Below are 110780 nucleotides of genomic sequence, written 5' to 3'. Positions count from 1 at the left end.
ACGGCTCGGCCAGTTTCTGCGTTCCGATGGCGTCGGTGATCCACGGGTTCATCTATAACAAGGACGCGTTTGCCGAACTGGGTATCGAAGTTCCCACAACCGAGGACGAGTTCTTTGCCGCCCTCGACAAGATCAAGGAAGACGGCACTTATATCCCGATGGCGATGGGCACCAACGACCAGTGGGAAGCCGCCACTATGGGTTATAACAACATCGGCCCGAACTATTGGAAAGGCGAAGAGGGCCGCCAGGCGCTGATCGCGGGCGAGCAAAAGCTGACCGATGAAGCCTGGACCGCCCCCTATGCCACCCTGGCCCGTTGGGGCGCTTATCTGGGTGATGGATATGAGGCGCAGACCTATCCCGACAGCCAGAACATCTTTACCTTGGGTCGCGCAGCCGTCTACCCTGCGGGATCCTGGGAAATTTCGGGCTTCAATGCGCAGGCCGATTTCGAAATGGGCGCCTTTAAGCCGCCAGTCCAGAATGCGGGCGATACCTGCTATATCTCGGACCACACCGACATTGGCATTGGTATGAATGCGGCCACCGCGAATCCCGAAGCTGCCGAGACGTTCCTGGCATGGGTCGCAAGCCCGGAATTCGCCGAAATCTTCGGCAACGCCCTGCCTGGCTTCTTCCCGCTCTCGAACACTCCGGTCGAGCTGCAGGACCCGCTGGCCAAGGAAATCGTAGGCTGGCGCGAAGAGTGTGAATCGACCATCCGCTCGACCTATCAAATCCTGTCGCGTGGCACACCGAACCTTGAAAACGATACCTGGGGCGCTTCGGTTGCCGCCATCAAAGGCGCAAAATCCCCCGAGGAACTGGGTGCCGAACTGCAGGAAGGCCTGGCCTCCTGGTACGCTCCGCATCAGTAAGCTGATCCATACCCGGGCGGTGCCGACCGCCCGGGTAACTCCGACACCCCTTTGAAAGCAATCCCATGACCCGCCCCCGCATCCGCTGGCATATCGTTGTATTTCTGGCACCTGCCGTACTCGTCTATACCGCTGTGATGATTTTCCCGCTGTTCAACACACTGCGCCTTGCACTGTATACAGAGGTTGATCAGGCTCGCGTGTTTGTCGGATTGCAGAATTTCCAGACGCTGTTTTTCGATCCCAACTGGTCGGATCAGTTCTGGAATGCTCTGGGTAATAATTTTTGGTTCTTCCTGATCCATATGTTGGTTCAGAACCCGATCGGCATCGCGCTGGCCGCCCTTCTCAGCCACCCCCGCCTACGGTTTGCGGCCCTCTATCGCTCGGCCATCTTCATTCCAACGATCCTCAGCTTTGTGATCGTGGGCTTTGCCTGGAAACTGATCCTGTCACCGATCTGGGGCATAGCGCCCTCGATGCTGGACGCGGTTGGGCTAAAGTCGCTCTTTGCGCCATGGTTGGGCAAAGAGGAATACGCGCTGACCACGCTGGCGCTGATCTCGGTCTGGCAGTTCGTAGGCATCCCGATGATGCTGATCTATGCCGCCCTGCTGACCATCCCCGAAGAAATCCTTGAGGCCGGAGAGATCGACGGCATCACCGGGGCCTCGGCCTTCTGGAAGATCAAACTACCGCTGATCCTGCCCTCGATCGGGATCATCTCGATCCTGACCTTTGTAGGAAATTTCAACGCATTCGACCTGATCTATGCCTCACAAGGCGCGCTGGCGGGGCCGGATTTCTCAACCGATATTCTAGGTACTTTCATGTATCGCACATTCTTCGGCTTCCAGTTGCAACTAGGCGACCCGCATATGGGGTCCGCCATCGCCGGGGCCATGTTCGCAATCATCCTGGTGGGCGTCTGTATCTATCTGTTCGGCATCCAGACCCGGATGCGCCGGTATCAACTGTGAGGGCCAAGTGATGAACAAAGCACGCCAAAACCCCCTCAACACCGCAGCAATGCATGCCGGGTTGATCCTGTACACGCTGATCGCGCTGTTCCCGGTCTTTGTGATCCTGATCAACAGCTTCAAAACCCGCCGGTCGATCTTTCGCGAACCGCTGGCCCTGCCCAACGCAGACAGTTTTTCGCTGATCGGCTATGAGACGGTGATGAAGCAGGGGGATTTCTTCCTCTACTTTCAGAACTCGATGATCGTCACCGTGGCGTCGTTGTTCTTTATCCTGCTGTTCGGTGCCATGGCGGCCTATGCGCTGTCCGAATACCAGTTCAAAGGCAACCTGCTGATGGGCCTGTATCTGGCACTGGGGATCATGATTCCGATCCGCATCGGCACTGTCGCAATCCTTGAGATGATGGTGGCGACCGGGTTGGTGAACTCACTTTGGGCGCTGATCCTGGTCTATACGGCACAGGGTTTGCCGCTGGCTGTGTTCATCCTGTCCGAATTCATGCGGCAGGTCAGCGACGATCTGAAAAACGCCGGGCGCATCGACGGGCTGTCGGAATATACGATCTTCTTCCGCCTGGTGCTGCCACTGGTGCGGCCCGCCATGGCGACGGTGGCCGTATTCAACATGATCCCGATCTGGAACGACCTTTGGTTCCCGCTGATCCTGGCCCCCGCCGAAGAGACCAAGACCCTGACGCTGGGCAGCCAGGTCTTTATCGGTCAATTTGTCACCGACTGGAACGCCGTCCTTTCAGCCTTGTCGATGGCAATCCTGCCGGTCCTGGTTCTCTATGTCATATTCTCGCGCCAGCTGATCCGCGGCATCACGTCAGGGGCTGTCAAATGACACGTGTTCTGATCGCAGGTCTTGGCAATATGGGGTTCAGCCACGCGCTGGCCCATCACCATCACCCGGACGTGCAAATTGCTGGGCTGGTGAACCGATCCGGGCGCGTGGATGACCCCGATCTGGCGGATTATCCTGCCTATTCGGATTTCGAAACCGCGCTGGCCGAAACAAACTCGGATCTGGTCGTGATCGCCACCTATTCCGACAGCCATGCGGATTATGCCTGTGCGGCGATGGAAGCCGGGGCGCATGTCTTTGTAGAGAAACCGCTGGCCACCAATGTCGCTGATGCGCGGCGCGTGGTCGAAACCGCCATCCGACTGAACCGCAAGCTGGTTGTTGGCTACATCCTGCGCCACCACCCCTCGTGGGTGCGGCTGATTGCCGAGGCCCGCAACCTGGGTGGGCCTTATGTATTCCGCCTGAACCTGAACCAGCAATCCAGCGGCGCGGAATGGGAGACGCATAAAGCGTTGATGCAGACCACCTCGCCCATCGTGGATTGCGGCGTTCACTATGTCGATGTGATGTGTCAGATCACCGACGCGCAACCGGTGCGCGTCCACGGCATGGGTCTGCGCCTGTCCGATGAGATCGCGCCCGAAATGTATAATTATGGCCAGTTCCAGGTGGTCTTCGATGACGGCTCGGTCGGCTGGTACGAGGCCGGCTGGGGCCCGATGATGTCGGAAACCGCGTTCTTCGTGAAAGATATCGTGTCGCCCAACGGCTCGGTCTCGATCACCGACGGGAACAAGGGCGCCTCGGCGGATATCGACGGGCATACCAAAGTCGGCGGTCTGCTGGTGCACACGCCCGACGGCGACCACACAATCGAGATGCCGGATGAACCCGGCCACCAAAACCTCTGCGATGCCGAACAGGCCTATATGCTGCGCGCCATCACTGACGATATCGACCTGACGCGTCATATGAATGACGCCGTCCAATCCCTTGCCATTTGCCTGGCTGCGGATGAAAGCATCCGCACAGGCCAGCCCGTTTCCTTTGAGGAGCAAGCGACATGACCGCCCTGACGCTGAACAAAATCAATAAATCCTTCGGCAATGTGCATGTCCTGAAGGACATCACGCTCGAGGTCGAAGACGGCGAGTTCGTCGTCTTTGTCGGCCCCTCGGGCTGCGGCAAGTCCACCTTATTGCGAGTGATTGCCGGGCTCGAGGATGCGTCCTCAGGCGATATCCATATTGGTGGTCAACAGGTCAATCTGCTGCCGCCCTCCAAGCGCGGTATCGCGATGGTGTTCCAAAGCTATGCGCTTTACCCGCACCTCAATGTCCGGGGAAACATGACGCTGGCGCTGAAACAGGAAAAGCAGCCCAAATCGGTGATCGAAGAGCGCGTCGCCAATGCCAGCCGGATGCTGAACCTCGAGCCTTATCTGGATCGCTTCCCGTCGGAATTGTCAGGCGGTCAGCGTCAGCGGGTTGCCATTGGCCGTGCCATCGTGCGCGAACCCAAACTGTTCCTGTTTGACGAGCCTCTGTCCAATCTGGATGCCGCGCTGCGCATGAATACGCGGATCGAGATCGCCAATCTGCACCGCGCGCTGGACGCCTCGATGATCTATGTCACCCATGACCAGACCGAGGCGATGACGCTGGCAGACAAGATCGTCGTTCTGCGCGACGGAAGGGTGGAACAGATTGGCAGCCCGATGGAGCTGTATAACAACCCTGCCAACCAATTTGTGGCCGGGTTCCTCGGCTCTCCGTCGATGAATTTCCTGCCGCAGGGGCTGCTTAATGAAAGCGGTCAGAACACGATCGGCATCCGGCCCGAGGACCTGTTTGTTTCAGATGACGGACCGCTCACCGCGCGTGTAAGCCATGTCGAAAAGCTGGGCGGAGACACAAATGTCATCGCACAGGTCAACGAACATGCCGTAACCGCCCGCCTGTTTGGCCAGCATGCGATATCCGAAGGGCAGGAATTGCGACTCGCCTATTCTCCGGACAAGGCCTATCGGTTTAACGCCGAAGGTCAGCGCCTTACCTGACCGCTTTTCCCCTGGCGAAACCCCAATAAAACACGCCGTGATCAACCCGTTTTGACGGGCTGGTCCAATCGGCGTATCCTTACGCATCCCGAGTAAATCTGTTTCCTGAGTATCCCGGCGCCATCGTTAATGGTGCTGTTATCACCCTGTCACAAATGCCCCCTAAATGCGTTTCATCGACTTTTCACCGACAGCCAGGAGCAATCCATGAAAGACGTTGACCCTACCACACTTTCCGCCGACGACTGGGACGAGCTGCATTTCCCCCGCCCCGAAGAAAACGACTTTGACCGTGTCGTCGAAAGCGCCATTTCCCGCCGTGGATTTCTGTCCGGCGTTGTGGCTTTCGGCTCTGGCGCGGCTGCGATGGGTACTGGCCTACTTGGTTCGACCTCGGCGCAGGCACAGGCTGCATCCCGCTTTGCCTTCACGCCAATCGCCGCACAGACCGACGGCACCGTCCATGTGCCCGAAGGGTACGACTGGCAGATCCTGATGCGCTGGGGCGACCCGCTGTTTTCGGATGCCGATGGCTATGACCTAGCCGAGGGCGGCCCAGTCGAGAACTCGGACCGCATCTTTGGCGAGAATACCGACGGAATGGAGACCTTTATCTTCCAGGGTCATGAGCTGATTGCGATCAATCACGAATATCCGAACGGTAAGATCAACCTGCCCGCCGCGCAGGAAGGCGTTCCAGCCAGTGCTGACGACGTGCGCAAACTGCAGAACCTGCAGGGTGTGACCGTGATGGAAATCACCGAAGGCCCCGAAGGCTGGTCCGTGGTTAAAGACAGCCCGTTCAACCGGCGCATTCACCACAACACGCTGATGGCTATCGTCGGCCCCGCCGCTGGCCACGATCTGCTGAAGACCGAGGCCGACCCGACCGGCACAACCTCGCTGGGCACCATGAACAACTGCGGTGCAGGCAAGACGCCTTGGGGCACGTATCTGACCTGCGAAGAGAACTTTAACGGCTATTTCGGCTCCAGCGACGAAAACGCCAGCTATGATCAAAAGGTCGCGGACGGTTTCAAACGCTATGGTGTCAAAGCCGAAAGCTGGAACGGCTACGAACTGTTCGATCCGCGGTTCGACACCTCCAAAAACCCCAATGAGCCGCACCGGGTGGGCTGGATCGTCGAAATCGACCCGACCAAACCGGATAGCACCCCGGTCAAACATACCGGTCTGGGCCGTTTCAAGCATGAAAATGCCGAGGTGACTCTGGCCGCTGATGGCCGCGTGGTTGTCTATATGGGTGATGATGAGCGGGGCGAGTATCTGTACAAATTCGTCTCGAACCGAACCTATCAGCCCGGCGGCGAAACCCAGAGCCTGTTGAACGACGGCACGCTTTATGTGGCGAAATTCGATGACGACATGACAGGCACCTGGCTGCCGCTGACGCCGGATGCAACCGGCATGGATGCGGCGGATATTGCGATCTTTACCCGAATGGCGGCATCCAAAGCAGGCGGCACCACAATGGACCGCCCTGAATGGGTGGCGTCCAGCCCAGTAGCGGTCGAAGCCTATTGCTGCCTGACCAACAACAAGAACCGCGGCGTGAAACCAAATGCCGGAGGCGACGATACGTCGACCAATGGACCCAACCCGCGTGAGGCCAATAAATATGGCCAGATCGTTCGCTGGAAACCGGATAATGACGACCACGCAGCCGACGCGTTCGTTTGGGGTCTCTATGTCATGGCCGGCAATCCGACGGTGCATTCTGACGCCCGCGCCGGGTCGGCCAATGTGAACGAGGGCAACCTGTTCAACTCACCCGACGGGATGACCATTGACTCGACCGGTCTGGTCTGGATCCAGACCGACGGCAATGACGACAATGAAGAAGACTTCGCAGGTCACGGCAACAACCAGATGCTGGTCGGCGATCCGGTCACAGGCGAAATCGCCCGTTTCATGACCGGTCCAAACGGGTGTGAGGTCACGGGTCTGGCCTGGTCCAGCGATCTGCGCACCATGTTTGTCGGCATTCAGCATCCCGGCAGCGAATGGCCGGATGGTGGCACACCGCGCTCGTCGGTGATCACGATCAAGCGCACCGATAACGGGCTGGTCGGTTAAGCTGTTCCAGATTGTCCCCGGTCCTATGGGTCGGGGACGTCTATTCCTCAGATATCCTCACCGGGCGGCTCCAACGGTCCGCCTGGAGCCATCAAGTGGCGCTCGGACAGCCAGGGATTAAGCTTCAAAGCATGTAACAGTGCCGCACGGGCTTCATCTATCCGATGCAAGCCAAGCAGCGTCAGGGCGCGCCCGCTGATCGCCGCGACATGGTTCGGAGACAGCTCGATCGCCTTGTCCAGATCCGGCAACGCAGATGCGAAATCCTGGCTAAGATAATATGCAAAGGCGCGCTGATTGTACCCCTCGGCATAATGCGGGCAGTATTCGATGAGCTTGTCAAACTCCTCGATGGCGCCCCGAAGGTCCCAGCCACTGCGGCGGGTCATGCCCCGGTCCAGCACGGCCTGCGCAACAGCGTCGGGCGCATCGGTCCAGAACTCCCATAACTGATTGGAAAATGTCTGGGCTTCGGCCTCGTTTCCAACATCCTGAATTTGCGCGATTACGGCCGAGATGCTTTCGGTATGATCCGGCGAGGACGGGCATTCTTCAGACCAGGCGACACCTGGAAGGGCCGCCAACACTAGCAGAGGGAACACAAAACGCTTCATACGCGTATGGTGACGCGCTTGCGCAATTCGTCAACCCACCCTGTCCAAAGCGCCTGAAACAACGGTTTCCTTAACTGCCTCCATCGCCACAAAGGTCGAGGTATTCGCCACATGCGGAAGCGAGGATATCTTCTCAGCCAAAACGGCGCGGTATTCCGACATTGAACCAGTGCGGATTTTCAGCAGATAGTCGAAATTCGACGCGATCATATGGGCTTGCTCGATTTCGGGCACCTTGCGGACTGCGGCGTTAAACTCGGCCAGTGCCTTCTCTCTTGTGTCTGTCAGGCGCACCTCGACAAAAGCCACATGGTCCAGCCCCAGTCGGATCGGGTCCAGTAGAGCGCGATACCCGGTGATCACCCCGCTAACCTCAAGTCGCTTTAGACGCGCCTGGGTTGGGGATTTCGACAGCCCGATCCGCCGCGCAAGGTCGGCAACTGATATGCGCCCATCCTCTGAGAGAATCGCCAAGATCGCTCGATCAAACCGATCCAAATCCGGAAAGTTCATTTGCACGGCATTATCCCCTAAATACAGTCCATCCGACCAGATGAATTAAAAAATACGGCAATCGTCCTGAGAAATCGACATTATATTCAACAAAAGCCTGGAGGATTCATGTCACACAGCCTGAGCACCCATATCGACAGCCAAACCTACGCTGATCAAACCGCCGTTCTCGACAATCTTATCGATCATGCCGCGCTGTCTGAAACTGATCGAGCCCAAATCTGTGCGGCAGCCGCCCAGCTTGTGCGTGATATTCGATCCAGTACATCGCCGGGCATGATGGAGGTGTTTCTGGCCGAATATGGCCTGTCCACCGATGAGGGCGTGGCGCTGATGTGTCTGGCCGAAGCGCTGCTGCGCGTGCCGGATGCCGACACGATCGATGCTCTCATCGAAGACAAGATCGCGCCGTCCGACTGGGGCAAGCATCTTGGGCAATCCTCCTCGCCGCTGGTGAATGCCTCGACCTGGGCGCTGATGCTGACCGGTAAAGTTCTCGACGACGGCAAGCCCTCGCCTGTCAGTGCCCTGCGAGGTGCGATCAAAAGACTGGGTGAACCGGTTATCCGCACGGCCGTCGGGCGCGCAATGAAGGAAATGGGCCGTCAGTTCGTGCTGGGCGAGACCATCCAGTCGGCCATGGAACGTGCCAGCGGGATGGAGGCCAAGGGCTATACCTATTCCTACGATATGCTGGGTGAAGCCGCACGGACCGAGGCCGACGCGGCCCGATATCATTTGTCTTATTCCCGTGCCATCACCGCCATTGCAGAGGCCTGCACCCATGATGACATTCGGGCTAATCCGGGCATCTCGGTCAAGCTGTCGGCGCTGCACCCCCGGTATGAGCTGGCCCAAGAACAGCGTGTGATGGCCGAGCTTGTCCCCCGCCTGCGCGCCCTGTGCCTTTTGGCCAAAGCCGCTGGCATGGGCCTGAATATCGACGCCGAAGAGGCCGACCGCCTGTCGCTGTCCCTGCAGGTCATCGAAGCGGTGATGGCCGAGCCTGCACTCGCAGGATGGGACGGGTTCGGAATTGTGGTTCAGGCCTATGGTCCGCGTGCTGGAATCGCACTGGACGCGCTCTATGGAATGGCCGAGCGTTATGACCGCAAACTGATGGTGCGGCTGGTCAAAGGCGCCTATTGGGATACCGAGATCAAGCGCGCTCAGGTAGAAGGCGTCGAGGGTTTTCCGGTGTTTACCAGCAAGGCCGTGACCGATGTCTCCTATATCGCCAATGCGCGAAAATTGCTGGGTATGACCGACCGGATTTACCCGCAGTTCGCCACCCATAACGCCCATACGGTCAGCGCCATTCTTCAGATGGCCACTGATCAGCCTTTCGAATTCCAGCGCCTGCACGGCATGGGGGAAACCCTGCACCATCTGGTTAAGGACGCAAACAACACACGCTGCCGCATATACGCGCCTGTCGGGGCCCATCGTGACTTGCTGGCCTACCTGGTGCGGCGACTGCTTGAGAATGGTGCGAACTCTTCATTCGTGAACCAAATCGTGGATGATACTGTTCCCCCGGAGGAGGTTGCAGCCGATCCGTTTCTCACTCTCTTCGAACCGGCACGCGCCATTCCAACCGGACCCGAACTGTTTCAACCCGAGCGGCCCAATTCGCAGGGGTTTGACTTGCGGCACATTCCCACTTTGGACCGGGTCAATGCCGCGCGGGAGGCGTTTCGGACGCATCACTGGTATGCGCGCCCGTTGTTGTCCGGCGATGCGCGGCCCGATGACGATCAGCCCATCGTCAACCCCGCACAGTCGCGGGATCGCCCCGGTGCCGTTGCCCCGGCCAGCGCACAGGATGTCGAGCTTGCTTTGACTGCAGCCACCCCCTGGCAGGTAGTGGCAGATCAACGCTCGCAGGTTCTGAATGCCGCCGCCGACCTTTACGAGACCCATTTCGGTGAGCTTTTCGCCCTGCTGGCCCGTGAGGCTGGTAAGTCCCTTCCCGATGCAGTCGCCGAACTGCGCGAGGCGGTAGATTTCCTGCGCTATTATGCGGCGAATATACCCGACGCAGAACCAGCGGGTGTGTTCACCTGCATCAGCCCGTGGAACTTTCCGCTGGCCATTTTCACCGGTCAAATATCCGCCGCTTTGGCCACTGGGAATGCGGTATTGGCAAAGCCCGCACCGCAGACACCATTGATCGCGCATCGCGCCGTTGAATTGCTGCACGAGGCCGGAGTGCCACGCAGCGCGCTACAGTTGCTGCCGGGCGGTCCATCGGTGGGCGCAGCCCTGACCTCGGACCCGAGGGTGTCGGGAGTGGCCTTTACCGGCTCGACCGGGACCGCCCTGAAAATCCGTGCGGCCATGGCCGGAAACTTGCGACCGGGAACGCCTCTGATCGCGGAAACCGGTGGCTTGAATGCGATGATCGTGGACAGCACCGCCCTGCCCGAACAGGCGGTTCAGTCGATCATCGAAAGCGCATTCCAATCAGCGGGACAAAGGTGCTCGGCGTTGCGCTGTCTTTATGTCCAAGAAGACATTGCCGATGATCTTCTGACCATGCTGACAGGGGCCATGGACGCGCTGCTGGTTGGCGATCCCTGGTTGATTTCAACCGATTGCGGCCCCGTGATCGACGAAGATGCCCGCCTTGGAATCGCTGATCACATCGCATTGGCACGGTCCGAAGGGCGTGTCCTGAAAGAGATGTCCGTCCCTGGTGACGGCACGTTCATCGCCCCAACCCTTATCGAAATCCCCGGCATTGCCGAGTTGGAGCGCGAGGTGTTTGGCCCGGTCCTGCATGTAGTGCGGTTCAATTCCTCAGAGTTGGATCAGATCATCGCCGATATCAACGCCACAGGATACGGGCTGACCTTTGGCCTGCACACACGGATCGACGACCGCGTTCAGCACATCACCGAAGCTGTTCATGCCGGAAACATCTACGTCAATCGCAACCAGATCGGCGCCATAGTTGGATCGCAACCCTTTGGCGGCGAGGGCCTGTCGGGGACCGGCCCAAAGGCGGGTGGGCCGAACTACCTGACCCGTTTCTGCGCCCCGGACCGGAAGGTCAGTCCCGAGCAATGGTCCACCGATATGACCGATCTACCATTACCAGAAGGAAAATCTGCTGAGATCAAGGCGCGGTTGCTGCCCGGTCCGACGGGTGAATCGAACCGCCTGAGTGAATTCTCACGCGCACCGCTATTGTGTATGGGCCCCGGAGTTGAAGCCGCACAAGCGCAGGCCAACGCGGTCAAAGCACTGGGCGGGCGGGCTATAACTGCTATCGGCGCGTTAGACCTGCACCGGCTTGAAATCCTGACTGGCTTCTCGGGCGTATTGTGGTGGGGCGACGACGCAACCGGTCAGGAAATCGAGCGTCATCTGTCCCGGCGTGCAGGCCCAATCATCCCTCTGATCCCCGGCCAGCCAGATCGCACCCGCGTTCTGGGAGAACGACATGTCTGTGTCGACACCACTGCTGCGGGTGGGAATGCCGCATTGCTGGGGGGTGCGGCCTAAACAGGCCTTGACGCTGGGCAGCCAACCGCCCAGCGTCGCACCATGTTTCCAATTCGTGACCATAACCCTTCGGGGCGCACCCCATATGTCATCTATCTGTTGATGGCAGCGAATATCCTGATTTTCCTCAGCTATGCGGGAAGCATGGAGAACCAGCGACTGATCACCCAGCTGTATACCGATTATGCGGTGGTGCCCGCCCGGATTACGGACGGTTACACGCTTGAGACCCTCGTGACCTCGATGTTCCTGCATGGCGGCTGGATGCATCTGGCAGGAAACATGCTGTTCCTGTGGATCTTCGGCGACAACCTCGAAGACGAAATGGGCCACCTGCCCTTTCTACTGTTCTATCTTGCCGCGGGTATCGGGGCCGGTCTGATCCACGTCGTCACAGCGCCACAATCTCTGGTTCCTACGATTGGTGCGTCTGGCGCAATAGCTGGCGTCATGGGTGGCTATTTGTTGATGTTCCCCAAAGCGCGCGTGGACATCCTGCTTGTTCTGGTGATCTATTTCCGTGTCTTCTCGATCCCGGCGTTTGTCATGCTAGGCGTGTGGCTGGGTATGCAGTTCATTGGGAGCCTGTCCAGCAACCCCGACGAGGGCGGCGTCGCCTATTGGGCCCATACCGGGGGCTTCCTTGTTGGTTTGCTCTTGTGCATACCCCTTTGGTTGCGGCGCGGCGCGAGTGACTATTGGAACCGCACCCATGGGCATCCGCCCCATCCAGAGCACGAATACAAGCTGTCACATTCCCGCATCCCCCGCATCCCGCGCCGGTAAGCGCCCACCGCTGAGCAAGGTAACCTCTTGCGCGGCGGCTTGTACCAATCGGCCCAATTCCGGCGCGCGTTCAGTGCTGAAACGGGCGGTAGGGCCAGATACGGAAATGCCCGCACAGGGTTCCCCCCGGTCGTTGAAGATGGCAGCACCGATGCATGACATCCCCTCGTATCGTTCCTCCCGATCATGCGACCACCCGCGGGCCCGGGTCTGATCCAGATCGCTTTGCAGTGCATCGCCGGGCACCAGTGTTTGAGGCGTGAAGACCTTTGTGTCCAACGTGCCCAGCGCTTTGAACAATGCTGCCTCGTTCAACGCGGCCAAGATCGCCTTACCGGTGCCCGAGGCATACATCGGTGTCCGCGCGCCCGGTGGAAAAAAGGCCCGGATCGGATTGGCCGTTTCGACCTGCCCCACAAACACCACTTCGGCCCCGTCCGGAACGGCTAGATTCGCCGTCTCGCCGCTATCTTGCATCAGCCGGCGTAAAATGGGCCTTCCGATTTCGATAACACCATTACGGCGTAGAAAGGACGCTCCGGTGCGATAGGTCTCGATCCCGATCATCCATTCTTGACGCTCTTCATCAAAGGCGACGAAACCGTGCTTCTGCAGCGTCACCAGAATTCGGTGTGTTGTGGCCGTGGGCACATCAACTTCGCGCGCCAAATCGCTGAGTGCTGCGCGTTCCAGACGGGCCACTGTGGTCAAAACGCTCAGCGCCCGATCCAGCGATTGCATGGTCCCGGCCGAGCTTTCCTTGAACAGCGATTTTGGTCTGCCGCGTGGCCTTTTCTGCGTTTCCATCCCAGGCATTTCCTTTCAGCTGTCCAGAGTTTCTCGCGTCCGGATTTCTTGCACGTAAAAATGAAAAACGGAAAAGTTTAAAATATCAGTAGCTTAATATTTATCTTCAATAAATGAAAATATTTTTCAAGAAAATTGCGTAATGCAGCTTTTTCCCGGACACTTATCTCCAAAGCAGAGGAACAAGCCATGTCGAACCAAAACCCGGTTTTCATTCCCGGCCCGACCAACATACCTGATAGATTGCGCCTGGCCATGCAGGTCCAGACGCAGGATCATCGCGCGCCGGACTTTGTCCAGACATTTGCACCCGTACTGGAAGACACCAAGAAGGTCTTTGATACCGCTGCGGCACAGATCGTTACCTTTCCCGCCAGCGGCACAGGTGGATGGGAGGCTGCAATCACCAACACGCTCAGCCCAGGTGATAAGGTCCTGATTGCGCGCTATGGCGTTTTCAGCCACCGCTGGATTGATCTGTGCACACGTCACGGGCTTGACGTTCAGGTCATCGACTGCCCTTGGGGCAGCGGCGCTCCCGCTGACCAATTTCAGACTGTTCTGACTGGGGACAAAGCGCATGAAATTCGCGCCGTTCTGGTCACTCATAATGAGACGGCGACAGGGGTGCTTTCGGATATCGGGGCTGTAAGGCGGGCGATGGATGCCGCCAATCATCCGGCGCTTTTGATGGTGGACTGCGTCAGCTCTTTGGCCTCTGTACCGTTCGAGTTCGACCGCTGGGGCGTCGACATCGCGGTTTCGGGATCGCAGAAGGGATTCATGCTGGCCACTGGCATGGCCATCCTTTGCGTCAGCCAGAAAGCGCTGGACGCGATGGAAACCGCAGAGCTGCACCGGACCTTTTTCGATTTCCGGGATATGATGGCGGCCAATGCGACCGGAGGGTTTCCCTATACACCACCTCTGCAACTGATCTACGGGCTGCGTGAAAGCCTGAAGATGCTGTTTGAAGAAGGCTTACCGAATGTTTACGCCCGTCATCATCGGCTTGCCGAGGGCGTCCGGCGCGCCGTCGATGCTTGGGGGCTGGAACTGGTTGCTCAATCGCCAGACCTTTACTCGGACACGGTCAGCGCAATCTACGTGCCCGAAGGGTTCGACAGCAACATTCTGACCGACCATGCCTTTAACACCTACGGGATGTCCTTTGGTGTTGGCTTGGGCCAGTTGCACGGCAAGGCGTTCCGTATCGGGCATCTGGGCAGTCTGACAGATGCGATGGTCCTGTCCGGACTCTGTACGATCGAGATGGCAATGGCCGATCTAAGCTATCCGATCACGTTGGGCTCTGGCGTCGCCGCAGCCCAGGAACACTTTCGCGCCACACCCGGCAACCGAACCGAGGCCGCGGCGTAAGGAGAATGACAATGTTGGATCACCCCTCTGCCGCGGATCTGACGATCGAGGACATGCGTGTCGCGCATGATCGGATCAAACCGCATATCCGCCGAACTCCGGTCATGGTTTCGGACCACCTGAATGACCTGACCGGCGCGCAGCTGTTCTTCAAGTGCGAAAATTTCCAAGAAGCCGGGGCCTTTAAGGTGCGTGGGGCCTGCAACGCTGTATTCGGCCTTGCAGACCATTTGATGCCCAAGGGTGTCTGCACGCATTCCAGCGGCAACCACGCCTTGTCTTTGTCTTATGCGGCCGGCCGCCGCGGTATTCCGTGCAACGTGGTCATGCCGCGCACAGCCCCGCAGGCCAAGAAGGATGCAGTTCGCCGATATGGCGGTACAATCACCGAATGTGACCCTTCGACAAGCTCGCGCGAAGCAACATTTGCCGAGGTTCAGGCCCGAACCGGTGGCGAATTTGTTCACCCCTATAACGACCCGCGTGTGATTACCGGTCAGGCCACCTGCTCCGCCGAACTGCTGGAACAGACTGGTGGTATGGACGCCGTTATCGCGCCCATCGGCGGTGGCGGCATGATTTCAGGCACCTGTCTGACGGTTTCGAACCTTGCGCCCGAGACCGCAATTTATGCAGCGGAACCGGAACAGGCGGATGACGCTTACCGGTCCTTCAAGGCCGGTCATATCATCGCAGATGACGCCCCCAAGACAGTCGCGGATGGGCTGCTGGTGCCCCTGAAAGAAAACACCTGGCATTTCGTATCCAACCACGTGACCGATATTTTTACCGCCTCGGAAGAGGAAATCATCGAAGCGATGAAACTGACCTGGAAGCACCTGCGCGTGGTGATGGAGCCGTCTTCGGCGGTTCCTTTGGCAACCATTTTGAAGAACCCAGAGGTTTTCCGAGGCAAGCGCATTGGCGTCATCGTGACCGGTGGCAATGTAGACTTGGACAAACTGCCCTGGCTGAAAGGGTAAGGAGAAACAACATGAACAAGACCGTAAATTTTGAAGACCTCGAGGTCGGCTTCGACATCCCTGCCGCGATCGGCATGGACGAAAGCGAGATACAGACGCCTTGCCTGATCCTTGATCTGGACGCGCTAGAGAGCAACATCCGAAAGATGGGCGATTTCGCAAAGACCCATGGGATGCGCCATCGTGTTCATGGCAAGATGCACAAATCGGTCGATGTGGCCAAGCTGCAGGAACGGTTGGGCGGTTCGGTCGGCGTCTGCTGTCAGAAAGTGTCGGAAGCCGAGGTATTTGCCCGTGGCGGCATTACGGACATCCTTGTATCCAACCAGGTGCGCGACCCGGCCAAGATTGACCGACTGGCACGGCTGCCCAATTTCGGCGCGCGTATCATTGTCTGCGTGGACGATATCGACAATATCTCCGACCTGTCGGCTGCCGCTTCGCGTCACGGCACAGAACTGGAAGTGTTCATCGAGATCGACTGCGGCGCAGGGCGCTGTGGTGTAACCACGACACCGGCGGTCATCGAGATTGCCAAAGCTGTGCAAGCAGCGCCAAATCTGAAATTCACCGGCATTCAGGCCTATCAGGGTGCGATGCAACATCTCGACACCTATGAGGCCCGTAAAGAGAAGCTGGATGTTGCCATTGCCATGGTCAAAGACGCTGTCGCCGGGTTGAAAGCAGAAGGGATCGAGTGCGAACTGGTTTCGGGCGGCGGCACCGGTTCCTATTATTTCGAAAGTAACTCGGGCGTTTACAACGAATTGCAATGCGGCTCTTACGCCTTCATGGACGCGGATTATGGGCGGATTCTGGATCAGAACGGCCAGCGGATTGATCAGGGAGAATGGGAAAATGCGCTGTTCATCCTGACCAGCATCATGAGCCACGCCAAAGCAGACAAGGCCATCTGCGACGCCGGCCTCAAGGCGCAGTCGGTCGATAGCGGCCTGCCCTTTGTGTTCGGGCGTGATGATGTCGAATACCTCAAGTGCTCGGACGAGCATGGGGTTATCGGGGATCCAGACGGCGTACTGAAAGTCAATGACAAGCTGCGGTTGGTGCCGGGCCACTGTGACCCCACATGCAATGTCCATGATTGGTATGTGGGCGTACGGGGCGGCAAAGTCGAAGCCCTGTGGCCGGTCTCGGCCCGCGGGAAAGCCTTTTGAGATGAGGGATGTTATGAAAAGCGACGGCCTGCTGATTGTAGGCGAAGATCTGTGCGAGAAACTGGTAGGACGCCAGCAGGCCTTTGACGCTGTACAGGCTGTGTTCGGTGCGATGGCTAAAGGTGGCGCGTGGAACTTTCCCGTTATCCGCGAGGCTTTGGGCCATGCCGACGCTCTCTATGGGTTCAAATCGGGATTTGACCGCGACGGTCAGGTGCTGGGCCTCAAATCCGGTGGATACTGGCCGGGCAATGCGGCGAAGGGCCTGACCAACCACCAATCCACAGTGTTTCTGTTCGACCCCGATACCGGGCGATTGTCCGCGCTTGTCGGGGGCAATTACCTGACAGCGGTGCGCACAGCGGCCTCTTCGGCGGTTTCGATCGCGCATCTGGCGCGGCAAGACGCAAGAGTACTTGGTATGGTCGGGGCCGGACATCAGTCAACTTTCCAGCTGCGGGCGGCGGCGGAACAGCGCGACTTCGAAAAGGTCATTGCCTGGAACCCGCATCCCGACATGCTGCCCCGCCTTGCAGCTGTGGCCACTGAGGTTGGGTTGGAATTCGAGGCCGTCAGCCAACAGGAGCTGGGCGCACAGGCGGATGTGATCATCACCATCACCTCGGCTTTTGAGCCGCTCTTGATGAAAGACTGGATCAAGCCCGGCACGCATCTAGCTTGCATGGGCACCGACACCAAAGGCAAACAGGAGGTTGACGCGGATCTCGTCGCTGCGGCGACTGTTTTTACCGACGAGGTCGCCCAGTCCGTGACAATCGGCGAGGCCCAACATGCCATCAGCCTTGGCGCCTTGACCGAGGATGCAATCGCGCCCATCGGCGCCGTCATCAATGGCGACCACCCCGGTCGGACAAGCGACGATCAGATCACTCTGTTTGATGGAACCGGGGTCGGGTTGCAGGATCTTGCAGTCGCCTCAGTCGCTGCACGATTGGCTGAAGAGGCCGATCTAGCCCAGCGCGCGACCCTCTGAAACGAAAAAGCGCGCCTCAATCGGGCGCGCTTGCTTGACCTGTCTGTTGCTGGCTCAGCCCCGGATGACCTTGGAAAACTGATCAAAGATGGGCTCGTTGGAACAGATGACCTCGCCGTCCTCCAGCACGTTACCTTCCGGGTTCAAAGCCTGCACAAAGCCACCAGCCTCTTTCACGATGATGATCCCGGCGGCAACATCCCAGGCATTCAGACGGCGTTCCCAAAAGCCTTCATACCGGCCAGCAGCAACATAAGCCATGTCCAGCGCTGCTGCGCCCCACCGACGTACACCGGCGCAGACTGGCATCAGACGTGCCAGATCCTGCAGGGTCGCAGGCAAGTCAGACCGTCCGCCAAAAGGCAGCCCGGTCGAAAAGATCGACTCGATCATGCGGTGACGACCCGAAACGCGGATACGGGTGTCGTTCATCCATGCGCCTTCGCCATTTTCTGCAAAGAACATCTCGTCCTTGGCGGCGTCATAGATCACACCGGCAACAATTTTGCCTTTATGTTCCAACGCGATCGAGATCGCCCAGTGCGGCAGGCCGTGCAGAAAATTCGTGGTGCCATCCAGCGGATCCACAATCCAGCGGCGGGTGGGATCTTCGCCGGCAATCTCGCCGCCCTCTTCGGCCAGCCAGCCATAGGTCGGGCGCGCGCCAAGCAGTTCCTCTTTCAGGATCGCCTCGGCTGCAATGTCTGCCTTGGACACAAAATCCCCGGCGCCTTTCATCGACACCTGAAGGTTCTCGACTTCACGAAAATCCTTGACCAGTGAACGCCCCGCTTTGCGCGCGGCTTTGATCATGATGTTGAGGTTTGCACTGCCAACCATTGTCCAAAGGCTCCTGTCCGGTCAAACCGCGCGTATACTGGGGCAATGCGCCCTTGCCAAGAGGAATGATACGCATAGCAGACCCGCGTTTTGTGCCTATTGCTCCTGCAGCTTGCGCGCCTCGGTTTTGGCCAGCTTGATCAGCTCTTGCACAAAGGGTTTCTCAAGGTCCTCGGTGCGCACTGCAGCATAAAGGCGACGTGTTACGCCCGCCTTGGTCAGCGGGCGGGTAACATAGTCGGAATTATACTTCACCTCACGCACGACCCAGTCCGGCAGCACCGAAATCCCCCGGTTCGACGCGACCAGCAACAGGATCACTGCGGTCAGCTCAACCTGCCGGATCGCGGCCGGTTCGACCCGCGCAGGGATCAGCAACTGGCTGAACACATCCAGCCGTGTGCGTTCGACCGGATAGGTAATCAGGGTCTGGCCGCGAAAATCCTCGGCCTCAATGAACTCTTTCTGGGCAAGCGGGTGTGTTGAAGCCGCGACAAACACCGCGTCATAGTCAAAGAGTTCGATGAATTCGACACCGGGCAGATCTTCTGGGTCCGAGGAAACGACCAGATCGACCTCTTCTTTTTGCAAAGCCGGCAAGGCATCAAAGGCCAGGCCGGGGCGGATATCGACATCCACATCGCCCCAGGATTTACGAAAGGATTCCAGCACCGGGAACAGCCACTCAAAACAGGCGTGGCATTCAATGGCTATATGCATACGGCCCGTGCGCCCGTCGCGCAAAGAAGAGAACTCCTGCTGTGTTGCCTCGACCTGCGGCAGGATCTGCTCGGCCAGGCGTAACAGCCGCAAACCGGCCGCCGAAAGTTTCATCGGTTTGGACCGGCGCAAGAACAATTCGACCCCGGCTTGATCCTCTAGGCCTTTGATTTGATGGCTCAACGCGGATTGAGTGATGTTCAGTTGATCTGCGGCACGGGCAAGCCCGCCACATTCATGGATCGCCTTGATCGTACGCAGGTGGCGGAATTCGATATGCATTGCGCGGAACTCATGTTGTTCTTGAATAATATGAGTTTGTCTCACAATGCGTAAGCTGGCACAAGGGTCAGAGATTTCACCCGTGAGGCCGAGATGACAAGACCAGAAGTTTCATTTGAATTTTTCCCGCCACAGACACTTGAGGCTTCATTCCGCCTTTGGGATACGGTGCAAACACTGGCACCGCTTGAACCGCGCTTTGTTTCTGTCACCTATGGCGCGGGGGGCACCACGCGCGAGCTGACGCGCGATGCGGTGGCCACACTGCACAAGTCCTCCGGCCTGCCTGTTGCTGCACATCTGACTTGTGTGGATGCGTCACGTCAGGAAACACTGGAAATCGCAGATACCTTTGCTCGGGCGGGCGTGGAGAACATCGTCGCCTTGCGCGGCGATCCGCCCAAGGGTCAGGATCGGTTCGCGCCGCACCCGGAAGGGTTCGCGGACTCGGTCGAATTAATCGAAGCACTGGCAGAAACCGAGATGTTCAGCATCCGTGTTGGCGCCTATCCAGACAAACACCCCGAAGCACGGGATTTTTCCGCCGATATCGACTGGCTAAAGGCCAAGCTGGACGCTGGGGCCGACGAAGCCCTGACACAGTTCTTTTTTGAGGCCGAGACCTTTTTCCGTTTCCGCGATGCCTGTGAAAAGGCAAGGATCGACAAGCCCATCGTTCCGGGCATCCTGCCGATCGAAAACTGGAAAGGGGCGCGCAACTTTGCCCGCAGATGCGGGACACATATTCCGGATTGGATCGAGAATGCCTTTGAGAAGGCCATTCGTGACGACCGCGAAGACCTGCTGGCCACCGCGTTGTGCACAGAACTTTGTTCAGACCTGATCGAGGGCGGAGTAGACAAGCTCCACTTTTACACCCTGAACCGGCCGGAACTGACCCGGGATGTGTGCTTTGCCCTTGGGGTCACACCAAAGGCCGAGCTTCAGAACGTCGCTTGATATCCGCTTGTTTCAGACTGTGCACCCGGGCTAAAACCCCGGGTGTTTTTGTGGAACAAGTTGGGATTGCCCTGCCTAACAGGGGCCACTTGAACAATCCAACTGAAGCCTTAATCATTGTCGCGGTAAACCGTTCAATTCTGTTACAAATTTGACTTTAGCAACCGCCCATTCATTGTGGGGTCGTATAGTTTGTTTATGAGTGAATTTAGTATGGAACCTTTTGACAAGGTTAGTGCCCGCGCCAATGCATTCGGCACACTTGGTCTGGCTCAAAGCGCCAGTTCAGATGACATTCGAGAGGCCTGGCGCGACATCGCATTCGAAGCCCACCCCGATAAGAATGGCGGAGACGGTGCGGCCTTGGCCAACGCCAAGGCGGCCTATGATTTGCTGCGCAGCGAGGGGCTGGCCGGGAAAGGTCTGGCGGGCTCGGCGGCGGGGAAACCACGCCGCCCCCGGTTGCGCAAACGCGTTATTCAGCTGGAAACCCAAGATATTGATGCCTGTCGTGCAATGTTGAATACGGCGCTGCCCCACTTGCAGGACTCCCCGGACACCCCAGTGGACAGTCAAGATGCGGATCGCCTGCAAGATGCTGACCACATTCCGGACGCTGTCGGCTTGCATGGCCGCAACCTGACTTATTTCATTTCCGCACCTGTCTGCGAAGGTGCTAACCGCGTCGCATTGCCGACGAGTGTTCTTGCTGGCACCAAGCGCGTCAAGACAGAGATTCTGAGCTTTCAGTCCAAAGATGCGGGCACGGGCGAAGTTGTCGTACCCGTTGCGCTTGCGACCAAGAAATTTCCGGGCGCCCGCAGCGTCCGGATCAGATTCAACGCCGACCAGCAAACGCAGGATGAGTACTGGTTGACCGGATGACAAACAAAAGCCCGGCAAATCAATGCCGGGCTTTGCATCCGTTGCAGAAATCTCAGTTTGCGACCGGGCCTTCGGAGGTAAACTTCGGGATCACGCTGCTGGAGGCCCCGTCGGCCTCGATGCCCGGCCAGTTTCCTTCAGCCAGATTGATATTGCCGGGAATATCTTCTTCAAAAAACCCGACAACCACATCGGTAATGTTTAGATACAGCTTGTCATCAACAATCCGCCACAGGTTCGGGTTCGCAGGCACCTTGCCGCCGCGTGACACGCCATAGGCGCAGTGACCGTCATATTGCGGCGCATAATAAGCAGGGTTTTCCAAGAACTTGTCCCGGTTCTCTTCGGTCGAGAATGCCCAGGTAACGCCGTTGTATTCGGCCGCAATATCTGACCTTCCGCGGACGGCTTCGGGCTGTGATTGACCGACAGCAACCTGATCCAGACTGCGATAGGCAACCACGTCATATCCTGACACCGCATAGCCGGTGCCGTCCACATACTGATCACCTGCAAGGGCAGGCATGGCAAATGCCAAGGTCGCAGCTAAGGTCCAGACAAGTCGTTTCATAAGGGCGGTCCTTTTTTATTGGATGGGTGATCGGCCCGGAATACGGGGCTGTGCAGAGAATAGGTGATTCCTCGATCAAACGCAGTCCCGCTCGCGTCGCTGTGACATCGAATGAGAAAACGTGAAGTCTTTTGCACTGAATGTTACAAAATCTTCCCAACGGGCAGGGTTGGACTTTGCCCTTTGCAATATTAGCTGTTGCAGCGAACGGATAATTCACCCGAACTTTGCTGAGAAAGGCAAGAAATGAGCGAGCAATCGACCTATACGCCCCCGATGGTCTGGACATGGGACAGCCAAAACGGCGGACAATTCGCTAATATCAACCGCCCGATTGCGGGGGCAACTCATGACAAGGATTTGCCTGCTGGGCGCCATCCTCTGCAGCTCTATTCGCTTGCCACTCCGAACGGGGTAAAAGTAACCGTCATGCTGGAAGAGCTTCTGGCGCTAGGCCATGAAGAGGCCGAGTACAACGCCTGGCTGATCAACATCGGCGAGGGAGATCAGTTTAGTTCGGGCTTTGTCGAGGCCAACCCGAACTCGAAGATCCCTGCCCTTTGGGATCGGTCCGGTGAAAAACCAGTGCGCGTGTTCGAAAGTGCCTCGATTCTGTTTCACCTGGCTGAAAGGTTCAACGCATTTCTACCCGAATCCGGGCCAGAACGGACAGAGGTGATGAACTGGGTTTTCTGGCAAATGGGCAGTGCACCATATCTGGGTGGCGGGTTTGGCCATTTCTACGCCTATGCGCCCGAGAAATGGGAATATCCCATCAACCGCTTTGCCATGGAAACCAAGCGGCAGCTGGATGTTCTGGATCGGGAGTTGTCCGAGAAAACCTATATCGCAGGCGAGGATTACTCTATCGCCGATATCGCGATCTGGCCCTGGTACGGACAACTGGTTCTTGGGCGCCTGTACAGCGCAGCCGAGTTCCTGGACGTCGAATCCTACAAGAACGTCATGCGCTGGGCCAAGGAGATTGACGCCCGTCCCGCCGTGAAACGTGGTCGCATGGTCAATCGTGCCTTTGGCGAAAAGCATACACAGCTTCACGAACGCCACGAGGCCGGCGACTTTGAAACGCGTACACAGGACAAGCTGGAGCCAGCAGCCGAGTAAACAAACCGGGCTTCGCGCATCAATCTGCGAAGCCCCATTCTACCATTACTTGAGCAAAGGCGGTTTGTCCGGATCGCGCCCAGGAGCGATATGCGCATTCACACGCGCCTCAGGCTGCGGCAGATCGTACCGCAAACCCACCCGCGCCAAAGACGCTGCGGCCGTGTCACTTGATTTGAAAAAACCTACGTCCATTGCCCCAGCTTCGACCCCGGAAAAGGTAAGCGCTTCGGATGCGGCCTTGGCCAGAGCTGCCTCTGCCCCTTCGACGGCATCGACAAAACCCAGCAAATGCCCGAACCCACCTTCAGCCGTTTTGGTGCTGACCAGATAGGCGGCTTGCGCCAACCCAATGGCCGTAGCCAGCTTGGCGTCCAAAGCTGTCAGCAGTTCGTCGGGCAACCCCGATGGAGCCAGGAACTCGGACAGGTGCTGTTGCACCTCTTCGGGACCATGCTGCAAAGTTTCCACCAACCAGCCCAATGCCTCGGGCGGGATCAACATCGAGGACGGGGCAACCTCAAGGTTCAACCCCAGCCCGATCCCCTGCCCCGACAACATAGACGATAAAACCCGCCCCGACAGCGCAACATAGGGCACCGGGCGGTCTGCGAAGCGGGCCAGCCGGTCTTCGCGATCGAAAGCCAGCACAAAACGCCCATCTGCCACATCGAACAATTCGGGCGAAATATTCTCGTTCTTTGCCTCTTCCGTCAGCATCAGGAACAGCTCACTGTCAGCCAGCCGTTCAAAGAAACGCAGACGGGCCGCATCATCCTGCGGAGCAGCCTCAGCCGCGGCATGGGCGGCGTCCAGAGCCGAAATCTCAGTCATTCAGAACCTCTTGCACCCGTGCGCGCAAAACCGGCAACAGATCGGCTTCGAACCACGGGTTTTTCTTCATCCATGCCGTATTCCGCCAGGACGGATGAGGCAAGGCAAAGACCCGCGGCGCATAGTCCCGCCAGTTGCGGACGGTTTCGGTGACTGACCCACGTGACTTCAGGTGATATCTATGGGCGTGCCCCCCGACAAGAATGGTCAACGGCACAGGCCCAAGATCCGCCATGACCCGATCGTGCCAAGTCTGACCGCATACTGACGGAGGAGGCAAATCTGCCTTGCGCGCATCATAGCCAGGAAAGCAAAACGCCATTGGAACGATCGAGACACGCGAACGGTCATAAAACAGCTCCTCATCAACACCCAACCACGCCCGAAGCCGATCACCGGAAGGGTCGGTAAAAGGGCGACCCGACGCATGCACTCGTGCCCCCGGAGCCTGACCACAGACCAAAATGGGCGTGTCTTTGCGGAACCAGACAATGGGTCTTGGTTCATGCGCGGTTTCGGTTGCCGCAAATCGGTCGGCACAAATACGGCAGGCCTCTATTTCTTTTTCGAGTGGGTTCATGAGATCGCAATCAGTGCCGCATCAGATGGTTAGTGTTCTGAAAGCAAGATAGGTAACACACATCCAGACGCCAACAGATGCAAAAGTCACATTACCAAAAACGACCCCCGGAACGCATTGATCATTTGTTTCATAATTCGACATAATGTGGCCTATATGGCGCCGTAGAGGTACCGTTCTTTCGCCGGTCCGAACGGCGCAACAACAAGATAAACCCGCAGGCTTTGGATGCTTGAGTTTGAAAATGTCAGCAAGTCCTTTTGGACCGGGACGCGCCGAAAGGTGATTCTGGACAGAGTGTCTTTTCGCGTCGAACTTGGCACATCCATCGGTATTCTGGCCCCGAACGGTACCGGAAAAACCACCCTGATCAACATGATGGCCGGACTAGAGAAACCCGACGAAGGGGTCATTCGCAAATCCTGCCGCGTCTCTTTTCCGATGGGATTTACCGGCGGAGTTTCAAACAAGCTGTCGGCTCTGGAGAACTCGCGCTATATCGCCAAAATCTATGGTATGGACCCGGACTATGTCGAGGCATATTGCAGTTGGCTGTGTGGCCTGGGTGAATATTTCAATCAACCGCTGGCGACCTATTCATCCGGTATGCGGTCGCGGTTCACATTTGCGTTGATGCTGGCTCTGGATTTCGACATGTACCTCATCGACGAAGGGATGCCGGCCACAACAGATGTTGAATTCAACAAAAAGGCAGGCGACATTCTGCAGGAACGGCTGCGCACAACAACACTGGTCATCGTCTCTCACAACCCGGCCCTGCTTGAAAAATTCGCGCGTCAGGCGGCGGTATTAGTGGATGGTCAGCTTCACTTGTTCGAAACCTTGGAAGAGGCAAAGCAGTTATATGACTACCAAACCCAGGGCTGATAAATACAACTGGCGTCGCAAACGGCGGTCTGCGGGAAATGCCGAAACGCGCGAAGACGCGATCTCGCGCATTCGCCAGGCCACACAGGCGCCCGGCGCAGCAAATGAACCGCCAGTAGGGACCGAGATCGACGCTATCAAACGCGAAGGACTGACCGGCCGCCAACTGAGGGTGGCACGTCGTCTCGCCCAGAAAAACGGTCTTGCGGCGACTTCGGACTATGATGCAGTTCGGTTGTTGCGCAAAAAGGGAATTGATCCGTTTGAACGCTCCAGTCTGCTGAACCTTGCCTCGGAAAAGAAAACTTCGGACGAGCAGACGAATGATCGCATCACGATCCACCTGCCCCAGACCGTGAAAGATGCGCCAGAGAATCTGCCCGGACCCGAGATGAGCCCGGCCGAGCGGCGTGAACGTGAAATCGGACAGATTCAGAGGGACATCGCCCGCCGCCGCCGTCGCAAACTGTTCGCTCTGTTTGCGCGGCTTGCGGCCTTTGTCCTGCTACCTACCTTTGTCGTGGGTCTCTATTTCTATCGGATCGCGACCCCAATGTACGCCAGCAACTCTGCCTTTCTGATCCTTCAGGCGGACGGGGGCGCGGGCTCTATTGGAGGGCTTCTGGCAGGGACCCAATTTGCGACCACGCAGGATTCGGTTGCCACCCAGGAGTTTCTGGAATCGAAAGATGCGCTTGAACTTTTGGACACAGAGGCCGGTTTCGCTGATGTGTTCAAACAGGACTGGATCGACCCCATTCAGCGATTGTCCCCAGACGCCAGTCTCGAAGAGGCTTACAAGCTGTACAAACGCATGATCACGGTCGGATATGACCCGACCGATGGCCTGATCCGGATGGAGGTGGCGACACCTGACCCCCAGACTTCGGCCGCGTTTTCACGAGAACTGATTTCCTATGCCGAGCAACGGGTAAACGCGCTGACCGAAAAGAAACGCGAAGACCAGATGAAAGATGCCCGGGAAGGGTTTGTAAGCGCTCAGGAAGAACGCAAGAAAGCTCAGGAAGACCTGATCGAGCTTCAGCTGCAAGGCGCAATCCTTGACCCTGAAAGCGTCATTGCCGGGTTGCGGGGCCGCATAAACGAAATCGAGACGCTTATTCAGGACAAAGAACTGCAGCTTGCAGCCTTGTTGGACAATCGCCGCCCAAACAAAGCCAAGGTGGATGGCGCACAGGCCGATATCGCACGGCTTACGGTTGTGCTGGAGGAATTGAACGCCGAAATGCTGGATGTCTCTGCCGGCGAGAATTCGCTGGCCAGGCTGAGTGTTCGGATTCAGATGGCACAGGCCGATCTGGCCGCTCGGGATATGATCCTGCAATCAGCTATGCAGCATATGGAGACAACCAGGACCGAAGCCAATCGTCAGGTTCGGTATCTGACGGTTTCCGTGAATCCTGTTCCCAGTCAGGAACCCAGCTATCCGCGCAAGTTCGAAAATACGATTTTGGCTTTCCTGTTGTTTGCTGGTATCTACCTGATGATCTCGCTTACCGCGTCGGTCCTTCGTGAACAGGTATCCTCGTAAGACACATGAAACATGTAAAAATCTCCGATCTCACGGTCGGCAATGATCTTCCGCTGACGATCATCGCCGGTCCCTGCCAACTGGAATCTGCGGATCATGCCCAAATGATCGCAGGAAAAATGAAAGAGGCCTGCGACGCCGCCGGGGCGCAGTACGTCTTTAAAGCCTCGTACGACAAGGCGAACCGAACTTCGCTGTCGGGTGCGCGAGGTATGGGAATAGACACAGGGCTCAAGGTTCTGGATGACATCCGCAAAACCTTGGGCATTCCAGTGCTGACTGACGTACATACCGAAGCCCAGTGCGCGATTGCGGCCGAGGCTGTGGACGTGCTGCAAATCCCTGCCTTTCTATGCCGACAAACAGATATGCTGCTCGCAGCTGGCGAAACCGGCAAGGCGGTTAATGTCAAAAAAGGACAGTTTTTGGCCCCATGGGAGATGGGCAACATCGTGAGCAAGGTAGAAAGCACTGGGAACACAAACATCCTGCTGACAGAACGCGGAACTTCGTTTGGATATAATACGTTGGTCGCTGACATGCGCGGCCTGCCGCAGATGGCCAAAACGGGATACCCGGTCGTAATGGATGCCACACACTCGGTACAGCAGCCTGGCGGCAAAGGTGGTTCTACTGGTGGGCAGCGAGAATTCGCGCCCGTGATGGCCCGCGCTGCGGTTTCGCTTGGCATCGGTGCGGTTTTTATCGAAACCCATCAGGACCCTGATACTGCACCTTCCGACGGTCCTAATATGATCCCATTGGACCAGATGCCGCAGCTCATCGATACATTGATGCGTTTTGATGCGTTGGCCAAGGCCAACCCTATCCAGATCTGAACAAGAGTATTCCCATGACCAAACCCAACCCCGAGGTGACTCCGAACACCTGGAGCTTTCTGCGCGACGCAATGATCAAGCCAACCGGCTTTCGCGAATATGATGCCCGCTGGAAATATCCAGAAGAGATCAACCTGCCGGGCATGACCGCACTGGGGTTGGGTCTGGGCACACAGATGCGCAAGCGTGGGATTGAACCCGTGATTGCTGTAGCCAATGATTATCGTGATTATTCTCTGGCCATTAAAAATGCCCTGATCCTGGGCCTGATGCAGGCGGGAATTCAGGTAAAGGATATCGGCCCGGCGCTTAGCCCGATGGCCTATTTCGCTCAGTTCCATCTGGACGTTCCAGCGGTGGCCATGGTCACGGCCAGCCACAATCCAAATGGCTGGACCGGGGTCAAGATGGGGTTTGAACGTCCCCTGACCCATGGCCCGGACGAGATGTCGGAACTGCGAGACATTGTTCTGAATGGCGAAGGGCAGACCCACCCTGGCGGGTCCTACGAATTCGTTGATGGCGTGAAAGAGGCCTATATCGACGATCTGGTCGGCGATTTCAGAATATCCCGACCTCTCAAAGTGGTCTGTGCCACAGGGAACGGCACCGCATCCGCCTTTGCCCCGGAAATCTTTGAACGCATGGGGGTCGAAGTCGTGCCCAGCCATAACCAGCTGGACTATACCTTCCCGCATTACAACCCGAACCCAGAAGCGATGGAAATGCTGCACGACATGTCCGATACCGTGAAAGCCAGCGGTGCCGACATGGCGCTGGGGTTCGATGGTGACGGTGACCGCTGTGGCGTTGTGGATGACGAGGGGGAGGAGATTTTTGCTGATAAGGTCGGCGTGATCATGGCCCGCGGTCTGGCCAAGATTTACCCCAATGCCACCTTTGTCGCCGACGTGAAATCAACCGGCCTTTTTGCCAGCGACCCCGAGTTGAAGGCCCGCGGGGTCAAGGCAGATTATTGGAAAACCGGCCACAGCCACATGAAGCGGCGAGTCAAAGAGATCAACGCGCTGGCTGGGTTCGAAAAGTCGGGGCATTACTTTTTGGCCGAACCGATTGGCCGTGGCTATGATTGCGGCATGCGCGTCGCGGTTGAGATCTGTAAACTGATGGACCGCAACCCGGACCAAAGCATGTCCGACCTGCGAAAGGCACTACCGAAAACATGGTCGACACCGACCATGTCCCCCTATGCAGCGGATACCGAGAAATACGACATACTCGACCGTTTGGTCGCAAAGCTGGTCGCCAAATCCGAAGCCGGAGAGACGCTTGCAGGTCGCCCGATCAAGGAAGTGGTCACTGTCAACGGTGCCCGAGTCATTCTGGACAATGGCAGCTGGGGGTTGGTGCGCGCCTCGTCGAATACGCCCAATCTGGTGGTCGTCTGCGAAAGCAGCGAAAGCGAAGAAGAGATGCGTGCCATTTTTGCGGATATCGACGCGGTCATCCGAACCGAACCTGGTGTCGGGGATTACGACCAGACCATCTGAGCGTTGGTGTCGGGGCTCTGGCCCCGACACTTCAATTTCCGCCAAACAGCTTAAGCAGCCCTTTCTTGGCCTCGTCCTCAAGCTTGTTCTTCAGCGCGTCCTCGACGCTGTCACCGTCAGTCCCGGCCGTACCGGTATCGCCGCCTATCTTGTCGATGACTTTCTTTTTGACATCATCCTCAAGCTCTTTGACTTTTCCTCCGGCGGCCGCTTCGATCACCTTGGTCAGGTCCGGCTTGATCGACGGATTGCTCCATGGTCCAACTATACGCACCGGAACCGACAGGCCTTCTCCCGAATTCGCACGCAGAGCGACTGGCGTGAACAGATAGTCGATATTGCGCGCTCCGATCCCGACTTTTCCTTTGCCATCCGCGCGGAAATTGTCCAGCGACATCAACAGATCGTTGTTCTGCAAAACGCCCTTATCAATGGTGAAGCTAGCCGTCAGGCTGTTGAACACGGTGGTGCCACCCGAACCTTTGCCTCGTCCCATCAGACGATCAAGGTCAAAACCCGATATCAGCCCCTTTCCTACATCCAAGCGGCCCTTACCGCTGAGAGAACGCATGATCTGATTCTCGTTCTGGCCGACGCCCAGAAACTCGAATGATCCCGACCCAGTCCCGGACAGCCGCTCGACCCCGACCAAGGCTGTCAGAGCTTGTTTGAGGTCAATGCCCTTGGCCTTTATCTTGCCGCCAACGGACAACCCATTCCGATTATTGGCCACCACCTGCCCGTTCAGCGTTCCGGAAAACAAGGTTGCCGGGTTCATCTCCAATGCAGCCCGAGACCGGTCCAGCCGCATTGTCAGGTCGCTGGGGCCAAGCGTCAGCTCGGGCAACGCGATAGATTTGGCTGTCAGTCGAATTTCACCATTGGCCAAAGCCAGCGCGGAGGCGTCGATCGGTTCCCTTGACCACCCCTCCGAGGCAGCACCCGAGCCGGAACCGCCGGAACTGGACGAGTCCGTCTGACCACTTTGATTATAGCGAGAAAGATCAAGATCACTGGCATCCAGCCGAGCGGTGATCTGTGGCGGGTTGGAAATTACAATATCAACTTCGCCTGTAAAACGGTTACTGTCGAGTGAAGCCACCAGATCGCGCACAGATATGCGGCCATCTCTGGTATAAGTCATCTGCCCCGACACATTCGCAGCGCGGCCCAACCCGTGCGGCACTCCAACGCCCTCCTGACCAAACGCAGCCAGCATTTTTTCCGTGTCTTTGGTTTCCAACTGCAGCTTGCCGTCCATCTCTCCGGCAAGGTTGACGCGCCCGTCAAACCCGATGTCACCACCGGGGGCGGCAAGCGCCAGCTCAATCTCGGATGCCGCGCCCGAGGCATAGGCCGGCAGGTCGGGTATCTTGATATCCACGCGGGCCTCACCGCCCGGAACCGGCATTTGTGCATCCAGAACCATGGGGGCCGAGACTGCTGGCCAACTAGCAGACAAATCCACATCTGCGACATCAAATCGGGCCGATCCATTTTCAACAAAGATCAGACGCGCCTGAGTCAGTTTCAGATGCTCCAGTGTCACCGCACGCGATGCATCGGCCGGTTTTGATCCACCCGAGCCGCTGGCTGTCGGGGCGACGGCCGTGTCAAACTCCCAGTTTCCGCGCCCGTCTGACAGTTCAAGTCTGAGGGTCGGATTCTCGGCAATAATCCGTTTGATCAGCACATCGCCGGACAAAATGGCCAAGGTATCGACCCCAACCGCCAGGCTTTCGGCGCTCAGCATCGGCTCAGACCCCGCCCACGAGGCATTTCCGAAGGAAACCGCCCCGGTTTCCATGCCCAGCACAGGCCAGAAGGACAGCTTAACGCCCCCCGACAGTTTCAGATCACGCCCGGTTTGTGCCTTGACCTGCTCGGCCAGAATGGTCGCCAACTTGTCGCCCGGCATCAGCAGCAACGCGCCGATGACAAGACCGACCACAGCCACCAAAAGGAACAGGATGCGCATTAGCCATTTCATTTTCTGCTCTCCGACTTATTTGGCACGCTATAAAAAGATCATTCAAAGACGGCAGCGCATTTGCAAGGGGAAGCTTTCCCCACTATATGCCGCGCCATGACCACAAACCCGCCAAACCTCCGCCCCGACCTGGCACCTGCTGCCCGGATCACTGATACACCACGTCCGAACCAGCCGACCATCGGCATGGTATCGCTGGGTTGCCCCAAGGCTTTGGTCGACAGCGAGCGGATTCTGACGCGCCTGAGGGCCGAAGGATACGGCATCTCGCCGGACTATTCAGGCGCGGATGCCGTGATTGTGAATACCTGCGGATTTCTGGACAGCGCCAAGGCGGAGTCTCTGGATGCCATCGGCGAGGCTTTGGTAGAAAACGGCAAGGTTATCGTAACCGGATGCCTGGGGGCCGAACCCGATTACATCCGCGAGCATCACCCGCGTATCATGGCCGTCACCGGACCACATCAATACGAACAGGTGCTGGACGCGGTACACAAGGCCGTGCCGCCTGATCCCGACCCCTTCGTGGATCTGCTGCCTGCGGCCAACGTTCAACTGACGCCGCGCCACTACAGCTATCTCAAGATATCCGAGGGCTGTAACCACAAATGCAAGTTTTGCATCATCCCGGACATGCGCGGCAAACTGGCCAGCCGTCCGGCGCATGCTGTTCTGCGCGAGGCGGAAAAGCTGGTCGATAACGGTGTGCGCGAATTGCTCGTGATCTCTCAGGACACGTCGGCCTATGGGTTGGACCGGAAATATGACGTGAATCCCTGGAAAGACCGTGAGGTCCGCAGCCATATCACCGATCTGGCGCGTGAATTGGGTCAGTTGGATGCCTGGATTCGTCTGCACTATGTCTATCCCTACCCGCATGTACGTGAACTGATCCCGCTGATGGCGGATGCTGGCAGCAACGTGCTGCCTTATCTGGATATCCCTTTTCAACACGCACATCCGGATGTTTTGAAACGAATGGCCCGCCCAGCTGCAGCTGCCAGAACATTGGACGAGATCGCCGCCTGGCGCGCGACCTGTCCTGACATCACTCTGCGATCCACCTTTATCGTGGGCTATCCCGGCGAGACCGAGGCTGAGTTCCAGACCCTGCTGGACTGGATGGATGAGGCGCAGTTGGATCGCGTCGGTTGTTTTCAGTACGAAAACGTCGACGGAGCCCGCTCTAACGATCTTCCTGACCATGTGCCCGCCGAGGTCAAACAGGACCGCTGGGAGAGGTTCATGGAAAAGGCTCAGGCGATTTCCGAGGCCAAACTGGCCGCAAAGGTCGGCCAGACCCTGCAGGTCATCGTGGATGAGATCGATGATGAGGCCGCGACCTGCCGCACCACCGCAGATGCGCCCGAGATCGACGGCAACCTGTTCATCGACGAAGGGTATGAGGCCCTGAAACCGGGCGACATCGTCTCGGTCGAGGTAGACGAGGCCGGGGAATACGATCTATGGGGCAAGCTTCGCTAGCCTCACCAGACTGAATTGACCGACCAAAAGGCAGTCAAAAAAGGCTCAACAGCCCGATAACCCAGGCCAATCCGCCAGCCAAAGCAGTCAGTGCCACCGCAGCGCTGGCGGCGTCTTTGGCTTGCCCGGCCAATAAATTGTGTTCGGTCGAAGTATGATCCACCGCCCGTTCGATCGCCGTGTTGAACAGTTCGGCCACCAGAACCAACAGACCGATCACCAGTATCAGAGCCCGAACGCCATCGCTCAGGGGCAGCCACAGGGCCAGACCCGCAGAAACAAGATTGGTGCAGACCCAAGCGCGGAACGAGTATTCACTGTGCCAAGTGGCAGCCAATCCCTGCCAGCTCCAGCGGATGCGGTCCTTTAGATGGGTGACAAGTTTTCTCATGCGACCTCGGTAATTCAATAGGTCAAACAGAAACCCTAACACCGTATGACAGGCAATAAAAAAGCCACCCATAGGGCGGCTTTTTTGTTCGATTGTGCGGGCGGCTATGTCGGAATCCGCCCGCGAAAATCTTATTGAGCAGTCGGATTACATACGGTCTGACCTGCTTCGGTCGTCGCCAGATCTGTCCCTGCCGGGCAGCTCGGCGTGCCGTATTTGTCATAATCTGGGGTAATGTATACCGGTGTCGGCTCTTCCTGTTGTGAGCAAGCAGCCAGAACCAGGGCAAACGCACTAACGGCAGCAAATTTGAGTTTCATGTCCGTCATTCCTCTAATTAATTTCTGTTATTGCCCTGAACATGGGGCCGACTTCACAATACGGTGTGGTTGGTAATTTTGCAATAAAATCAACAGCGCGTTTGCGAAAGCAGGCAAAACCATGCCGGGGGGATTGCCCATGGAATGGGTGCCGCGTGGCAGCTACTGCTTTCGGCACATCTGTTCAGGCGATAGACTGGGGACAGTCAGCGAACGGAGAAATCAGATGCCAGAAGGTCCAGTCATTGCGCAAAAAGCGCCCTATCCAATCGAAGTAACCGAAGGAAAAAGCTATTTCTGGTGCTCGTGCGGCCGGTCCAATCGGCAGCCATTTTGTGATGGATCTCACAAAGGAACCAGCTTTGAACCGGTCAAGTTCACCGCTGATACCAGCAAGAAACTGTTCTTCTGCGGCTGTAAAAACTGCGCTAACCCACCGTTTTGCGACGGGACACATTCCAAGATCTGATCACTTCAGCCGGTTGAAAACATGGCTATTTACGCAGAACCCGGGCGCTGAACGGGGATCAGATTGCTGTACGGCCAGCCATATCGTGCATTTCTCGTGACAGTCCGAGGCCCGGCAACGCGTTACCATCTCGGCGTATTCATCCGGGCTCAACCGCCCGTCGGACATGGCTTCAGTCAACGAGATCTTAAGGCATCGGGCAACAGATCGAGTCAGCCAAAAGTGCTTTTCCACGTCGCCCAGTACAGCGTGTTTCATCCCAATTCCTGCATTTGTATTACTTTCAACGCGGCGAATTGATGTTTGTTCGGGCAGGTTTGTGGTGCTCCTGCAACATCTGGATGTCTTTCCATCCAATCCGGACAGGCAGCCGCCCAGCCACATCCCTGACACAGGCGGATCATTTCAGCCCAGTCTTCCTGACTTAGCCGACCTTTATTGTGGGCCCGCACAATATCCGTACCCGTAGTTTGCCCCATCCTCAACACAAGGCGCAAATGAGTCATGAGGTGTCCAAGGCGCGGCATTGCGGCCCCCCTAAGGGATCAACTTGCTTAACAAATCCTGGTTCCGGCAATATTCGGGGGTCTGCGCTGCCAGAACCGGTTGATTCAAAAAAGATTGGCAATGGCCCGGGTTCGGGCAATCGGTGCATCGCAGAACCGCATCGGTAATCTGATCCACCGATATATGTCCAGCGATTGCAGATTCCTGCAGATCCACCCCCAGCTTGCCAGCCATACGGTCAACAAGACCAGCATGATGCCTAAGCGTTTCGCGATCGGGCATTGGCATTCCTTTCCGTTTCGCTTTGTCCGATCAGACTAGCAATACGAAACAGCCCAAGCCTTGACGCAGGTCAAAGTCCCAATTCCAGTTCGTCCAGATAAGCCCGTGTTGCATCCTGCACCCGTCGGAATCGATCACCGCCCAGCTTTTTTCCGCCATACCATCGAGTGACAATGACGATATGACCGCTCAGTTCGGCCCTTTCCAGCATGCGCAGAATCACCATTCCGGCACCGCTTTCCCCGTCATCCGCCTTGAGCGCACCAGTGGGCAGGATTGCGGCCCAGGTATTGTGCGTGGCCTTGGCATAGCTTTTGTCAGATTTCAGATCCTGCAGGACAGCAGCCACCTCGTCACGGGAACTGACCAAAGCGCCGGACACGGCATATTTCGATCCGCGGTCCGTCAAGACAACCCCCAACCGTTTCAGTCCCGTCATTGTGTCAGCCCAAGCTGCCGCGAGGTTTCCAAAACAATTTCGACGCGCTGAGCATTCGGTGGATGGGTGCCTAGAAAACGATCGCCCGGGTCAGGAATTCGGGCAAAATAGCGGGCTCCTAACAAGGGATTATAACCTGCCCGGTGCGTGATGATCGTTCCCAACCGGTCCGCTTCCAGTTCAAAGTCCTTGACATATATCTGGGCACCCACCTGCGCGCCCAGCTTCTGCGCCTGTTCAAGATCTGCGTCATTTGCCCCCGCTATGCGTGCAAGCTCGCCAAAAATCGCGGCACTTTCTCGTGAGTTTTCGGACTGGCGGGGAATATGGCGCAGGATGTGATGAGCAGATTCATGCCCCATCACAAAGGCCAGTTCATCGGCGTTTTCCACCGATTGAATCATCGCGCGGGTGAAGATTATGACTGGTTGATTGTCGTCATCCAAGGTTTGAAAAGCATTTGCTGGTGCGCGAGGGTTCAGATCAACCACGATCGAAAAATCGCAGTTGCTGACATTACTGCGCCGCTTGCACTCTGCGCGCGCCACATCCCCGACCCTTTGACTGATTTCGCGAAAGGTCAGCACATCGACCTGAAAATCAGTTGAAGGTTGTTGCCATTCCTCTACCGGCTGAACGCGTAACGAACCGGTGTCACAGGCCGACAGAACCAGACCAAATATCATCAAGATCAGGCGACGCATACTATTTCCTTTGGTCCGGTCATGCCTTTTCGTCGAACATAGCCCGACACAAGGCGGTTCGCCACCGGACGATTTCCCAAGAACGGGTTGCATTGCAATGTTCCGCCCGGCAAGCTGGACACATGTTTTCGATTGAGCATGAATTCGACTCGACGGTCATAACCCTGGTGGACGAAGGCGAAAAGCCTTTGAACGAGGATGTGGTTATTAACAATTTTGCAGAATGCGTAACGCTGGAACAACTGGATCCGCGCACTGACCAGGTTCAGAAGATTACGCTTTCGCCCGAACAGGTTCGTGATCTGGCTGCGGCACTGGATCTGCCCGAAGGTGTTTACCAAATTCGCGAAACCCCCGATCAGGCCTGACACACAAAGACTTTCTCGCGCGATGTCTGGCCGCGCTTCAGGATCAGTGCGGACGGAGCAACCCCCAGCGCCACCGCCAGAAGCTCACGTGTGGCTTCATTTGCCCTGCCGTTTTCGGGCGGTGCAGTGATATATATTCTGATCGTTCCGTCCCGAACCAAAATCCTGTCTGCTGCGGCTTTCGGGGTAACCCTGACCGCAATCTCAGCATTCGGTGCAACACGGTCGCTCAGGTCTGGAAGATTTCTTAGTTTCGGTTTTCCCATTGGCACCTTCTGTTAACAAAGACCCTTGCACGGTTGGGCGGGGAATGAAATTGATCCAACTGGTCCAGCCGATTGCACTTGAAACTCGCCAGACGTTCAACCAGATACAGACAGCCTATGTAAAGGAAGTTAACATATGTCCTTGAAGAATCCGGCCGCTTTTGAGTTTCTGCAGACCCGTCGGTCGCGCCCAGCCAAAACGTTGATTGAACCAGCCCCCGACCGTGAGCAGCTGATGCCCCTGCTGACCGCAGCAGCCCGCAGCCCGGATCACGGAAAACTGGAACCCTGGCGGTTCATCGTGCTTGAAAAAGGCGCAATGGGGCGCCTGTCGGGGCTAACGCAGGAATGCGGTGAGGCGCTTGGCAAATCCCCTCAAGACATTGAAAAAGCGCGCGGACAGTTTGATTTAGGCCATCTCGCCGTCGCTGTGATCGAGGTTCAGAAGCCTTCGGAAAAGATTCCAGCCATCGAGCAGACCTATTCAGCTGGGGCTGTTTGCCTTGCTTTGCTGAACGCTGCTTTGACCGCAGGATGGGGCGCGAATTGGTTGTCTGGCTGGCAAACCCACGATCCGGAATTCTGTCGCAAGGCGTTTGAATTGCAGGATAACGAACGGGTTGCCGGTCTGATCCATATCGCGACCGAGGGCTCGACCCCGCCCGAACGCCCCCGCCCGGATGTTGATGCCCTGACCGAATGGGTCACAGAATGATCATCCTCAACGCCTTTTTTTCAGCGCTTGGTCAGATCGGAGACCCGAAATTCCGCGGGGTTCTGCTGCGAGGTATCGGCCTGACCATCCTGATGCTGATCGCAGCCTGCGCCGGTGCAATTTGGCTGATCAACCGGCTGTCAGGGGACGAGATATCGCTGCCATTCATTGGTGCAGTTCCCTGGCTGAATGACGTCCTCAGCTATTCCGGCATTTTCCTGGTGCTGATCCTGCCAATGTTTCTGATGATTCCCGTCGCCTCAGCCATCACGTCTGTGTTTTTGGACGATGTCGCGCAAGCTGTAGAGGACAGGCATTATCCGAGCCTGCCCGCGGTTCCACGCATCCCGATAGGCGATGCGATCACTGACGCGCTTGGTTTTATGGGTGTGCTGATTGTGGCCAACCTTCTGGCGCTGATCCTTTATGCGATCTTCACGCCACTGGCCCCGTTTATCTTTTGGGCGATGAACGGATTTCTGCTGGGGCGTGAGTATTTTACGCTGGCAGCCATGCGCCGTATCGGGCGTGAGGGCGCGCGAAAACTGCGGGCACAACATTCGTCAACAATTTGGCTTGCGGGCACGTTGATGGCCATCCCACTGTCTATTCCGCTGGTGAATCTTGTGATCCCGATTATCGGAGCTGCTACATTCACGCATATCTTTCATAAGCTGTCAGGGCCAACGCCCTGACGCCTAGTTTCGCGGTTCCATTTGATTTAGCCAATCGAAATCCCGTACCGAAATCACGCCCGAAATAATAATCCCTGCAATGATAGCCCAGAGCACGACCGACACCCCGGTGGTGATCCATAGCTTTTTCTTCATGTGATGCACTTCCGGGGCCCCTGAATGGGTGCCGGGAACGACCTCGCCCAAATCACCCTGGGTCTTGATGCGGATCGGCAGAATCACCAAAAGCGTCATGAACCAGATGACGGCAAACAGAACCAGTCCTGCAGTGATCGTCATGTGTACACCTCCGGTGTTTATACTTGTTCCAACTCGACCAGACAGCCGTTGAAATCTTTGGGATGCAGGAAAAGAACCGGTTTCCCGTGCGCCCCGATCTTGGGTTCACCGCTACCCAGCACCCGGGCGCCGGTTTCTTTCAGATGATCCCGCGCGGCAATGATGTCCTCGACCTCATAGCAAACGTGATGGATTCCACCGGCGGGGTTCTTCTCTAGAAAACCGTTGATTGGGCTGTCATCGCCCATCGGATACAGTAATTCGATCTTGGTGTTGGGCAATTCGATGAACACAACGGTCACGCCATGATCGGGCTCATCCTGCGGCGCGCCAACCTTGGCACCTAAAGCGCTGCGGTACTGTTCAGACGCCGCCACAAGATCAGGGACGGCAATGGCAACGTGGTTTAAGCGGCCAATCATGGAACTCTCCTACCTTCTGCGTTGCAGCGGTTATGGGGACAGATCAGGCAAAGGACAAGTGCGCCAAATTGCCGTTAACCCCGTGTTAGCCAGAAGTTCCTAGCGTGAAGCATCTGCTGAATAGGAGTTCTGCCATGGACGATTCGAGCCCCTTCACCGCACCCGCACAGCCAACGGCCACGCGGCCGCTGCTGGGACAAACCATTTTGGTTGTTGAGGACAGCCGCTATGCCTGCGACGCTATCCGGTTAATGTGTTTGCATTCGGGTGCGCGGATCAGGCGGGCCGATTGCCTGAAGTCCGCCCGGCGCCATCTTCAGATCTATCGACCTTCGGTGATCTTGGTGGATATGGGGCTGCCAGATGGCTCTGGCGCTGATCTGATTGCCGAACTGGCCATGACTACGCCCCGGATCGGAGCGATTCTGGGCATGTCAGGCGACGACAATTCAAAAACCCTTGCGACAGAGGTTGGTGCGGACGGGTTTCTTGCCAAACCGCTTAACTCACTGTCCTATTTCCAGTCGTCTATTCTGAATTGCCTACCTGAAGACCGCCGCCCCTGCACGCTCCACGCCGTTCGGGATGAGGTGATATGCCCCGATCCTATGGCCTATCAGGACGACATGGCACATATTGCCGATGTTCTGGCCGGACCGAATGACCATCGGTCACTGGACTATGCGGCCCAATTCCTGCGCGGAGTTGCCCGTGATGCGGAAGATACGGTTCTGGCCGAAGCCGCCCAGCAGTTGGCAGCCTCACGCGCCGCTGGTATGCCCATCACCGCTCTGACAGCCCAAGTTGCGGGAATAGTGCAGGCCCGTCTGGAACAGCGCGAGGCTATCTGAAGTGACAACCGCATATCTAATTACCGCATCGCTCCTTTGTCTGTGGGCATACAGACAGACACGCGTCAGCGCGCGTGACATTCGGAACAGCCGCGAGAGGAAAAAGGACCATTTCCTGTAAACCCGCTAACAGCGAATTGGGAATGGGTTGAAAACAGAAAAACCCGCCACAGGCGACTGTGGCGGGTTTTCTATCAGTCCTGAGGGATAATCCGCAGGCCCAACTCCATCAGCTGGTCCGAGGCCGGGTCGGACGGTGCCTGCATCATCAGATCCTCGGCACGCTGGTTCATCGGGAACATCATGACTTCGCGGATATTGGCTTCATCGGCCAAAAGCATCACGATCCGGTCGATACCAGCTGCACAGCCACCGTGCGGCGGGGCACCATAGTGGAAGGCGTTGAACAGCGCGCCAAAGCGGGATTTCACCTCATCCGCGCCATAGCCAGCCAGCTCAAAGGCCTTCAGCATGATCTCGGGCTTGTGGTTCCGGATCGCGCCCGAGACCAGCTCGTATCCGTTGCAGGCGAGGTCATATTGATAGCCGCGCACATCCAGAGGATTGCCGTTCAGCGCCTCCATCCCGCCCTGCGGCATCGAGAAGGGGTTGTGTTCAAAGTCGATCGCACCGGTTTCTTCGTCTTGCTCATAGATCGGGAAATCGACGATCCAGGCAAAGGCAAAGCGGTCTTTCTCAGTCAGGTTCAGTTCATCACCGATCACATCGCGCGCCCTGCCGGCCACCTTTTCAAAGGCTTTCGGTTTGCCGCCCAGGAAGAACGCCGCGTCTCCGACGCCCAGACCCAGTTGCTGGCGGATCGCCTCGGTCCGTTCAGGGCCAATGTTTTTGGCCAGTGGACCGGCGGCCTCCATCCCTTCGCCCTGATCGCGCCAGAAGATATAGCCCATACCGGGCAGACCCTCTTTCTGGGCAAAGGCGTTCATACGGTCGCAGAACTTGCGGCTGCCACCCGTCGGCGCAGGGATAGCGCGGATTTCGGTGCCATCCTGCTCCAACAGCTTCGCGAAAATCGCGAACCCAGACCCGCGGAAGTGGTCGGAGACCACTTGCATTTTAATAGGATTCCGCAGGTCGGGCTTGTCGCTGCCATACCACAGGGCCGCGTCCTTGTAGGAAATCTGCGGCCAGTCCTGATCGACTTTACGGCCGCCGCCGAACTCTTCGAACACGCCGGTCAGAACGGGCTGAATCGTGTCGAATACGTCCTGCTGCTCGACAAACGACATCTCAAGGTCAAGCTGGTAGAAATCGGTGGGTGAGCGGTCGGCACGCGGATCTTCGTCGCGGAAACAGGGCGCAATCTGGAAATACTTGTCAAAGCCCGACACCATGATCAGCTGTTTGAACTGTTGAGGAGCCTGCGGTAAGGCATAAAACTTACCCGGGTGAAGACGTGACGGAACGAGGAAATCGCGCGCGCCTTCAGGCGAGGACGCCGTGATGATTGGCGTCTGATACTCGCGGAAGCCCTGATCCCACATCCGGCGGCGCATCGAGGCAACAACGTCCGAGCGCAAGGTCATATTCTGCTGCATCACTTCGCGGCGCAGGTCTAGATAGCGATAGCGCAGGCGCGTTTCCTCAGGGTATTCCTGATCGCCGAACACCATCAGCGGCAGCTCGTCAGCGGCGCCCAGTACTTCCAACTCGCGCACGTAAACTTCGATCTCGCCCGTGGGCAATTTCGCGTTCACCAGATCAGCGGCGCGCGCTTTGACTGTGCCATCGATACGGATACACCATTCCGAGCGGACTTTTTCCAGTTCGGCGAATGCCGCGCTGTCGCCGTCGCACAAAACCTGTGTGACGCCGAAATGATCGCGAAGGTCGATGAATAGAACGCCGCCGTGATCTCGGACCCGATGCACCCAGCCAGACAGGCGAACGGTTTCACCGACATTGGCGGCGGTCAGAGCGGCGCAGGTGTGGCTGCGATAGGCGTGCATGGATCATATCCCTTCGGGCGCAGAATTGGTCGGGCCGATACACCGCGTCAGACTGGGAAAGTCAAGGCAAGTCGCACCGTCAAAACGGCCTTTGCACGTTGCCTGAGTAGAAATAGATGCCCAGACCCACCGCAAAGATGATGTTCCCCGCGATGGCATGCAGCAGAACCGCATAGAAAAACGATCCGCGTTTGCGATAGGCCCAGGTAAACAGCAACCCTCCGGCAAATGTCATCAGAGCTACGATCCAGCTCCAATACATCAAATGCGCAAGCGAGAAGAGCGATGCATTCAGCAGATAAGCTGTGCGTCCATTGGGCAGGATTGCGTGGTAGCGACGAAAGAACAGCGACCGGAACAGCAGCTCTTGCGGCAGGGCGGAAACGAATGGGTAAAACACCCAAATCATCGCCAGCAGCTCGGGTTGGTTGTGCAACAGGAAAAAGGCAGCTTCGGGACGGGTCAGTCGTACTAGCGCAACACAAAACAGGGTCATTCCCACAGCAAAGCCGGCGACTTCCGGCCAGGACCAGTTGCGCCAGTTATATCTCAATTCCGCCCAGGCAAATCCGTGCGTGAAATGCAACAACACGATCCCGATGGCCGTAAAAGTAAACAGCGATGGAAACATCCAGTTTGGCGGGAAAAGTACGGCGATCAGCACAGGTATGGCGACGAAGAACAAACCGAATTCCAGTCGCAACCAACGGGAAGGTGCTGCGGCTTCAGCCCAATCGGTTTGCCTGTTCACAGTACCGCCAATTCTGCCCAGATCAGGCCTCGCAAGGAATTGCCCATCCAGAACCTTTCCGCGCTTTGCAGGTCGGTCATGGTCAGCACCGCCTCGCTGACTTTATTATTTTCCAGCAAGTCTTCGCGCAAGATCCCGGGAAGCAAGCCGGAGGACAAGGGCGGCGTCAGGCAACGACCATCGGGCATGTCCAGAAAGATGTTAGTGATGGTGCCCTCGCACACTTCGTCACGCTCATTCAGAAACAGCCACTCATCTACGCCCTCTGGCAGTGCCACCCGGGCCCGGTCATAAACATCGCGCTGCGTCGTCTTGTGCTGCAACCAGATATCAGAGGCAGCAAGCCTCGTATTGGAAACTGCGACCCGCCAGACGGACGGGTTATCCGCCAGTGCACCGGTTGTCACGCCAAACCCGCCACTGATGTCCATCGTCAATCGACAGCGCAATGAGGTTGAACCCGCAACTTGGTCGAGCGTTGCAATCGCGCGCCCTGCATCGAAAGGAAGCCCCAATGCCCGTGCCGAACGCTCCATCCGGGCTAGGTGTTTTCCAACACGCACAAACCCGCTCTCTGGCCGGAATGCCAGCGTTTCGATCAGACGGAAGTCAGGGTCAGCTGGTGGGCGAAACGTGCCTTCCATAGCGCTTCCTCATATTCGGATGGGGCTGTGCTGTCCCAGACAACGCCCCCACCCACATTCAGCGTGGCCTTGTTGCCCTCGACCATCAGCGTGCGAATAGCCACGTTGAACTCGGATCGCCCGTCTGGCGCGGCCCAACCGATAGCACCACAATAGATATCGCGTGGCCAGGGTTCGAGATCGGTCAAAATCTCCATCGCGCGAATTTTGGGCGCGCCTGTGATCGAGCCGCAGGGAAACAACGCGTTTAGGATATCGGAAAGTTCTGCCCCAAGATGCAGCTGTGCCTGCACCAGCGAGATCATCTGATGCACGGTTGCATATGTTTCGACCTTGAATAGCTCGGGTACCTTTACGGACCCCGGCAGCGCAACCCGGCTGATGTCATTGCGCAGAAGGTCAACGATCATGAGGTTTTCAGCGCGGTTCTTCTCGTCTCTCGACAAGAAATCGCGGCGGCGCGCGTCCTCGGCCATGTCTTCGCTGCGGGGTTGTGTGCCCTTCATCGGGCGGGTTTCGATCGTCCGATCTGCACCGGTGCGAAAGAACAACTCTGGCGAGCGGCTGAGCAAATCGGGCAAATCATCCTGCTGAACCAGCGCTCCGTGACCGACCGGCTGGCCCACAGCCAACGCCGCATAAAGCGCGGCGCTATCCCCTTGCAATGTCAGGTCAATGGGGAACGTCAGGTTGGCCTGATAGATATCCCCTGCCCCGATCGCATCGTGGACCAGCTGAAAGGCGCTTGCATATCTTGCCTCGTCCCAGCGCGGTGTGAATTCGGCAACACCGCCTAGGGGTGCGGGCAGATCGCATTGGCCTGGCGCATCATAGGCACCGAAACACAGCAGTGGCAGGCGGCGGTCAGTAGGCATCCGGTCCAACAGGCGGGGTTCCAACGCATATCCAAGCTCATAGCTTGCATAACCGGCCAGCCAGGCCCCATCCGCGCGTGCCTCATCCAGCGCCGCCAAAGCCTGTGGCACGTCTTCCGCTTTGTCTGCGCGGATCACCCGGTCTGGCCGTTCGAAATAAGTTCCCGATCCGGCCGGCCCCTGATCAAAACGAATACGCACGTGCATCCTCATTTGTCGTGCTGCGCGGTATAGACAATACGGCGGTAAGGGAAAGAGGGGAAAGCGGCAATTTCGCCCCTGTTTCCGATACCTCTTGAACCTTTTGGCGCGGTCCCTATAACGCAGAACAATTTGGGCACGCGGGCGGTGCCCTGACTCGCAGTTAACCGAAGGAAACAGGCTATGCCGAGAAGAACCGACATCCAGTCGATCATGATCATCGGGGCGGGCCCCATTGTCATCGGTCAGGCCTGCGAATTCGACTATTCAGGCGCACAGGCCTGTAAAGCCCTGCGCGAAGAAGGATACCGGGTCATTCTGGTAAACTCAAACCCAGCTACAATCATGACCGATCCCGGTCTGGCCGATGCCACTTATATCGAGCCGATCACGCCCGAAGTTGTCGCCAAGATCATCGAGAAAGAACGCCCCGACGCCTTGTTGCCCACAATGGGTGGGCAGACCGGACTGAACACCTCACTTGCACTGGAAGAGATGGGCGTACTGGACGAGTTCGGTGTCGAGATGATCGGTGCGACCCGCGACGCCATCGAAATGGCCGAAGACCGCAAACTATTCCGCGAAGCGATGGATCGGCTGGGCATCGAAAACCCCAAGGCCACCATAATTACCGCCCCCAAGCGCGACGACGGCTCCACCGATCTTGATGCTGGCGTCCAGATTGCCTTGGGCGATCTGGAAGACATCGGCCTGCCTGCCATCATTCGCCCCGCCTTTACCATGGGCGGCACCGGCGGCGGTGTGGCTTATAACCGCGAGGATTATATTCACTTCTGCCGCTCGGGCATGGATGCCTCGCCGGTAAACCAAATCCTCGTCGATGAGAGCCTGCTAGGTTGGAAAGAGTATGAGATGGAGGTTGTACGCGACACGGCCGACAACGCCATCATCGTCTGTTCCATTGAGAATATCGATCCGATGGGTGTGCATACCGGCGACTCGATCACCGTGGCCCCTGCCCTGACACTGACCGACAAAGAATACCAGATCATGCGCAACGGCTCCATCGCCGTTCTGCGCGAGATTGGGGTCGAGACTGGCGGTTCGAACGTACAATGGGCGATCAACCCCGAAGACGGCCGAATGGTCGTGATCGAGATGAACCCCCGCGTGTCGCGTTCGTCCGCGCTGGCGTCCAAGGCGACCGGGTTCCCAATTGCCAAGATCGCGGCCAAGCTGGCTGTTGGCTATACGCTGGACGAGCTGGACAATGACATCACCAAGGTCACGCCCGCCTCCTTCGAGCCAACCATCGACTATGTCGTGACAAAAATTCCGAAATTTGCGTTCGAAAAGTTCCCCGGCTCTGAACCTTACCTGACCACGGCGATGAAATCGGTGGGTGAGGCCATGTCCATTGGCCGCACGATCCACGAATCGATGCAAAAGGCGCTGGCTTCGATGGAATCCGGCCTGACTGGCTTTGATGAAGTGGAAATCCCCGGCCTGAACGTTGGTGTCTGGGACGAGGTCAGTGACAAAGTCGCGGTGATCAAAGCGATCAGCAAGCAAACCCCCGACCGTCTGCGCACCATCGCGCAGGCCATGCGTCACGGTTTGACCGACGATGAGATTTTTGGGGTCACCAAATTTGACCCTTGGTTCCTGGCCCGAATACGCGAGATCATCGAGGCCGAGCGTCAGTTGCGCAAAGACGGCCTGCCGGTGACCGAAGAAGGTATCCGCAGGCTGAAAATGCTTGGTTTTACCGATGCGCGCTTGGGCAACCTGACAGGCCGTGACGAAGGCAATGTACGCCGCGCCCGCCGCAATCTGGGTGTTAACGCAGTGTTCAAACGCATCGACACTTGCGCTGCCGAGTTTGAGGCGCAGACGCCCTATATGTACTCGACCTACGAAGCCCCTATGATGGGTGATGTTGAGTGCGAGGCGCGCCCGAGTGACCGCAAGAAGGTTGTTATCCTGGGCGGCGGACCCAACCGGATCGGTCAGGGGATCGAATTCGACTATTGCTGTTGTCACGCCTGCTTCGCACTGACCGATGCGGGCTATGAGACCATCATGATCAACTGTAACCCCGAAACGGTTTCGACCGACTATGACACTTCAGACCGGTTGTATTTCGAACCGCTAACTTTTGAACACGTGATGGAAATCCTGACGAAAGAACAGGAAAACGGCACGCTGCACGGTGTTATCGTTCAGTTCGGTGGTCAGACCCCGCTGAAACTGGCCAACGCGCTGGAAGAAGAAGGCATTCCGATCCTCGGCACCACGCCCGACGCCATCGACCTGGCCGAAGACCGCGAGCGGTTCCAGGCGCTTGTCAATGATCTGGGCCTGAAACAGCCCAATAACGGCATCGCATCGACCGACGAGCAAGCGCTGAAAATCGCCGAGGATATCGGCTTTCCGCTGGTGATCCGTCCCTCCTATGTTCTGGGTGGCCGCGCGATGGAAATCGTGCGCGATATGGACCAGCTGCGGCGCTATATCAACGAGGCCGTGGTGGTCTCGGGCGACAGCCCTGTGCTGCTAGACAGCTATCTGGCGGGCGCGGTTGAACTGGATGTCGACGCGCTGTGCGACGGCACGGATGTTCATGTCGCAGGCATCATGCAGCATATCGAAGAGGCCGGCGTGCACTCGGGCGATAGCGCCTGTTCGCTGCCACCTTACTCGCTGTCGAAAGAAGTGATTGGCCGGGTCAAAGAGCAGACCTTCAAGCTGGCCAAGGCGCTGAACGTTGTCGGCTTGATGAACATTCAATTCGCGATCAAGGATGATGATATCTACCTGATCGAGGTCAACCCGCGCGCCTCGCGTACCGTGCCCTTCGTGGCCAAAGCGACGGACAGCGCCATCGCCTCAATCGCCGCGCGTGTGATGGCGGGCGAGAAGCTGGCGGATTTCCCACTGCGCCCTGCATACAAAACCGTGGACGATACCAAGATCGCCGACCAGATGACGCTGGCCGATCCGGATATGCCGTGGTTCTCGGTGAAAGAGGCGGTTCTGCCCTTCGCCCGGTTCCCCGGCGTCGACACTATTCTGGGGCCTGAGATGCGCTCGACCGGAGAAGTCATGGGCTGGGACCGAGACTTTCCCCGCGCCTTCCTCAAAGCACAGATGGGTGCGGGAATGGTGCTGCCATCCTCGGGACGTGCGTTTATTTCGATCAAGGATGCCGACAAGACGCCTGCCATGCTTGAGGCTGCACAGGTTCTGGCCGCGCAGGGCTTTGCCCTTGTCGCCACCCGCGGAACGCAAAGCTGGCTGGCCGAGCACGGTATTGCCTGTGATCTGGTCAACAAGGTCTATGAGGGCCGTCCTGACGTGGCTGACATGCTTAAAGATGGTCAGGTACAGTTGGTGATGAATACCACCGAAGGTGCACAGGCGGTCGAGGACAGCAAGGCCATCCGGTCCATCGCGCTCTATGACAAGATCCCATATTTCACCACCGCCGCCGCCAGCCACGCTGCCGCGTTGGCGATAAAGGCGCAGGCCGAAGGTGATGTCGAGGTCAGGTCCCTGCAAGGCTGACCTTCTCCCACTACACCAGAATAAAGCAAAACCCCCGGTCCATGACCGGGGGTTTTTCATTTAGACAACCGGCTGCGGTGGTTTCTTGCGCCGTTCCTCCGGCAGGAAGAACACCATGTAAAACACGGGGGCAGCCACCATGGTAAGGACCGTGGCAAAGGCCAGACCTCCCATGATGGTCACCGCCATCGACCTGAAGAACGCATCCGTCAACAACGGAGCCATACCCAAAATCGTCGTGATTGCGGCCAGCATCACCGGGCGCAAACGCGAGACCGAAGCCTCGATGATCGATTCACGCAGCCCCTGCCCGGTTGCACGTACCAAATCGATCTCTTCGACCAAAACGATACCATTCTTGATCAGCATCCCCGATAGGCTAAGCAGTCCCAGTAGCGCCGTAAATGTGAACGGCAGACCCGTGCCCAGCAGACCGATCACCACTCCGTTTACCGACATCGGTACCAACAGCCAGATAATGATCGGCTGACGAATGGCGTTGAATATCAGCACCGAAATCAGAACCATGATCAACAGGCTCAACGGCAACTGACGACCCAGGCTTTTATTTGCATCGCCAGCATTCTCGAACTCTCCACCCCATTCCAGTCGATAGCCCGCTGGCAGCTCCATGCTTTCGATGGCTGTGCGGACTTCGGAATGAACCTGCGCAGCTGTCAAATCCGGCGGGATGTCGGCCCCTACCGTAATGGTCAGCACACGATCCCGGCGGTGAACCAGCGTATTGAGTGCCTTATATTCGAACCTGTCGACCATCTGCTCAATCGGTACGAATTTCTGCGACTGGTCCGAGAATACAACCTGATCCACGATCGAATAATCCCCGTCCACCGGGCGGCGCAAGATGATCGGAATCAGGCGGTCGCGCTCGCGGAACACGCCACCGGTGATCCCATCGGTCGAGAATTGCAGAGTCGCCGCGATATCTTCGCGCGACACCCCTGCGGTCTGCGCCCGTTCGGTCGCATAAATTGGCTGGACAGCCAGCCCTTGTTCGCGCCAGTCGTGATAGACGTTCAGCGCATTTGGCGAGGCCGCGCGCATCGTCTGCACAGCCTCATTCGCAAGTTGCCGAAGCACCGCCGGATCGCTTCCCGAGAAACGGGCCTGAATTGGATCACCGCCGCCAGGACCAAAGACCAGCCGCTTGGTGCGGAACTTGCCTTCGGGGAACTGCGCCGAGCCAAACGCCTCGAGATCCGCCCGCAAAGCCGGAATGTCATCCAATGTTTCCGTCCGGATGATCATGTGACCGTAGCTGGGGTTCGGTTTTTCCGAAGAGTAGGTCAACAAAAAACGAGTTGCTCCTTGCCCAACAAATGTCGTGACAGATACCACATCGTCCCGATCCGCCAGCCAGTTTTCGAAAACAGCCATATCCTCGGCGGTGCGCGCAATGGGTGTGCCCTGCGGCAGGTTGTAATGCACGAAAAACAGCGGCGTATTCGAGTCTGGAAAGAACTGTTGTTTGACCAAACCAAATCCTGCGAAACAGACCACGGTAATGCCCACCAGCATTGCAATCACCATCCAACGGAACCGCAGCGCCCAGTTTAGGATCGCGCCATAAACACGGAACATGATCCCGCCATAGGCATCAATTTCACCTTCTTTGCCCTGCTTGAAGAAATAGTGCCCAAGCATCGGAGTCACCGTCAGCGCCAGGGTCCAGCTCAGCAGCAGCGATATCCCGATAACAGCAAATAGCGAAAACAAGAACTCGCCCGTCGCATCAGGGCTAAGACCAATCCCGGCAAAAGCCATGATGCCAATCACCGTTGCTCCCAACAGCGGGATTTGCGTTTTGGCCGCAGCCTCATCCGCCGCATCACGCGAATTCTTGCCGCGCAGCATTGCAATCTGCATTCCTTCGGCCACCACAATGGCGTTGTCCACCAACATACCCATCGCGATGATCAATGCGCCCAGCGAAATTCGTTCCATCTCGATCGAGAACAATGCCATGAACAACAACGTGCCAACCACGGTCAGCAACAGAGTTGTTCCCACAACCACAGCCGCGCGCCAACCCATGAACAGGGCCAAAACCGCAACAACAATAGAGACCGACAGCGCGAGGTTCACCAGAAAGTCGTTCGAGGCCTGCTCAACAACGACGTGCTGCTGGTAAATCGGCAGGATTTCGACACCATAGGGGATCTGAGGATCCAACTCGGCAAATTTCGCGTCAGCACGCTTGCCGACCTCAACGATATTATCAGTCGAAAGCCCAGCGATACCCAGAGTGAAAGCTTCGGTCCCGTTGAACCGGATGATGACATTAGGATCGGTTAGGCGACCACGATGTACATTCGACATATCGAACAGGTTGATAACCTGGCCCTGCGATCCAACAGAAAGGCCAGCAATGGCGGAAACCGTATCGGACCCTTCGGCGGTTAATATCGCGGTCCGGCCATCTTCTGATCGCAATGACCCCGACGAGTTTACCGAATCCGCATTTGTAATCGCGTCGGTAAGCGCCTGCAGAGGCACGTTCTGGTTCACCGAAATAGACAGGTCGGGTTCGATAAAGATCGCCTCTTGCGGCAGGCCCATCACCTCGACATCCGCGACACCGTCAACCGTCAGTAGTTCGCGCCGAAGAAATGTGGAAAGCTCATGTTTTTCAGCGTCCGAGAAGCCCTCGGCCGTGACCGCATAAAACAAGCCAAACACATCGCCAAACCCGTCATTGACCAGCGGTTCACCCACCCCCGATGGCAGCTCCCGTGAGGCGTCACGGACCTTGGCGCGCAATTTGGTCCAGATCTCCGGCAGCTCGGTCCCATCATAGGCTGAGTTAATCTCGACCTCGATCAGCGAAAAACCGGGCTGGTTCACTGATGTGATTGTCTTGACCTCGCCCATCTGCTGGATAGCGGATTCCAGTGGCTCTGAAACCTCCAGCGCCACTTGTTCAGCCGTTGCCCCCGGATACTGGGTTGCGATGACGGCGTTTTTGATTGTGAAGGCTGGATCTTCCAGACGGCCAAGCGACAGAAATCCCCAGATACCGCCGAACAAGGCGATCAGGATGACCAGCCATGTATAGATAGGGCGATCAATGGATGCGCGTGCGATGTTCATCAATCCGCCCCTTAGTTGGCAAGACCGGTAAAGCGGCGCACCACCTGACCGTCAATCAAAACGTCACCGCCGGCGACAACGATTTCTTCCCCGTCACTTAGGCCGTCCAGTACGTTGACATCACCGGTTTCCGTGGGCTCGATGGTAACGGGGACGCGGCGCAGTGTCCCTTGGTCAGCCCCAGTCGGAGAAAACACCATTACGCCCAGCGCCCCTTCGACATCGGCCACAATGGCTGTAGGCGGAACAAAGATTCCCCGTTTCTGGTCCTTGACCCGAACGGTCACAGTAGCCGACGAACCAGGCAGAATTTGCAGCCCTTCAGGCGGTGTCAGTCCAAATTGGATGCGGAAGGTTTGACCGACACTTGAAGATTCGGCGTCGAATTCGCGGATCTGAAGCGGGAAGACTTCGTCGCTCACCGGAAATTTCGCGGTGATGGTGATGTCATCCTGCTGGCCCGACCGTTGAAACAAAATTTCGGGTACGTCGACCTCAATCCGAAGTTCGGACATATCATGGATGCGCACGATCGGGGTACCTGCGGAAACAGTGGTAAAGGCCTCGACCGCCCGGCTGGACACCAGCGCGTTAAACGGTGCCGTCAATGTCGCCTGTTCCAGGTCGTAAAGCGCGTCACGCACAGCGATATCAGCCAGTTGCGCCGCAGTCTCAGAGTCGTCCACAGCCACTTGGCTGGCCGCAGTTCCCCGCAGCCGAGACAGGCGGGCCAGTGTCCGATCCGCCTGATCTTTTTGCAGAACGGCACGATCATAGCGGCGCTGGAACGGCTCACGATCCAGCTCGGCGATCAGCTCACCCTTGGGGATGACAAATCCTTCAGCCACTGGCATTTCAACAATCTGTCCAGCCACCTGAAAGGCCAGATCAACCGTTTGCCGCGCAGCGACGCGACCAAAGAACTGACGTGTGAACCCAGGCGTGGTTTCCTTTACCACCATCAGCTTTACCGGCTTGGCAGCTTCTTCAGCCATGATTGAGCTGGAGAGAAAGATCAGGGCCACGCCCAAAGCAGAGATCAGTTTCATTTCTTCAGTCCCTCGGGAATTCCAGTTTTCAGTATGTTTTCCCGGATCTTCCGGGCCAGTCTTGCGAATTCTGCGGTTTCATCTTTGTTCAGTCCGGACGCGCGCTGAAACAGGGCGCCCGCTTGGGCTACAAGCATCTGGCGTGTTTCTGTGCCTTTTTCGGTCAAAACCAAAAGCCATGCACGGCGATCCTCTGGATCGCGTTCACGTCTCAGATAGCCCGCTTTTTCCAAGGCATCGGCGGTCGACGTGATTGTCGAAGGAACTGACAGCATGTCAGCCGCCAAAACGCCCATGCGCCTGGGCTGATCCAATTTGATCACCATATGGCATTCCTGATGGCTCAGCTCTATTTCGATGGCATCGAAGCTCTCCTCGAGCTTCCAATAGAGCGCATACACACCCATCATCGCCTGCATCTCGGGGCTTAAGCGATGCAACAGAGTGTTATGATCATGGGCCATGGGATGATTCCTTGCAGAATTTGACGCGTATATACTTCGAAAAACGAACTATTCAAGAACTGAAGCTCAATTTCCAACCAAGCTTAACATTCCCTCGGGTCAATCTCTCTTGAACAATACCAATCATAACGGCATTTTAGGTGAATCCAGAAATCCAGGACCCAACATGTATACGCCAGCAATCACCGGCTCGGGTGTTTTCACGCCAGATAATGTCATTACGAATGCCGAGCTCGTTTCGGCCTTCAATGCATATGCCGACAGGATGAACACCCAGAACGCAGAGGCGATTGCCGCTGGTGACGTTGAGCCGATGCAGCATTCGTCTGAAGAGTTCATTCTGAAGGCCTCCGGAATCGAGAACCGCTATGTGATGGATAAAGCGGGCGTTCTGGATCCCGACGTGATGCACCCGCTGTTTCGTCAGCGCTCTGACGATGAACCTGGCATCATGACCGAAATGGCCGTTGACGCCTGCAAGAAAGCACTGGCACAGGCTGGGCGCAACGGGGACGATGTTGATCTGGTAATCTGCGCGGCTTCGAATCATGAACGGGCTTATCCTGCAATCGCGATCGAGATCCAGCAGGCGCTGGGATGCAAAGGGTTCGGATTCGATATGAACGTTGCCTGTTCTTCGGCCACGTTCGGCATTCAGGCGGCGGCGGATATGGTCAGGTCCGGTTCGGTCAAATGTGCGCTTGTGGTAAACCCTGAGATTTGCACGGGCCACCTGGAATGGCGTGACCGTGATTGCCACTTTATTTTTGGTGACGTGGCAACGGCCACCTTGATTGAACGGATCGAGGATGCGACCGGACCGCATTTCGAGATTTTGTCGACCAGCTGCGCCACGGATTTTTCTAACAACATCCGAAACAATAATGGCTTCCTGCGTCGCACTCGGCCAGAGGGATTGATCGACCGCCGCGATATGCAGTTCATGCAAAACGGCCGTAAAGTGTTCAAAGAGGTTCTTCCAATGGTCAGCAAACACATTGCCGATCACATGGACGCCGAAGGGATCAGCAACGCCGATCTCAAACGTCTTTGGCTGCATCAGGCGAACAAAACGATGAATGATTTCATCGGTAAAAAAGTCATGGGCCGCGAGCCCGCCCCCGGAGAGCAGCCAAACATCCTGCAAGACTATGCGAACACGTCCTCGGCAGGGTCGATCATCGCATTTTCGCAATACTCGGACGATTTCACCGATGGCGAGATCGGCCTTATCTGTTCCTTCGGAGCGGGGTATTCCGTGGGTTCGGTAATCGTGAAACGGCACGGTTAAGACAACACTCCGCGCAACTACAAATTCGTACAAGAAAACCGGGCTCATTCTACCCGGCTTGGTTGTTTGATCCTTGTTTCAGCACTGGCATCACCCCGTCAGGCGGCAAGCGGCAAAAGCCCCAGCATGCGAGCGTTCAGATCGGGTCAAGCTTGACCTAGCATGTCATGAGTATCGGTACGCACACCAAACTGGATCAAGACACGCAGCTTCCCTTGCCTCAGCTCACGCTTTCTTCTTCCAGGTGCAGCTTCATCTCGATCAGAACATGCTGCAGCAGGCTGGTTTCCTTCAACAGGCGTTTGGCCTCGTTCACCGTGATGATACCGTCTTCGATAGCAGACTGGTATTCGGTCATAAGCATGGCAAAGCGTTGGCTCAACGCGATGACATCCGAATTCACACCTCCGGTGCGAGGAGCGTCCGTGTTGCGGCCATCATATGACAGCGTAATGTTCTTGAGGTCGGCCAAAGCCGACGTCACATGCGGAAAGTTGGCCACCGCTTCAAGGCGAGCAACTGCATCAACCGGCATGAACCGATCAGCATGTTCTGCATTATCTGAATAATATCGGCCAAGCGTGGCTTTGGATTTACCCGTGATCTCGCACGCGGACTCAATTCCAACGTCCTTGACCAACGCTTCGGTGTGCTTTTTGAGATAGGCCCCGATATCTGCCATGTTTTTACCTTTGCTACCTGCCTTCCCCACTACATCTGCCATTGCGGGGGAAAGGGAAATGAAATTTCCCATACCTGAGTCATAATTGAAATGCGATATGTTGGCTATCCCTCAGATATGCGAGGGTTTTGTGAGTGAGTGGCGGCAATAATGCCGGTAGCGAGTGATAGCGGGGCACATATTAGCCCCGCTTCGTTTAGGCCGCTTATAGGCCGAAGGCGTCGCTGTTGTGAGTGCAGGGGCTCCATCCCCAAAGAGCGTGAGCTCATCCCCTAACTGGACAACGGCGGCGTCGCTCATTTCGCCACATGAGATGGCTTGCCCAGGCGGGGCTGGCGAATTAGACCCGAGCCATGGCAAAACTTTACTTCAACTACTCGACTATGAACGCGGGCAAATCGACCGTGTTGCTGCAAGCCTCGCATAATTATCGCGAGCGCGGCATGGATACTTACCTGATGACGGCCGCATTGGATGGGCGCGCCGGTGCTGGGAAAATTGCCTCGCGGATTGGGATATCATCCGAGGCTGATACTTTTGACACCGATGATGATGTTTTCGCCATGATCGAAGCCCGTATGGCGCAAGGCAAAATTGCATGTGTCTTTATCGACGAAGCCCAGTTCCTGACCGAAGATCAGGTCTGGCAACTGGCCCGCGCCGTAGATGACCTGAACGTGCCGGTGCTGGCCTATGGGTTGCGGGTCGATTTTCAGGGTCGGCTGTTTCCCGGATCGGCCGCCTTGCTGGCGCTGGCGGATGAGATGCGCGAGGTTCGCACGATCTGCGAATGCGGCCGCAAGGCAACAATGGTGATTCGTCAGGACGAGAATGGAAATCCCATCACCCAGGGTGCTCAGGTCCAAATTGGTGGCAACGAAACCTATGTCTCGCTGTGCCGCAGGCATTGGCGCGAGGCCGTGGGCACCTAAACCGGATTTGGCAGCGGACGCCCCTGAACAAAGGCCGCAACATTATCTAGCGCCATGTGCCCCATATCGCTGCGGACCTCCTCAGTCGCGGTACCCAGGTGGGGCAGCATGGTCACGTTCTGCAAATCTATCAGAGCTTGCGGCACTGCGGGTTCGAATTCGTAGACATCCAGACCCGCACCCGCGATTTGCTTTTCTTGCAACGCCGAAATCAGGGCCGATTCATCCACTACCTCTCCCCGAGAAATATTGATCAGGATGGCAGCAGCGTTCATCGCCTGCAGCACCTGCGCATTGATCAGATGCCGGGTTTCGGCACCGCCCGGCACAGCCAGGATCAGGAAATCGACACCGGCAGCCAAAGCTTTGAGGTCTGAGACATAATCCGCCGGAAACTCTAGCTCCTTTGGGCTGCGCGATTGATAGGCGACGTGCATACCAAACCCATAGTGGCAACGTCGCGCGATGGCTTGCCCAATGCGCCCCATGCCCACAATGCCGACCCGTTTGCCGGTCACGTGATGGCCCAACATCTGTGTCGGGTGCCAGCCCTGCCAAAGGTTTGAACGTACCAGCCGTTCGCCTTCTCCGGCGCGGCGGGCCGTGGACAGCAGCAATGTCATGGCAATATCGGCCGTAGCGTCAGTGACAGCGCCCGGCGTGTTGGTCACGGCAATTCCGGCCTGACGGGCCGCCTCCACATCTATGTGATTATACCCAACCCCAAAGTTTGCCAGCAGTTTGCACCGCGGTTCCGGCACCTCAGCAAAGATCTGGGCAGAAAACAGGTCGCCCAAGGTCGGCACCACCACATCGAATTCGGACAGCGCATGCCCCATTTCCTTGGGTGACATCGGCAAGGTTTCACTGCGCATCTCTGCGTCGAACTCTGCGCGTGCACGTGCTTCGACAGAGGCGGTCATCGGTCGGGCAATGAACACACGCATCAGTGCATCCGCCCTCCGGTTGGAACCTTGCCATCCGGCCCGATCAGGACGATCTCACCAGTCTCATCGGGCAATCCCAAAACAAGCACTTCGGACATGAACTTGCCGATCTGGCGCGGAGGGAAATTTACCACCGCCATCACCTGCTTGCCCACCAATGAGGCGGGATCATAATGCGCAGTGATCTGGGCCGAGGTTTTCCGCTCGCCGATGTCTCGTCCAAAATCGATCCACATCTTGATCGCTGGCTTGCGCGCTTCGGGGAAGGGCTCGGCGCGGATAACCTCGCCGACGCGAATGTCGACCTTAAGAAAATCGTCGAATGTAATTTCACCCACGAGACAGCTCCTTGGACCGATCGGTTGCGGCTTTAACAGCGCGGTGCAGCAGGTCGGGAAAACCGAATTCGTCGTGCATCAGGACCTCAAGCGCGGCCTGCGTGGTTCCATTAGGCGAAGTGACATTGACGCGCAGTTGCGAAGGGTCCTCGTCAGACGCCATGGCCAAGGCCCCTGCCCCGGCGACCGTGGACTTGGCCAGCCTCATCGCCAAATCATGTGGCAGGCCCTGAGCCTGACCCGCAGCAGCGAGCGTTTCAATAAGGTGGAATACATAGGCAGGGCCGGACCCGCTCAGCCCGGTAACGGCATCAATCTGCGCCTCATCCTGCAATCTGACCGTCTCACCGACCGCAGATAGCAGGTTTTCGGCTAGGGCCAGATCCGCATCCGAAACAGCAGAATTTCCAATCAACGCCGTGATTCCCTGTCGGATCGCCGCCGGGGTGTTCGGCATGGCACGCACGATTGGTGTTTTCTGGCCCAACACCTCTTCGAATGTGGAGATTGAGGTGCCCGCCGCGACCGACACGAACAGGCTGCGCCCGCCGCCCAAGGCTGTAATTGCGGGCAGCGCATCGCCCATCATCTGCGGCTTTACCGCGACCAGCACAACTGCAGGCCCCTCGGGTAGCGGGGTATTGATGTTGACGCCCGACGATTTCAGCCAATCCGACGGGAAAGGGTCAATCACCCAGACTGACGAGGCAGGAAGGCCATGCTCTAACCACCCGGCAAGCATGGCCGATCCCATCTTGCCGCATCCCAAAAGCACCAGCCCCTGTTCGGCGACGCGTGACATGTCCATGATTGCCCCTCCGCTTATTTGGCTCGGGGCAAAGCTTTACGCGCGGCCGTAGGCCTCTGCAATGGCGACTTGCATCGCGTCTTCCGGGGTACGGTTGCCCCATGTGACCAGTTGGATCGCGGGATAATAACGCTCGGCGCTCAGGACCGCTGCAGTGATCATCGTATCAATCTGTTCCGGGCTGGCCATCTGACCACCCGCAAGAACCAGACCGTACCGGTAAACCATCAGCTTCTGATTGGCCCAGTATGTGAAGGCCCCGGCCCAGCACTGATCGTTCATCTTGTTCAGAAGTTCATAAAGCTCGGTCTCGCGCGCCTCAGGTGGCTCCATCTCGAACGAGCACACCATACGCAGCGTTTCGTCATAATTCGACCACGCCAGCGTAATCGAGTAGGTGCGCCACTGTCCTTCGACAGCCATTGCGATCTGATCATCCCCGATCCGATCAAAGTCCCAATCGTGATGTTCGGCAAGATGTTCAACAATGTCGATCGGATGAAGGTCTTCGTCAAGAAACTGCTCGGAAAGGGCCATAATGCCACCTCACTAATTTCTAGCATTTCGGGGCTGGCAGCGCCCCAGCGCTAGTTGCCTGCTCTACAAGCCGGGCTTCCCCCATAGGCCTGTACTAAATATGGTGCGCTGTGGGTGGTGGCCTGACAACCCCCATTTTTGGGGATAACAGCAATAAGTTGTGGATAGCTGGCAACGGGGATCAAAATATTGGCATCAGATGCAGCTTTGTCTTGATTAATTCCCGCAAGACGGCATGATGCACAACACCGCACAACCCAGAACCGGATTGCGCGGCGTTTGTTTTTTTTCGAAAATTTCGCGGGGGATTATTCGCCCAGCTTGGCTTCCAACGCTGCAATGCGCGCCTCGAGCGCTGTGTTTTCCTCGCGCGCTTTCTGAGCCATGGCACGGACAGCGTCGAATTCTTCGCGTGTGACGAAATCGCGATCAGCCAGCCAACGGTCGATCATCGACTTCATGGCGTTCTCCGCCTCGTCCTTTGCGCCTTGGGCAACACCCATGGCGTTGGTCATGAGTTGGGAAACATCATCCAGAATCTTGTTGCGGGTTTGCATGGTTATCCTCCGATTTGGCGGTTGGTCTCTATATGGGGAATGATTGGCGCAGGCTCAAGGTTGACTTAACCCTCAAAGCCCGGGCAATGAGACGCACATGCAGGCTGTTCTGAATTTCCCCGATCTGTCGCCCGAACTTTTCTCGATCTCGCTGTTCGGGATGGAGTTCGCACTTAGATGGTACGCCCTCGCCTATATCGCCGGGATTGTGATTGCATGGCGCCTGGGGGTGATCGCCCTAAAGCGCCCCGCCCTGTGGCCCGACAAGGCGCCACCGATGCAACCCGCCCAGCTTGAGGATTTGATCACCTGGATCATCCTGGGCGTGATTCTGGGCGGGCGACTTGGGTTCGTGCTGTTTTATCAACCAGCCTATTACCTTTCGAACCCGATCGAAATTCTGATGGTCTGGCAGGGCGGCATGGCCTTCCACGGTGGATTGCTAGGCGTCGTCGTGGCCTCATATATCTATGCAAGACGTCACCAAATTTCGATTTTGCCGCTTGCTGATCTGATCGCGCATACCGTGCCGCCTGGGCTGTTATTGGGTCGTGTCGCGAATTTCATCAACGCCGAACTGCGGGGAAGGCCCAGCGACCTGCCCTGGGCCTTTGTATTCCCTGGTCCTGCCGCCCAAAACTGCCCGACGGTTATTGGTCTTTGCGCCCGCCACCCCTCTCAACTTTACGAAGCCGCGCTTGAGGGGTTGCTGCTGGGCGTCCTGCTGTTGTGGCTGGTCTATCGGCGCCGCGCTTTCCTACGGCCCGGTCTGGTCACAGGCGTGTTTATGGCGGGCTATGGCGCATCGCGTTTCATTGTCGAGTTTTTCCGGCAACCCGATGCACAGTTTGTTTCGGCCGGAAATCCGCTTGGACTTGCCTGGCAAATGGGCGGCTACGGCCTGACCATGGGCCAGTTACTGTCTTTGCCAATGATTGCCTTTGGCCTTTGGCTGGCATCACGCGCTAAGGCCAAGTGATGACCCTCGCCAACCTCTTACAGGCTCGTATCGCACAAGACGGCCCGATGAGTGTAGCCGACTATATGACCGAATGCCTTCTGCACCCGACGCTGGGATATTACACCACCCGCGACCCCCTTGGCCCGCAGGGCGATTTCATCACCGCCCCGGAAATCAGCCAGATGTTTGGCGAACTAATCGGGCTCGGCCTTGCGCATTGCTGGATTGACCAGGGGCGTCCGGGCCGTTTCACGCTAGCGGAGCTGGGTCCCGGGCGCGGAACGCTGATGGCTGACATGCTGCGTGCGACACAGGGCGTGGATGGCTTTCACGCGGCGGCAGATATTGTTCTGCTTGAGGCCTCACCAACCCTGCGCACCATTCAGGCAAAGACGCTGGATGCCTATGCTCCACGCTGGATTACATCAGTCACCGATCTACCCGATTCCCCGCTTTTGCTGGTGGCAAACGAGTTCTTTGACGCTCTGCCCATTCGCCAATTCATCCGTGATGGCAACGATTGGCGGGAACGTTTGATCGGGATGAAGGACGAATCACTGGCTTTTGGCCTAGGGCCGCGGTCACCACAGATCGCTTTGAAGAACCGGCTTGAGGACACGCAGGATGGGGATCTGGTCGAGCTTTGCCCTTCGGCCATACCGATCATCACTGTGATCGCCGGACGGATCGCGACCCATGGCGGGGCCGGACTGATCCTGGATTATGGCGACTGGCATTCGCTTGGGGATACGTTTCAAGCGCTGCATGCCCACAAGCCGATAGACCCGATTTCCAGCCCCGGACAAGCTGATCTGACAGCCCATGTGGACTTCGAACCTCTGGCGAGCGCAGCGCGAGCTGCGGGCTGCGCCCATTCGCGCCTGACACCCCAAGGCGTTTTTCTGGAACGGCTGGGCATCACTGCGCGGGCGCAAGCATTGGCGAAACCACTCAGCGGGTCCAAGCTTGAGGCGTTGATAGCCGCACATCGCCGGTTGACGCACCCAGAGGAAATGGGAAACCTGTTCAAAGTACTGGGCCTGTACCCATCTTATGCCGCATTGCCACCGGGACTGGAATCATGACGCTGGAAATTCTGACTTCGGATCTCTTGTCATCCGTACGCCATGGTTTTTTCTGCCGCCGTGGCGGGGCCTCATCCGGGATCTTTGCAGGGCTCAACTGCGGTCATGGATCATCTGACCAGACCGAGGCTGTCGCGATAAACCGTAACCGCGTAGCGGATGCGATGGAGGTCGATCCCGGATCCCTTATCGGGGTCCATCAGGTGCATTCACCGACGGTCATAACTGTTGATGGTCCAATCGACGGGGAAAAGCCTAAAGCAGACGCGTTGGTTACGGCCTGTCCCGGACTGGCGCTGACCATCCTCACGGCGGATTGCCAACCTGTTCTTTTTGCCGACACCCACGCAAAAGTGATAGGGGCTGCACATGCAGGATGGCGCGGCGCGCTGGACGGTGTGCTTGAGGCCACGTTGGACTCCATGGAGGCGCTGGGAGCACGGCGCGAGAATACAGTGGCCGTCATAGGGCCCACAATCTCGCAAATTGCGTATGAGGTCGGGCCCGAGTTCCTAGAAGACTTTGCCGCTGAATCATCAGAAAACCTGCGGTTCTTCGCAAATGGGACGGGTGATCGGATGCAATTTGACCTCCCGTCCTATGGGCTGCACCGGTTACGTCAGGCTGGTGTCGGGCATGCAGAGTGGATTCGTCATTGCACCTATTCGGACCCGAACAGATTCTATTCGTACCGCCGATCGGTTCATGCAAAAGAAGCCGACTACGGCCGCCTGATTTCCGCCATCAAACTGTGACGCGTGTCCTGATTGTGGCGAAATCGCCGCTTTTTCGCCACATTTGTTGTGTCTATATGAGTCGCCAAAATTAGGTTTTATTGCCCTCTCTCAGATGGTTATCTGCATATTTCTGAATGTGAGCGCGGCTAGATTAAGAAAAGGAAACAACCAACTTTCTTTTGTCCCAGATTCAACCCGCGTCAGCCTTATGGCTGCCTCAATATCGCGACACGTTAGTCTCAGATTGGGTCGTTAGGCACTAAGCCCTGAACGAGTAGGACAACAGAATGAAACAAAGATCCCGCTTTCTCAGCGCTGTTCTGAAAGCGTCCAGAGAGCAAAAACTGGAGATGCCGTGGAAGCGGGTTTCCAGCCGTTCTGCCAGTGTGGCGCGCCGTTTGGCTTCGCGACGCTGACTAGACAGGCCTACCAAAGCCATTCTGCCGGCTTTGAGGGTCAAGACACACAGCGGGGGTGCTCCGATCCGGTGTGTGGCGCTTCACAGACGCTTTCTGTGAATGTGTTTAGGAGTTTGTGTGCGTAGACAATTTTCGTCTGCGAGTTGTGAGTTTGTCTGGGGGGTCAATGTGTTGACCAAGAGTTTGCGAAATTCCATCGCACTGCGCGGCCGTTACAGCCGACGTCTCGAAGTCGCCATAGCATTCAAGACAAAGAAAACCGATCAGGCGGGCCTGTACGGGGGTTCAGCCTTCCTGAGCGGATGTTTGAGGGGACGGAATTAGTATGACTATTCCACATTCTTTGGCCCGCGCCGCCAGAAACGCCGTCGATACGTCGACAATGCTGCGCGAGATTCCAAGAAATACAACAAAACAAAAAGCGCAGCTGCGGCGCTATGAGGTCAGTTCATTGTTGAGCAATGGCGAGGTATCCCAAACCCGCCACATCGCGCCAGCACTGCCCATGTTCGAGGATGCGTTTTGTGCCTTTACGCGGGGTTCGCTTGTCGAAACCGAAAACGGGCCGATAGCGATCGAAGATCTTTTGCCTGGCGATACGGTTTTGACCCAGAATGGAACTTCGGAAACCGTGGTCTGGAAGGGCTCGGTGACTTTGATCCCCGGGCGCGAAGACTCGCGTGGTCGCACGCGCCCGCTGACACGCATCATGGCGGATACCTTCGGAATGCAAAAACCGATGTCAGGCGTGACTGTCGGTCCGGCTGCGCGCCTGTTGGGCACCCCAGCACATCTGCGGCACTTGTATGGCGGATCTCCTGTTTTGACGCCCGCGCACGAGTTCCAAGACGGGATGGGTGTCATCGAGATGCTACCGCCTACCCCAATCGAATTGTTTCACATCTGTCTGAAACGCCATTCGGTTATCAAGGTAGACGGATTACAGTTTGAATCATATCATCCAGGCGTAAATGCGGTTCGGATGATCAGCCATTCGCTTCGCTCAATCTATTTGAACTTGTTCGAGCATGTCGAATCGCTGAATGACTTTGGCCCGCTGCAGTTACCGCGTGCCGGAGATGGAGAAGTGGACGCAATCACTGCCTGAGTTTTAACCAGTACTGCAAAGTGGGGGCTTTATGCAGATTTTAATTAGTTGGGTGTTGTTTCTGGTTGTCACGGCGATTCTGCCGCCGTGCACCAGCCGTCACAAAAGGATGCGCTTTACGCCGTCCGGTTCATTCGTTCTTCCAGGACGTCAAACGGTACACCGGGCTCGTCCTTAGCGCCGCGTATCACAAGTGAGGTTTTAACGCTGGCCACGTTTGGCGTGGTCAGCAACTCGCCTGTTAAAAACTGCTGAAAGCTGCTGAGATCAGGAGCGACGCATTTCAGAATAAAATCCACTTCGCCGTTCAGCATGTGGCATTCACGGACAAGTGGCCACTCGCGGCAGCGTTCCTCGAATGCGCTGAGTTCGGCTTCGGCTTGGCTTTCCAATCCGACGCTTGCAAAGACCTGAACCTCAAAACCCAGCTCACGCGCATTCACTTCCGCGTGGTATCCGCGGATAAGGCCCGAGTCCTCCAATGTGCGCACGCGCCGCAGGCACGGAGGCGCGGAAATTCCCACACGTTTCGCGAGCTCTACATTGGTCATGCGACCGTCTGCCTGCAATTCTGCCAGAATCTTGCGGTCAATCTCGTCCAGCCGTGTCGCGACCATAAAAAGCTCCTGAATTTTCGGTTGTTATATCAGCACCCAAGGGATGCGCAATAATGTTTCGCGTTTGCGCAATATTCTTTGGTTTTCCAGGTATTTTTCTAGCGCGAGTTGTGAAACGGATTCTCGGATACGGCACGAAGGGGCTTTAAGCGCCTCAAGGGGGTCGCTATATCCATTCGCCAAGGGGCCGCAGGCCCGTATCAGGCAGATCGAGTCGGGGGTATCATGGCCGAAACAAAACACACCAGGGTTCTGATAATCGGATCAGGACCTGCCGGTTATACTGCGGGCGTATATGCCAGCCGTGCGATGCTGGAACCGATACTGGTTCAGGGCATCGAACCGGGCGGGCAGCTGACGACCACCACCGAGGTCGAGAACTATCCCGGCTTTACCGAGGTTCAGGGTCCTGATCTGATGATCAAGATGCAGGAGCACGCCGCCGCGATGGGGTGCGAAATCATCGGCGACATCATCAGCGATCTGGATGTCTCGAAACGCCCGTTCACCGCCAAGGGCGACAGCGGCACCATCTACACTGCCGATGCGGTCATTCTGGCCACTGGCGCGCGGGCGAAATGGCTGGGATTGCCCTCGGAAGAGAAGTTCAAAGGCTTTGGCGTTTCCGCCTGCGCCACATGCGACGGGTTCTTCTATCGCGGGCAGGAGATCGTTGTAATCGGCGGCGGCAATACCGCCGTGGAAGAGGCGCTGTTTCTGACCAACTTTGCCAGCAAGGTCACCTTGATCCATCGCCGCGATGAATTGCGCGCCGAAAAGATCCTGCAGGATCGGCTGATGAAGAACGACAAGATCGAGCCCCTGTGGTTCCACGAACTGGACGAGGTCATCGGAACCGATGCGCCTTTGGGTGTCGAAGGCGTGCGCGTCAAGAATGTGAAAACCGGTGAGATTCGCGAAATCCCCTGTAAAGGTGTTTTCATCGCCATCGGCCACGCACCCGCGAATGAGCTGGTCAAGGACTCGCTGGAAACCCATATGGGCGGCTATGTGATCACCAAACCGGGCTCCACAGAAACCTCCATTCCAGGTGTCTTTGCTGCCGGAGACCTGACAGATCACATCTACCGTCAAGCCGTTACCAGCGCCGGGATGGGCTGTATGGCCGCGCTGGATGCTGAACGGTTCCTGGCCGAACAGGATTAATCAGGTGATCGAATTCTCCGGCCCGATCTGGAGAATTCTGTTCCTCTCACAGATAGACGCCCCTTTGGCCCCAGCATGGGCGCCAGAGGGGCGTTTTCACTATGCGGGCCAATTCGCGCTTTATTCTTCGCTGAGCGCTGAGGGTGCCGAAGTAGCCATCAAACGCTATGTCTGCCCATCCGATCCACCACGCATTCTTCAAAAATGCCGGATCACCGGCGCTCGGCTGGTAGATCTGCGGGGGCGCAGCGAAGCCTCGGTCGTGTGGCAGGATGCCCACGAAAAAGTAGGCGCCTCACCCACCTGGCTATTTTCGGATGACGCCCGCGCCAAAGGCGCCGACGGCTTGCTATACAGCTCGCGATCCCGGCCAGAACTCAGTCATGCGGTTTTGTTTAGCACCTCGCCGGAGGTAGTGTGCCTGGATGGGGATCCGCATCCCTGGTTGCCGGGGCATAGAGGCTTCGCTTGACCCCCGCTCTGCGCCGTTACAGACTCTGAGATGCGAGCAAAACGAACACAGGTGAACCGAGTGAAAAGCGTACTATGGCAAGGCGGGTGGGCTACCCGGCTGAGGATCATGAGCGGCCTGATCCTGTTCATCTTTGCCTTCTTTCACTTCATCAATATCGGTCTGGGACTGTTTCATACTGATTATCTCCACGGAATGCAGAAAGGCCGCCATGTCATTACGCGCAACAACATCGGCAGCGCGATTCTATATCTGGCCTTGCTCGTGCATTTTGGGCTGGCGCTGTATTCGTTAGCTCAGCGCAGAACCATGCGAATGCCTTTCAGTCTGGGGCTGCAAGTGGTGCTTGGATTTGTGATTCCACTGCAACTGATCTCGCACCTTGTTCACACCCGATACGCACATGCAGTTTTCGGGGTTAATGATGAGATGGGTTATATCATCGCGCTAATGTGGCCCAGCTATGCAATCTGGACACAAAGCCTGCTTTTGCTGGTGGTCTGGGTCCACAGTTGCATCGGTCTTCACATGTGGCTGCGCCTGACATCCTGGTGGCAAAGGGCGCTGCCTTATCTGATCGGGCTCGCCGTGTTCATTCCGTCTTTCGCTCTAGCAGGTCTTTTGACAGAGGGCCGACGCATTTGGGCTGATTTCGCCGACCCGTTTCTGCGCGATCAGTATATCGAACATTACAACTGGCCATCGCCCGAGGCTTTTCAGGCTCTGATGGGTGTGAGGCAAGATACACTGCTTGCATTCGGGCTGGCGGTTGGCGCTACATTGCTTGTGTTTCTGGTGCGCAAAATTTTGCGACGCCGGCATTCGGTGCGCATCAAATATGTGGAAGGCCCCGAAATTGTGGCCGAAAAAGGCATGACCCTGCTTGAGATTTCTCAGGCCAACGGCATTCCCCACACTGCGCTATGTGGTGGCAAGGGGCGCTGCACCACCTGTCGCGTTATTGTCGAAAATGGTGCAGATCAGCTCCCCGTCCCCAGTGAGATCGAGGCCCGCAGCTTGGCTGCCGTAAAAGCACCCGAAGGCGCACGCCTGGCCTGTCAGATCCGCCCGACCGAGCCAATCACGGCCTTTCGGATGTACAATCCCGGTAGCGGTCGCAATCGCGCCCATGCCAGTCAGGGGCAGGAACGTAAACTGGCGGTGCTGTTTCTGGACATGCGCGGGTTCACGGCACTGACCACCGGGCAGTTGCCCTATGACATTGTTTTCCTGCTCAACCGGTTCTTTGACGCCATCGTGCCAGCCATCACCTCGGATGGGGGTGTGGTCGACAAGTATATGGGTGACGGGCTGCTTGCAGTGTTTGAAACCGCCGATGCTGCAAGTTCAGCACGGGCCGGGATGAAAGCTGCAGCCAATGTCAGCCGCGCATTGCAACGGTTCAACGAGCAACTCGAAACCGAGGGCAGCCCGCTTATCCGCATTGGAATGGGATTACATCTGGGCGATCTGGTTCTGGGCGAAATCGGCGCCGTGGGGACTGCAAGCCGCACGATTATCGGCGACGCCGTGAATGTCGCCAGCCGATTGGAGGCCGAGACCAAGGGGTTGGGTGTCGAGCTTTTGGTTTCGGGCGATCTGCTGAAGGCAGCGGGGCATGAGAGTTGGCAGAACGATCTGCGCCCCTTCCAGTTGCGTGGGGTAACAAGGCCAATTTCTGCCCTGCCGGTCGAACGTGCGTCCGACCTCACCCCCAAGATTGCCGCCTGAGAACACACTCATTCAAACCGGTCTATTTGGCCTTGATCCAAGGGATTGTCGTCGGGTTTCGCGTCAAAATGTGGAAAATCCTTCCAATCCGGAGAAAAACCGCGCATATCGTCCTTTGTTTCATAAATCCATCTGGACTTCACCCGACCGCCGGGGCACATGCCCGGCAAACGCCCCTGAATCACTGGCCAATCCATCCTTCGACAAGAGAATTCCCATGACGATGTTAAGCAATCTGGCGCCGATCTCTGAACTTTATGTTTCGTACGAGTCCGCACAGAAACTGAAAGTAGAAGCTGCCGACCTGACAAGCTGGGACCTGAGCCCTCGTCAGATCTGTGATCTGGAACTGCTGATGAATGGCGGGTTCAACCCGCTGAAAGGGTTCCTAAGCGAGGCCGATTACGACAATGTCGTCGAAAACATGCGCCTGGCCGACGGCACCCTTTGGCCGATGCCAATCACGTTGGATGTCAGCGAAGACTTCGCTGAGGGCATCAAACTGGGTCAGGACATTGCGCTGCGCGACCAGGAAGGTGTCATTTTGGGCACCATGACTGTGACCGACCGCTGGACGCCGAACAAGGCGCGCGAGGCGGAAAAGGTCTTTGGCGCAGATGACGATGCCCACCCGGCGGTCAACTACCTGCACAACACTGCGGGCAAGGTTTACTTGGGCGGCCCTGTTGTTGGTATCCAACAGCCCGTTCACTATGACTTCCGTGCCCGCCGCGATACGCCGAACGAGCTGCGCGCCTATTTCCGCAAACTGGGTTGGCGCCGTATTGTTGCGTTCCAAACCCGCAACCCGCTGCACCGCGCGCATCAGGAACTAACCTTCCGTGCCGCCAAAGAGGCGCAGGCCAACCTGCTGATCCATCCGGTTGTTGGTATGACCAAGCCGGGCGACGTGGACCACTTTACCCGCGTGCGTTGCTATGAGGCTGTTCTGGACAAGTACCCGGCCTCGACAACTTCGATGTCACTGCTGAACCTGGCGATGCGTATGGCAGGCCCGCGCGAGGCGGTGTGGCACGGGTTGATCCGCGCCAACCACGGCTGCACGCATTTCATTGTCGGCCGTGACCACGCAGGCCCCGGCAAGAACTCAGCCGGCGAAGATTTCTATGGCCCCTACGACGCACAGGATTTGTTCCGCCAGTTCCAGGATGAAATCGGCGTCGAAATGGTCGATTTCAAACACATGGTCTTTGTGCAGGAACGCGCTCAATACGAACCGAATGACGAGATCGCCGACAAAGACAACGTCACAATCCTGAACATCTCGGGCACAGAACTGCGCCGCCGTCTGGCCGAAGGCCTGGAAATCCCCGAATGGTTCAGCTTCCCTGAGGTTGTGACCGAGCTGCGCAAGACCAAACCGCCGCGCAGTCAGCAGGGTTTTACCGTATTCTTCACCGGTTTCTCCGGCTCGGGCAAATCGACCATCGCCAACGCGCTTATGGTAAAGCTGATGGAGATGGGCGGTCGTCCGGTGACCCTGCTGGATGGAGACATTGTTCGTAAGAACCTGTCATCGGAACTGGGCTTTTCGAAAGAGCATCGCGACCTGAACATCCGCCGCATCGGCTATGTGGCCAGCGAGATCACCAAGAACGGCGGCATCGCTATCTGTGCCCCAATCGCACCCTACGCCACGACCCGCCGCGCCGTCCGCGAAGATGTCGAAGCGTTTGGCGCTTTCTGCGAGGTTCACGTGGCCACCAGCATCGAAGAATGCGAACGCCGCGACCGCAAGGGCCTGTACAAGCTGGCGCGTGAAGGCAAGATCAAAGAATTCACCGGAATTTCCGATCCCTACGACGTACCTGCCAATCCCGAGCTGAGCGTCGAGACCGAGAATGTGGACGTAGACAACTGTGCCCACCAGGTTCTGCTCAAGCTGGAAAGCATGGGTTTGATCGCCGGATCGTAACCTGCGCAAAGAATCAAGCAAAAGGCCCTCGGTTTCCGGGGGCCTTTTTCTATTGGATTATAGTTCTGCCCGAATGGCGGCGACAGCGCGCCCTTCGAAATCACCAAACTCGGCCGCTTTGGACTGGCTGGCCCGCAGGGCGCCTAGACGCGCGGCATAGTCATCGACCGAAGCGGCTTGAATCGCACTCCGAATGTCGTCCTCGGAATCGCACAGGATCATCCCGGATGTGTCGAAGAAATCACCAATATTGGGACAGCCCCAATAGATCGGCACAGTCGAGCACAAAATCGCGTCTGTCAGCTTTTCCGAAAAGTAATTCCGCTCCCGCACATTCTCGATCACCACCGAATAGCGATATGGGGCCAGCCCGTCAGACTTCAGGTCAAACGGAGTATAGCCACGCCCCATAATATCGACATCTGCCCCGGATTCACGAACCCAATCGATCACGGAATGGCGCAGCTGATGTCCTTCGAGATCACGTTTGGCCGAGGCGATCAAAGAACAGGATTTAGATTTCCCGACCAAAAGTTCTCGCCAATCAGGCACCATCGTCACGCCATAGGGCAGAAACACGGCGTTTGGGATACCTTGCAACAAAACATCATGAAAGGTCAGCACCCGGAAGAACCGCCGCCACGTATAGCGCAACATGCGATCATGTTTGGCATGGATGGCCGAAGGCTCTCCCATCATCAAAGATATCCGCGCACGTGTTCCCCGACGAAGACGCAGATGTACCGTGGAATTGGGGTACATAATCAGATGGTCCGTGTGCGCAAGATCGCCCACTGTTTTTCCGATCAGACGATCCGGGCAACCTTCGGGCCAAGTCAGGTCCGACAAAGGAACCGTGGCCAGTTTCGGCCCCAACCGATGCCCATAGGGCAGTATAGCGATTGCAGGTTCTGTCATCATCCGGCATCTGGTAAATTAACCTGACCCCGCATAAGGATATGCCCGCGACCGGCGACCTTGATGCCTGTCATCGCATCCGATGGACCAGCTCGGGTAACAGTCGCCTGACCAGGGCGCCCCATATCATGGCCTTGCTCGGCAATAAAAACGTCCTTTGGCATCAGCCCATGTTTCCAGAGATACGCCGCCATCGCACCTGTGGCAGATCCGGTAAACGGATCCTCGGGCGGGCTGGGCGGGGCCAACAGCAATCTCGAGAATGTATCGCCTGCTTTGGTCGCACCTTTGAGCGTTACAAGAAAAGGTTCGGCCATATCGGAGCCGGAAAAGCCCGCCTTTTCAGCAATCTGGCGCAAAGGCCTTTCGACCAGTTTTGCCGCGCGCAGTGCGTCGTGATCACGAAGAACAGTGACACAGAAGGGCAGCCCGGTAGAAACAAATTGCGGCGGCGAGATGATCGCCTCTTTGGGCAGGCTGATAGCAGAGGCGACCAGCTCGGCGGGAACATAGGCGCCGAATTGTGGTGCAATCTGCGTCATCTCGATTTCATCACCGCTGATGCAGATCGAAACAATCCCCGCGCCGGTTTCAAGCGTCAGGGTATTGCCTTGCAGCATTCCTCTGGACTGCATTGCAGCTACGGTGGCGATCGTAGGATGCCCGGCAAAGGGGATTTCGCGACTGGCCAGAAAATAACGAACCCGGAAATCGGCCACATCGGACGGGCCAGTAAAGGTGCATTCAACCAAGGACGTCTCGCGCACATAGGCCATGCAGACGTCTTCGGACAGAGCTGCCCCACCATGAACAACAGCGCACCCATTGCCACCAAAGGCGCGATCGCTGAAGGCGTCTACCCAGTCAAAGTCGAACCAATTCATGTGTCGTGCACTCCGATATTCGAACCATCATAGGTCCGACTGTCTCGCCCGACAGGCCTTGGATGTCACGAGGAAAACGTACGGAGGTCGCTTTAGTGCACGGCCACCGGCGAAAAATCATGCTCGCGCGCCAGGTTAAACGCCAGCTTGCGATCAGCAACCAGTGCCAGTTGCTGGCCATCGGCATCGTGTACCGCATATAGCAGGCTCAGATCTCCGGCCTGTTCGCGAACTTCCCGAGGTAGATCGGCGACTTCAACTGTTTTGACATAGACGATCCGATCGCCTTCGGCGTTGATTTCAAACGGTGTATTCATTGCTCTTACCCCTTTCTTATGTTGATCGTTTGCACCACGGTTTCGGGCACGGCGCGGGTCAGATCCACATGCAGCAGACCATTTTCAATGATCGCTTCGCCAACCTCGACCCCATCGGCCAACACGAACATGCGCTGAAACTGACGTGCCGCGATCCCACGGTGTAGAAAGATACGTCCTTCGCTGTCGTCGCGCTGACGTCCCCGGATCACCAACTGTCGATCTTCGATGGTAATCGACAGGTCCTCTTCTGCAAACCCGGCCACGGCCAAGGTAATGCGGTAGGAAAAATTCGAGGTCTGTTCAATATTATAGGGCGGATACCCCTCATTTCCGGCCTTTGCAGACCGCTCCAGAAGGCGTTCCAACTGCTCGAACCCCAAAAGATGCGGGTATGAGCCCAGAGTAAGTTTAGACACGTATTTTCGTCCTTTATTGCCAAAGCGACGTGTTGTGCGGCCCCATTCTGGCAACCGCGTATAATAGAATATGGGAATATACAGCGATGTCCACAAGGTCTGGCCGGATCAAGCCTGACACACTATCTTGTGTGACAAGCACCACAACAACTCTGAGTCGCCAATGAACGCGCCCACCGATCTTTCGATGAAAACTGATGAGGTTCTGCGGGTAGAGCTGGAAGTTTTCCGCCGTCAACACCGTGATCTTGACGAAGCAATCGAGGCGCTTCAGGCCACTGGCACCTCGGACCAACTGACGATCAAACGATTGAAAAAGCAGAAACTGCGCCTGAAAGACATCATTCGCCTGATCGAAGACCGCCTGACCCCGGATATCATCGCCTGAGACATCTGAACCGCATTGCCACAAAGGCGGATTTGGCTATAGTTCGCGCTCTTTCGGAAGGCAGGGACGCAAGCGGATGAGCGACGTTAAAGTGGGGATCATCATGGGAAGCCAGTCAGACTGGTCCACGATGAAAGAAGCTGCAGATATTCTGGATGAGCTGGGCGTGGCCTATGAAAAACGCATCGTTTCAGCGCACCGCACCCCAGATCGCTTGTGGGACTATGGCAAGACTGCTGTCTCGCGCGGATTGCAGGTGATCATTGCAGGGGCCGGCGGGGCCGCGCATTTACCGGGTATGATGGCCTCGAAAACACGCGTTCCTGTGATCGGCGTTCCGGTGCAGACGCGGGCACTGTCTGGCGTCGATTCGCTCTATTCCATTGTTCAGATGCCCAAAGGGTTTCCGGTTGCGACTATGGCGATCGGGTCGGCAGGCGGTGCCAATGCGGGATTGATGGCCGCTGGCATTCTGGCGCTGCAGGATAACGCTCTGGCCGACCGGCTGGATGCCTGGCGCGACGCGCTATCGGCCTCAATCCCCGAAGAACCCGAGGGATGAGCCGGATCGGATTCATCGGCACGGGCCATATTGCGGCCCCGATGGTGCGTTTTTTGGCCCGTAAAGGGCACGAGATCTCCGTGACAGAACGCAATGACCAGGTTTCAACCGCGCTAAAGGCTGAACTGGGTGTGTCTGTCACGACGCCACAGGCCGTGATTGATGCATCCGAGATCGTGTTCCTGTGCCTGCGCCCACATATCGCTGCGGACGTTCTGGCCGCCTTAACGTTTCGATCCGACCATCAGATCGTCTCGGTCATGGCAGCAGTCTCGAAAGATGAACTAACCGAGCTCTGCTCTCCGGCGCCGGCAATCGTGCAAACCATTCCGCTGGGATTTTTGGAAGCCGGTGGTTGCCCGCTTGTCGCTTTCGGCAACGATCAACTGCTGGTCGATTTGTTCGCACCGGAAAACCCGGTGATCAAGGTCGCAGATGAGGCGGCACTGAACGCACATTTCGCCATTTGCGCCATGGTCCCTGGCCTTCTGGACCTGATGGCGACCGGAGCAACTTGGCTGGGAGACACAACCGGAGACGCAGCCGGGGCCGAATTCTACACCACCCAGTTGGTATCGGGCTTTCTGCACGCGATGGATAAGAAGGCCGCAGGCCGCCTAGAGGCCGAACGCGATGCGCTGGCCACTGACGGCACGCTGAGCCTGCAAATGACACAGACCCTGCAAGATCAGGGCGCGCACAAGGTATTGCACGCAGCACTTGGCGCTATTGGCAAACGTTTGGAGAGTTGAGAATGGTGGAAATGCTCGCCCCCGGCGCGACAATCGGGATTTTGGGCGGCGGTCAACTGGGCCGTATGCTGTCCGTTGCTGCAGCCCGGCTGGGTTTTGTGTCGCATATTTATGAACCCGGTGCGACCCCGCCTGCGGGTCATGTGGCGGATCGTGTGACCACCGCCTCTTATGATGATGCCGAGGCCCTCAAGGCCTTTGCCGAAGCAGTCGATGTCATCACCTATGAGTTCGAGAACATCCCCACCGAAGCACTGGACATTCTGGAAGTCCACCGCCCCATCCGCCCGGGGCGCGAGGCGCTGCGGGTCAGTCAGGATCGACTGAACGAAAAGGTTTTCTTGCAAGGGCTGGGCCTAAATACCGCGCCCTTCGCCGATATCACGGATCTGGACAGCCTGAAGGCTGCGATTGACCAGATCGGCACCCCTGCCATCCTGAAGACCCGCCGATTTGGCTATGACGGCAAGGGACAGGCCCGGCTACGCAGCCCCGATGACGCTGAAACTGCTCTGGCTGATATGGCGGGCGCGCCTGCGATCCTTGAAGGGTTTGTCGATTTCAGCCACGAGGTATCAATCATCGCCGCGCGCGGATTGGATGGTCAGGTCGCCTGTTTCGACCCCGGTGAGAACGTGCATCGCGATGGCATTTTGCATACCACCTCCGTCCCTGCCCGCCTGCCCGCAGCAAAGCGCACAGATGCGATCCTGCTGGCGGCAAATATCCTGAACGCCTTGGACTATGTCGGCGTCATGGGGGTCGAGTTGTTCGTGACCCCGCAGGGTCTGATCGTGAACGAGATCGCACCGCGCGTGCATAACTCGGGCCATTGGACACAGAATGGCTGCGCGGTGGATCAATTCGAGCAACATATCCGTGCCGTGGCAGGCTGGCCTCTGGGCGACGGGCAGCGTCATTCAGACGTGGTGATGGAGAACCTGATCGGCGACGATATGAACCGCGTACCTGAACTCGCGACCGAACGTGATATTGCGCTGCATCTTTATGGAAAGGCCGAGGTGAAGGCAGGCCGCAAGATGGGTCATTTTAACCGCATCACGCGGTAAATCAGCCGACAAACCGCGCGGCGATATCCCCGGCCATATAGCTGACGCGCCCGGCAGCCAGCGTTGCCGCGACACGGTTTGTATCTGCCTCCAGAATGACCAGATCGGCACGCTGCCCGGGGGTGAGCGTGCCGCGATCGTGCAACCCAAGTACGCGGGCTGGCCCTGACGACACCAGCGCCCATGCGCCCGCCATGTCCAGAAGGCCGGATTTGGCCAGCATCAAGGCTGCCCGGCGCGGGCTGGGATAGTGATAATCCGAGGCCAGCGCATCGCACAGCCCCATCGCAATCAGGTCCAGCGCGCTAACATTCCCTTTATGCGACCCGCCGCGTACTACATTGGGCGACCCCAGGATGATGTGATCCCCGGCGGTGCGGGTTGCCTCGGCGGCTTCCAGCGTTTCGGGGAACTCTGAAATCCGCGCGCCCCGCGCGCGCCAATCGGCGCGAGTTTGGGCAGTGGCGTCATCGTGGCTGCCCATCCGGACGCCCTGCTTTGTCAAAGCAGTACAGAGTACATCCAGTGCGGTATACACCTCATCCCGGCGAGCATGCATCGACAGCAGCATTTCGAAATGCACCTCGGGATTGCGACCGGCCTTGAGCGCCTGTCCGGTCAGACGCGGGGGCTTACGCCCCTCAGCCAGACGGTCATGCGGCAGGTGGTCGTTGAACACGACATAGGGCACCCGCCAAGCCGCAATCTTTTCTGCCAGTCCGGCGTAATCGTCCAGCATATGCGTTTCAAACCGAAGCTGGGGCATCAGATCGGTGACGGTGTGGTCCTTGACTGCCGCAATGGCATCAAACACCTGCCCTGCGAACTCAGGCCCGCGCACCCCACCTTCCCAACTGTAAAACTGGGCCAGAACGGCTGTGGTGATGCCATTGGCCGCCAGTTCAGCCTCGACCGAGAGGATCCCTTCGTTCATCTGCTTCATGGCACCGCGACGGGGCGCGATGTGCCGTTCAAACCCATCACCATGCAGGTCGATAATACCGGGCAGAACCAGATATCCTGACAGGTCGATCTGCTGCCAGGCAGGGCCTGTCTGAACCACGCCATCGGCAATGGTCAGATCGACATCCGTCAGCCCCTCGCCGGGCAGAAGAACCTCTGCACCGGTCAGAGTCAGGCTTAATGCGGTCATTGCGTGGACTCCGAGTCAGGTTCCGAGCAATCCTGTCCGATGCAGATCTCGTCAATAGCTTCCATCACCCCGTCAAGCCAGGTGATCTGCGGGTCGAACTGGCCGAATTCGATGAAGTGCAGGGCCTGAGCCATGACCCGCGGATTGTTCATCATAAACGTGTGGGTCACCGGCAGAACCAGGTGATCAGTCATTCCTTCGACCTTGGTGCTTTCAACCGAAACCTTACCGTCATCAGGCCCATCAATCAGTGAAGAAAATACCGGGTTTAATGAGTTCTCACCTGCGATAACACCCAGTTCAAAATCCACCGGCGGTAGACGACCCGGGATCCCTTCGGCGCCTGTGCCCAGTTGAAGGCCCGCAGGTCCGTTGAGATAGCCGAACACCTCCCACGCGCTAAGTTCATCGACCAGTTGGCTGCCCTGATTGGGCGGCCCCAGCATGACGACACGACCCATGTTTTCCGGGCTATGATCCTTGAGCCAATAGCGCAACAAAATGCCGCCCATCGAATGTGCCACCACATTGACAGTGTCATCGCCACAAGACGCAAAGGCATCAGGAATGGTTTGTTCGGCCAGTTCGGGAATACCGATCTCGGTCGAGGGATAGCCCGGGCGCACAACCGAATAGTCATGTGACTTGAACAGCTGCTCCATCACGGTGAAAGAGGCCTCGGTCCGCGCAAGACCATGCAACAAGACCACGCATTTCGCGCTGGCCGCGGCAGGAAGCAGAAAGATAAGCAGGGCGATCAGAATTTTCATAAGCGCCAGATAATGCCTTAGCGCCGCTGATGAAAGCCCTACCCCCGCTGACGTTGCAGCACCGCCAGCGCAATGCCGCCCAACACAAGCGCTGCGCCAATCAAAAGCCGGGCCTCTGCTGTTTCGCTCAGCAAGAGGACACCGCCCAGAATAGCAATCACGGGCACGCTCAACTGCACTACAGCTGCAACGGTCGGTGCCAGTTGTGGCAAAACACGGTACCACAACGCATATCCCAGCCCCGAAGTGACCGCCCCGGATATTGCCGACAGCAACAAACCGGTGCCCGTCATCTGCCAACCTCCGCCGAGCAACAGCAAAGCTCCGGCCGTCACCGGAAGGGCAATAACGAAATTCGCCGCCGTCCCGGCAAGCGCATTTGGCTCGGACCGTCCCGCCAGAGAATATGCTGCCCAGCCAATCCCGGCAGCGCACATCAGGGCGGCTCCGACCGGGTCCACGCGAACCGTGCCCGACGGCCAAAGCACATAGGTGAGGCCACCCAATGCAATCGCCGCCCCCAGAAGTTGCTGTCGTGTCGTTGAATTTCCAGTCACGGCAGTGGCCACGAACATCGTGATTTGCACCACCCCGAAAAGGATCAAGGCGCCCAGCCCAGCATCCAGTGTAAGATAGGCGATCGAGAACCCGATCATGTAAAGCGACAAGGCGCCAGCGCCAATGAACCGGCGAGAGCTGCGCAACGGCAGGCTGCCGCCACGTATCAAAACCAGCACCGCCAGCATGAGCGCCCCTGCCAGAACGCGCATAACCGCAAACCCGGCCGGGTCGCTATCGCCGCCTTCAACGGCCATCCGGTTCAGAATAGAGTTCGCTGCAAAGGCGCACATGGTGAGGGCGGTCAGAAGGAACAGTCGCATATCAACCCGATATCGGTTTCACACCGGTTTGGGTACTCACTTTCCTAAGGGGACCGGTTAGACTGTCGACCTCGGAACAGTTTGAGCCACAGTTTCAGTCAAAAGCGGCGTGTCAAAACGAAACGGGGTCGCCCGAAGGCGACCCCGTTCCTTAGCTCTGCAGCTCCCCTCTGGGCGGTTTGGCTATGCTGCCAAGCGCCTGTGGGGCCGTCAGAATTCGCCTAAGCGAATTCGACGTTTTACATCATGCCGCCCATGCCGCCCATGTCGGGCATGCCGCCGCCAGCAGGTGCATCTTTCTGCGGCTTGTCAGCAACCATTGCTTCGGTAGTGATCAGCAAGCCAGCAACCGACGCTGCATCTTCCAATGCGGTACGGACAACTTTGGCCGGGTCAATCACGCCGAATGCGAACATGTCACCATATTCTTCAGTCTGCGCGTTGAAGCCAAATGCCACATCGTCGCTTTCGCGAACTTTGCCAGCAACAACCGCACCGTCGACACCTGCGTTTTCAGCGATCTGGCGCAGAGGCGCTTCGATTGCCTTACGAACGATGTTGATGCCTGCGTCCTGATCAGCGTTTGCGCCTTGCAGAGTGTCCAGTGCTTTACCGGCCTGAACCAGAGCAACACCACCGCCCACAACAACGCCTTCTTGAACAGCAGCGCGGGTCGCGTTCAGAGCATCGTCCACACGGTCCTTACGCTCTTTCACTTCAACTTCGGTCATGCCGCCGACGCGGATAACAGCAACACCGCCTGCCAGTTTGGCAACGCGCTCTTGCAGCTTCTCACGGTCGTAGTCCGACGAGGTTTCTTCGATCTGGGTGCGGATCTGAGCAACACGTGCTTCGATCTCGGCTTTTTCGCCAGCACCGTCGACGATGGTGGTTTCGTCTTTGGTGATCTCGATTTTCTTGGCTGTGCCCAGCATGTCCATAGTCACGGACTCAAGCTTCATGCCCAGATCTTCGCTGATGACCTGACCACCGGTCAGGATTGCGATGTCCTGCAGCATAGCCTTACGGCGATCGCCGAAGCCCGGTGCTTTGACAGCAGCAATTTTCAGGCCGCCGCGCAGTTTGTTAACAACCAGAGTTGCCAGCGCTTCGCCTTCAACGTCTTCTGCAATGATCAGCAGCGGCTTTTGCGACTGGATCACCTGCTCGAGCAGCGGAACCATCGGCTGAAGCGAGGACAGTTTCTTTTCGTGCAACAGGATCATGCAGTCTTCGAGGTCTGCAACCATCTTGTCAGCGTTGGTGACAAAATAAGGCGACAGGTAGCCGCGGTCGAACTGCATGCCTTCGACAACATCGGTCTGGGTTTCCAGGCCTTTGTTTTCTTCGACGGTGATAACACCTTCGTTGCCGACCTTCTGCATCGCGTCTGCGATTTGCTGGCCGATCTCGGTTTCACCGTTGGAAGAAATGGTGCCAACCTGAGCAACTTCAGCCGAGTCCTTGACTTCACGCGAGGCGTTCTTGATGCCTTCAACAACCTTGGCAGTTGCAAGGTCGATGCCGCGCTTCAGGTCCATCGGGTTCAGGCCCGCTGCAACCTGCTTCAGACCTTCTTTGACGATGGATTGAGCCAGAACGGTTGCGGTGGTGGTGCCGTCGCCGGCTTCGTCATTGGTGCGGCTGGCGACTTCTTTCACCATCTGCGCGCCCATGTTTTCGAACTTGTCTTCCAGTTCGATTTCCTTGGCAACCGAAACACCGTCTTTGGTGATGCGCGGTGCGCCGAAAGATTTGTCCAGAACCACGTTGCGGCCTTTGGGGCCCAGGGTCACTTTGACAGCGTCGGCCAGGATGTTCACACCTGCCAGCATGCGGTTACGGGCATCGGTGTCGAACTTGACGTCCTTAGCAGCCATGTCGTTTCTCCTTGAGAAAATGTATTGGGATGAAGATCAGAGGAAGCGCGTGGGCTTACTCGATGATCCCCATGATGTCGCTTTCTTTCATCATCAGCAGCTCTTCGCCGTTGACTTGGACCTCGGTGCCCGACCATTTGCCGAACAGGATCTTGTCGCCAGCTTTTACAGCCATTGCGATCAGCTCGCCGCTGTCCTTGCGTGCGCCTTCGCCGGTCGCAACAACTTCGCCTTCGCTGGGCTTTTCTTTCGCGCTGTCGGGAATGATCAGACCACCAGCGGTTTTCTCATCGCTTTCGGTACGGCGAACCAACACGCGGTCATGAAGCGGTTTCAATGCCATCTTTGCAGCTCCTTGGGCTCAAAGTTTATTTATCCTCCCCTCACCTTGCGGCGAGGCGTTAGCACTCGACCCTTGCGAGTGATAACGGCGTATAGCTAGGGGGTCGAAATCCCTGAGTCAACAAGCGTGAAGAATTTTTTATCCTTGGGACTCAGTCAGGCTGATCCCAGCTATAGGCCCAGTGCTTCAGACCCTCTTGTCCGGATTCCGACAAGGCGTAGACGCCTTTTTCAATTTTGTCGAACCAGCCATAATGGTTTTCGCGCATCAGCCGGGTCGCAATCGAAACACCGGTTGCCTTAGCAACATCTGCCCCTTTTGTGGCACCACATTCTGCAAGATGCGCCGCACAGCGCAAAGCATCCTGACGATAGGCGGTGACGAGGCCGTGGCGTGTGGCGCCGCCTGCGTTCGGATCACCTTCAAGCCTGTCAAACTCGCGCAGCAGCCGCGCTGTTTTGGCCTTGTCTTTTCGCGGGGCGTAGGGCCCAGGATCACAATGCACCTCGACAACGCCATCCGCCCGAACAGTTATCAGGCCAAGGCCCAACCTTCGACATAGCGCCGTGTTGTCCTTCAACGCCCGCCTGGCCGTGCGTCCGCGGGGCTTGAGAACACAGATATAGACATTTTCAGTAACCTTCTGTCGGGTGATTGCCTGGTGAAACAGCGCCAATGAGAAACGCAACTTCAACTCTACAATCAAAGGCTCTTCACCCTCACGAACAGCCATGACATCGACCGCACCGACCTCGCCTTTGACGGTATAGCCCTGACGCTCTAACAGCGCCTTGATTGAGGGGTAGAGATCCTGCTCGCGGTCCATGTGGCTCATGCTATTCGAATTACTGTGGAATGCCAGACACAGATCAGGTCAGTGTCCATCCGGGCAGGTTGAACACCGGCCTTGGCCCCGGCAAGGTCGCACCCCATATAGGGATTGATCCAACCAGGATGGTACGATGCGTTTTTTGATCTTTTTGGCTTGTCTGCTGGTACCTTTCTCGGCCCAAGCGGCCTGCGAGGGGCGCGACCTGAGGTCTGACCTAAGTCCAGAGGCGCAAGCTGATTTGCAGCAGGCTTTGGCCGACTTCCCGTACCCGGAAGGAAATCACTGGATCGCGACAAAAGGCGATACAGTTCTGCATCTGATAGGAACGCTGCACACAAACGACCCGCGTATGGACGCCGTCACAGAAAGGCTGGAACCGACACTCAGCCAGGCGGATGCGTTCTATTTCGAAGTGACTCAGGACGAAATGACCGCTTTTGAACAGGAACTGGCCAAAGACCTCAGCCCTGTTCTGATCACGTCAGGTCCCACACTGATTGAGCTGATGCCGGAAGAGGACTGGGCCGCCCTGTCCAGCGGCCTGGCAGAGCGTGGCATCCCCAGTTGGATGGCTGCAAAAATGCGCCCCTGGTTTCTGAGCATGATGCTGGGTGTCCCCCCATGCATGACCGAGAATCCGGAAGCCAGCTATGGAATGGACGCGCGCCTGACCGACATGGCCGAAGCCCATGACATCCCCCAGTACTCTTTAGAGCAGATTGACGATCTGATGGCGATGTTTGACCAGCACCCGATCGAAAAGCAGGTGCAATCACTGATCCGCATGGCCAGTGCCTTTGAAAGCAGCGAGGATCAGCTGGCGACTATGGTCAATGCCTATCTGGAAGAAAAGCACGCAGAGATCATCCAATTTGCCAGACTAAAAGGGCTTGAAACATCCGGTCTGTCACAAGAGGTCTTCGACGAAGAGTGGTCTAGTTTCGAACAGCAACTTCTAGTCGGGCGCAACAACAACTGGATGCAGCACATATTGGCCATTCAGGACCAAACGGTGGTCATTGCTGTGGGCGCCGGACATTTGGGCGATGACCATGGTCTGTTGAACCAGTTGGAACAGGCTGGATACACGCTGAAACGTGCCGCTTTCTAGGCCCGGCCTTACCCTTCGTCGCAGTTTACGCAGGGGCGGGTGACAAGTGTGCCAGACCACCCTATAAGGCGCCCAAATCTACTCTCCTCAGGACGCTGAAATGACAACCCTCGTATTTGGACATAAATCCCCCGACACTGATTCCACCGGTTCGCCGATCCTGTGGTCGTGGTACATGAACGAAATCAAAGGCGAACAGGCCGAGCCTGTCCTGCTGGGCGAACCCAACACTGAAGCAGCCTTTATGCTGCAGCACTGGGACCTGCCCAAGCCGCGCATCATCACAGACGTAGAGGCTGACGCACCGGTTGTTATTGTCGACACGAACAACCCCGCCGAGCTGCCCGCCAGTATCAACGGCGCCGATATCCGCGCCATTATCGACCACCATAAACTGGTCGGCGGTCTGGAAACCAAAGGCCCGATCGACATCACCGTGCGGCCGCTGGCCTGCACCGCCACTATCATGGTTGACATGATCGGCGACGATGCCGCCAAAATGCCCGATGCCATCAAAGGCGCGGCGCTGACTTGCATCCTGTCGGACACGTTGGAATTCCGCTCGCCCACCACAACCGCGCATGACCGCGCTGTGGCCGAAAAACTGGCCGCGGATCTGGGTCTGGACGTCTCGGCCTATGCTGCAGAAATGTTCGCGGCCAAATCAGATGTGTCCTCATTCTCGGACGCCGAGCTGATCCGGATGGACAGCAAGGAATACGAAGTCGACGGCACCAAATTCCGCGTTTCGGTTCTGGAAACCACAGCACCGGGTGTCGTGCTGGACCGCAAAGACAGCCTTGCGGCGTCGATGGCCGACGTAGCAAAAGAGGACGGTGTCGATCAGGTATTGCTGTTCGTGGTCGATATTCTGAACGAAGAAGCCACCCTGCTGGTTCCCAACGATCTGGTCAAAGCCGTGGCCGAGAAAAGCTTTGGCGCTTCGGTTGATGGCGACGCGGTCGTTCTGCCCGGGATCATGAGCCGTAAGAAACAGATCATTCCGAACCTCAAGGTCTGATCCCAAAATCACCAAAGGCGCCTTGATCGGGCGCCTTTTTTGCTAGGCATTGCCCTTACCGGCCAAACACCACACGCACTGTCTTAGGCTGAAACGACACTCTTTCCAGATCAATGGGGGCCCATCATGACGCAGATCATCCACGCATTGCCCGAGGTTTCCAGCCGGTATAAAGCCCTATTCGTCGATCTTTGGGGCTGTGTTCACAATGGCATCACCGCTTACCCCGAAGCGGTTGCGGCCCTGCAGGCCTATCGCGCGCAAGGCGGCATTGTTGTCCTGGTGACAAACTCACCCAAGCCGCGTGCTGGCGTCGCTACCCAGCTGGCGCAATTCAATGTCCCAGACGACGCCTATGACACGATTGCAACCAGCGGAGATTCGGCCCGGTCGGCCATGTTCCGTGGCGCAGTGGGCGAAAAGGTCTATTTCATAGGCGAATGGCAGCGGGACGCGGGATTCTTTGAACCGCTGAAGTTGTTGGACCACCCGATTCATATCGAGCGCGTGCCGCTGGCCGAGGCAGAGGGCATTGCTTGTTGCGGCCCCTTCGATCCTATGGCCGATCCGTCTGTGAACCGCGCTGATTTCCTGTACGCCAAACAAAAGGGGCTGAAGCTGCTTTGTGCCAATCCCGATATTGTGGTGGACCGCGGCGAGGTTCGGGAGTGGTGCGCTGGTGCATTAGCCAGGCTTTATACGGAAATGGGTGGCGAAAGCCTATATTTCGGAAAGCCTCATCCGCCGATCTATGATCTTGCCCGCCGCAGGTTGCAGGAACTTGGCCACGACATCCCCAATGAGGACATTCTTGTCATCGGAGACGGTCCGCACACCGACATTCTGGGTGGAATGGGGGAAGGCATTGATTCTCTTTTCATCTCGGGCGGGCTAGCCGCGGCCGAGACAAAAACCGAGGCACATCCGCATCATGACTCCCTAACTGATTATATTCAAAAGGAAAAGATAAACCCGACCTATACGATCGGCCGCCTTAGGTAGTCAAAAAAGGCTTGATTTTCTGCAGTTGCAAAGTAATAAAGTTTCCCAACAGGGGTGACTTTGATTTTTTTGTTGCCCGATGAATTCGAGTGAGGGCAACATGTTGGATAATCTTCCACGCGGCACGATCTGTATTGAAGACATCGAGATGGGCATGTCCCGTCACCTTCGCAAAGTGGTGACGGACGAGGATATCGAAATGTTCGCTCAGGTGTCGACCGACAGAAACCCCGTACATCTGGACGACGATTACGCCCGCGACACGATCTTCGAGGGGCGCATCGCGCATGGGATGCTGACCGCGGGTCTGATCTCGGCCGTGATCGGCGAGCAGTTGCCGGGCCACGGCACAGTTTACATGGGGCAGTCGCTGAAGTTTCTCGCTCCTGTTCGCCCGGGTGACATGGTCTATGCCGAGGTCAAGGTGATCGACATTGATTTTGCCAAGCGTCGGGTCAAGCTCGATTGTCACTGCGCAGTGGATGGCAAGAAGGTGCTGGTCGGCGAAGCCATGGTGCTGGCCCCGTCGCGCAAATTCGACTGAGCGTTTCCGGGGGTCTCAGACCCTTGAACAAGCGCGCCTGTCCCGCTAGGCAGTCGCTATGCGCATCATTCGTGACCTCCAATTCATCGAACCCCAAGATCGCGGCGCCAGCGTGGCGATCGGGAATTTCGACGGCGTTCATATCGGCCACCAATCTGTGATTGAACTGGCCCTCAGCGCCGCGCCGAGTGCACCTTTGGGCGTACTGACATTCGAGCCGCATCCCAGAGAATACTTCGCCCCGGACACCCCGCCCTTTCGCCTGATGCGCGGCAATGCCCGCGCGCACCGGTTAGCAAAACTGGGGGTCGAAAAGCTGTATGAGCTGCCGTTCAACGCCGCATTGGCTGGCCTGACGCCCAGGGAATTCGCCCGCAACGTGATCTGCGACGGGCTCGGCCTGTCGCATGTCGTCGTCGGTGCCGATTTCTGTTTCGGCAAAGGCCGCAGCGGCACCGCTGATGACTTGGTGCTCTTTGGGCAAGAGATGGGGTTCGGTGTCACCATCGCTCCGTTGATGGAGCGGTCCGAAAATGTCGTTTCTTCCACTGCGATCCGTACTGCACTGACCGAGGGCCGCCCGCAGGATGCCGCTACCATGCTGGGTCACTGGCACCGGATCGAAGGCGAGGTGATCGGAGGCGAACAACGGGGCCGTGAACTGGGATTTCCCACCGCAAACATGTCCATTGAGGGGCTGCATCCGCCAAGATTCGGCGTCTATGCCGTACTGGTCGATGTTCTGGATGGACCTCATCTGGGCAGCTATCAGGGCGCAGCCTCGATTGGGACGCGACCGATGTTCAATGGTGAGGTCCCCAATATCGAAACCTTCCTGTTCGACTTCTCGGGTGACCTTTATGGCGCGACCCTGTCGGTGGGTCTGGTAGAATACCTGCGCCCCGAGATGACCTTTGACGGTCTGGACGGCCTGATCGCGCAGATGGATGCCGATTGCGACAAGGCCCGCGGCCTGCTGGCGGACCGATGACAACGGATCCGATCGACCGCACCGGCCTGGCCCCCAGGTACTGGGAACGAAAACCGCTAACCCGCATGAACCAGGCCGAATGGGAAGCTTTGTGCGATGGCTGCGGCAAATGTTGTCTGAACAAACTGGAAGATGAAGACACCGGCGAGGTTGCCCTGACCTGCGTCGCCTGCCGTCTGCTGGATGACGAAAGTTGCCGCTGCACCCAATACGATATCCGCCACCAATTTGTGCCGGAATGTATCGTGATGACGCCGGGCAACATCAACGATCACGCCTATTGGCTGCCACAGACCTGTGCCTATCGCCTGTTGTGGGAGGGCAAACCCCTACACGACTGGCACCCCTTGATTTCTGGCACACCGGACAGCGTTCATGCCGCCGGAGTCTCGGTTCAGGGGCGGACCGTGTCCGAATTCGAAACTCCGCTGGAGGAGTGGGAAGATCATATCATCGAGGAGCCCAGCTAATGTACTTTGCCTCTGACAATTCGGGGCCGGTTCACCCGGCGGTCATGGAAGCGCTGAATGCTGCCAATCAGGGCTATCAGATGGCCTATGGAACCGACACCCTGATGAATGAGGTCCGGGATCGCATTCGCGGGGTGTTCGAGGCACCTGGCGCCGCCGTGTATCTGGTGGCCACCGGGACCGCGGCGAATTCGCTGGCGCTGGCGACGCTGGCGCAGCCGTGGGAGACGGTGTTCTGCTCACCTGTGGCCCATATCCACGAGGATGAGTGCAACGCGCCCGAGTTTTACAGCGGCGCCAAGCTGACGCTGGTTCCGGGCGCGGACAAGATGGCGCCGGACGCGCTGCGCGGCTCGATTCTGGCCGAAGAAACACGCGGCGTGCATGGACCGCAGCGCGGACCTGTATCCATTACGCAGGTGACCGAACGAGGGTCTGTTTACACCCTGTCAGAATTGCAGGCGCTCTGCGCTGTGGCCAAAGAGTATGGGCTGCCTGTCCATTTGGACGGTGCGCGTTTTTCCAACGCCCTTGTTGCGTTGAACTGCTCACCCGCCGAGATGACGTGGAAAGCAGGCGTGGATGCGGTCAGTTTTGGCGGCACCAAAAACGGGCTGATGGGCGTCGAAGCCGTTGTCTTCTTTGATGAAAGCAAAGCCTGGGAATTCGAATTGCGCCGCAAGCGCGGGGCGCATTTGTTCTCCAAGCACCGCTATCTGTCCGCCCAAATGGCGGCGTATCTGCAGGATGATCTGTGGCTGAAACTGGCCCGTCAGGCCAATAACAACTGCGCCCGTCTGACCGAGGGGTTGCGGGCCAAAGGTGCCTCTTTCCTGCACGCGCCGCAGGCGAATATGATTTTTGCCCAATTTTCACGCGCCCAACACAAGCAACTGCATGCCGCAGGTGCTGTTTACCACCTGTGGGGGGCAGAGCTGGACGGGGCAGATGACAGCGAAATTCTAGCCTGTCGGCTGGTTTGTGACTGGTCCATCGAGCCTGCGCAAATTGATCGGTTCATCGCGCTCTTGTAACGACGCGCCCGAAGCTTCAGGCAGTGGCAGGCAGTCTGTTCCAAAAAGCCTCGATCAGAGCGCCGGTCTCTGTCGGGTGAGAGATCGGAGCCATATGCCCTGCCCCTTCGATCACGGTGCTTTCGGCCATTGGAAGACGGGATTTCAATCCAGAGTTTATCGCGACCATCACTGGGTGGGTGAGCGCGCCATGCAGCAGCAATACCGGCATATTGGCGTGTGCGATCCGCTCGGGCCGTAGCAAGCCTTTGGAATCCATTATCAGTTCGTTTTCGACCTCGGACACCAGATGAATTCCACGCACCATCCCCGCCCGTGCAGTTTCGGGCATGTCTGACCAACGCGGTCCCCTATCTCCGGCCCACAACCGGTTGAACAGCCTTGCCGCCAAAGGTTCGTCGCCTGATGCAAGCGCGTCCATACAGGGTTGGGCAACATGCGCGTATTCCGCCACAAGGTCCGGGGCATCCTGCTGTGCCACCGCAAAATACACCGGTTCGATCAGTACGACACTGCGAACCAATGTTGGGTGCTCGACCGCCAGCCGCAATGCAATCGCCGCGCCAAAAGAATGCCCGACCACGTCCATCGACTCGGTCAAATGTTCAAGTGTGGCTTCGGTCAGCCGGTCATACAGATCCCCCTGGCGATCCCAGTCCGGGCTGCGCCCATGGGACAGCATATCCGGTGCAATAAAACTTGCCTGCCCTTTCATCGCCGCGGCTAGGCCTGCCCAGACCCCGGAATGAGCAATGGTACAATGCAAGGCCAGCACAGGGCGATCACCCTGCCCCAGCCGCGTGACATGCAGGTTCTGCGCAACAGCCATTATCGTGTCCTATTCCTTCAGCCCGGCCAGATGCCCGTCCAGATCGTCCAACCTGTCTTGGCCCCAGAACCGCTGATCGTCTTCCGTTATATAAAACGGAGCTCCAAAAACTCCGCGTTCCACGGCTTCTTCCAGATTGGCGGTATAGGTCTCAGCCCCGAGCAGCAAGCCGCTATCGGCCAGATCCGGGGAAAACCCAGCGTCAGCCAGGCAAGCGCGGATTACGTCGTCCTGCGCGATGTCCTTTTCCTCGGCCCAGCAGGCGCGCACAAAGGAATGCACCAGCTGTCCCACATCCCCTGACTCGTCCTGAATGGCGGCGATGATCGCGTATGAGGACGGCGCCGCATTGGTGGGCCAATGGGCCGGCCGCAGATTGAACGCCATACCCAGCTTTTTTGACTGTCGCTGCATTTCTTGCGTCCGGTATTCGATGCGCGAGATATGGCGGTCCTTGGGCGGAACACCTCCCGTACGTCCGAACAGGGCGACGATATCAAGCGGCTTGTAGTTGATTGTCGCACCATGTTTGGCCGCAATCTCCTCCAGGCGCAGTCCCGCCAGGTAGGTGTATGGCGAGAGTGTCGCAAAAAAGTAGTCAATGGTGGACATGTGAACTTTCTCCGCAGCGTTATCTTTGCTGGACGGTAAGGCCATGCTAAGCGGTGTCAACATCACGAATCTGTCACATTTGCCATTGCTGCCCGGGGACCTCAGCCGATGCCGACACTTCACGAACCCAAGTTAATCGCTGGGAACGCCAATCTTCCGCTTGCCGAATCCATTGCACGCCGAATGAGCCTGTATCGCGGCGTCGATCAGGGTCTGGTCGATGCCCGGGTCGAACGGTTTAACGACGGTGAAATCTTTGTCGAAGTGTTCGAGAACGTGCGCGGCGAAGATATGTTCATCGTCCAGCCCACCTCGAACCCGGCCAATGACAATCTGATGGAGCTGCTCATCATTGCTGATGCGCTGCGCCGTTCGTCGGCCCAACGGATTACCGCCGTGATCCCCTATTTCGGCTATGCCCGCCAGGACCGCCGCACCAAGGCCCGCACACCGATCAGCGCCAAGCTGGTGGCCAACATGCTGACTGGCGCCGGGATCGAGCGCATCCTGACCATGGATCTGCACGCAGCGCAGATTCAGGGGTTCTTCGACATGCCTGTCGACAACCTTTATGCCTCGCCGATCTTTGCGCTGGATGTGAAACATCAGTTCAAGGACAGCCTCGACGAGATTATGGTCGTTTCGCCCGATGTGGGTGGCGTGGCCCGCGCGCGCGAGTTGGCCAAGCGGATCAACGCCCCGCTGTCGATCGTGGACAAACGCCGCGAAAAAGCCGGCGAAGTCGCCGAGATGACCGTAATTGGCGATGTCAGAGACAAGATCTGTTTGATCGTGGACGACATGTGCGACACGGCCGGCACCCTGTGCAAAGCGGCGCAAGTACTGCTGGATAATGGTGCGAAGGAAGTTCATTCCTACATCACACACGGCGTCATGAGCGGCCCTGCGGTCGAACGCGTGACCAATTCGGTGATGAAATCTCTGGTGCTGACCGACACGATCCAGCCGACAGAAGAAATAACCAAGGCCAAGAACATCCGCATCGTGCCCACGGCCCCGATCTTTACGCAGGCGATCCTGAATATCTGGAACGGCACCAGTGTATCGTCACTGTTCGAGGATAAGACCCTGACGCCGATCTACGAGTCGATGTATCATAGGGATTGATCGAACGCGGCGGCCCAAGGGCCGCCTCTTTTCTTTCTGAAATACAGGTCGGAGTTTACCGTGACAGCCTCAAAACGCATTGTTCTATCGAGCGACCACGCAGCTATCGAATTACGCCAGGCGGTTGCCTCTCATATTGCGGCCCAGGGATGGGACGTCGTCGATATCGGCCCCAAGACACCTGAGAGCACCCATTACCCTGTTCATGGCAAAGCCGCCGCCCAAGCAGTGGCTTCCGGGGATTGTCAGCTTGGCATCGTTCTGTGTGGAACGGGTCAAGGTATCATGATGGCGGCCAACAAGGTCCCCGGCATTCGCTGCGGTGTCTGCTCGGATGCCTTTTCCGCACGCATGATCCGCCAGCATAACGACGCCAACATGTTGTCTGTCGGCGCCCGGGTCGTGGGTGAGGGTCAGGCGCTGGATATAGTGGATGCGTTCCTGTCAGCCGAATTCGAAGGCGGACGGCATGCACACCGGGTCGCCATGATAGAGGCATCGGACGAGTCCTAAACCCAAGGCTGGCTTCACAGAATATCCCAGTCATCCTCATGCGGCACCTCGCCGAACGCTGTCCAAGATATTCGGATGCGCGCGATGCGGGTATCCGACCAGGTACGGAACACCGCAGCAAATCCCTCGGGCGTGATGTCCTCGGCCTTGACCTCGGCGCGCAATGCCGAAGATGTATCAACATCCCACAGTGACACGCTGATCTGTACAACAGGCGCGGAACGGTATGGCTGGCTGAATTCTATGTCCGAGCGTCGTTCGCGCGGCCCCTCGCCTGTCCACATGTCACCGCCATCTGCGAAGTCGGAGAACAGCACAACTTCGCCTTGGTCGATACCAATCGGATGGGTACTAAAAGTCTGCATTTTGTCGTCTTTTATAAAGAATTACGGAACCTTAGACCGCCCTTCATCCAAAATCACCACAAAAAAACGGCCCCGCACAGGCAGGGCCGTTTCTAAATCTACATGTCCTGAAACTTACAGGCTCATATGTGTCCCAAGAGCTTCCATATCGGCCAGCAGCTTGGCCGCATCGTCGACGACTGATTGATCGTCGCCGCCTTTGGCCGCGTCATGCGACGCACGTGCCTCGGCGATCAGATCGTCCAGATGCGCGCGGGTCACTTCAGAGACCGGAATGGCCTTTTCGGCCAGAACCGACATGCTGTCGCCATTGATCTGGGCAAACCCGCCGGTGACCAGGTATTCGCTGGACCCTTCGGGTGCCTCGACCTTTAGCAGACCGGGGCGCAACGTGGTGATGGTGGGGGCATGATCGGGCATCGCCGTCATGTCCCCGTCCGCGCCGGGAAGCTGGACCGCAGTCACCGCGAGCGAAGCAAGGCTCCGCTCGGGGCTGACGAGGTCAAAGTGCATCGTGTTTGCCATCAGGTGTGCTCCTTAGGCGGCTTCTGCGGCCATCTTTTCCGCTTTGGCGATCACTTCATCGATACCGCCAACCATCAGGAAGGCTGCCTCGGGCAGGTGATCGTATTCGCCGGCCACAACGGCCTTGAACGACGCGATGGTGACATCCAGAGGAACCTGAACACCAGGCGAGCCAGTGAAGACTTCGGCCACGTCAAACGGCTGCGACAGGAAGCGTTCAATCTTACGGGCACGGGCCACGGTCAGTTTGTCTTCTTCCGACAGTTCGTCCATGCCGAGGATCGCGATGATGTCCTGCAGCGACTTATAGCGCTGGAGGATCTGCTGAACGTCAGTCGCAACGGTATAATGCTCTTCACCGACGATGGCCGGGTCGAGCAGACGCGAGGTCGAGTCGAGCGGGTCAACGGCAGGGTAGATACCCTTTTCCGAGATCGCACGGTTCAGAACGGTTGTCGCGTCCAGGTGTGCAAACGATGTGGCCGGCGCAGGGTCGGTCAAGTCATCCGCAGGAACATAGACGGCCTGAACCGACGTGATCGAGCCGGACTTGGTCGAGGTGATGCGTTCCTGCATCGCGCCCATGTCGGTCGCCAGTGTCGGCTGATAGCCCACCGCCGAAGGAATACGACCCAGCAGAGCCGAAACCTCGGAACCCGCCTGCGTAAAGCGGAAGATGTTGTCGACAAAGAACAGAACGTCGGCACCGGTTGCATCACGGAACTGTTCCGCCAGGGTCAGACCCGACAGAGCGATCCGCATACGGGCACCCGGAGGCTCGTTCATCTGGCCGTAAACCAGCGCGATTTTCGAGTCTTCCAGCTTGTCGGGAACGATAACGCCGGATTCAATCATCTCGTGATACAGGTCGTTGCCTTCACGGGTTCGCTCACCAACACCGGCGAACACGGACACGCCTGAGTGCACTTTGGCGATGTTGTTGATCAGTTCCATGATCAGAACGGTTTTGCCAACACCGGCGCCGCCGAACAGGCCGATCTTACCGCCTTTGGCGTAAGGGGCCAGCAGGTCAACAACCTTGATGCCGGTCACCAGAACTTCGGATTCAGTGGCCTGATCCGCGAAATCCGGCGCGTCCTGGTGGATGGAGCGCGTTTCGGTGGTTTCCACGGGACCTTTTTCGTCGATGGGCTCGCCCACAACGTTCAGGATACGGCCCAGTGTCGCGTTGCCGACCGGAACCGCGATCGGTGCGCCGGTGTCGGTGACTTCGGCACCACGTACAAGACCTTCTGTCGCGTCCATCGCAATGGTGCGGACAGTGTTTTCGCCCAGGTGCTGTGCCACTTCCAAAACCAGCTTCTTGCCGTTGTTGGTGGTGTCCAGCGCGTTCAGAATTTCAGGCAGTGCGTCATCGAACTGCACGTCGACGACGGCCCCGATAATCTGAGTGACTTTGCCTTTTGCATTCGCCATGTTTCGTCTCCGGTTTGTCTCTACAGCGCTTCGGCGCCGGAAATAATTTCAATCAGCTCGTTGGTGATCACGGCCTGACGCGAACGGTTGAACTGGATCGTCAGCTTGTCGATCATCTCACCCGCGTTGCGTGTCGCGTTGTCCATCGCGGACATCCGTGCACCCTGTTCCGAGGCCCCGTTTTCAAGCAGTCCCGAGAAGATCGCAGTCGCAACCGCCTTGGGCAGCAGATCGGCCAGGATGGCCTCTTCGCTGGGCTCGTAATCAAAGACCGCGCCGCTGTCGTCCCCTTCGACATCCTCGAATGAGGCAGGGATGATCTGCTGTGCCGTCGGGGTCTGGCTTACGACGTTGACGAACTTCGAGTAGAAGATCGTGGCAACGTCGAATTCACCCGCGTCGAAACGGGACAGGACGTCTTTTGCGATGTCCTGCGCGTTGGTATAGCCCAGACGCTTGACCTCGCTCAGATCGACATGGCCCACGAACAGGTCGCCAAAGTCGCGCTTGATTGCATCACGACCTTTTTTGCCAACGGTCAGAATTTTGACCGTCTTGCCCTTTGCCTTCAGCTCGTAAGCCTTGGCGCGGGCCAGCTTGGCGATGTTCGAGTTGAAGCCGCCACACAGGCCGCGTTCAGCTGTCATCACAACCAGCAGATGGACATCATCACTGCCCGTACCACGGAGCAGCTTGGGGGCGCTGTCGCTGCCCCCGACCGATGCCGCCAGCCCCGCCATCACGGCATTGAACCGTGCGGCATAGGGGCGCGAGGCTTCGGCAGATTCCTGGGCGCGGCGCAGTTTTGCGGCCGCGACCATCTGCATGGCCTTGGTGATCTTGCGGGTCGATTTGACCGACTCGATCCTGTTTTTTAGATCCTTAAGATTTGGCATGTGCCCGCCTCTCCCTTAAGCGAAGGTTGCGGCGTATTCGTCCAGCGCAGCCTTGATCTTGTCGGAAGCGTCGCCCTTGATCTTGGGGTCCTCGTCCGTGATCCACTGAAGCAGATCCGCGTGCTTGCCACGCAGATGCGCCAGCAGGCCAGCTTCATAGCGGCCAACATCGGTGACGTCGATCTTGTCGAGGTAACCGTTGGTGCCAGCGAAGATGACGCAAACGATTTCAGCGTTGGTCAGCGGCGAGTACTGCGGCTGTTTCATCAGCTCGGTCAGACGCGCACCACGGTTCAGCAGCTGCTGGGTTGCGGCGTCAAGGTCGGAACCGAACTGCGCAAAGGCAGCCATTTCACGGTACTGAGCCAGCTCCAGCTTAACCGGGCCAGCAACCGACTTCATCGAGTTGGTTTGAGCCGAGGAGCCCACACGCGAAACCGACAGACCGGTGTTCACAGCAGGACGGATACCCTGATAGAACAGCTCGGTTTCAAGGAAGATCTGGCCGTCGGTAATCGAGATCACGTTGGTCGGAATAAACGCCGAAACGTCGCCACCCTGGGTTTCGATAACCGGCAGAGCCGTCAACGAGCCCGCGCCGAAGTCTTCGTTCAGCTTCGCCGAACGCTCCAGCAGGCGGGAGTGGAGGTAGAAAACGTCGCCAGGATAGGCTTCACGTCCGGGCGGACGGCGCAGCAGGAGCGACATCTGACGATAAGACACGGCCTGTTTCGACAGGTCATCATAGATGATCAGCGCGTGGCGGCCATTGTCACGGAAGAACTCAGCCATCGCGGTCGCGGCATAAGGTGCCAGGAACTGCATCGGCGCCGGGTCGGACGCGGTTGCGGCCACAACGATCGAATATTCAATCGCACCGGATTCTTCCAGTTTCTTCACCAGCTGAGCAACGGTCGAACGCTTTTGGCCGATGGCCACATAAACGCAATACAGCTTCTTGGACTCGTCGTCGCCTGCTGCTTCGTTGTACACTTTCTGGTTCAGGATTGCGTCCAGAGCAACGGCAGTTTTACCGGTCTGACGGTCACCAATGATCAGCTCTCGCTGGCCACGGCCAATCGGGATCATCGCATCGACCGATTTCAGGCCGGTTGCCATCGGCTCGTGAACCGATTTACGCGGGATGATGCCCGGCGCTTTGACGTCTGCAACGCCGCGCTCGGTGGATTCGATCGGGCCCTTGCCGTCCAGCGGGTTGCCCAAGCCGTCAACAACACGACCCAGCAGGCCGTTGCCGATTGGCACGTCCACGATCGAGTTGGTGCGCTTAACAGTGTCACCTTCTTTGATGTCACGGTCAGAACCAAAGATAACAACGCCGACGTTGTCGCTTTCCAGGTTCAGCGCCATGCCCATGATGCCACCGGGGAATTCGACCATCTCACCGGCTTGCACATTGTCCAGGCCGTATACACGGGCAATCCCGTCACCGACGCTCAGCACGCGACCGATTTCGGCCACTTCGGCTTCCTGACCAAAATTTTTGATCTGGTCCTTCAGGATTGCAGAAATCTCTGCAGCTTGGATTCCCATTTATCCGACCTCTTTCATTGCATTCTGTAGGGAGTTGAGCTTGGAGCGGATCGAGCTGTCGATCATCTTCGAGCCCACTTTAACGACAAGACCGCCGATGAGGCTTTCATCAACGGTCGCATTTATTGTCACGGTCTTGCCCACACGCTCGGACAGCGTTTTGGACAGTTTATCCATCTGTGTCTTAGTCAGCGCCTTGGCCGAGGCGACATCGGCGGTCACTTCGCCACGCTCTTCGGCCAGCATGTCGCGCAGAACCTGCACCAGTTGCGGCACAACGAACAGACGGCGTTTCTGCGCCATCAGACCCAGCGTGTTGCGCAGGATGGCGTTCAGACCCATCTTGTCGGCAATCGCTGTAATCGCGCCTTCTTGTTCAGCGCGCGAAACCAGAGGCGAGGCGATCAGGTCGCGCAGATCGGCACTGTCGCCCAATGCTGCTGCCAGATCGTTGATTCCGGTTTCCAGACCTGCGAGGTCTTTATTCTCTTTAGCGATCTCAAAAATCGCTGTGGCATAGCGCTCGGCGATGCCTGTGGAAATCGAAGCTGGTTCGGACACGTCCACCCTTCCGATATTTTGGGCCCCGAATTCGCGTTGCGGCAGCTACCCGGGGGCGTGAAGAAACCCCGTCCATAAGGCCGGGGATCAAAATCAACGGGGATGTAGCAGAGGTAAACCCAGCTAGCAACATATTATCACCATGGGCACCTTATCCACAAAGCGTTCTATTTCAGATACTTAGCTTGGGTGCGACCCTTTTATACGGCTGATGAGGGTGAAAAATGTTACCAAACCGCAAGGTTTTGCGATTCCTGCAGCCATTTTCGCGTGTTTCGGCCTTATGATGGAAGCTAGTACCGGCGTTGCGCTAGGCTGGCTTGAGCAGGCCATCCAGCGCCTTGATCTGACGGCGCCCTGTCGCTTTGGTGACGGTTCCGCTGGGCGGTCTGATTTGCTTTGTCGCCTCAACCATCAGAACGCCGCCTGCCATGATCGTCGGCAAGCGCTGGCCAGTTTTCTCTATCAGGCTGCCGGATTTCAACCAGAACCGACGGAAGGACGGAGGCAAATACAAGGCGGAACAATAGTTATCCGTCATAAAGTGATGCGCTCTTAGCTGGCTTTCCAACTGCGAGGCAGAATAAGGGCGCCCGAATCCAAATGGCGTTCGATCGGTCCGTGACCACAGCCCCGCACGGTTCGGTACGATAAAAAGCGCCCGTCCACCGGGACCAAGCACACGCCAGCATTCCGCCAGCAATTCGGCGGGACGTTGTGACGTTTCAAGTCCATGCATCACCACCAGCTTGTCCACATGGCCCGTTTCAATCGGCCACAAGGTCTCTTCCGTCAAAACAGATACGTTGGGCATTCCCGCAGGCCAGGGCATCACCCCCTGCGGCCCGGGCATCAGCCCGATGACGCGGCGCGCATCTTTCAGGTAGGGCCGCAACAACGGCACAGCAAAGCCAAACCCTACGACGGTTTGACCTTTGGCCTCGGGCCACAGATCAATCATTCGCCCACGAATGGCCGCCTGCGCTGCACGACCAAGAGTGCTGCGGTAGTAGAAATTCCTCAGATCCTGCACATCAAGATGCATTGCGGACACCTGGCCAATCGGATTAGCTGAGCGCAGTCTAGCAACGAAAGGGCAAAAGGCCATGCCTCTTGAGATCGTCACTATCCCATGTCTCAGCGATAACTACGCATTTCTGGCGCATGACGCGGTTAGCGGCAACACCGCATTAATCGACGCGCCTGAAAGCGGCCCGATTCTGTCAGAACTGGAACGACGTGGCTGGGGCTTGTCTCATGTGTTGCTCACGCATCACCATTTCGACCATGTCGACGGGTTGCCAGCCATTTTGGAACAGCACCCGGCGACGGTGATCGGCGCGGCAGCCGACGCACATCGCCTGCCACCCTTGGATCAACAGGTCAATGACGGCGACAGTTTTGAAATCGGCGGGGAACCCGTCCTTGTTCTGGACGTTTCGGGGCATACTCTTGGTCATATCGCCTTTCACATGCCGCAAAGCGCGGTGGTCTTTACCGCCGACAGCCTGATGGCAATGGGTTGTGGACGCCTGTTTGAAGGCACCGCACCGCAGATGTGGGAATCGCTGTGTAAACTGAGCGCCTTGCCGGATGACACGCTGGTTTGTTCAGGGCACGAATACACGCAGTCCAACGCCAAATTCGCTCTCACCGTCGATCCAGGCAATGCTGCACTGCAGAAGCGCGTCGCAGATATTGACAGCACCCGAGCCGCCAAACAGCCTACAGTTCCCTCCACTCTGGCGCTGGAAAAGGCCACTAACCCCTTCCTGCGCGCCGCTGACCCGGCGATTCAGGCGCATCTGGGTATGGCAGGCGCCGAACCAGCCAAAATTTTTGCTGAAATCAGGGCTAGAAAAGATCGGTTTTGATACCTATTTCACCTACTTCACAGCCACGGTCACAACAAATGTGACTGTCAAGAGCAAGAAAACCCTTGAAGCCGGGCTCTGATCAACCAAACTCTAATAGTATGAGGACATGGTTGGGATGGGGATCCGGCCTTCAGCCCGCCCCCTTCTGACCCAAGACAGAGGAGCACCCGCGTGCCTTCATTCTCGAGCACACTAGAACAAGCCATCCACGCGGCCCTGGCGGCTGCGAATGAACGGCGACATGAATTCGCAACGCTGGAGCATCTACTTCTGGCATTGTTGGAAGAGCCCGATGCGATCCGCGTGATGAAAGCCTGCAGCGTCGTTCTTGACGAATTGCGCAGCACTCTGGTGGAATTCATCGACGAAGACCTATCGAACCTTGTCACCGATATTGACGGGTCCGAGGCTGTACCGACAGCCGCTTTCCAACGTGTGATCCAGCGCGCTGCGATCCATGTTCAAAGTTCGGGCCGGACCGAAGTGACCGGGGCGAATGTTCTGGTCGCAATCTTTGCCGAACGCGAAAGCAACGCAGCCTATTTCCTGCAGGAACAGGATATGACCCGGTACGATGCGGTGAATTTCATCGCCCATGGTGTGGCCAAGGACCCGGCCTACGGCGAAAGCCGTTCGGTATCGGGCGCGGATCAGGCGGAAGAGGAATCTCCGGCCAACACTGCCGATGGCGAGCAAAAAGAAAGCGCGCTGGGGAAATACTGCATCGACCTGAACGCGAAATCGCGAGCAGGCGATATAGACCCGCTGATCGGTCGTGCCGATGAGGTTGAGCGCTGCATTCAGGTGCTATGCCGCCGGCGCAAGAACAACCCGCTTCTGGTCGGTGATCCGGGCGTTGGCAAAACCGCAATCGCAGAGGGGCTGGCATTTAAGATCATCTCTGGCGAGGCCCCCGATGTCCTGTCAGAAACCACCATCTATTCGCTGGATATGGGTGCATTGCTGGCAGGCACCCGCTATCGCGGTGATTTCGAAGAACGCCTGAAAGCGGTCGTGACCGAGCTTGAGGATCACCCAGACGCGGTTCTGTTCATTGATGAAATCCACACCGTCATCGGTGCCGGTGCCACCTCGGGCGGGGCAATGGATGCCTCGAACCTGTTGAAACCGGCCCTGCAGGGTGGAAAACTGCGCACTATGGGTTCGACCACCTACAAAGAGTTTCGCCAGCATTTCGAAAAGGATCGCGCGCTCAGCCGCCGGTTCCAGAAGATTGACGTGAACGAACCTTCGGTCGAGGACAGCGTAAAGATCCTGCGCGGTCTGAAGCCCTATTTCGAAAAGCACCACGAGATCAAATATACAGCCGACGCGATTAAAACCGCGGTCGAGTTGTCAGCACGCTACATCAATGACCGCAAGCTGCCCGACAAGGCGATCGACGTGATCGACGAAGCCGGTGCGGCCCAGCATCTGGTTGCTGAAAGCAAGCGCCGCAAGACCATCGGTGTCAAAGAGATCGAGGCCGTTGTTGCCAAGATCGCCCGCATTCCACCCAAGAACGTCACCAAGGACGATGCCGAGGTTCTGAAAGACCTTGAAAAGTCGCTCAAACGGGTGGTCTTCGGGCAAGACGTGGCGATTGAGGCGCTGTCCAGCGCCATCAAACTGGCGCGCGCCGGTCTACGCGAGCCGGAAAAGCCCATCGGCAACTATCTGTTTGCTGGCCCAACCGGTGTGGGAAAGACCGAAGTCGCGAAACAGCTGGCGGATACGCTGGGAGTGGAACTGCTGCGTTTTGATATGTCGGAATACATGGAGAAACACGCGGTCAGCCGCCTGATCGGTGCGCCTCCGGGCTATGTCGGGTTCGACCAAGGCGGTTTGCTGACTGATGGTGTCGACCAGCATCCGCATTGCGTTCTGCTGCTGGATGAGATCGAAAAAGCCCACCCGGACGTGTTCAACATCCTGCTGCAAGTGATGGACCACGGAGAGCTGACCGACCACAATGGTCGCACGGTGAACTTCCGCAACGTGGTGCTGATCATGACCTCGAATGCAGGGGCGCAAGAACAGGCAAAGGCGGCCATCGGCTTTGCCCGCGACCGCCGCGAAGGTGAGGATACCGCCGCGATCGAACGTATGTTCACGCCGGAATTCCGCAACCGTCTGGATGCTGTCATTTCCTTCGCGCCGCTGCCGAAAGAGGTCATCCTGCAGGTGGTCGAGAAATTCGTTCTTCAGCTTGAGGCACAGCTTCTGGACCGCAATGTGACCATCGACCTGACGCCAAAAGCCGCCGAATGGCTGGCCGACAAAGGCTATGACGACAAGATGGGTGCGCGGCCACTTGGACGCGTCATTCAGGAACACATCAAGAAACCTCTGGCCGAGGAGCTGCTGTTCGGCAAGCTGGCCAAGGGCGGTGTCGTTCGCGTCTCGGTCAAGAAGGGAGAGCTGGATCTGGACATTTTTGGCCCCGATCAACCGCGCATCCCTGGCGACAAACCCCCGCTTCTGACTGCAGATTAAAAGCAGCGCATCAAATCAAAGCCCGGCTTCTACGCCGGGCTTTTTTCTTGCCCGAGCTGAGTCACCTGTCTCAAAAGAAAATCTCAGGGGCGCCCGGAAAACCACCCAACTCTGACAATGGGCCTTACTTGCTGCAATCAGCGCTCGGTCAGCTTCAATTCGATCCGGCGATTCTGAGCGCGCGCTTCTGGGGTGTTTGCGGGGTTGAAGGGTTGGAATTCACCAAAGCCATTGGCCGCCAGACGTTGCGGTGGAATACCCAGCGCATCGACCATATAACGGACAACCGACAAGGCGCGTCCCTGGCTAAGCTCCCAGTTGTCCCGATAGCGGCCAGTTCCGGCCAGCGGGACATTGTCGGTATGGCCGTCCACGCGAATAACCCAGTTCAGGCCTTCGGGAATTTCAGCCGCGACACTGCGCAGTATATTGGCCACCTTGGCGATCTCAAGCTGACCCTTGGGCGACAGCACTGCTGATCCTGTATCGAACAGTACTTCGGACGAGAACACAAACCGATCGCCTTCGATCCGAACGCCTTCCTGATTACCCAGCACATCGCGCAACCGACCGAAGAATTCCGAGCGATATCGCTGAAGATCCTCGGCCTGCGCCGTAAGTTCTTGGTTCTGACCCGAAAGAGCCTCGGCCTCGGCCTCAAGCCGGGCGCGCTCGGCCTCTTCCAACAGACGACGACGACGCTCTTCCGAGGCGGCGCGGGCGAGTGCGGCGTTCAGATCCTGACCCAATGTTTGAATACGAATATCTGCGGCGGCGTTGCGGTCTTCGTAATCGTCCAGCAGGGCCTGCAATCCACCCAACTGCTCGCGCAGGGCTGCCATCTGCTGGTTCAGCAAGGCAGTCTGACGCTGCGCCTTGGCTGAAACGGCTTTCTCGGCAGAGATTGCCTCACGCGCAACGGCCAGCAAGGCTGCGCGTTCTTCGGCCAATGTACGCTGTATCTGTTCCGCTGTCAGAGCGTCGGTTTGGGCGGCCAATGCCGCTTGCAGCTGGGCCTGCAACTCCTGACTATCGAGCTCACCAAACTGCCGCTCCAGCTCGGCCTTGGCAGCTTGCGCAGCGGCCAACAGGGTCAGGGTTTCTTCGGCTTGCTTGCGTTGCGCTTCCAGAGCCAGCGTCATAGCGGTCAGTTCCGCATCCGCGTCCTGCAGACGATTGCGCAGGTTATCGGCAGCCGCAGCTTCGGCCAGGCGCGCGGCCTCTTCGGCGTCAAGCTGGCCTTCAAGCTCGGTGACCAATGCGGCCTGCGCGGCCTCATTTTGTTCCAGATCCGCCACCAACGCTTCAAGCGCTTCGCGGCGGGCAGCATCAAGCCGGGCGGCCTCGGCCTGGGCATCGACCTCGGCACGACTATGGGCAAGGGCCAGGTTCAGGGCCTCTTGTTCATTCAGCAATTCCGAACGCTCAGATTCCAGTGAGGCGATAACCCCCAGCGACCGCTCTTGATCGGCCAACAGAGATGCGACCTGTGCTTCGAATGACGTGATCCTGGTTTCCGCCTGCGCCAGATCTTCCTCGGCCTGCGTCAGGGTCGCATTCAGCGCCCCTAACCGGGCCTGAAGGCGGCTGTTTTCCCGTTCTTCCAACCCAAGCGCACCGGCAAGGGCCGCCACTTCGCCGGACAGAGCGGTCAGTTCATCCTCTTGCCCCGAAATCGTCTCGCGCAGCACGAATTGCACCACCATGAAGATGGTCAACACAAAGGTCAGAACCATCAACAGCCCGGTCATCGCATCCACGAAACCAGGCCAGACCGACCCCTGAAACCGCTGACCTGTGCGACGGGACAGAGCCATGGATTACTCTCCTTCCGGAGCGGTTCGAACGGCGCCTCTGGGCAATGTAAGAGCTTTGACCAACAGTTCGATGTCCTTGCGCAGCTCGCTCATGCTTTCTTGGCGGCCTGCAGAAATTTCTTCGAGGATACGCAGCAACTGAACATCCATCGAGCGCAGGCGCATGCGGCTTTCTGCGTCTATTCCTTCGCTGGTCCCCTGTTCCCGCAGATGATCCAGCAGAGCGTCCTGCCCCAGTGCGACACGTTCCAGCGCAGCGGTGACATTCTCGGTCTCAGACTGACGCTGGTTCATATCTCCGATAGCGCCGACAAGATGCCCCAGCTTGCCCGACAGCTCGGCCCGGTCGGTTTCCTGCGCCGAAAACAAGTCCTGCAGGGCGTTCATCTGTTCGGACATTGCATCCAGAACCGGTGTCAGAACCGCCAGTTCGGTGCTGCTGCCGTCATCGCCTGCTGCAAAGCCGACACGGGTGATCGAGGACAACCATTCTTCGAGCTCTCGATAAAACCGGTTCTGCCCGTGGCCCGCGAACAGTTCCAGCAACCCCACAATCAGCGATCCGGCAAGGCCCAGCAACGAAGACCCAAAGGCCACGCCCATTCCCTGCAGTTGGGTTTCAAGGCCAACCATCAGGCGATTGAACACCGCCAGCCCTTCTTCGCCATCCTGCGGATTGAGACTGCGGATCGTGTCGACAATAGCGGGGACCGTCGTGGCCAAACCAAAAAACGTTCCCAAAAGCCCAAGATAGATCAGAACATTGGTGATATAACGCGTGATCTCACGCTCTTCCTCGACCCGTTCGGCCACCGAATCCAAAATAGATCGGGTCGAACTGGAACTGATCTGTGATCGCGCACCCCGGTCCCGCAGCAGCGACGCCAGCGGTGCCAAAAGCTGAGGCGTGCGCGCGTCCTCATGAACAACGCCACCAACGAAGGACTCGATCCAGCGCACCGAACCGATCAACTGTGTCACCTGATAAAAACAGGCAATTACGCCGACAAAAAATACCAGAAGGATAAAACCGTTCAGATAGGGGTTTGCATAGAAAACCGGCAAAACGTAAGGCAGCGCCATGAAGATGCCCATACCAGCCAGGCCGATCGCCACAAGCATCGTTACGATCTGACGAATGGGTTGCGAGAAATGCGGTCTCGCGCCCTGTTGTGCCTGCGCCATGCGCGTTTTTCCCGGTTCTTTTCTGCTCTGACGCGAATCTACCGAAAATCTGCCGGTGACGCCAAGGGTTTATGAGGTAATGCTTCGCACCCGTTGCGCTAACCACTCAAGATCGGGATCACGCAGACCAATCTCGGTCAGATGTTCAGCAGTGTTATAAAGGTATTCGGTATTTGGACCACGCCCGCCAACAGCATGGGCAATGATCTGCGCCTGGTCTTCCAACGGCATGCCCCCGCAATACTGCACGTGATCTGCGTCGATAACATAGGTGACTGCCGTTACGACCTCGTCCGTTTCCAAATGCACATCCAGCATCTTTTCGACATAGGCCGACGAGATCAGCTCGCGCTCGCGCAGTTCATGCAAGGTACGCTCTTCGTGGCCTGCTTCGACGGCGAGGGCCAGACCTTTGCACAGGGTGTCTTGCTGTTCATCCAACGCCAGAACAAGGCCGGGTTTCTCTTCGGTTCCGCGGTGATGAATCGAACTCATGCAGAAAGACCGCGCATATCCATTCAGGGTTGCGCGTTCGCTGCGGGACACGGGAAAGCCGGGATTCCACAGCAGCGACCCATATCCGAAAACCCACATCGTCATAGCACTGGTCCTTGCCCGTTTGCGCCTATAAACATCAATTTCAAGGCGGGAAAAAGGGCCATTAGCAATGCGCGGGCTAATACGAGTAGTCATTTTCATCACTGCGATCTGGAGCGCCTATTGGTTCGTCGCCGGATATGGATTGCGCAACGCGATCACAACATGGTTCGACAACCAACAAGAAAGAGGCTGGCTGGCCGATTTTTCGGACGTAGCCACAGCAGGCTATCCGTTCAACCACGTCACCCGACTGAACAGCCCCGCACTGGCCGACCCGGTCAACGGCACCGCCTGGAGCGCCGACTGGATCGAATTCCAAAGCCCCGCGATCTGGCCGGGTCGGCAAGTTCTGCGTTTCGCGGAAACGCCGCAGCTGCTGTCCTATTTCGATCAAACGTCGACCATCGTTGCAGCTGACCTGCAGGCCGAGCTGCAGTTGCAACCTGGTGTCGCGCTGATGCTAGAGAAAATGTCTCTGACTGCCGGACCATGGTCCGTTGCCAATGATGCTGATTTGCTAGCAGCGGGAACCACGCTTGGTCTGGTGATGGAGCAAACCGAAAATCCTCAAGCCTATGCGATCAGCGCACGGATCGACGGCTTTTCCCCCGGCGATGATCTGCGCGCCATGATGCATTCCGCCACCACACTGCCCCAGACATTCGATGCGCTGGAATTGGACATGGTCGCCACCTTTGACAAACCCTGGGACCGATCCGCGTTGGAGCAAAGCCGGCCTCAGCCCACCCGGATCGACCTGCGTCTGGCTGAGATGAAATGGGGTGCATTGCGCCTGTTCGCTGCCGGAGAGCTGGACGTGGACGAACAGGGTATTCCTACCGGAGAGATTTCGATCAAGGCTGAAAATTGGCGTGAGATGGTTGCCATGGCCAACGCCGCAGGGGCCCTACCCGATCAGGCGGTAGACCCTGTTACACGTGCCCTGAAATTCATGGCTGGCTTGGGGGGCAATCCCGACGCGCTGGATCTTCAGTTGAATTTCCGTGAGGGCTATGTGGCGCTTGGCCCGCTACCCCTTGGTCCGGCCCCGCGGTTGATCCTGCGTTAACGGCAGTACGGGCCACGGCGATACCGGGCTGTGTCCAAGTGAAAATGATCCCGGTGATACCGGTCCGCATTCGGGCCAAGTACCGTTCCGAACGGCCCGCAGGCGGCGCGCCAGATCTTGGTCAGTTGCTTCTTTGACGGGTTCTTGCGCCAACCGTTCAGAACGGTCACAACCTCGCCATTCGCCATCTTGAAACCTGATATGTCTATGGCCCGGCCCTTACCGTGTTCCGATATCCGCGCACCCTTGCGGTTGTTGCGCGTTCGGCATGCGTAGTGGGCCGCGACCTGCAGTTCGACAACGGGACCGCGCCTTTTGAAGGTGGGCTTCACGCTTTTCTCGACCCATTGGTTCAGCGCAATTGCTGTGCCGCAATCCATGGTGGACGGACGGCTAAGCGCCACACCAGAAACTGAGGTGATCTGTACCGCTTCCTTGATCCCGCAGGCTTTGATCTTGCCGGGAACATTACCCACCGGCTTGCCCTGAATTTCGATATTCCCGCAGACCGATGTTTTGCGCAGCTTACGCTTTTTGAACAGCACCTGCTGTACCAGCGTATTCGGCTGCAACTCTGGCTGCATCCCGACCGGGGCGGCAAAGGCCAGAACCGGTTGGTCGCCGAGGATCGTGGGTTGATCCGATAGCGCTGCATTGCCGATTGTGGCGCCAAGCGCCACCCACCCGATCGACAGAACCCTCCAACCGCGCCTCATGGGTTGGTCTTCCCGCGACCGAAATCCGGGGCGTCCGTATCCTGCCCCGCATCAATGATACCGCGCCGGATCGCACGTGTACGGGTGAAGTAATCGAACAGTTGATCGCCATCCCCTGTCCGAATTGCCCGCTGCAGGGCGAAGAGCTCTTCGGTGAAACGCCCCAATATCTCCAGCGTCGCATCCTTGTTGGTCAGAAACACATCGCGCCACATAGTCGGGTCCGAGGCCGCGATCCGGGTGAAATCCCGAAAGCCCGCGGCCGAGTATTTGATGACCTCGCTATCGGTCACACGGCGCAGATCATCCGCTACGCCGACCATCGTATAGGCGATAAGGTGTGGCGCATGGGATGTCACTGCAAGAACCAGATCATGGTGATCGGCATCCATCTCATCAACATTCGAACCCAAACCCGTCCACAATGAGCGTAGTCGCGCAACGGCCTCCGGGTCCGAGCCCTCTACCGGCACCAATAGGCACCACCGATTATCGAACAGCTCGGCAAATCCGGATTCAGGGCCGGAATGCTCGGTCCCGGCCAGCGGATGCGCGGGAATGAAATGAACGCCCTGCGGGATGTGAGGCGAGACATCCTGAATGACATGCCGCTTGACCGAACCCACATCTGACACGGTCGCGCCCGACTTCAGGGCAGGCGCAATCTCCTGCGCTACCGCGCCCATCGCGCCAACAGGCACGCACAGAACCACAAGGTCTGCCCCCTCAACGGCCTCTTGCGCGGTGTCACAGATCCGGTCGCATAGGCCAATCTTGCGCGCGGTGTCGCGCGTGGCCTCGGACCGGGCATAGCCGGTTACTTCGGCGGCCAATCCAGCACGTTTAATCGCCCAGAACATCGACGATGCGATCAGGCCCAACCCGATCAGCGCAACGCGGTCATATACCTGGCTCATGCGGCGCCCCCTTTGAAAGCGGTTATGGCCGCAACGACACGGCGACAAGCCTCCTCGTCCCCAACCGTGATCCGAAGAGCATTTGGCAGGTTATATCCCGCCACGCGGCGCACGATCAAACCCTGTGTCTTGAGGTAATCGTCGCACGCTTCGGCCTCGGCCTGATCCCTAAAACGGGCGAGAATAAAATTGGTGCTGGACGCATCCGAAGATACGCCGATTTTGGACAACTGGGCCGAAAGCCAAACCCGCAAGCGTGCATTTTCGCTGTGGCAAAAGGTCAGGTACTCTTCGTCCTTTATGGCGGCTTCGGCAGCGGCCAACGCAGTCAGCGACAGGTTGAAGGGCTGGCGCACCCGGTTAAGCACATCAATGATCTCTTGCGCCGCATAGCCCCAACCGACCCGCAGCCCACCCAGTCCATAGATCTTGGAAAAGGTCCGCGTCATGATCACATTCTCGAACCGATCCACCAGAGCGCGGCCTCCGTCGAACCCTTCGACAAACTCGGCATAGGCGCCATCAATCACCATCAGACAGGTCTGCGGCAAGCTTTCGGCCAGTCGGATAAGATCAGCCTCGGGGATCATGGTCGATGTCGGATTGCCCGGATTGGTCACGAACACGATCCGGGTCTGGTCAGTCACAGCGGCAAGAATGTTGTCCACATCCACGTGACGATCGGTTTCAGACACCATCACCGGAGTTGCCCCCGCCATCCGAGCGATGATCGGGTACATCGAAAATCCGTGTTCGGTATAGATAACCTCATCCCCCGGACCGGCATAAGCCTGTGCCACGAATTGCAGCACCTCGTCACTGCCCACGCCGCAGATAATTCGCGCCGGGTCCAGCCCGTGGCGTTCGCCAATAGCCATACGCAGACTGGCGTGATCTGTACTGGGATACCGGTTCAGGGTGGCCGCACTGTCCCGTACTGCCTCGATCGCTTTGGGGCTGGGGCCAAAGGGGTTTTCGTTCGAGCTCAACTTGATCACATGGTCGACCCCCGCCAACTTCGACTGGCCGCCCTGATAAAGCGCGATGTCCATAATGCCGGGTTGAGGGGTGATCTGGGTCATAAGGGGCTCCGTATTTAGAAGCCCCTCATACCCGTCTCAAAGCGTTGAGAAAAGCGGCAATTCCCTTAAGCCGCCTTGAAGCGGGCTGTCGCCGGGTCGGCGTCGTAAAAGGGGGTAAATTCTTCGGTCCGCCGGGACAGGTCATTGACGCTGTCGATGATGAAGCGGGCAGTCTCTTGGGACATCAGATATGAAAAGTTCAGACGCACCCAACCGGGTTTTTTCAACTCTTCACCAGCACCAAGCGCCGCATGCAACTGCTCCGAGGCTGCACGATCAATACCCAGCAACCGATGGGCATAGGGCCCTGCACAAGCACACCCGCCCCGCGCTTGAATGCCATAAACATCACTCAGCATCCGGGTGAATAACTGCTGGTGCACCGGCTGACCTTTACTGTCATGAACAAGAAAGGAAAAAATCGGCAACCGATGTGGATTGTCCGCGCCCAACAAGGTCAGACCTGGGTTATCTCCCCACCCTTCCAATGCCATCTGGTTGTAGAGCGCCTCGCGCCTTGCGATTTCGTCTGCGCCAACCGCATCTTTGACCATGAAAGCCAACGCGGCACGGATATCGCCTATGACATTCGGCGTTCCCGCCTCTTCGCGCGTTGCAAGATCGGCGCTGTAGTCATGCCCCCAAGGGGACACGAAACTCACAGTGCCACCACCGGGCCAGCTGGGGCATGTTCGCTGCACAACGTTTTGATTGACGATCAATACACCAGACGCGCCGGGTCCACCGGCAAATTTATGAGGAGAGACCACGATCGCATCCTTGCGCGCATCCGCCGGGCCCATTTCCATTGGCAGATAAGGCCCACCGCCCGCATAATCCCAAACCGCTACAGCACCATTAGCCTTGAGCAGCCGCGTAACCGGGTCGGGATCAGTGATTATGCCCGTCACATTCGAAGCGGCCGAAAATGATCCGACGATCAGATCCGCATCCGCGTTTTCCGCCAAGGCACGCTCTAAAGCCGACAGATCGACACCCCCTTCGGGTGCTTCGGGGATTTCAATCACCAGCGCTTTGCTTTCCCGCCACGGCAGGATGTTCGAATGGTGCTCATATGGGCCGATCAAAACCACTGGTCGCGCAGCAGCCTCGATCCCCAACAGGTTGACCAGCCGGTTGAGACCCGCTGTAGCGCCCGATCCCGTAAAGATCACCGCATCATTTTCCCCGGCGCCAACAATCCGGGAGATTTCCGCACGGGCCTCGCGGCGCAGTCGGGTCATGTAGGCCCCGCAATAAGACGCCTCGGTGTGGCTGTTGGCATAAAACGGCAACACATGCGCGGCCACAAAATCCTCGACCTGCTTCAATGCGCGGCCCGACGCAACATAATCCGCGTAAACCAAAGGTATGTCCCCGCGCAGCCCCGGGATCATAACATTCTCGCCGATTAAGCCATCGCGCAACGTGTCGCTACGAACAGCAGCTTCAATGTCAGAACGAAATTGGGAAAGTGTCATTATATGGACTCCGAAGTTTCCCAACAAATATGATTGATATGTGTTGTGTATATAATGCATATTTTTAGATGGTTTTCATAAATCATGTGTCATATGATTTGGAATGTCAAAAAATCTAGATCATATTGACCACCGCCTGCTGCGTGAATTGCAAACCGACGCTACGCTGTCCCAACGAGAACTGGCCGACCGCATCGGGCTGTCGCAAAACGCCTGCTGGCGTCGGCTGAAGGCCCTGAATGATCAGGGCGTCATCATCGGATCGACGGCGCAAATCGCGCGCGAAAAACTAGGGCTAAGCCTTGTAGTCTTCGTCATGCTGCGTACGCGGCACCACTCGGCCGAGTGGTTACAGGCCTTTCGCAGGCATGTTCTGACGATACCAGAGGTCGTGGACTTCCACCGCATTGGCGGCGACTACGACTATCAGCTCAAGGTTGTTACGCAGGATATGGCTTCGTACGACAAGGTCTATCAACGCCTCATCGAAAAAGTCGAGCTGGACAGCGTAACCTCATATTTCGCGATGGAGGCAATTGCAGAAGGACGACCCTTGCCAATCTGATCTGCTCTTTATTTGGCCAAAAAAATTGCTCGGGGGGCATCGCGGCTGGTCGTGATTGGGGGCAGAGTCCCCTAAAACGAAAAAGGCCGCGCAACCGCGCGGCCTTTCGAATTTCGATTTCGGCGAAGATTAGTTCTTCGCGTAGAATTCGACAACCAGGTTCGGTTCCATCATGACAGGGTAAGGCACATCGCCCAGACCTGGTGCGCGCACGAAAGTCGCGGTCATTTTCGAGTGGTCGGCGTCGATGTAATCAGGAACATCACGCTCGGCCAGAGCAGCAGCTTCAAGAACAACGGCCAGTTGCTTGGACTTGTCACGTACTTCGATGACGTCGCCTTCTTTGACACGGTAGCTGGGGATGTTGACCCGCTTGCCGTTCACTGTGACGTGGCCGTGGTTCACGAACTGACGCGCGGCGAACACGGTCGCGACGAATTTGGCGCGATAGACAACGGCGTCCAGACGGCGTTCCAGCAGACCAATCAGGTTTTCACCGGTATCGCCGTTGACACGAACAGCTTCGGCATAGATGCGGCGGAACTGCTTTTCGGTCAGGTCGCCATAGTAGCCCTTCAGCTTCTGCTTGGCACGCAGCTGCAGACCGAAGTCAGACAGTTTGCCTTTCCGGCGCTGACCGTGCTGACCAGGGCCGTATTCACGACGGTTGACCGGGGATTTCGGACGACCCCAGATGTTTTCGCCCATCCGGCGGTCGATTTTGTACTTGGCAGACGTGCGTTTGGTCACGGCTGATCTCCTTCTTAAGGTCGAGGCCCTGATAGGCCACTATGAAGGGCGTTGTCCTCTTGAGGTTTCCCTCATGACAGGCCTCCCCTTGCGGGGGCCACCAACACCAATGAAGCCGCGCTTATATCCGTAGCGCTGGCAGAGTCAACATGCCGAACGGAAGGAACCGAAACTTTCTGAAATTTGATTCAAAGACGGCACCACTAACGGGATTTACTCCGCTAAAGTGGCACCGTTTACAGTTGCGCGTAGGTTCGCGACACCAGTGTACTGGAACTGAGTGGCCTTACGATGAAACGCGACGACAGTTCCGTCCTGCTCTGCAACTTCACCACTCTGATGCTTGATCTGAGTATATGCGCTGATCCAGAATTCCTGATCGCGTGAAGGACAGCCGCTTTCAAACACCAGCGACGGGCTTTCATCATCATCGGAAACGACCAGTAACGCTGAAAACCGTTGCGCCCCGTTCATAAGCTCGAGCGTTCCGACGACATTATCCGAAAAAGTCGTGGCAGGAATAACGCGCCCGATTGTACCTGATGCAAATGCGTTTTTACGCCCGACAACTTCAGCGCTGCCTGCCAGCATCGATGCCTGACCGCGCCAGGACCAGGCCGACCCTACATTTAAAAATGCCAGAGGCGCCGCCTCTAGCCCATCAATCTCTGTCTGCGACCATGAAATGGCAACACGACCGTTTACCCCGGTATTCATTTTACCGCCCGTACCCCTCAACAAATCACTGCCCGATGGCCAAGGGTTTATCAGTGACGATTCCGGCAGAAAAGGGACGGAATTGCAGCAATCACGAGAATGTTGCAGAACAGAATCAGAATCCGGATGCAGAAATCCGCGTTTCAAAGACTTAAAGGATCATACTGAGCCCGAATATCGGTCTGCCCTGCATTCGGTCTGATCAGGCTTTTTTCGATTCGCCAACCACAGCGGATTTAGATTTCAAATGCGTGCGCCCTAATCGGCACACTGCACGAGCTGTCAGTTCACCAGCCCCCGATCCGCCATCCCACCGGAAAAGCGGAGGCTGCGGATATCTTCCGGCATCGTCTTGTACTGGTCTCGAAAAGCACGTTTCAGTGACGTTGTAGACGAAAACCCTGTGGCGGTGGCAATCTCGATTTGTGGCAAATCCGTAAACCGCAGCAGGCTATGCGCACGTTCCAAACGCAATTCTCGGTATGTGGCCAAAAGCTTTGCCCCCGTCTTGTTCAGAAACCGTCTCTGAAGCTGCCGGGTTGAAGTGCCGACCATGTTCGAAAGATCCGTGATCCTGAGTGGCTCTTCGACATGATTCAGCATTGCCTCAACCGCTGACATAACCAGGTGATCCCCGCCCGCACGATGGATCAAGCGATTGGCAAGCTGGCTTTCGCAGTCCCGCTTGGGCTCGGACAGGCCGATAAACCCGCGTAGGTTATCTGCCATATTCTCACCATGGTCCAACGAAACAAAATCCGCCAACAAACGCAGCGTACTTAGACGTGTCGTCGCGCTATGCGTGCGCCCGCGCGCCGCCAGATATGTGCCTGTACCACAGTTGGTCAAACTTGCTTCACGCGCTGCTGCATCGAAGTTGGGGTGAATGGCCGCGACTGTTTTTTCCGACAATCTAATCTGGGCCAGCACAAGCACGGCACCACCGACAAGAATGGTCCGTGGCGAAAGGTTCAGAACTTGTGAGACCCATGTTCTTTCGGCGTCGGACAACGTCCAACAATCCGAAAAATCGCCCCAGAAAACAGCCGCTCTTCCGGTCCAGTACTGCGGTCCTCCTACGGACCCCGCACCAGCCAAACGCAGATTAACGACATAGGAATGGTCGCCGGTCAGGTCGCTCAGGGCATGATAAAATTCCCTGATCATCTCGGCCGAGGCAAATGCACTACTATCGCGCACGATCACATCGATGTTGTGGGTTCGCACGAACGCAGCAGAGGTTGGCTCAGCCAGATAGGCTTGGTCATTTTCGAAGATGCAATGCTTCATGTCTCCCCCGCTGAAAAGCCTGGGCCACAGGCAAAGGCATATGGCCCGGGATGGATCAGCCCGCGGACAGTGCGTGGGCTGATCCGGTTGTCGTCTGTTTACTCTGCGGCTTCTTCGTAAGCGTCCATTGGTGGGCATGTGCAGATGAGGTTTCGGTCTCCGTATGCGTTGTCGA

At 57.3% G+C, this 110780-nt stretch carries 117 protein-coding genes (1 of these 117 running past the window's edge); 54 read left to right on the top strand and 63 right to left on the bottom strand.

Annotation, left to right across the window (positions count from 1 at the left end; genetic code table 11):
* From AC2FLB_RS04535 to AC2FLB_RS04510, 6 genes are all read left to right on the top strand, one after another.
* Nucleotides 1-881, top strand: partial view of an ABC transporter substrate-binding protein gene (locus AC2FLB_RS04535; protein WP_282021497.1) — the 3' portion only. It extends 373 nt beyond the left edge of the window; only the last 881 of its 1254 coding nucleotides appear in the window; its start codon lies beyond the left edge, outside the window; the stop codon is at nt 879-881.
* A gap of 65 nt (nt 882-946) precedes the next feature.
* The gene (locus AC2FLB_RS04530; RefSeq protein WP_496708725.1) at nt 947-1861 is read left to right on the top strand and encodes a carbohydrate ABC transporter permease; all 915 of its coding nucleotides are present in this window, start codon (nt 947-949) and stop codon (nt 1859-1861) included.
* 10 nt (nt 1862-1871) lie between these two features.
* Nucleotides 1872-2711, top strand: a complete 840-nt coding sequence (locus tag AC2FLB_RS04525) for a carbohydrate ABC transporter permease (protein WP_142636672.1) — start codon at nt 1872-1874, stop codon at nt 2709-2711.
* Nucleotides 2708-3742 (top strand): Gfo/Idh/MocA family protein, encoded by a 1035-nt coding sequence (locus tag AC2FLB_RS04520; protein WP_496708724.1) that lies wholly within the window; start codon nt 2708-2710, stop codon nt 3740-3742. Before AC2FLB_RS04525 ends, AC2FLB_RS04520 begins: the two co-directional genes overlap by 4 nt.
* On the top strand, nt 3739-4734 hold the full coding sequence (locus AC2FLB_RS04515) for an ABC transporter ATP-binding protein (RefSeq protein ID WP_496708723.1): 996 nt from the start codon (nt 3739-3741) through the stop codon (nt 4732-4734). The genes AC2FLB_RS04520 and AC2FLB_RS04515 overlap by 4 nt, the downstream gene beginning before the upstream one ends.
* Before the next feature lie 207 nt (nt 4735-4941).
* Nucleotides 4942-6831 (top strand): PhoX family protein, encoded by a 1890-nt coding sequence (locus AC2FLB_RS04510; RefSeq protein ID WP_496708722.1) that lies wholly within the window; start codon nt 4942-4944, stop codon nt 6829-6831.
* A gap of 47 nt (nt 6832-6878) precedes the next feature.
* Here AC2FLB_RS04510 and AC2FLB_RS04505 read toward each other — a convergent pair whose 3' ends face one another.
* Both AC2FLB_RS04505 and AC2FLB_RS04500 read right to left on the bottom strand, forming a co-directional pair.
* On the bottom strand, nt 6879-7445 hold the full coding sequence (locus AC2FLB_RS04505) for a tetratricopeptide repeat protein (protein WP_496708721.1): 567 nt from the start codon (nt 7443-7445) through the stop codon (nt 6879-6881).
* Nucleotides 7446-7475: 30 nt separating this feature from the next.
* Complete coding sequence (locus tag AC2FLB_RS04500) at nt 7476-7958, bottom strand: Lrp/AsnC family transcriptional regulator (RefSeq protein WP_496691044.1); 483 nt, start codon at nt 7956-7958, stop codon at nt 7476-7478.
* Nucleotides 7959-8066: 108 nt separating this feature from the next.
* Between AC2FLB_RS04500 and putA the strand changes: the two genes are divergently transcribed.
* Together putA and AC2FLB_RS04490 are read left to right on the top strand one after the other, a co-directional pair.
* Nucleotides 8067-11468, top strand: a complete 3402-nt coding sequence (gene putA, locus AC2FLB_RS04495; protein ID WP_496708720.1) for a bifunctional proline dehydrogenase/L-glutamate gamma-semialdehyde dehydrogenase PutA — start codon at nt 8067-8069, stop codon at nt 11466-11468.
* A gap of 42 nt (nt 11469-11510) precedes the next feature.
* On the top strand, nt 11511-12254 hold the full coding sequence (locus AC2FLB_RS04490; protein ID WP_496708719.1) for a rhomboid family intramembrane serine protease: 744 nt from the start codon (nt 11511-11513) through the stop codon (nt 12252-12254).
* Here AC2FLB_RS04490 and AC2FLB_RS04485 read toward each other — a convergent pair.
* Entirely contained in the window at nt 12219-13061 is an 843-nt protein-coding gene (locus tag AC2FLB_RS04485) for an IclR family transcriptional regulator (protein WP_496708718.1), read from the bottom strand. The two genes, AC2FLB_RS04490 and AC2FLB_RS04485, sit on opposite strands and share 36 nt — an antisense overlap.
* A 189-nt stretch (nt 13062-13250) precedes the next feature.
* Here AC2FLB_RS04485 and bhcA point away from each other — a divergent pair, with 189 nt between their 5' ends.
* From bhcA to bhcD, 4 genes are read left to right on the top strand one after another with little or no spacing between them, the layout of a single operon-like run.
* Nucleotides 13251-14441 (top strand): L-aspartate--glyoxylate aminotransferase BhcA, encoded by a 1191-nt coding sequence (gene bhcA / locus AC2FLB_RS04480; RefSeq protein WP_281994957.1) that lies wholly within the window; start codon nt 13251-13253, stop codon nt 14439-14441.
* An 11-nt stretch (nt 14442-14452) separates the two neighbouring features.
* Complete coding sequence (gene bhcB / locus AC2FLB_RS04475; protein ID WP_496694737.1) at nt 14453-15424, top strand: beta-hydroxyaspartate dehydratase BhcB; 972 nt, start codon at nt 14453-14455, stop codon at nt 15422-15424.
* A gap of 11 nt (nt 15425-15435) precedes the next feature.
* Nucleotides 15436-16599, top strand: coding sequence for a 3-hydroxy-D-aspartate aldolase BhcC (bhcC, locus tag AC2FLB_RS04470; protein ID WP_496708717.1), 1164 nt, complete (start codon nt 15436-15438; stop codon nt 16597-16599).
* Between the two features lie 13 nt (nt 16600-16612).
* A complete protein-coding gene (gene bhcD / locus AC2FLB_RS04465) occupies nt 16613-17593 on the top strand; it encodes an iminosuccinate reductase BhcD (RefSeq protein ID WP_496690987.1) in 981 nt (326 codons plus the stop codon).
* 54 nt (nt 17594-17647) lie between these two features.
* Here the strand turns inward: bhcD and AC2FLB_RS04460 are convergent, their stop codons facing one another.
* Nucleotides 17648-18433 carry an inositol monophosphatase family protein gene (locus tag AC2FLB_RS04460; protein WP_142636646.1) on the bottom strand — a complete coding sequence of 262 codons (786 nt, stop codon included), beginning with the start codon at nt 18431-18433 and terminating at the stop codon, nt 17648-17650.
* A 96-nt stretch (nt 18434-18529) separates the two neighbouring features.
* A complete protein-coding gene (locus AC2FLB_RS04455) occupies nt 18530-19435 on the bottom strand; it encodes a LysR family transcriptional regulator (RefSeq protein WP_496701538.1) in 906 nt (301 codons plus the stop codon).
* Nucleotides 19436-19528: 93 nt separating this feature from the next.
* On the opposite strand from AC2FLB_RS04455, the gene metF reads away from it, so the two are divergent.
* Together metF and AC2FLB_RS04445 are read left to right on the top strand one after the other, a co-directional pair.
* A complete protein-coding gene (gene metF / locus AC2FLB_RS04450) occupies nt 19529-20395 on the top strand; it encodes a methylenetetrahydrofolate reductase [NAD(P)H] (RefSeq protein WP_496701536.1) in 867 nt (288 codons plus the stop codon).
* Nucleotides 20396-20608: 213 nt separating this feature from the next.
* Nucleotides 20609-21280: a J domain-containing protein gene (locus AC2FLB_RS04445; protein WP_496708716.1), complete on the top strand. Its 672-nt coding sequence runs from the start codon at nt 20609-20611 to the stop codon at nt 21278-21280.
* Between the two features lie 52 nt (nt 21281-21332).
* Here AC2FLB_RS04445 and AC2FLB_RS04440 read toward each other — a convergent pair whose 3' ends face one another.
* Entirely contained in the window at nt 21333-21851 is a 519-nt protein-coding gene (locus AC2FLB_RS04440; protein WP_496708715.1) for a YHS domain-containing (seleno)protein, read from the bottom strand.
* A gap of 246 nt (nt 21852-22097) precedes the next feature.
* Between AC2FLB_RS04440 and yghU the strand changes: the two genes are divergently transcribed.
* Complete coding sequence (gene yghU / locus AC2FLB_RS04435) at nt 22098-22976, top strand: glutathione-dependent disulfide-bond oxidoreductase (protein WP_271949300.1); 879 nt, start codon at nt 22098-22100, stop codon at nt 22974-22976.
* A 45-nt stretch (nt 22977-23021) separates the two neighbouring features.
* On the opposite strand, the gene AC2FLB_RS04430 is transcribed toward yghU, so the two are convergent.
* A complete protein-coding gene (locus AC2FLB_RS04430) occupies nt 23022-23810 on the bottom strand; it encodes an SseB family protein (RefSeq protein ID WP_281972684.1) in 789 nt (262 codons plus the stop codon).
* Nucleotides 23803-24390 carry a uracil-DNA glycosylase family protein gene (locus AC2FLB_RS04425; protein WP_496690991.1) on the bottom strand — a complete coding sequence of 196 codons (588 nt, stop codon included), beginning with the start codon at nt 24388-24390 and terminating at the stop codon, nt 23803-23805. Before AC2FLB_RS04425 ends, AC2FLB_RS04430 begins: the two co-directional genes overlap by 8 nt.
* 228 nt (nt 24391-24618) lie before the next feature.
* On the opposite strand from AC2FLB_RS04425, the gene AC2FLB_RS04420 reads away from it, so the two are divergent.
* From AC2FLB_RS04420 to AC2FLB_RS04405, 4 genes are read left to right on the top strand one after another with little or no spacing between them, the layout of a single operon-like run.
* A complete protein-coding gene (locus AC2FLB_RS04420; protein ID WP_142636630.1) occupies nt 24619-25278 on the top strand; it encodes an ABC transporter ATP-binding protein in 660 nt (219 codons plus the stop codon).
* The gene (locus AC2FLB_RS04415; RefSeq protein ID WP_496690992.1) at nt 25256-26830 is read left to right on the top strand and encodes a KpsE/RkpR family capsule polysaccharide export protein; all 1575 of its coding nucleotides are present in this window, start codon (nt 25256-25258) and stop codon (nt 26828-26830) included. Before AC2FLB_RS04420 ends, AC2FLB_RS04415 begins: the two co-directional genes overlap by 23 nt.
* Before the next feature lie 5 nt (nt 26831-26835).
* The gene (gene kdsA, locus AC2FLB_RS04410) at nt 26836-27669 is read left to right on the top strand and encodes a 3-deoxy-8-phosphooctulonate synthase (protein WP_496708714.1); all 834 of its coding nucleotides are present in this window, start codon (nt 26836-26838) and stop codon (nt 27667-27669) included.
* Between the two features lie 14 nt (nt 27670-27683).
* The gene (locus AC2FLB_RS04405) at nt 27684-29180 is read left to right on the top strand and encodes a phosphomannomutase/phosphoglucomutase (RefSeq protein WP_496708713.1); all 1497 of its coding nucleotides are present in this window, start codon (nt 27684-27686) and stop codon (nt 29178-29180) included.
* A gap of 31 nt (nt 29181-29211) precedes the next feature.
* Here the strand turns inward: AC2FLB_RS04405 and AC2FLB_RS04400 are convergent, their stop codons facing one another.
* Nucleotides 29212-31170 (bottom strand): AsmA family protein, encoded by a 1959-nt coding sequence (locus AC2FLB_RS04400; protein WP_496708712.1) that lies wholly within the window; start codon nt 31168-31170, stop codon nt 29212-29214.
* 96 nt (nt 31171-31266) lie between these two features.
* On the opposite strand from AC2FLB_RS04400, the gene rimO reads away from it, so the two are divergent.
* A complete protein-coding gene (gene rimO / locus AC2FLB_RS04395) occupies nt 31267-32655 on the top strand; it encodes a 30S ribosomal protein S12 methylthiotransferase RimO (protein WP_281994964.1) in 1389 nt (462 codons plus the stop codon).
* A gap of 34 nt (nt 32656-32689) precedes the next feature.
* Here the strand turns inward: rimO and AC2FLB_RS04390 are convergent, their stop codons facing one another.
* Entirely contained in the window at nt 32690-33046 is a 357-nt protein-coding gene (locus tag AC2FLB_RS04390) for a diacylglycerol kinase (RefSeq protein WP_496690995.1), read from the bottom strand.
* 131 nt (nt 33047-33177) lie between these two features.
* Nucleotides 33178-33366: a hypothetical protein gene (locus AC2FLB_RS04385; protein WP_142636616.1), complete on the bottom strand. Its 189-nt coding sequence runs from the start codon at nt 33364-33366 to the stop codon at nt 33178-33180.
* A gap of 226 nt (nt 33367-33592) precedes the next feature.
* Here AC2FLB_RS04385 and AC2FLB_RS04380 point away from each other — a divergent pair, with 226 nt between their 5' ends.
* Nucleotides 33593-33835, top strand: coding sequence for a CDGSH iron-sulfur domain-containing protein (locus AC2FLB_RS04380; protein ID WP_496701530.1), 243 nt, complete (start codon nt 33593-33595; stop codon nt 33833-33835).
* Here the strand turns inward: AC2FLB_RS04380 and AC2FLB_RS04375 are convergent, their stop codons facing one another.
* From AC2FLB_RS04375 to AC2FLB_RS04355, 5 genes are all read right to left on the bottom strand, one after another.
* Nucleotides 33836-34093 carry a DUF6455 family protein gene (locus AC2FLB_RS04375; RefSeq protein WP_496689582.1) on the bottom strand — a complete coding sequence of 86 codons (258 nt, stop codon included), beginning with the start codon at nt 34091-34093 and terminating at the stop codon, nt 33836-33838.
* Nucleotides 34090-34362, bottom strand: a complete 273-nt coding sequence (locus tag AC2FLB_RS04370) for a DUF6455 family protein (protein ID WP_496701528.1) — start codon at nt 34360-34362, stop codon at nt 34090-34092. Before AC2FLB_RS04370 ends, AC2FLB_RS04375 begins: the two co-directional genes overlap by 4 nt.
* A 10-nt stretch (nt 34363-34372) precedes the next feature.
* Nucleotides 34373-34624 (bottom strand): DUF6455 family protein, encoded by a 252-nt coding sequence (locus AC2FLB_RS04365; RefSeq protein ID WP_496690996.1) that lies wholly within the window; start codon nt 34622-34624, stop codon nt 34373-34375.
* 70 nt (nt 34625-34694) lie between these two features.
* Nucleotides 34695-35063 carry a YigZ family protein gene (locus AC2FLB_RS04360; protein ID WP_142636608.1) on the bottom strand — a complete coding sequence of 123 codons (369 nt, stop codon included), beginning with the start codon at nt 35061-35063 and terminating at the stop codon, nt 34695-34697.
* Nucleotides 35060-35767, bottom strand: coding sequence for a M48 family metallopeptidase (locus AC2FLB_RS04355; protein WP_271949271.1), 708 nt, complete (start codon nt 35765-35767; stop codon nt 35060-35062). Before AC2FLB_RS04355 ends, AC2FLB_RS04360 begins: the two co-directional genes overlap by 4 nt.
* 122 nt (nt 35768-35889) lie before the next feature.
* Between AC2FLB_RS04355 and AC2FLB_RS04350 the strand changes: the two genes are divergently transcribed.
* Complete coding sequence (locus tag AC2FLB_RS04350) at nt 35890-36135, top strand: DUF8831 family protein (RefSeq protein WP_271949269.1); 246 nt, start codon at nt 35890-35892, stop codon at nt 36133-36135.
* On the opposite strand, the gene AC2FLB_RS04345 is transcribed toward AC2FLB_RS04350, so the two are convergent.
* Nucleotides 36126-36401, bottom strand: a complete 276-nt coding sequence (locus AC2FLB_RS04345; RefSeq protein ID WP_281994966.1) for a DUF167 domain-containing protein — start codon at nt 36399-36401, stop codon at nt 36126-36128. The genes AC2FLB_RS04350 and AC2FLB_RS04345 overlap by 10 nt on opposite strands.
* Before the next feature lie 136 nt (nt 36402-36537).
* Between AC2FLB_RS04345 and AC2FLB_RS04340 the strand changes: the two genes are divergently transcribed.
* Nucleotides 36538-37116: a nitroreductase family protein gene (locus tag AC2FLB_RS04340; protein WP_281972678.1), complete on the top strand. Its 579-nt coding sequence runs from the start codon at nt 36538-36540 to the stop codon at nt 37114-37116.
* Entirely contained in the window at nt 37113-37811 is a 699-nt protein-coding gene (locus tag AC2FLB_RS04335; RefSeq protein ID WP_496708711.1) for an EI24 domain-containing protein, read from the top strand. The genes AC2FLB_RS04340 and AC2FLB_RS04335 overlap by 4 nt, the downstream gene beginning before the upstream one ends.
* Before the next feature lie 3 nt (nt 37812-37814).
* Here AC2FLB_RS04335 and AC2FLB_RS04330 read toward each other — a convergent pair whose 3' ends face one another.
* Nucleotides 37815-38090, bottom strand: coding sequence for a DUF1467 family protein (locus AC2FLB_RS04330; RefSeq protein WP_142636598.1), 276 nt, complete (start codon nt 38088-38090; stop codon nt 37815-37817).
* A 17-nt stretch (nt 38091-38107) separates the two neighbouring features.
* Entirely contained in the window at nt 38108-38512 is a 405-nt protein-coding gene (gene mce / locus AC2FLB_RS04325) for a methylmalonyl-CoA epimerase (RefSeq protein WP_496708710.1), read from the bottom strand.
* Between the two features lie 134 nt (nt 38513-38646).
* Between mce and AC2FLB_RS04320 the strand changes: the two genes are divergently transcribed.
* Complete coding sequence (locus AC2FLB_RS04320) at nt 38647-39363, top strand: response regulator (RefSeq protein ID WP_496708709.1); 717 nt, start codon at nt 38647-38649, stop codon at nt 39361-39363.
* 194 nt (nt 39364-39557) lie between these two features.
* Here AC2FLB_RS04320 and aspS read toward each other — a convergent pair whose 3' ends face one another.
* From aspS to AC2FLB_RS04300, 4 genes are all read right to left on the bottom strand, one after another.
* Nucleotides 39558-41333, bottom strand: a complete 1776-nt coding sequence (gene aspS / locus AC2FLB_RS04315) for an aspartate--tRNA ligase (RefSeq protein ID WP_142636592.1) — start codon at nt 41331-41333, stop codon at nt 39558-39560.
* A 79-nt stretch (nt 41334-41412) separates the two neighbouring features.
* Entirely contained in the window at nt 41413-42084 is a 672-nt protein-coding gene (locus AC2FLB_RS04310) for a CPBP family intramembrane glutamic endopeptidase (RefSeq protein WP_496706671.1), read from the bottom strand.
* Nucleotides 42081-42728, bottom strand: coding sequence for an aminotransferase class IV family protein (locus tag AC2FLB_RS04305; protein ID WP_496706673.1), 648 nt, complete (start codon nt 42726-42728; stop codon nt 42081-42083). Before AC2FLB_RS04305 ends, AC2FLB_RS04310 begins: the two co-directional genes overlap by 4 nt.
* Nucleotides 42683-43810, bottom strand: a complete 1128-nt coding sequence (locus AC2FLB_RS04300; RefSeq protein WP_142636586.1) for an aminodeoxychorismate synthase component I — start codon at nt 43808-43810, stop codon at nt 42683-42685. The genes AC2FLB_RS04305 and AC2FLB_RS04300 overlap by 46 nt, the downstream gene beginning before the upstream one ends.
* 177 nt (nt 43811-43987) lie before the next feature.
* Between AC2FLB_RS04300 and carB the strand changes: the two genes are divergently transcribed.
* Nucleotides 43988-47332 (top strand): carbamoyl-phosphate synthase large subunit, encoded by a 3345-nt coding sequence (gene carB / locus AC2FLB_RS04295; RefSeq protein ID WP_496691002.1) that lies wholly within the window; start codon nt 43988-43990, stop codon nt 47330-47332.
* Between the two features lie 60 nt (nt 47333-47392).
* On the opposite strand, the gene AC2FLB_RS04290 is transcribed toward carB, so the two are convergent.
* From AC2FLB_RS04290 to AC2FLB_RS04280, 3 genes are read right to left on the bottom strand one after another with little or no spacing between them, the layout of a single operon-like run.
* Entirely contained in the window at nt 47393-50443 is a 3051-nt protein-coding gene (locus AC2FLB_RS04290; protein ID WP_496708708.1) for an efflux RND transporter permease subunit, read from the bottom strand.
* An 11-nt stretch (nt 50444-50454) separates the two neighbouring features.
* Complete coding sequence (locus tag AC2FLB_RS04285; protein WP_271949243.1) at nt 50455-51492, bottom strand: efflux RND transporter periplasmic adaptor subunit; 1038 nt, start codon at nt 51490-51492, stop codon at nt 50455-50457.
* Nucleotides 51489-51956 carry a MarR family winged helix-turn-helix transcriptional regulator gene (locus AC2FLB_RS04280; RefSeq protein WP_185956678.1) on the bottom strand — a complete coding sequence of 156 codons (468 nt, stop codon included), beginning with the start codon at nt 51954-51956 and terminating at the stop codon, nt 51489-51491. Before AC2FLB_RS04280 ends, AC2FLB_RS04285 begins: the two co-directional genes overlap by 4 nt.
* Before the next feature lie 166 nt (nt 51957-52122).
* On the opposite strand from AC2FLB_RS04280, the gene AC2FLB_RS04275 reads away from it, so the two are divergent.
* Nucleotides 52123-53247, top strand: coding sequence for a beta-ketoacyl-ACP synthase III (locus tag AC2FLB_RS04275; protein ID WP_496708707.1), 1125 nt, complete (start codon nt 52123-52125; stop codon nt 53245-53247).
* 220 nt (nt 53248-53467) lie between these two features.
* Here AC2FLB_RS04275 and AC2FLB_RS04270 read toward each other — a convergent pair whose 3' ends face one another.
* Nucleotides 53468-53929, bottom strand: a complete 462-nt coding sequence (locus AC2FLB_RS04270; RefSeq protein ID WP_142636888.1) for a hypothetical protein — start codon at nt 53927-53929, stop codon at nt 53468-53470.
* Nucleotides 53930-54282: 353 nt separating this feature from the next.
* On the opposite strand from AC2FLB_RS04270, the gene AC2FLB_RS04265 reads away from it, so the two are divergent.
* Entirely contained in the window at nt 54283-54861 is a 579-nt protein-coding gene (locus tag AC2FLB_RS04265) for a thymidine kinase (protein ID WP_496701923.1), read from the top strand.
* On the opposite strand, the gene AC2FLB_RS04260 is transcribed toward AC2FLB_RS04265, so the two are convergent.
* The 5 genes from AC2FLB_RS04260 to AC2FLB_RS04240 form a co-directional block, all read right to left on the bottom strand.
* Nucleotides 54858-55808 (bottom strand): 2-hydroxyacid dehydrogenase, encoded by a 951-nt coding sequence (locus AC2FLB_RS04260; protein ID WP_496708706.1) that lies wholly within the window; start codon nt 55806-55808, stop codon nt 54858-54860. The genes AC2FLB_RS04265 and AC2FLB_RS04260 overlap by 4 nt on opposite strands.
* Complete coding sequence (locus AC2FLB_RS04255; RefSeq protein ID WP_282021513.1) at nt 55808-56146, bottom strand: tRNA-binding protein; 339 nt, start codon at nt 56144-56146, stop codon at nt 55808-55810. Before AC2FLB_RS04255 ends, AC2FLB_RS04260 begins: the two co-directional genes overlap by 1 nt.
* Nucleotides 56139-56954, bottom strand: coding sequence for a pyrroline-5-carboxylate reductase (gene proC, locus AC2FLB_RS04250; protein ID WP_496708705.1), 816 nt, complete (start codon nt 56952-56954; stop codon nt 56139-56141). The genes AC2FLB_RS04255 and proC overlap by 8 nt, the downstream gene beginning before the upstream one ends.
* Before the next feature lie 36 nt (nt 56955-56990).
* Nucleotides 56991-57491, bottom strand: a complete 501-nt coding sequence (locus tag AC2FLB_RS04245; RefSeq protein ID WP_496691006.1) for a type III secretion system chaperone family protein — start codon at nt 57489-57491, stop codon at nt 56991-56993.
* Nucleotides 57492-57799: 308 nt separating this feature from the next.
* Nucleotides 57800-58048, bottom strand: a complete 249-nt coding sequence (locus tag AC2FLB_RS04240; RefSeq protein ID WP_142636566.1) for an accessory factor UbiK family protein — start codon at nt 58046-58048, stop codon at nt 57800-57802.
* A gap of 97 nt (nt 58049-58145) precedes the next feature.
* On the opposite strand from AC2FLB_RS04240, the gene lgt reads away from it, so the two are divergent.
* The 5 genes from lgt (at nt 58146) to AC2FLB_RS04215 (ending at nt 62358) form a co-directional block, all read left to right on the top strand.
* A complete protein-coding gene (gene lgt / locus AC2FLB_RS04235) occupies nt 58146-59027 on the top strand; it encodes a prolipoprotein diacylglyceryl transferase (protein ID WP_496708704.1) in 882 nt (293 codons plus the stop codon).
* The gene (locus tag AC2FLB_RS04230; protein WP_496708703.1) at nt 59027-60094 is read left to right on the top strand and encodes a class I SAM-dependent methyltransferase; all 1068 of its coding nucleotides are present in this window, start codon (nt 59027-59029) and stop codon (nt 60092-60094) included. Before lgt ends, AC2FLB_RS04230 begins: the two co-directional genes overlap by 1 nt.
* The gene (pgeF, locus tag AC2FLB_RS04225; protein WP_496701915.1) at nt 60091-60849 is read left to right on the top strand and encodes a peptidoglycan editing factor PgeF; all 759 of its coding nucleotides are present in this window, start codon (nt 60091-60093) and stop codon (nt 60847-60849) included. Before AC2FLB_RS04230 ends, pgeF begins: the two co-directional genes overlap by 4 nt.
* Before the next feature lie 269 nt (nt 60850-61118).
* Nucleotides 61119-61247, top strand: coding sequence for a hypothetical protein (locus AC2FLB_RS04220; protein ID WP_496693880.1), 129 nt, complete (start codon nt 61119-61121; stop codon nt 61245-61247).
* 328 nt (nt 61248-61575) lie between these two features.
* Nucleotides 61576-62358, top strand: coding sequence for a Hint domain-containing protein (locus AC2FLB_RS04215; RefSeq protein ID WP_271949219.1), 783 nt, complete (start codon nt 61576-61578; stop codon nt 62356-62358).
* Nucleotides 62359-62474: 116 nt separating this feature from the next.
* Here the strand turns inward: AC2FLB_RS04215 and AC2FLB_RS04210 are convergent, their stop codons facing one another.
* Nucleotides 62475-62975, bottom strand: a complete 501-nt coding sequence (locus AC2FLB_RS04210; RefSeq protein WP_142636556.1) for an Lrp/AsnC family transcriptional regulator — start codon at nt 62973-62975, stop codon at nt 62475-62477.
* Between the two features lie 225 nt (nt 62976-63200).
* On the opposite strand from AC2FLB_RS04210, the gene trxB reads away from it, so the two are divergent.
* The 3 genes from trxB to AC2FLB_RS04195 all read left to right on the top strand — a co-directional run bounded on the left by trxB (nt 63201) and on the right by AC2FLB_RS04195 (nt 66345).
* Complete coding sequence (trxB, locus tag AC2FLB_RS04205) at nt 63201-64142, top strand: thioredoxin-disulfide reductase (protein ID WP_281972663.1); 942 nt, start codon at nt 63201-63203, stop codon at nt 64140-64142.
* A 4-nt stretch (nt 64143-64146) separates the two neighbouring features.
* A complete protein-coding gene (locus tag AC2FLB_RS04200; protein ID WP_496708702.1) occupies nt 64147-64614 on the top strand; it encodes an RES family NAD+ phosphorylase in 468 nt (155 codons plus the stop codon).
* A 108-nt stretch (nt 64615-64722) separates the two neighbouring features.
* Nucleotides 64723-66345, top strand: coding sequence for an adenylate/guanylate cyclase domain-containing protein (locus tag AC2FLB_RS04195; RefSeq protein WP_496708701.1), 1623 nt, complete (start codon nt 64723-64725; stop codon nt 66343-66345).
* Nucleotides 66346-66353: 8 nt separating this feature from the next.
* Here AC2FLB_RS04195 and AC2FLB_RS04190 read toward each other — a convergent pair whose 3' ends face one another.
* Nucleotides 66354-66542, bottom strand: coding sequence for a hypothetical protein (locus AC2FLB_RS04190; protein WP_496708700.1), 189 nt, complete (start codon nt 66540-66542; stop codon nt 66354-66356).
* A gap of 20 nt (nt 66543-66562) precedes the next feature.
* On the opposite strand from AC2FLB_RS04190, the gene AC2FLB_RS04185 reads away from it, so the two are divergent.
* On the top strand, nt 66563-68281 hold the full coding sequence (locus AC2FLB_RS04185) for a bifunctional sulfate adenylyltransferase/adenylylsulfate kinase (protein WP_142636548.1): 1719 nt from the start codon (nt 66563-66565) through the stop codon (nt 68279-68281).
* A 57-nt stretch (nt 68282-68338) separates the two neighbouring features.
* Here AC2FLB_RS04185 and AC2FLB_RS04180 read toward each other — a convergent pair whose 3' ends face one another.
* From AC2FLB_RS04180 to AC2FLB_RS04165, 4 genes are all read right to left on the bottom strand, one after another.
* On the bottom strand, nt 68339-69199 hold the full coding sequence (locus tag AC2FLB_RS04180; RefSeq protein ID WP_496708699.1) for a hypothetical protein: 861 nt from the start codon (nt 69197-69199) through the stop codon (nt 68339-68341).
* Nucleotides 69199-70083 carry a PhzF family phenazine biosynthesis protein gene (locus tag AC2FLB_RS04175; protein ID WP_496708698.1) on the bottom strand — a complete coding sequence of 295 codons (885 nt, stop codon included), beginning with the start codon at nt 70081-70083 and terminating at the stop codon, nt 69199-69201. Before AC2FLB_RS04175 ends, AC2FLB_RS04180 begins: the two co-directional genes overlap by 1 nt.
* A gap of 92 nt (nt 70084-70175) precedes the next feature.
* On the bottom strand, nt 70176-70400 hold the full coding sequence (locus tag AC2FLB_RS04170) for a DUF1150 family protein (RefSeq protein WP_142636543.1): 225 nt from the start codon (nt 70398-70400) through the stop codon (nt 70176-70178).
* Between the two features lie 5 nt (nt 70401-70405).
* Entirely contained in the window at nt 70406-70819 is a 414-nt protein-coding gene (locus AC2FLB_RS04165) for an Hsp20 family protein (RefSeq protein ID WP_142636541.1), read from the bottom strand.
* A gap of 163 nt (nt 70820-70982) precedes the next feature.
* Between AC2FLB_RS04165 and AC2FLB_RS04160 the strand changes: the two genes are divergently transcribed.
* From AC2FLB_RS04160 to AC2FLB_RS04145, 4 genes are all read left to right on the top strand, one after another.
* The gene (locus AC2FLB_RS04160; RefSeq protein WP_037308505.1) at nt 70983-71207 is read left to right on the top strand and encodes a YdcH family protein; all 225 of its coding nucleotides are present in this window, start codon (nt 70983-70985) and stop codon (nt 71205-71207) included.
* Between the two features lie 76 nt (nt 71208-71283).
* Nucleotides 71284-71769, top strand: a complete 486-nt coding sequence (gene purE, locus AC2FLB_RS04155; RefSeq protein ID WP_271949196.1) for a 5-(carboxyamino)imidazole ribonucleotide mutase — start codon at nt 71284-71286, stop codon at nt 71767-71769.
* Complete coding sequence (locus AC2FLB_RS04150) at nt 71766-72521, top strand: NAD(P)-binding domain-containing protein (protein ID WP_496701497.1); 756 nt, start codon at nt 71766-71768, stop codon at nt 72519-72521. Before purE ends, AC2FLB_RS04150 begins: the two co-directional genes overlap by 4 nt.
* A gap of 2 nt (nt 72522-72523) precedes the next feature.
* Complete coding sequence (locus tag AC2FLB_RS04145) at nt 72524-73591, top strand: 5-(carboxyamino)imidazole ribonucleotide synthase (protein WP_496708697.1); 1068 nt, start codon at nt 72524-72526, stop codon at nt 73589-73591.
* A gap of 1 nt (nt 73592) precedes the next feature.
* Here the strand turns inward: AC2FLB_RS04145 and AC2FLB_RS04140 are convergent, their stop codons facing one another.
* From AC2FLB_RS04140 to AC2FLB_RS04115, 6 genes are all read right to left on the bottom strand, one after another.
* A complete protein-coding gene (locus tag AC2FLB_RS04140) occupies nt 73593-74744 on the bottom strand; it encodes an alpha-D-ribose 1-methylphosphonate 5-triphosphate diphosphatase (protein WP_496708696.1) in 1152 nt (383 codons plus the stop codon).
* Nucleotides 74741-75514, bottom strand: a complete 774-nt coding sequence (locus AC2FLB_RS04135; RefSeq protein WP_496708695.1) for an alpha/beta fold hydrolase — start codon at nt 75512-75514, stop codon at nt 74741-74743. The genes AC2FLB_RS04140 and AC2FLB_RS04135 overlap by 4 nt, the downstream gene beginning before the upstream one ends.
* Before the next feature lie 38 nt (nt 75515-75552).
* The gene (locus tag AC2FLB_RS04130; RefSeq protein WP_496708694.1) at nt 75553-76395 is read right to left on the bottom strand and encodes a DMT family transporter; all 843 of its coding nucleotides are present in this window, start codon (nt 76393-76395) and stop codon (nt 75553-75555) included.
* Between the two features lie 239 nt (nt 76396-76634).
* Entirely contained in the window at nt 76635-78275 is a 1641-nt protein-coding gene (gene groL / locus AC2FLB_RS04125; RefSeq protein ID WP_496691017.1) for a chaperonin GroEL, read from the bottom strand.
* Between the two features lie 55 nt (nt 78276-78330).
* Nucleotides 78331-78618, bottom strand: coding sequence for a co-chaperone GroES (locus AC2FLB_RS04120; RefSeq protein ID WP_120632017.1), 288 nt, complete (start codon nt 78616-78618; stop codon nt 78331-78333).
* A 151-nt stretch (nt 78619-78769) separates the two neighbouring features.
* Nucleotides 78770-79444, bottom strand: a complete 675-nt coding sequence (locus tag AC2FLB_RS04115; RefSeq protein ID WP_496708834.1) for a DUF2161 domain-containing phosphodiesterase — start codon at nt 79442-79444, stop codon at nt 78770-78772.
* A gap of 136 nt (nt 79445-79580) precedes the next feature.
* On the opposite strand from AC2FLB_RS04115, the gene AC2FLB_RS04110 reads away from it, so the two are divergent.
* From AC2FLB_RS04110 to AC2FLB_RS04080, 7 genes are all read left to right on the top strand, one after another.
* The gene (locus AC2FLB_RS04110) at nt 79581-80561 is read left to right on the top strand and encodes a TraB/GumN family protein (protein ID WP_496708693.1); all 981 of its coding nucleotides are present in this window, start codon (nt 79581-79583) and stop codon (nt 80559-80561) included.
* A gap of 100 nt (nt 80562-80661) precedes the next feature.
* Nucleotides 80662-81582, top strand: coding sequence for a manganese-dependent inorganic pyrophosphatase (locus AC2FLB_RS04105; RefSeq protein ID WP_281972652.1), 921 nt, complete (start codon nt 80662-80664; stop codon nt 81580-81582).
* Nucleotides 81583-81708: 126 nt separating this feature from the next.
* Nucleotides 81709-82584: an HAD family hydrolase gene (locus AC2FLB_RS04100; RefSeq protein ID WP_496708692.1), complete on the top strand. Its 876-nt coding sequence runs from the start codon at nt 81709-81711 to the stop codon at nt 82582-82584.
* Nucleotides 82585-82684: 100 nt separating this feature from the next.
* On the top strand, nt 82685-83128 hold the full coding sequence (locus AC2FLB_RS04095) for a MaoC family dehydratase (RefSeq protein ID WP_074736482.1): 444 nt from the start codon (nt 82685-82687) through the stop codon (nt 83126-83128).
* 58 nt (nt 83129-83186) lie between these two features.
* Nucleotides 83187-84119, top strand: a complete 933-nt coding sequence (locus AC2FLB_RS04090) for a bifunctional riboflavin kinase/FAD synthetase (RefSeq protein ID WP_496708691.1) — start codon at nt 83187-83189, stop codon at nt 84117-84119.
* Nucleotides 84116-84589 (top strand): YcgN family cysteine cluster protein, encoded by a 474-nt coding sequence (locus AC2FLB_RS04085; protein ID WP_496708690.1) that lies wholly within the window; start codon nt 84116-84118, stop codon nt 84587-84589. Before AC2FLB_RS04090 ends, AC2FLB_RS04085 begins: the two co-directional genes overlap by 4 nt.
* The gene (locus tag AC2FLB_RS04080; protein WP_496701890.1) at nt 84589-85623 is read left to right on the top strand and encodes a threonine aldolase family protein; all 1035 of its coding nucleotides are present in this window, start codon (nt 84589-84591) and stop codon (nt 85621-85623) included. Before AC2FLB_RS04085 ends, AC2FLB_RS04080 begins: the two co-directional genes overlap by 1 nt.
* 16 nt (nt 85624-85639) lie before the next feature.
* Here AC2FLB_RS04080 and AC2FLB_RS04075 read toward each other — a convergent pair whose 3' ends face one another.
* Together AC2FLB_RS04075 and AC2FLB_RS04070 are read right to left on the bottom strand one after the other, a co-directional pair.
* Complete coding sequence (locus tag AC2FLB_RS04075) at nt 85640-86452, bottom strand: alpha/beta fold hydrolase (protein ID WP_496708689.1); 813 nt, start codon at nt 86450-86452, stop codon at nt 85640-85642.
* Between the two features lie 9 nt (nt 86453-86461).
* A complete protein-coding gene (locus AC2FLB_RS04070) occupies nt 86462-87064 on the bottom strand; it encodes a 2-hydroxychromene-2-carboxylate isomerase (protein ID WP_496708688.1) in 603 nt (200 codons plus the stop codon).
* Nucleotides 87065-87172: 108 nt separating this feature from the next.
* On the opposite strand from AC2FLB_RS04070, the gene AC2FLB_RS04065 reads away from it, so the two are divergent.
* Both AC2FLB_RS04065 and rpiB read left to right on the top strand, forming a co-directional pair.
* Nucleotides 87173-88192 (top strand): ribose-phosphate pyrophosphokinase, encoded by a 1020-nt coding sequence (locus tag AC2FLB_RS04065; RefSeq protein WP_142636504.1) that lies wholly within the window; start codon nt 87173-87175, stop codon nt 88190-88192.
* A gap of 60 nt (nt 88193-88252) precedes the next feature.
* The gene (rpiB, locus tag AC2FLB_RS04060) at nt 88253-88705 is read left to right on the top strand and encodes a ribose 5-phosphate isomerase B (protein WP_142636502.1); all 453 of its coding nucleotides are present in this window, start codon (nt 88253-88255) and stop codon (nt 88703-88705) included.
* Between the two features lie 14 nt (nt 88706-88719).
* On the opposite strand, the gene AC2FLB_RS04055 is transcribed toward rpiB, so the two are convergent.
* The 7 genes from AC2FLB_RS04055 to AC2FLB_RS04025 all read right to left on the bottom strand — a co-directional run bounded on the left by AC2FLB_RS04055 (nt 88720) and on the right by AC2FLB_RS04025 (nt 95088).
* On the bottom strand, nt 88720-89070 hold the full coding sequence (locus AC2FLB_RS04055; protein ID WP_496708687.1) for an H-type lectin domain-containing protein: 351 nt from the start codon (nt 89068-89070) through the stop codon (nt 88720-88722).
* A 114-nt stretch (nt 89071-89184) separates the two neighbouring features.
* Entirely contained in the window at nt 89185-89595 is a 411-nt protein-coding gene (locus AC2FLB_RS04050) for a F0F1 ATP synthase subunit epsilon (RefSeq protein WP_142636498.1), read from the bottom strand.
* A 12-nt stretch (nt 89596-89607) separates the two neighbouring features.
* Nucleotides 89608-91032, bottom strand: a complete 1425-nt coding sequence (gene atpD, locus AC2FLB_RS04045) for a F0F1 ATP synthase subunit beta (RefSeq protein WP_142636495.1) — start codon at nt 91030-91032, stop codon at nt 89608-89610.
* Between the two features lie 20 nt (nt 91033-91052).
* Nucleotides 91053-91928, bottom strand: coding sequence for a F0F1 ATP synthase subunit gamma (locus tag AC2FLB_RS04040; protein WP_496691024.1), 876 nt, complete (start codon nt 91926-91928; stop codon nt 91053-91055).
* A 15-nt stretch (nt 91929-91943) separates the two neighbouring features.
* Nucleotides 91944-93482, bottom strand: coding sequence for a F0F1 ATP synthase subunit alpha (gene atpA / locus AC2FLB_RS04035; RefSeq protein ID WP_142636491.1), 1539 nt, complete (start codon nt 93480-93482; stop codon nt 91944-91946).
* Nucleotides 93483-94043, bottom strand: coding sequence for a F0F1 ATP synthase subunit delta (locus tag AC2FLB_RS04030; RefSeq protein ID WP_142636489.1), 561 nt, complete (start codon nt 94041-94043; stop codon nt 93483-93485).
* 310 nt (nt 94044-94353) lie between these two features.
* A complete protein-coding gene (locus AC2FLB_RS04025; RefSeq protein ID WP_142636487.1) occupies nt 94354-95088 on the bottom strand; it encodes a class I SAM-dependent methyltransferase in 735 nt (244 codons plus the stop codon).
* A gap of 61 nt (nt 95089-95149) precedes the next feature.
* Between AC2FLB_RS04025 and gloB the strand changes: the two genes are divergently transcribed.
* Together gloB and clpA are read left to right on the top strand one after the other, a co-directional pair.
* Nucleotides 95150-95917, top strand: a complete 768-nt coding sequence (gene gloB, locus AC2FLB_RS04020) for a hydroxyacylglutathione hydrolase (protein ID WP_496708686.1) — start codon at nt 95150-95152, stop codon at nt 95915-95917.
* A gap of 174 nt (nt 95918-96091) precedes the next feature.
* Nucleotides 96092-98416, top strand: a complete 2325-nt coding sequence (gene clpA, locus AC2FLB_RS04015; protein ID WP_496708685.1) for an ATP-dependent Clp protease ATP-binding subunit ClpA — start codon at nt 96092-96094, stop codon at nt 98414-98416.
* Nucleotides 98417-98553: 137 nt separating this feature from the next.
* On the opposite strand, the gene AC2FLB_RS04010 is transcribed toward clpA, so the two are convergent.
* The 3 genes from AC2FLB_RS04010 to AC2FLB_RS04000 form a co-directional block, all read right to left on the bottom strand.
* Nucleotides 98554-100233: a peptidoglycan -binding protein gene (locus AC2FLB_RS04010; RefSeq protein ID WP_496708684.1), complete on the bottom strand. Its 1680-nt coding sequence runs from the start codon at nt 100231-100233 to the stop codon at nt 98554-98556.
* Nucleotides 100234-100236: 3 nt separating this feature from the next.
* Nucleotides 100237-101418, bottom strand: coding sequence for a biopolymer transporter ExbB (locus AC2FLB_RS04005; protein ID WP_282021534.1), 1182 nt, complete (start codon nt 101416-101418; stop codon nt 100237-100239).
* 69 nt (nt 101419-101487) lie between these two features.
* Entirely contained in the window at nt 101488-102018 is a 531-nt protein-coding gene (locus AC2FLB_RS04000) for a gamma-glutamylcyclotransferase (protein WP_496691028.1), read from the bottom strand.
* A 67-nt stretch (nt 102019-102085) separates the two neighbouring features.
* Between AC2FLB_RS04000 and AC2FLB_RS03995 the strand changes: the two genes are divergently transcribed.
* On the top strand, nt 102086-103087 hold the full coding sequence (locus AC2FLB_RS03995; protein ID WP_496708683.1) for a DUF2125 domain-containing protein: 1002 nt from the start codon (nt 102086-102088) through the stop codon (nt 103085-103087).
* Here AC2FLB_RS03995 and AC2FLB_RS03990 read toward each other — a convergent pair.
* From AC2FLB_RS03990 to AC2FLB_RS03975, 4 genes are all read right to left on the bottom strand, one after another.
* On the bottom strand, nt 103084-103803 hold the full coding sequence (locus AC2FLB_RS03990) for an extensin-like domain-containing protein (RefSeq protein WP_496708682.1): 720 nt from the start codon (nt 103801-103803) through the stop codon (nt 103084-103086). The two genes, AC2FLB_RS03995 and AC2FLB_RS03990, sit on opposite strands and share 4 nt — an antisense overlap.
* On the bottom strand, nt 103800-104720 hold the full coding sequence (locus AC2FLB_RS03985) for a prephenate/arogenate dehydrogenase family protein (protein WP_496708681.1): 921 nt from the start codon (nt 104718-104720) through the stop codon (nt 103800-103802). The genes AC2FLB_RS03990 and AC2FLB_RS03985 overlap by 4 nt, the downstream gene beginning before the upstream one ends.
* Nucleotides 104717-105802 (bottom strand): histidinol-phosphate transaminase, encoded by a 1086-nt coding sequence (hisC, locus tag AC2FLB_RS03980; protein WP_496708680.1) that lies wholly within the window; start codon nt 105800-105802, stop codon nt 104717-104719. The genes AC2FLB_RS03985 and hisC overlap by 4 nt, the downstream gene beginning before the upstream one ends.
* 65 nt (nt 105803-105867) lie before the next feature.
* Nucleotides 105868-107283, bottom strand: a complete 1416-nt coding sequence (locus AC2FLB_RS03975) for an aminotransferase class V-fold PLP-dependent enzyme (protein ID WP_496708679.1) — start codon at nt 107281-107283, stop codon at nt 105868-105870.
* A gap of 103 nt (nt 107284-107386) precedes the next feature.
* Between AC2FLB_RS03975 and AC2FLB_RS03970 the strand changes: the two genes are divergently transcribed.
* Nucleotides 107387-107848: an Lrp/AsnC family transcriptional regulator gene (locus AC2FLB_RS03970; RefSeq protein ID WP_142636466.1), complete on the top strand. Its 462-nt coding sequence runs from the start codon at nt 107387-107389 to the stop codon at nt 107846-107848.
* A gap of 129 nt (nt 107849-107977) precedes the next feature.
* Here AC2FLB_RS03970 and rpsD read toward each other — a convergent pair whose 3' ends face one another.
* The 3 genes from rpsD to AC2FLB_RS03955 form a co-directional block, all read right to left on the bottom strand.
* A complete protein-coding gene (rpsD, locus tag AC2FLB_RS03965) occupies nt 107978-108598 on the bottom strand; it encodes a 30S ribosomal protein S4 (RefSeq protein WP_058279997.1) in 621 nt (206 codons plus the stop codon).
* A gap of 213 nt (nt 108599-108811) precedes the next feature.
* Nucleotides 108812-109315, bottom strand: coding sequence for a hypothetical protein (locus AC2FLB_RS03960; protein WP_282021538.1), 504 nt, complete (start codon nt 109313-109315; stop codon nt 108812-108814).
* Between the two features lie 282 nt (nt 109316-109597).
* Nucleotides 109598-110605, bottom strand: coding sequence for a helix-turn-helix domain-containing protein (locus AC2FLB_RS03955; protein ID WP_496706727.1), 1008 nt, complete (start codon nt 110603-110605; stop codon nt 109598-109600).
* Nucleotides 110606-110780 lie beyond the last annotated feature (175 nt).

The organism is Ruegeria sp. CDSA236 (assembly GCF_059611285.1).
This window is presented reverse-complemented; position numbering and strand designations above follow the sequence as displayed.

Excerpts from the sequence above, each read along its gene's own strand:
- AC2FLB_RS04530 (WP_496708725.1), top strand. The coding sequence starts at position 947 with ATGACCCGCCCCCGCATCCGCTGGCATATCGTTGTATTTCTGGCACCT.
- AC2FLB_RS04525 (WP_142636672.1), top strand. The coding sequence starts at position 1,872 with ATGAACAAAGCACGCCAAAACCCCCTCAACACCGCAGCAATGCATGCC.
- AC2FLB_RS04520 (WP_496708724.1), top strand. The coding sequence starts at position 2,708 with ATGACACGTGTTCTGATCGCAGGTCTTGGCAATATGGGGTTCAGCCAC.
- AC2FLB_RS04515 (WP_496708723.1), top strand. The coding sequence starts at position 3,739 with ATGACCGCCCTGACGCTGAACAAAATCAATAAATCCTTCGGCAATGTG.
- AC2FLB_RS04510 (WP_496708722.1), top strand. The coding sequence starts at position 4,942 with ATGAAAGACGTTGACCCTACCACACTTTCCGCCGACGACTGGGACGAG.
- AC2FLB_RS04505 (WP_496708721.1), bottom strand. The coding sequence starts at position 7,445 with ATGAAGCGTTTTGTGTTCCCTCTGCTAGTGTTGGCGGCCCTTCCAGGT.
- AC2FLB_RS04500 (WP_496691044.1), bottom strand. The coding sequence starts at position 7,958 with ATGAACTTTCCGGATTTGGATCGGTTTGATCGAGCGATCTTGGCGATT.
- putA (WP_496708720.1), top strand. The coding sequence starts at position 8,067 with ATGTCACACAGCCTGAGCACCCATATCGACAGCCAAACCTACGCTGAT.
- AC2FLB_RS04490 (WP_496708719.1), top strand. The coding sequence starts at position 11,511 with ATGTTTCCAATTCGTGACCATAACCCTTCGGGGCGCACCCCATATGTC.
- AC2FLB_RS04485 (WP_496708718.1), bottom strand. The coding sequence starts at position 13,061 with ATGGAAACGCAGAAAAGGCCACGCGGCAGACCAAAATCGCTGTTCAAG.
- bhcA (WP_281994957.1), top strand. The coding sequence starts at position 13,251 with ATGTCGAACCAAAACCCGGTTTTCATTCCCGGCCCGACCAACATACCT.
- bhcB (WP_496694737.1), top strand. The coding sequence starts at position 14,453 with ATGTTGGATCACCCCTCTGCCGCGGATCTGACGATCGAGGACATGCGT.
- bhcC (WP_496708717.1), top strand. The coding sequence starts at position 15,436 with ATGAACAAGACCGTAAATTTTGAAGACCTCGAGGTCGGCTTCGACATC.
- bhcD (WP_496690987.1), top strand. The coding sequence starts at position 16,613 with ATGAAAAGCGACGGCCTGCTGATTGTAGGCGAAGATCTGTGCGAGAAA.
- AC2FLB_RS04460 (WP_142636646.1), bottom strand. The coding sequence starts at position 18,433 with ATGGTTGGCAGTGCAAACCTCAACATCATGATCAAAGCCGCGCGCAAA.
- AC2FLB_RS04455 (WP_496701538.1), bottom strand. The coding sequence starts at position 19,435 with ATGCATATCGAATTCCGCCACCTGCGTACGATCAAGGCGATCCATGAA.
- metF (WP_496701536.1), top strand. The coding sequence starts at position 19,529 with ATGACAAGACCAGAAGTTTCATTTGAATTTTTCCCGCCACAGACACTT.
- AC2FLB_RS04445 (WP_496708716.1), top strand. The coding sequence starts at position 20,609 with ATGGAACCTTTTGACAAGGTTAGTGCCCGCGCCAATGCATTCGGCACA.
- AC2FLB_RS04440 (WP_496708715.1), bottom strand. The coding sequence starts at position 21,851 with ATGAAACGACTTGTCTGGACCTTAGCTGCGACCTTGGCATTTGCCATG.
- yghU (WP_271949300.1), top strand. The coding sequence starts at position 22,098 with ATGAGCGAGCAATCGACCTATACGCCCCCGATGGTCTGGACATGGGAC.
- AC2FLB_RS04430 (WP_281972684.1), bottom strand. The coding sequence starts at position 23,810 with ATGACTGAGATTTCGGCTCTGGACGCCGCCCATGCCGCGGCTGAGGCT.
- AC2FLB_RS04425 (WP_496690991.1), bottom strand. The coding sequence starts at position 24,390 with ATGAACCCACTCGAAAAAGAAATAGAGGCCTGCCGTATTTGTGCCGAC.
- AC2FLB_RS04420 (WP_142636630.1), top strand. The coding sequence starts at position 24,619 with ATGCTTGAGTTTGAAAATGTCAGCAAGTCCTTTTGGACCGGGACGCGC.
- AC2FLB_RS04415 (WP_496690992.1), top strand. The coding sequence starts at position 25,256 with ATGACTACCAAACCCAGGGCTGATAAATACAACTGGCGTCGCAAACGG.
- kdsA (WP_496708714.1), top strand. The coding sequence starts at position 26,836 with ATGAAACATGTAAAAATCTCCGATCTCACGGTCGGCAATGATCTTCCG.
- AC2FLB_RS04405 (WP_496708713.1), top strand. The coding sequence starts at position 27,684 with ATGACCAAACCCAACCCCGAGGTGACTCCGAACACCTGGAGCTTTCTG.
- AC2FLB_RS04400 (WP_496708712.1), bottom strand. The coding sequence starts at position 31,170 with ATGAAATGGCTAATGCGCATCCTGTTCCTTTTGGTGGCTGTGGTCGGT.
- rimO (WP_281994964.1), top strand. The coding sequence starts at position 31,267 with ATGACCACAAACCCGCCAAACCTCCGCCCCGACCTGGCACCTGCTGCC.
- AC2FLB_RS04390 (WP_496690995.1), bottom strand. The coding sequence starts at position 33,046 with ATGAGAAAACTTGTCACCCATCTAAAGGACCGCATCCGCTGGAGCTGG.
- AC2FLB_RS04385 (WP_142636616.1), bottom strand. The coding sequence starts at position 33,366 with ATGAAACTCAAATTTGCTGCCGTTAGTGCGTTTGCCCTGGTTCTGGCT.
- AC2FLB_RS04380 (WP_496701530.1), top strand. The coding sequence starts at position 33,593 with ATGCCAGAAGGTCCAGTCATTGCGCAAAAAGCGCCCTATCCAATCGAA.
- AC2FLB_RS04375 (WP_496689582.1), bottom strand. The coding sequence starts at position 34,093 with ATGAAACACGCTGTACTGGGCGACGTGGAAAAGCACTTTTGGCTGACT.
- AC2FLB_RS04370 (WP_496701528.1), bottom strand. The coding sequence starts at position 34,362 with ATGCCGCGCCTTGGACACCTCATGACTCATTTGCGCCTTGTGTTGAGG.
- AC2FLB_RS04365 (WP_496690996.1), bottom strand. The coding sequence starts at position 34,624 with ATGCCCGATCGCGAAACGCTTAGGCATCATGCTGGTCTTGTTGACCGT.
- AC2FLB_RS04360 (WP_142636608.1), bottom strand. The coding sequence starts at position 35,063 with ATGACGGGACTGAAACGGTTGGGGGTTGTCTTGACGGACCGCGGATCG.
- AC2FLB_RS04355 (WP_271949271.1), bottom strand. The coding sequence starts at position 35,767 with ATGCGTCGCCTGATCTTGATGATATTTGGTCTGGTTCTGTCGGCCTGT.
- AC2FLB_RS04350 (WP_271949269.1), top strand. The coding sequence starts at position 35,890 with ATGTTTTCGATTGAGCATGAATTCGACTCGACGGTCATAACCCTGGTG.
- AC2FLB_RS04345 (WP_281994966.1), bottom strand. The coding sequence starts at position 36,401 with ATGGGAAAACCGAAACTAAGAAATCTTCCAGACCTGAGCGACCGTGTT.
- AC2FLB_RS04340 (WP_281972678.1), top strand. The coding sequence starts at position 36,538 with ATGTCCTTGAAGAATCCGGCCGCTTTTGAGTTTCTGCAGACCCGTCGG.
- AC2FLB_RS04335 (WP_496708711.1), top strand. The coding sequence starts at position 37,113 with ATGATCATCCTCAACGCCTTTTTTTCAGCGCTTGGTCAGATCGGAGAC.
- AC2FLB_RS04330 (WP_142636598.1), bottom strand. The coding sequence starts at position 38,090 with ATGACGATCACTGCAGGACTGGTTCTGTTTGCCGTCATCTGGTTCATG.
- mce (WP_496708710.1), bottom strand. The coding sequence starts at position 38,512 with ATGATTGGCCGCTTAAACCACGTTGCCATTGCCGTCCCTGATCTTGTG.
- AC2FLB_RS04320 (WP_496708709.1), top strand. The coding sequence starts at position 38,647 with ATGGACGATTCGAGCCCCTTCACCGCACCCGCACAGCCAACGGCCACG.
- aspS (WP_142636592.1), bottom strand. The coding sequence starts at position 41,333 with ATGCACGCCTATCGCAGCCACACCTGCGCCGCTCTGACCGCCGCCAAT.
- AC2FLB_RS04305 (WP_496706673.1), bottom strand. The coding sequence starts at position 42,728 with ATGGAAGGCACGTTTCGCCCACCAGCTGACCCTGACTTCCGTCTGATC.
- AC2FLB_RS04300 (WP_142636586.1), bottom strand. The coding sequence starts at position 43,810 with ATGCACGTGCGTATTCGTTTTGATCAGGGGCCGGCCGGATCGGGAACT.
- carB (WP_496691002.1), top strand. The coding sequence starts at position 43,988 with ATGCCGAGAAGAACCGACATCCAGTCGATCATGATCATCGGGGCGGGC.
- AC2FLB_RS04290 (WP_496708708.1), bottom strand. The coding sequence starts at position 50,443 with ATGAACATCGCACGCGCATCCATTGATCGCCCTATCTATACATGGCTG.
- AC2FLB_RS04285 (WP_271949243.1), bottom strand. The coding sequence starts at position 51,492 with ATGAAACTGATCTCTGCTTTGGGCGTGGCCCTGATCTTTCTCTCCAGC.
- AC2FLB_RS04280 (WP_185956678.1), bottom strand. The coding sequence starts at position 51,956 with ATGGCCCATGATCATAACACTCTGTTGCATCGCTTAAGCCCCGAGATG.
- AC2FLB_RS04275 (WP_496708707.1), top strand. The coding sequence starts at position 52,123 with ATGTATACGCCAGCAATCACCGGCTCGGGTGTTTTCACGCCAGATAAT.
- AC2FLB_RS04270 (WP_142636888.1), bottom strand. The coding sequence starts at position 53,929 with ATGGCAGATATCGGGGCCTATCTCAAAAAGCACACCGAAGCGTTGGTC.
- AC2FLB_RS04265 (WP_496701923.1), top strand. The coding sequence starts at position 54,283 with ATGGCAAAACTTTACTTCAACTACTCGACTATGAACGCGGGCAAATCG.
- AC2FLB_RS04260 (WP_496708706.1), bottom strand. The coding sequence starts at position 55,808 with ATGCGTGTGTTCATTGCCCGACCGATGACCGCCTCTGTCGAAGCACGT.
- proC (WP_496708705.1), bottom strand. The coding sequence starts at position 56,954 with ATGGACATGTCACGCGTCGCCGAACAGGGGCTGGTGCTTTTGGGATGC.
- AC2FLB_RS04245 (WP_496691006.1), bottom strand. The coding sequence starts at position 57,491 with ATGGCCCTTTCCGAGCAGTTTCTTGACGAAGACCTTCATCCGATCGAC.
- AC2FLB_RS04240 (WP_142636566.1), bottom strand. The coding sequence starts at position 58,048 with ATGCAAACCCGCAACAAGATTCTGGATGATGTTTCCCAACTCATGACC.
- lgt (WP_496708704.1), top strand. The coding sequence starts at position 58,146 with ATGCAGGCTGTTCTGAATTTCCCCGATCTGTCGCCCGAACTTTTCTCG.
- AC2FLB_RS04230 (WP_496708703.1), top strand. The coding sequence starts at position 59,027 with ATGACCCTCGCCAACCTCTTACAGGCTCGTATCGCACAAGACGGCCCG.
- pgeF (WP_496701915.1), top strand. The coding sequence starts at position 60,091 with ATGACGCTGGAAATTCTGACTTCGGATCTCTTGTCATCCGTACGCCAT.
- AC2FLB_RS04220 (WP_496693880.1), top strand. The coding sequence starts at position 61,119 with ATGAAACAAAGATCCCGCTTTCTCAGCGCTGTTCTGAAAGCGTCCAGA.
- AC2FLB_RS04215 (WP_271949219.1), top strand. The coding sequence starts at position 61,576 with ATGACTATTCCACATTCTTTGGCCCGCGCCGCCAGAAACGCCGTCGAT.
- AC2FLB_RS04210 (WP_142636556.1), bottom strand. The coding sequence starts at position 62,975 with ATGGTCGCGACACGGCTGGACGAGATTGACCGCAAGATTCTGGCAGAA.
- trxB (WP_281972663.1), top strand. The coding sequence starts at position 63,201 with ATGGCCGAAACAAAACACACCAGGGTTCTGATAATCGGATCAGGACCT.
- AC2FLB_RS04195 (WP_496708701.1), top strand. The coding sequence starts at position 64,723 with ATGAGCGGCCTGATCCTGTTCATCTTTGCCTTCTTTCACTTCATCAAT.
- AC2FLB_RS04190 (WP_496708700.1), bottom strand. The coding sequence starts at position 66,542 with ATGGATTGGCCAGTGATTCAGGGGCGTTTGCCGGGCATGTGCCCCGGC.
- AC2FLB_RS04185 (WP_142636548.1), top strand. The coding sequence starts at position 66,563 with ATGACGATGTTAAGCAATCTGGCGCCGATCTCTGAACTTTATGTTTCG.
- AC2FLB_RS04180 (WP_496708699.1), bottom strand. The coding sequence starts at position 69,199 with ATGACAGAACCTGCAATCGCTATACTGCCCTATGGGCATCGGTTGGGG.
- AC2FLB_RS04175 (WP_496708698.1), bottom strand. The coding sequence starts at position 70,083 with ATGAATTGGTTCGACTTTGACTGGGTAGACGCCTTCAGCGATCGCGCC.
- AC2FLB_RS04170 (WP_142636543.1), bottom strand. The coding sequence starts at position 70,400 with ATGAATACACCGTTTGAAATCAACGCCGAAGGCGATCGGATCGTCTAT.
- AC2FLB_RS04160 (WP_037308505.1), top strand. The coding sequence starts at position 70,983 with ATGAACGCGCCCACCGATCTTTCGATGAAAACTGATGAGGTTCTGCGG.
- purE (WP_271949196.1), top strand. The coding sequence starts at position 71,284 with ATGAGCGACGTTAAAGTGGGGATCATCATGGGAAGCCAGTCAGACTGG.
- AC2FLB_RS04150 (WP_496701497.1), top strand. The coding sequence starts at position 71,766 with ATGAGCCGGATCGGATTCATCGGCACGGGCCATATTGCGGCCCCGATG.
- AC2FLB_RS04145 (WP_496708697.1), top strand. The coding sequence starts at position 72,524 with ATGGTGGAAATGCTCGCCCCCGGCGCGACAATCGGGATTTTGGGCGGC.
- AC2FLB_RS04140 (WP_496708696.1), bottom strand. The coding sequence starts at position 74,744 with ATGACCGCATTAAGCCTGACTCTGACCGGTGCAGAGGTTCTTCTGCCC.
- AC2FLB_RS04135 (WP_496708695.1), bottom strand. The coding sequence starts at position 75,514 with ATGAAAATTCTGATCGCCCTGCTTATCTTTCTGCTTCCTGCCGCGGCC.
- AC2FLB_RS04130 (WP_496708694.1), bottom strand. The coding sequence starts at position 76,395 with ATGCGACTGTTCCTTCTGACCGCCCTCACCATGTGCGCCTTTGCAGCG.
- groL (WP_496691017.1), bottom strand. The coding sequence starts at position 78,275 with ATGGCTGCTAAGGACGTCAAGTTCGACACCGATGCCCGTAACCGCATG.
- AC2FLB_RS04120 (WP_120632017.1), bottom strand. The coding sequence starts at position 78,618 with ATGGCATTGAAACCGCTTCATGACCGCGTGTTGGTTCGCCGTACCGAA.
- AC2FLB_RS04115 (WP_496708834.1), bottom strand. The coding sequence starts at position 79,444 with ATGGACCGCGAGCAGGATCTCTACCCCTCAATCAAGGCGCTGTTAGAG.
- AC2FLB_RS04110 (WP_496708693.1), top strand. The coding sequence starts at position 79,581 with ATGCGTTTTTTGATCTTTTTGGCTTGTCTGCTGGTACCTTTCTCGGCC.
- AC2FLB_RS04105 (WP_281972652.1), top strand. The coding sequence starts at position 80,662 with ATGACAACCCTCGTATTTGGACATAAATCCCCCGACACTGATTCCACC.
- AC2FLB_RS04100 (WP_496708692.1), top strand. The coding sequence starts at position 81,709 with ATGACGCAGATCATCCACGCATTGCCCGAGGTTTCCAGCCGGTATAAA.
- AC2FLB_RS04095 (WP_074736482.1), top strand. The coding sequence starts at position 82,685 with ATGTTGGATAATCTTCCACGCGGCACGATCTGTATTGAAGACATCGAG.
- AC2FLB_RS04090 (WP_496708691.1), top strand. The coding sequence starts at position 83,187 with ATGCGCATCATTCGTGACCTCCAATTCATCGAACCCCAAGATCGCGGC.
- AC2FLB_RS04085 (WP_496708690.1), top strand. The coding sequence starts at position 84,116 with ATGACAACGGATCCGATCGACCGCACCGGCCTGGCCCCCAGGTACTGG.
- AC2FLB_RS04080 (WP_496701890.1), top strand. The coding sequence starts at position 84,589 with ATGTACTTTGCCTCTGACAATTCGGGGCCGGTTCACCCGGCGGTCATG.
- AC2FLB_RS04075 (WP_496708689.1), bottom strand. The coding sequence starts at position 86,452 with ATGGCTGTTGCGCAGAACCTGCATGTCACGCGGCTGGGGCAGGGTGAT.
- AC2FLB_RS04070 (WP_496708688.1), bottom strand. The coding sequence starts at position 87,064 with ATGTCCACCATTGACTACTTTTTTGCGACACTCTCGCCATACACCTAC.
- AC2FLB_RS04065 (WP_142636504.1), top strand. The coding sequence starts at position 87,173 with ATGCCGACACTTCACGAACCCAAGTTAATCGCTGGGAACGCCAATCTT.
- AC2FLB_RS04055 (WP_496708687.1), bottom strand. The coding sequence starts at position 89,070 with ATGCAGACTTTTAGTACCCATCCGATTGGTATCGACCAAGGCGAAGTT.
- AC2FLB_RS04050 (WP_142636498.1), bottom strand. The coding sequence starts at position 89,595 with ATGGCAAACACGATGCACTTTGACCTCGTCAGCCCCGAGCGGAGCCTT.
- atpD (WP_142636495.1), bottom strand. The coding sequence starts at position 91,032 with ATGGCGAATGCAAAAGGCAAAGTCACTCAGATTATCGGGGCCGTCGTC.
- AC2FLB_RS04040 (WP_496691024.1), bottom strand. The coding sequence starts at position 91,928 with ATGCCAAATCTTAAGGATCTAAAAAACAGGATCGAGTCGGTCAAATCG.
- atpA (WP_142636491.1), bottom strand. The coding sequence starts at position 93,482 with ATGGGAATCCAAGCTGCAGAGATTTCTGCAATCCTGAAGGACCAGATC.
- AC2FLB_RS04025 (WP_142636487.1), bottom strand. The coding sequence starts at position 95,088 with ATGCATCTTGATGTGCAGGATCTGAGGAATTTCTACTACCGCAGCACT.
- gloB (WP_496708686.1), top strand. The coding sequence starts at position 95,150 with ATGCCTCTTGAGATCGTCACTATCCCATGTCTCAGCGATAACTACGCA.
- AC2FLB_RS04010 (WP_496708684.1), bottom strand. The coding sequence starts at position 100,233 with ATGGCTCTGTCCCGTCGCACAGGTCAGCGGTTTCAGGGGTCGGTCTGG.
- AC2FLB_RS04005 (WP_282021534.1), bottom strand. The coding sequence starts at position 101,418 with ATGGCGCAGGCACAACAGGGCGCGAGACCGCATTTCTCGCAACCCATT.
- AC2FLB_RS04000 (WP_496691028.1), bottom strand. The coding sequence starts at position 102,018 with ATGACGATGTGGGTTTTCGGATATGGGTCGCTGCTGTGGAATCCCGGC.
- AC2FLB_RS03995 (WP_496708683.1), top strand. The coding sequence starts at position 102,086 with ATGCGCGGGCTAATACGAGTAGTCATTTTCATCACTGCGATCTGGAGC.
- AC2FLB_RS03990 (WP_496708682.1), bottom strand. The coding sequence starts at position 103,803 with ATGAGGCGCGGTTGGAGGGTTCTGTCGATCGGGTGGGTGGCGCTTGGC.
- AC2FLB_RS03985 (WP_496708681.1), bottom strand. The coding sequence starts at position 104,720 with ATGAGCCAGGTATATGACCGCGTTGCGCTGATCGGGTTGGGCCTGATC.
- hisC (WP_496708680.1), bottom strand. The coding sequence starts at position 105,802 with ATGACCCAGATCACCCCTCAACCCGGCATTATGGACATCGCGCTTTAT.
- AC2FLB_RS03975 (WP_496708679.1), bottom strand. The coding sequence starts at position 107,283 with ATGACACTTTCCCAATTTCGTTCTGACATTGAAGCTGCTGTTCGTAGC.
- AC2FLB_RS03970 (WP_142636466.1), top strand. The coding sequence starts at position 107,387 with ATGTCAAAAAATCTAGATCATATTGACCACCGCCTGCTGCGTGAATTG.
- AC2FLB_RS03960 (WP_282021538.1), bottom strand. The coding sequence starts at position 109,315 with ATGAATACCGGGGTAAACGGTCGTGTTGCCATTTCATGGTCGCAGACA.
- AC2FLB_RS03955 (WP_496706727.1), bottom strand. The coding sequence starts at position 110,605 with ATGAAGCATTGCATCTTCGAAAATGACCAAGCCTATCTGGCTGAGCCA.